This is a genomic window from Pedobacter sp. MC2016-15 (assembly GCF_026239695.1).
Lineage (GTDB): Bacteria > Bacteroidota > Bacteroidia > Sphingobacteriales > Sphingobacteriaceae > Pedobacter.
The window spans coordinates 57,672-173,014 of the sequence record NZ_JAPIVS010000006.1; the positions used below are offsets into that span (position 1 = coordinate 57,672).

Sequence of the window (115,343 nt, forward strand, 5' to 3'; positions counted from 1 at the left end):
CGTGGTCCTACTCCCTGTGTGAAACTCAGGTCGCCACCCATAGCTTCTGCAGTGACCAGGATATCACAAAAAAGAATTGCTGCGTCTATACCCAACAAATCAACAGGCAACATCGTTACATCAGCTGCAATTTCTGGTGTTTTGCACATTTCAAGGAAAGAGTATTTGTTTTTAATCTCCCAGTATTCTGGCATAAAACGACCGGCCTGACGCATCATCCATACTGGTGGGCGTTCTGTTGGCTTTGACCATGCTGCATCTAAAAATAAGTTGTTCATCTGTTATTGTTTTGTTAAGCTTTTTGTGCGAGGCTATTGGCCTCTTTTATAATTTTTATAATAATTTCATTCGTGCGTTCGGTACCCGCAAGTTCCTGCGCCTTTTCGGCATAGGCAAGCGCCCTTACACTATCTTTTTTTCGCAATGCAAGATTGGCTAAGTGGATCAGAATAAAAGATTTATCATTTTTAGATCCAAGAGGAAAACGGCTGGCAATCTGAAAATGGTATTCGGCAGCCTGATAATCTTCTTTTTTGAGCGCAATATTACCCATCATAAACTCATAATAGCCGCGTCTGTTTTTTGCCAGTCTATCGGGATTTGGTACCTCTTTCAATAGTTGATGGGCCTTCTCAAAATCTCCGATTTTGAAAGATTTAGAGGCCATCAGGATAGAGCTGCTTTTGAAGTGATTCCACAAGACAAAGGCAAACATCAGTCCGGCTATTGCCGCAAGCTGGTTTTCATCATAAAAAAGGCATACCACACCTGCGATGACAAAGATTGCCATCAGGGCATACCTGCCGGTTGCGTTAAACATTAATTATGGATATCCGTGAATTTATAACCTACGCCCCTGATTGAATGAAAGTATACAGGATTTTTCTGATCCGGCTCAAAATACTTACGGAAAGTAAGAATGAAGTTATCAATCGTACGTGTTGATGGATACACATCATAATTCCATACTGTCTCAAGAATCTGCTCCCGGGAAACTGCTTCATTTTTTCTTTCAATGAGCAACTTCAGCAACATCGTTTCCTTCTTAGTTAGTGGAACAATAACACCATCATCCTGTTTCAGTTCAAAAGAGTTGAAATAGATTGTTTTTTCACCGATTTTATAAGAGTTCAGTTCTTTCAGGTCGTCTGATTTCATACTGCGTTTTACCAGGATACCTACCCTAAGGATCAGTTCTTCCAGGTTAAACGGTTTTACCAGATAGTCATCGGCACCTTTTTTAAGACCCATAACACGGTCTTCACTTGTATTTTTCGCTGTCAGAAATAAGATTGGCACCTCAGTATTTTCCAAACGTATTGTCTCGCACACCTGGAAGCCATCCATCTCAGGAAGCATTACGTCCAGGATCAGCAGGTTAAAACGTTCTTCTTTAAAAATCTTAAGGGCGGTTTTACCATCTTTTACCGCATGGACTTTATATCCTTCCAGTTCAAGATTTAATTTTATTGCATCTAATAAGTGGTCTTCATCTTCGACCAGTAATATTCTTAATTTCTGTTGCATAATGATCAACTAAATGTGATTTCAAAAATTGTACCCTGCGGTACATTGTCTTTAACACTGATATCTGCATCGTGTCTCTGCAAAACCTCCTTCACAATAAACAGACCTAAACCTGTTCCTTTCGCCTTTCTTGTATTTTCTTCACCAACGCGGTAAAACTTATCAAATATCAGCATTTTTTCTGCATCCGGAATACCTGGTCCGGTATCAGAAACCCTTAAAAAAGGATGTCCGTTCTGCATCTCCAGCTCTACACTTACCTCGGCACATGGACCCGAATACTTTACAGCATTCTCCACAAGATTGGTCACTACCGATGACAGCGTAAAGGGATCTCCTGTGATCTTCACCTTCGGTTCTATCGTAGGGTTAATAATCTGTTCACAACCGCATGAATGCACCTGTAAGCGGTCAGTAATTTTACTCACCAACTCAGAAAAATCAAACTCCTCCTGTGGGAAAGAATAAGAGCGGTTTTCAATCTTTGTCGCCAGCAGCATATTTTCAACCAGATCATCCAGCCGTTCGATATCTTTCAGAGAGTTACTGAGCAACGAGGTCTGACGGGCTTTATCCAGATCACGCTTCACAATGGTCTGCAGCGACAACTTGATGGCCGCAAGTGGCGACTTCAGTTCATGGGTAACAGATAAAAGGAAGTTTTGTTGCTGTTCACGTAATTTATCTTCTTTTTTGATCGACTGGTGCAGGAAAAATGCGCCCACACACAGCAGAAAAAGGAAGACAGATCCCTCGCCCATGACCATAGCCATTCTGGAGGGCTGGAGTTTAACGACAAGCGTTCCCCATGATATCAGCTGTACCAATGAGTACAGCAACATGAAATAGAATATGATGATCGATTTCTTCAAAGCTTTGCTTAAACTGTATAAATATAGTGTTAATTTACTTATTCCTAAAAACAATATCCAGCGCTTCAAGGATCGCCCTTTTCGCTTTCTCCAGTTCAATCTTGCTGTGTGCAGCAGAAACAAATCCTACTTCGTATCCTGAAGGACCCAGGTATATTCCCCTGTTCAGTAACTCGCGGTGCATCACTTTAAATTTCTCCATGCTTGCAGGATCAATATCTTCGGCACACTGGATTTTATCTTTATCTGTAAACGCAAACCAGAAGATTGATCCGATGTTAAACACCTTAAATTTGTAATTCCTTGCCGTAGCAAAACGTTGAATGCTCTCTACAAATTCTGCCGCTTTATTGTTCAGCTCCTTATAGAAACCTGAACGCAGTAGTTCCGTCAGCTGGGCAATACCAGCAGCCATAGCTACAGGATTACCAGACAATGTACCAGCCTGGTAAACACCACCATCAGGAGAAATATGTCCCATGATTTCAGCAGAAGCACCATACATACCTACGGGTAAACCGCCGCCAAGGATCTTTCCGTAAGTCACGATGTCAGGTTTAGCTCCGTAATAACCTGCAGCACCTTCAAACCCGAGTCTGAAACCGGTAATCACCTCATCAAAGATCAGCAGGGTACCGTTTTCTTTACAGATCTGTTGCAGGAACTCAATATATTCAGGATCCTGCATCAGCAGACCATTATTTGCAGGTACCCCTTCAATGATTACTGCAGCAATCTGATCTTTAAATTGTCCGAATGCCTGCGTAAGCGCTTCCCTGTCATTCAAAGGAACAACAATAGTTTCCTCTGCGAAAGATTTTGGAACACCAAGGGATGATGTTTCTCCGAAAGTAACTAAGCCAGAGCCGGCTTTCACCAGCAGCGAGTCACTGTGTCCATGGTAGCAACCTTCAAATTTCAGGATCTTATCGCGACGGGTATAACCCCTGGCCAAACGGATCGCAGACATTACCGCCTCTGTACCAGAACTGGTGAAGCGGATTTTTTCAACGTGTTTATTATTTTTAATGATGATTTCGGCCAGTTCATTTTCCAGTGCTGTTGGTGCACCGAAACTCATGCCGTTCTGCATCACTTCAGTAACTTTTTCTCTTACCTTCTGAGGATTATGCCCCAGGATCAAGGGGCCCCAGCTACCACAGAAATCAATAAATTGGTTTCCATCGGCATCCCACACAAAACAGCCATCACCTTTCTGAATAAATAATGGTGTTCCGTATACAGATTTAAAAGCCCTTACCGGAGAGTTCACTCCGCCAGGGAAATATGTTTTTGCCTTTTCGTAAAGCTCTGCTGATTTTTCTCTTGAGATATCCGGCTTGCTTCCCGGGTTTACCGGCTCTTCTTCATTACCGGAGAACATTTTTTTTAACGACTCTAACATATTAAATCCAGTTGTTTTCTACCATATCCCTGATATGATAAGTTGTAATAATACTTGCTCCTGCACGTGCAAAGGCATACATTGTTTCCATGACCACCTTCTGCTCATCAATCCAGCCTCTTTCTGCAGCTGCTTTCACCATGGCATACTCGCCGGAAACATTATAGCAGGCGATTGGCAAATTAGCATGCTGTTTCAGGTTATGCATGATATCAAGATAGGCCAGTGCCGGCTTAACCATCAATACATCTGCGCCCTGGTTTTCATCCAGCAAGGCTTCCCGCAGCGCTTCATTTGGATTTCTGAAGTCCATCTGGTAAGCTTTCCTGTCGCCTTTGCTTGGAGCGCAATCTGCCGCCTCCCTGAAAGGGCCGTAATAAGCAGAAGCAAATTTAGTAGCGTGCGACATGATCGCTGTATTTACATATTTATTCTGATCCAGCAACTCCCTAATTGCGGCGATACGGCCATCCATCATATCTGATGGCGCCAGCATATCCGCTCCGGCCTGTGCATGCGCGAGACCCATCTTTGCAATCAGCTCCACGGTTTCATCATTCTGCACATAATCATCTTTAATTATACCACAATGACCATGTGTAGTATAAGAGCAAACACATACGTCTGTAACAACGTATAAGTCGTCACCAAATTGTTTTTTTAGCTCACGAACCGCTGAAGGAACAATGGAATGATCGTGGTAAGCACTATGAGCATCCTCACTTTTTTCATCACCTACACCAAACAGCATGATCTTATTTACACCCAGTTCCAGACCTTTCTCCACATCAGTGATCAGGGTATCCTGCGAAAAATGATTTACGCCGGGCATTGCATCAATTGCATGTTTTACTCCTGTTCCGGGAACAATGAAGTAAGGATACATGAACATGTCTTTTGACAGCCTGGTTTCGGCCATCATTTCTCTGACTACTGGGTTTTTTCTTAATCTACGCGGACGGTGCAACATAATCAACCTCTCTTTTCTTGTTATTTATTTTATATCAATTCCGAAGACAGCTTCAGCCAGACCAATTTCGTCAGGAGAATACGGAAGGGCGTATTGCACACCCATTTCGTCGAACTTCTTTCCTGTAGAATTTCCGATTGCAATTACCTTTTGTCCCGGCTCCAGCAGATTATCTACGAAGTAAGCTTCTACATTGGAAGGACTGGTAAAGATCAGGATATCAGCATGTGTCTGATCGATATCTTCTTCAATTACAGTTTCATAAATTGGCAGATCAACAACTTTAGTATCTGCGGTAAGTGATTTCTGGATCGTTTGCAGTGAGTCCTGCGCACGTGGGAATAACACAGTTTTTCCTGTTACCAGAGTAGCAAACTCTTCGGCAACTTCAGGAATATCACCAGTTTCACCAACAAAATCAGCCAGGTGTCCAAATTTACGCAGCGCATCTTCAGAGCCTCTGCCAACAACACCAAATTTCACATGTTTAGGTAATGCCGGCTTCAGGTTAAAGAAGTACTCTACACCATTTCGGCTGCTGAAGAAGATCCAGTCAATATGCTTAAGGTAAAAAGGATCCAGCTTGTTTACGATAGGAAACGTACGGATCAGCGAACGACCCTCAATTTCAATATCATGTTTTTCCAAAGCACGTCTGAAATAGCTGTGTTCACCTATTTCACGTGAGATAAAAACTTTGGCAGGCAATTTTCTGTCCTTATCAAATTTCTTTACAATCTTTTCTGCAAGTCCTTCCAGGCTCTCTACCCTTAAGAACAAGCGGTCCGGGAAATCATCACCAGAATCTGCTTTTGAAGTCCAGATCTCAAACTGGTCATCTTCTTTTCTGCAATAACAGCCAAGAGGCATATGGCAACCACCTTCAAAAAGGTTCAGCACCTTACGCTCTACAGCGATTGAGGCTTCTACATCAGCATCATTGATCTTCTGCAGCAGCTCGTACAGTTCCTGATCATTTTCCCTGATCTGGATGGCCAGAACACCCTGTGCAGGTGCAGGAACCAGTTCTGTAGGATCAATTACCTCCATATGAAATTCACTAAGATCCAGGTTCAGGCGGGCTACACCTGCTTTTGCGATCATGATCGCATCATAATTCTCGTCCCTCAGTTTCTGGATGCGTGTATTGATATTTCCACGCAGATCCTCAATATTCAGGTCAGTACGCATCGCCAACAACTGCGCTTTACGTCTGTTGGAGGATGTACCTACCTGTGCACCCGTTTTTAACGAAAGTTTTTGGGTAACATCAACACAGTCCTTTAAGATCAGCAGCAATTCCGAAGGGTCTTCACGCTCAGATACTGCAGCGATGATTAATCCTGCAGGATGAAGAGTTGGTAAATCTTTATGAGAGTGCACAGCAATATCGATCGAACCATCAAGCAAGCCTTCTTCCAGCTCCTTGGTAAAAAAGCCTTTTCCCTCCAGCTTGTCCAGCCTTAGGTTCAGAATTTTATCACCTTGTGTTTTAATGATTTTTAGTTCAGATTCAACGCCGATTTCAGCGAGTTTGTCTTTTGTGAAATTTGCCTGCCATAAAGCCAGGTCGCTTCCCCTGGTGCCGATAATAAGTTTTTTCATCAAGGTATTGATATTTTAAACGGTGATGAAGCTTGCATAAGCCTGCTAGTTGATAAGTTTTTGATAGTAGCCAAAGTAGGTATTACGTAATTAGATTTGCGCAAATTTAACCTAAAAGATTTATAGAGTTAAATAATAAACGAATAATGTATTTACAGTGACTTATCTGCAGAAAACTAACTGTTGTTTACCAGAATCTCTTTTGCCATTACCATCGGTACACTGATATATTTCTTTTCCATGTAATCCATTACACGTTCAAGTACCAGTCTGGAGTTTTCATCCAGCGTATTGATTTCTTCGGCAAAAACAATATCAATAGCCTTAGATTTGATGGCTTTGATTTTCTGGGGAACTTCACTCATCGCTATTTCTATCTTGCGCTGACGAAGATCAAGGTCAAATTCTTTGATGTTCTGATCGATAATCTGTTCAGCGCTGATCAGTTCATCATAACGCTCCTGAATGTTTTTACGGGCAATTTCTTTAAGCGATTCTACCTCGATATAGTGAACAGGGAAGTTTTTGATAACTGAAGGCGCAACATCATTTGGAATTGCCAAATCAACAATAACTTTTTTACCTGTATCGCCGTTTAGCAATTTGCGGTAAAGCTCTTCGGTGATAATTGGCTCAGTGGCACCGGTACAGGTGATGATCACATCAAAACCCTGGCTAAAGTTCTCCAGTTCTGCAAGCGGGTAAGCTGTTCCGTTTAAGTCTTTAGCAAGACTTTCAGCTTTCTCTACCGTTCTGTTGAAGATTGAAAAATTAGAATATTTATGTTTTTTGAGGTATTGTGCAAGATTTTTATTGGTCTCTCCTGCGCCGATGATCAGCAGTCTTGAGTTCGCAGTGATTGTCAGATCACGCAGTTTACGGTAAGCCAGGGAAACTACAGATACCGGGTTTTTAGAGATATTAGTATGGGTATAAACTTCCTTAGCCGTTTTAACTACCCGGTTCATGATCATCCGCATGTAATCTGCAGTGAATCCGGAAACGCGGCAAGCTTCATAAGCCCGGCGTACCTGTGCAAGGATTTCTTTTTCTCCCACCACCAGGCTTTCCAGAGAACATGAAGTACGCAGCAAATGATTAAAAGCTTCTACCTGCTCATACACAGAAACATTCTCGATGAACTTATCCATGTATTCCTCAGGCAGTCCCATGTTGAGTACAGTAAGAAAGCGTAAGATAAATTCGCGGTCCAGTTCACGGCTTGTGGTAAATACAAATTCCACGCGGTTACAGGTACCGATATAAAAGACTTCCTTAACATCCAGTTCCTTTTGAATATTCTTTAGTCTGTCATCCAGTGTCTGCTCACATATAACCAGTTTACCTAATGATTTGAGGTCAATCTGTTTGTGTGTGAAAGCAAGTATCTTTAAATATTCCAAGGTGTGCTCGAGTTATTTTTTTAGTGCGAACAAAAGTAACAAGACCACCAGTATGGTCTGTCATTATGCTGTAATTAAGACTAATTTAGAAAGATTTTAAATTGAGAAGAATATTGACTAAACAAGCGTCGTTAATGTTTGTTAATACAAGTATAAGAATCAGACCAGCAGATATGATAAGGAAAGAGCAATTTATTTTGTCGGGCGCCGGAGATAAGACCATCGCCGGCGATATAACCTATGATGATAATTTGAGTGACCAGCCCAGCATTATCTTCGTACACGGATTCAAAGGTTTCAAGGACTGGGGCACGCATAATCTTGTGGCAGAACACTTTGCCAAGGAAGGTTTCAGGTATGTGAAATTTAATCTGAGCCATAGCGGTGTAACCCAGGAAGCGCCCAATGATGTGACCGATCTGGACGCCTTCGCTGCCAATACCACTAGTATGGAACTCAAAGATCTTGATACAGCGATCAACTATGTAGCCCATACTTATCCTCTTGAGCCCATCTATCTGATTGGTCATAGCAAAGGTGGAGGCCTGGTGATTCTTAAAGGAGCTGCCGATGAAAGAATAAAAAAAATTGTGACCTGGTCTTCCATTGCTGAATTCAATTCCCTATGGAAGAAAGAGCAGGAAGAAGAATGGCTGAAAACAGGACGTATCTATGTAGAAAATGCGAGAACAAAAGAAAAAATGCCACTAAACAGCACCTTGCTGGAAGATTACAACGCACATAAAGAAGAGTTTAACATCCTGCATGCAGCAGCATCCATCAACATACCCTGGCTGATCCTCCATGGTGACGATGATGTCAATGTTCCATTTAGTGTGGCTCAGCAGCTTGCACAGGCACAAGTCAGGGCCAAGCTGCAAAAGATTCAGGGAGCTAACCATGTATATGGAGCATCACATCCATATACAGGAACATCCCTACCCCCACATCTGCAGGAAGTCTTTGAAAAAACGCTGGCTTTTGTTAAAGAGAAATAGAATTATTTTACTTCCGTCCAGTTACCATCTTCTTTAATCAGATCGATCAGAGCATCCAGCGCAAAAGCAGCGCTAAGATTCTTTTTAACCACTTCCTTGCTACGGTAAAGTGTGATCTTATCCGGACCGGCTCCAACATACCCATAGTCGGCATCAGCCATTTCACCGGGTCCGTTTACGATACAGCCCATGATGGCGATCTTGATACCTTTCAGATGATCCGTTCTGGAACGGATAAGCTGAGTGGTTTCCTGCAGATCGAACAGCGTCCTGCCGCAGCTTGGGCAGGAGATATATTCAGCTTTGGAAATTCTCGTCCGCGTGGCCTGAAGTATGATAAAACTTACGGCATTGATGGTGGCCAAAGAAGCTTCTGCCGGTGCATCTATCCAAACACCATCACCAAAACCATCAGTTAATAAAGCACCCAGATCTGTTGCTGCATAAAGCGTCAGGTCATCGGTACTGATCGCGCCGTAAGTCCTTCTGATGATCACAGGCAGCTGGATATTGACGTTCATCAGCGCGATAAAAAAAGCTCTTTGTTCGGCCATGCCATGTTGAGCAGAAGTTTCCAGCACAATAACCGAAGTATCATCCAGAGACTGTAGCAGACTAAGGTCATACTTACCCGAATCTACACTGACCAGGTTCAGTAAAGGATCTTTAACCTCTGCATTAGCATATTCATCCAGTTTAAAAAGTGGATGACAATTCGTTTTATCTTTCAGCCCTGTCCAGGTATGATAATTATAGATCTGGCGCAGATTTCCGGGAAATGAAAAAGAAGGTAGTGCATCACCGAGATAAACAAGGTCACATGCCTGATCAGCCATGTTGTACTTATCAAGGACCGCGCTGTACTGATAGCCTGCATCCATTAAAAAGTACGGGTCTTTTAAATTCTTTGCAGATACGTCCAGCATGACTACCGGATGATGGTGCCCGCCGATATGTTGTACTGCATGCGTGGCTCTGCGGTTATAGGTATAAGGACTATAGGGAAGCTTTTGAAGATCTATTCTCTCCTGCTCAATTACCGGAGTATTCCGTTTTGAATAACGGTCCGCCAGCGCTCTGGCAACCGGAGCTTCAAATTCAGGATCTTCGGTCAGTGAAACCCTGATCGTATCTCCCAATCCATCTTCCAGTAAGGTTCCAATTCCGACAGCAGATTTAATTCTTCCGTCATCACCATCACCAGCTTCTGTGACACCCAGGTGCAGCGGGTAATTCATCCCCTCTTTCACCATTGTTTCTACCAGCAGACGATAAGCCTGTACCATTACCTGTGTGTTGCTGGCTTTCATAGAGATGACCAGGTTGTAATAGTTCATATCCTCGCACATCCTGATAAATTCCATCGCAGATTCTACCATTCCGCGGGGTGTATCACCATACTGACTCATAATCCTGTCAGACAAAGAGCCATGGTTAGTACCTATACGCATCGCCGTACCGTATTCCTTACAAATTTTCACCAGCGGTGAAAACTTCTTGTATATGCGTTCCAGCTCTGCCTGATAGGCCAGCTGGGTGTATTCTATATTTTCAAAACGTTTTTTATCAGCATAGTTACCGGGATTGATCCTCACCTTCTCTACTATACGAGCAGCGGATTCAGCAGCATTTGGCGTAAAATGTATATCGGCAACCAGAGGAACGTTATAACCGCGGTAACGCAGTTCCTTTTTAATCAGTGCCAGGTTTTCTGCCTCCTTCATACTGGGAGCGGTAATCCGCACATACTCACAGCCAGACTCTACCATCCTGATGGTTTGCTCTACGGTACCTATGGTATCCATGGTATCTGTAGTGGTCATCGACTGAATCCTGATCGGGTTCAGGCCACCCATAGGGGTATCCCCGATTTGAACCTCACGTGTGAGAAACCTCGAATACTGGTTTAAATTTTCGCAATATCCTCCGGCTAAATCCTTTTGTACTGATACGTTTTCCATGCAATGCAAAGATAAAGATTAAATCAATCGATCTTTAATAACTAATGTGTTTGCTGCAATATCATGCCAACATTGTTGTTTTTTGTTAAGAAAACTGTAGAGGTAACCAAAAAACAGGGGTAGTACAGAAAGTACTTTTGCTAAATTCCTGGTCAGTGCCCTTGAAGAGCTGATCTTCTGCCCCTTCAGATCCGTGACTTTAATATTTAGCAGGCGCTTGCCAATGGTCCCCTGAGCGGAGCTGCTTTCTGCAAACACGCCATATATAAATTTAAATACAGGGATCAGTGGCAACATCAGAACACCCGCGCTAATTCTTTCTTCTTTACCCTCTACAATTATAAAAGCCAGCAGCAACAGAAAGATGTAAAGCAGAAATAATATAAAATAATCGATTACCGAAGCCAGCAGACGCTGGTCAAAAGAGGCAAAATACTGTGGCACGGTATGCTCAAAGCTAAAACCAAAAAGCGCACGAAGTTCCGGGAACTCATGCGCTTCTTTATAGTCGTCCATTCCCGGTTTCCTCAGAAAGGTTCCCGGCAGGATGTTCAATTTCTTCAGGCTTTCCATATCATAGGGACCGGTAGGCTTGCCGTCTGCAACAACGGTATATTTAGTGGTATTCTCGTCTTCCAAGCGGTGTTAATATCTGTTGACCTCAAAATTACTCAATCCACCGTCAAGATTGATAAAAATCTTTTTTGTTGATGTCTTATAATTTGCGGTTTCATAGTTCCCGTTATCAATTTTGATAAAATCAGGGAAATCCTTGGCCGACAAACCAGTCTTAGTTTTGATCCTGCAGCCTGATGTTTCAGGGATATTGATTTTCACATCAGCCACACCGGTTTTCACCGTCACATCGGCAATTGGCAGAATGGATCCTAATTTCAGGTCAATTGCTGCCGCACCGCCGTCAAACCTGAAAGACCTCAGTTTGTAGTCGGTCATGTCCAGATCTACTTCACCGGCACCCATATTCATGCTGATGTTCCATTCCGGCTTCTTGTTGAGTTTAAGATCTACATCATTTCCTCCACCGTTCAGCGACCATTTGCCCTGTTTGTTTTTCATCTTGAAGGTTAGTGTAGTCACAGAATCCGAACTTTCCTTTTGCAGGATGAAATTACCGTATCTGCGTTCCACTTCAGCCTGTATCAGACTGTCCGACTCTCCGCTCAATTTAAATGAGGTACCTCCGCCAGAAATGTTCAGCACCGTCTTTTTGGCACTATCGGCCAGCAGCAGTGGCTGTGAAAAGGCCAGTTTATCTGTAGTACCTTCTTTATCATCATCGATGTCTATGTCCAGGTCTTTAGTAAATTCGTCGCCTATCCAGAACTTATTTGAAGGAGGTTGCTGTCCTTTGTAAAATACGACCCCCAGCATTACTACCAGTACTCCGAGGCAGATCATGTTCCCTACCTGCGATTTATTGCGGTTGAACAGGATATTCACTCCTGAAATGATCAGGAACACCGGCCAGAAACTCCATACGTTTCTCCAGTAAAATTCAATAACGTTGAAATTCTCTAACAACAGGACTATACCTACAAACAGTAGTATAATGCCCCACATTACTCTATTAAGTTTCATGTTGATAAGATTATATTTTTATTACTCTGTTTGCTGCAATTTAGAACTGATCCCTTGGCTGGTCCTTCGGGTACTCATCGCTAAAATCTGTAGTTTTTTTCTCTGAGGGATCAGCAGCTGGTGTATGAGCAGTAGCTGTCGGGCCAGGATTTTCCGCAGGCTTCTTCATCGCTTCTTCCTGCTCATGTTTCCATTCCTCCCAGCTGTTTTTCCGTTTGGATTTAAGAATGAAACTCAGTCCTATTGCCACAAATACCAGCGGCCACAATTTGCCCAGTCTAAACCAGTATGGTATGATATGAAACTCGTTCATCAGGAAATACAACCCTATTACCAGCAGGAACAATCCGCCTACTGTTCTTCCCGTACCATTGTTTTTAGGCAGTGTTTTAAAGTCTACAGGATTTTGCCATCCTGTGTTGCTGCTGGCTTTAGGTTCTGCCGGACCCTGATTCGCAAATGGGTCAGGCTGTCCGAATGGCTGTGCAGGTGGCGTATTAAATCCTGAGGATGTACCCTGCTGTTTAAAATAATCATTAAACTTCGAAAACTTAGCAGCCGGATCATTATTTACAGGCACTACTATCCACATCACCAGATAAACTAATACTCCCGTACCTACCAAAAAGATAGTCGATAAGACAAACAGTAACCTGATAATCGTCACGTCTACCTCCATATAAGCTGCTAACCCCGATGAAACGCCGGCAATTACTTTGTCGTGCTCGTTTCTTAATAATCTATTTTCCATAACTCTCTCTCCTATATTATGCGTTAAAATTTAACGGCTTCAAAATCATCTCTTCAACATTCACTCCGCTGCTTAAGTTCAGTATCGTGTACAAAGCGTTGGCGATGTCTTCAGGTTGCACAAAACTTTCTGCCGGAATATCCGTACCTTCCCAGGAAGCAGTGAGTGTTGAACCAGGCAAAATCGCTGTCACCTTAACGTTGTATTTCGATAATTCTTGCCGTAATACATTATTAAGACTGAGCAATGCCGATTTAGTTACACCGTAACTACCTGCATTTTCGTTAATTTCTTTGCTGGATACTGAACATATCGTGAAGATATGCCCGTATGCTTGTTCAGACATCATTTTACCGAAATATTTAGACAAGTAATAGGGTGCATTCAGGTTCAAAAACAACTGTAGTTCAAAAGATTTATCCTCTTCATCCAATATCTTACCCGGAATAAATGCTCCTGCATTATTGACCAGAACATCGATCCTATCAAATGCTGTTCCCACTTCTTCAGCAAAACGGTACACCTGATCCTTAACGCTTAAATCAGCAACACTATAAAATATTTTTACATCCGTATAAGCCAGGTCTGCGGCCAGCTTTTCCAGATCCCGGAGACTTCTCGCACATATTGCCAGATTATATCCTGCTTCGGCGAGCATCACTGCTATAGCTCTGCCAATACCCTTTGTTGCACCTGTTACAATTGCATTCATAAGGCTAAATAGCAGAATATTTTTAAGAAATAAAGAAAGCCACAACAATTTTTATTGTTTCTTTGTAGTATTATAGTAATTATACCTTAGCTAATATCTCAGCGGATGAACTTCACCAATTTTGGCAAATACCTGTTGCTGTTAAAAGCAGTTTTCAGAAAACCCGAAAAATTTAATATCTATATGAAAGCCATTTTCCAGCAGATGGATTTTGTTGGCGTGGGTTCATTGGGTTTAATTGCCATTATATCGACTTTTATTGGTGCAGTAATGACCCTGCAAATCGCCTTCCAGCTGGTAAGCGATTTTATTCCTAAAACTATTATTGGTTCAGTAAACAGGGATTCGAGTATCCTGGAACTTAGCCCCACCATTACTGCGATCGTGCTTGCCGGTAAAATTGGTTCTGCTATTTCATCTGAGATCGGTACCATGCGCGTGAGTGAGCAGATTGATGCACTGGAGATCATGGGTATCAACTCTCCGGGTTACCTGATTCTTCCAAAACTGATTGCAGGAATTACAATGGTGCCTGTATTGGTTATCTGTTCCATGTTTTTAAGTATAGGTGGCGGCTTCCTCGGTGGAACTTTGTCAGGAGCAGTTTCTCCCTCAGAATATATCCAGGGTATCACTACCGACTTCAATCCTTATACAATCGTAGTTGCATTAGTAAAAGCATTCGTCTTTGGCTTCATTATCACCACTGTTCCTGCATACGAAGGTTTTTATGTTAAAGGCGGAGCACTGGAAGTCGCACAGGCGAGCACAAGAGCAGTCGTGATCAGCTGTATCAGTATTCTTGCATGTGACTATATCGTAACCCAGTTATTATTATGATCGAGATTAAAGACGTTGAAAAATCTTTCGGCTCCAATACTGTTCTCAAAGGCATATCCGCAAAGTTTGAAGCTGGTGTTACCAATTTGATTATTGGTGGTTCAGGTTCAGGAAAAACTACTTTGCTTAAATGCATGGTTGGACTGCAAACTCCGGAAAAAGGAAGTGTGCAATACGATGGACGTGAATTTACAGAAATGGATTTTGAGCAGCGCATTGAAGTCCGCAAGGAAATCGGCATGCTGTTCCAGGGCTCGGCCCTTTTTGATTCCATGACTGTTGAAGAGAATATCATGTTTCCACTAAACATGTTCACCGACCAGACTTTCAAAGAAAAACAGGAGCGTGCAAACTTCTGCCTGGAGCGTGTAAACCTTGAGGGAAAGAACAAACTTTTTCCGGCTGAACTTTCTGGTGGGATGAAAAAACGTGTCGGCATTGCACGTGCCATAGCCATGAACCCTAAATATCTTTTCTGTGATGAGCCCAACTCTGGTCTGGATCCTAAAACATCCATCGTAATTGATGAACTGATCAAGGAAATTACAGAAGAATACCAGATGACTACCATTGTAGTGACGCATGATATGAACTCTGTAATGGGAATTGGAGATTATATCCTTTTTCTTCACCAGGGTAAAAAATTCTGGGAAGGCTCCAATAAAGAGATCGCCCATACCGATATTGAAGAACTGAATGATTTCGTTTTCGCCAGCCGTTTTATGAAGGCCGCGAAGAAAAACTTTTAATAATATAAGTACAATTACATTTTATGATAAGCCTATTAACGCCCACCCACTGGAAAGATTATGAGTTGATTGACTGTGGTGATTTTGAGAAACTTGAACGCTTTGGCAACCTTGTTTTATCGCGACCGGAACCACAGGCAGTATGGAAAAAAACACTCAGCGATCAGGAGTGGAAAAAAAGAACTCATATCAGGTTCAAAGGGCGCTCGGCTACCTCCGGGGAATGGGTAAAAAGTACGCAGCAGTTGCCAGACCGCTGGAATGTAGAGTATCAGAATGATGAAGTAAAGATCAACCTGCGTCTTGGCTTAACCTCTTTCAAACATGTTGGTGTGTTTCCGGAGCAGGCGGTAAACTGGGACTATATCTCTTCATCGGTAAAAAAATTCAAAGCTTCCAGCCCTAAAGTACTCAACCTTTTCGCTTATACTGGCGCAGCTTCGTTGATTGCAAAGGCTGCAGGTGCCGATACTACCCACGTTGATTCTATCAAACAAGTAGTGAACTGGGCAAATGAGAACCAGGAGCTGTCACAACTGAAGGATGTGAGATGGGTAGTAGAAGACGCTTTGAAATTTGTACAGCGCGAGCTTAAACGCGGTAAAAAATATAACGGGATAATTTTAGATCCACCAGCTTTTGGCCACGGGCCGAATGGTGAGAAATGGAAACTGGAAGACCACATCCAGGAAATGATGCACGACGTGGTGCAGTTGCTGGATGAGAAAGAACACTTCCTGATCCTGAATACCTACTCACTGGGATTCTCTTCCGTGATTGTTGAGAACCTGATCAAAACTTCCTTCCCTGAAGTGCAGAACCTGGAAACCGGAGAGTTATATCTTCAGGCTACTTCGGGCATAAAATTACCACTCGGGGTATTTGGCAAGTTCAATAAGTTCCAGGCAGAATAATTATTCTGCCTGCTCAGGAGCTTTTCTTACCAGAATATACCATACCGTAGGATTACCACGGGATCCGCCACCTGCAAAGGATACTTTATAGATATTTCCGATTTTGTCCTGGATCAGATAAAAACGGTTTGTATTAATTGATAATGCTCCGGAGGTGGAGTTCGCCAGGTTTCTCCAGTTTACACCTATCACGTCCCGAAGTCCGGAAAAGGTGATCCCTGCAAGCTGAGTTTCATTGAAACTGGCAAAAGTTGTAGTCTCTGTTACCATTACTTGTGCCGCTTTCACTCCGTTTACAAAGTTAATCATCATAAAATCCGGCACAACAGTAGCAACTGCTGCACCAGCAGTATTGGTCCCTTTATAGGTGCTATGGCCCCAGGCAACATCCCAGAGACCTTTTGCCGGCTCATAATTCACCTGTCCATTGGTAAAGGAGCGGTACCTGAAATTATACGAAGCATCCTTGTTGATGGTGAAATTATTGTACGGTGTAAAATCGTCAATATTCCCCCATGTTACAGCATAACCATTGGCAGTTCTGCTGATCTTCATTTTCACCCATTCTCTTCTGCCCAGATTGGTAGCTGTTCCGCGGTTAAGGATCAGCACGCGACTTGTAGCAGCGGACTGTGGAATGTCCGGAATAATCGTTCCGGCAAGATAGGCAGCGGAATCCAGGTCTACAGGATCAACTGTGGTCAGGTCCCCCGCAGTATCCACATCCAGATTAAACTTTCTGACCAGTGCCACAGTATCAGCTATTGTCACCTGATCCAGATCAGTTTTATCCAGGACAGCAACTGTGGCACCTATGGAATGGTTGATGATCACCCTGAATTCTGCTCCGCAATAGAATCCCAGATCCCAGGAAGACCTGAGTACAGAAGTTTGCAGCGCAGTACTGAAATCCAGGAACACACTATTATATGCGCTGTCTCCCCTTTCCCTGTTCGCAATCCCCCTCAAAACTACTGTATCACCCAGTGAGGCCTGTACCCTGTTAAAAGTTGTCGTATCCTTTTTACAGCCCAGCCATGAAAAGAACATAAAAGCAAGGACCAGGGGTATCGCATATTTCATCATAATCGGTATTCAATATTGATATAACGTGTAAAGATAATGTTCCTGTACCTGAATTGCATATTAATTCAGCCATAGGACTTCAGAAGGTATAAATAACGAGAATAATAGGAAACGTTATAAGAATATCATACTTGTAGATTAAATTGTCAGTTGAATGTGTAGTTTTGCAGAACTGAAAAAAAATATAACCTTAATCAATCTATGAAAATCCCTCAATTAGCAGGAACACTACTCATTGCATTTACCTCTATCGCCTTATTTGCAAATTGTTCTTCAAATTCAACCAAAGGTGACGCCAAAACCAAAACTACTGTAAATGCATCCGGTGATTCTACCGAGGTTACAGAACCAGATACTACCCGAAAACCTATTGACACTGCAAAATACAATGCTGCTCTTAAAAAGCTGGCCAATGGTGATACCACCGGAAGATGGCCTGTAAAAAACCAGCCAATTCCACTAGCCGGCGCCATCTTACCTTTCAAAAGGATAGTGGTATATTACGGAAACCTTCACTCCAAGAAAATGGGCGCACTCGGAGAGTATGCACCAAAAGAAATGTGGAGCCGTTTGAATGCCGAGGTTAAACACTGGGAAAAGGCAGATCCTGGTACACCGGTACAGCCAGGGGTTCACTACATCGCAGCCGTGGCCAGCGGAACGCCGGGTAAAGATGGTAAGTACATCAACAGAATGGGCGATAAGCAAATCGATTCTGTAATCAAAATCGCTAAAATGCACAATGGTATTGTGTTCCTTGATCTTCAGGTAGCTTTAAGCACGATTAAAGATGAATTGCCAAGAATTGAGAAATATCTTAAAATGCCGCAGGTACATTTAGGAATCGATCCTGAGTTCTCTATGAAAAGCGGTGCAAGACCAGGTACAAAAATCGGAACTTATGACGCAGCGGATATCAACTATTGCTCACAGTATCTGGTTGACCTGATCAAGAAATACAACCTGCCTCCAAAAGTATTTACAGTTCACCGTTTTACTAAAAAAATGGTGACCAACTCTCAAAACATCAAATTACATCCTGAAGTTCAGATCGTAATGCACATGGATGGTTGGGGAGAGCCGGATCTAAAAATCGGTACTTACCGTTACTTTATCCAGAATGAACCTGTTCAGTTTACCGGCTTCAAATTATTCTACAAGAACGATATCAAAAAGGCTCCTCACAGACTGATGACTCCAGAAGAGTTATTAAAGCTGAAACCCGCGCCGATTTATATCCAGTACCAATAATCGTATAAAAGAAACGGGCTGTATTCGAATCGGATACGGCCCGTTTTTTTTTAACTCATCGAGGGAAATGAGATCCCTTTGATTTTTCTGAATAATTCTACAGCATATAAATCGGTCATCCCAGATACAAAGTCAAGTACCGACTGAATTTTAGTATAAACATCCTGTTCTTTTGTCAGGAACTGTTTCGGTATCAGTTCTACCAGTTTTTTGTGGTATTTAGTATCATTCTGCAGATAAGCGGGGATAAACTCTTCCAGCAAACCACCCATTACCTGATATCCCGCAACCTCTATCTGTACCACAGAAGAATAATTGTAGATCTTTTTAACGGAGATCTTTTCTATCTCTTTCATCGTGGATAGAAAAGGTTCATCAATAGCATCCATCAGGCTTTGATTGAAATCCCCACTTAGAATTGTTTCCTGAAAATCATAGAAAACCTTACTGCACTGTCCGATAAGCGTACTAATCGACTTAGCGCGCATGAGTGTGATTTTTGCATCATCATCCTCCATATCCTCCAGACGAGAAGGTAATTTCGGGTCGTTGCACAGTGGCAACAGCAATTTTTCCACTTCCTGATAAGAAAGAATCTTGAGTCGGTGTGCATCTTCGAGATCAATAATATTGTAACAGATATCATCTGCTGCCTCTACGAGGTAAACGAGTGGATGTCGCTTGTATACCATGGGGTCATCCTGCACCTTGATCAGGTCCATCTCGACAGCTATTTTTTCAAAGCCACTTTGTTCAGACTGAAAGAAGCCATATTTCTTGGTGTATATATTTTTCTTGTTGTTGGCTAAGGAGGCACAAGGGTATTTTGCAATCGAAGCCAGCGTCGCATACGTTAAAGCAAAACCACCGGTACCTTTTCCGGCAAAAGGATGAGTAAGAATCCTCAGGGCATTGGCATTACCTTCAAAGTTGATCAGGTCCTGCCACTGTGCGGCATTTACCTGCTCTTTATATATGTTGCCCTCTCCTGCTGTAAAGTAATGTGAAATGGCAGACTCTCCGGAATGCCCGAATGCCGGATTACCCAGGTCGTGCGCCAGACAGGCTGAGGCGATGATGTTCCCTACTTCTACCAGTAGCGGACAACTGTCGTCAATTTCGGGAAAATCTTCTTTCATCCTGTTGTAAAAGATAGTCCCCAGGGAGCGCCCCACGCTTGCCACCTCCAGACTATGTGTTAGCCTGTTATGCACAAACACGCTTCCCGGCAAGGGGAAAACCTGTGTTTTATTCTGAAGTCTCCTGAATGGTGAAGAAAAGATGATACGGTCATAATCACGCTGAAACTCAGAACGTGCTTCCTTCTGATTACCTGCAAATCTATCTTCATTTCCCCAGCGTTTAGCCGACAGTAATTTTTCCCAGTTCATAAATACTAAAATTCAACGGCTGATCATCATATTGATCAGTTTTCAAAGATGGTAAAATTACTCATCAGCAATTTGTGATATTTAATAAAAATTAAATATTTTGGGGGATGCAAGATTTCCCACTATACTTTGAATTAGGCTGGCAACATATTTTAGACTGGAAAGGTTATGACCATATCCTCTTTGTAATGGTACTGTGTGGTACATATTTGTTGTCAGACTGGAGAAAGGTGCTGATTCTTGTAACCGCATTTACTGTAGGCCATAGCGTAACACTGGCCTTAAGCGTATTCAAACTGATCCACGTCAACACAGACATCATAGAGTTCCTGATCCCTGTCACGATATTGATTACCGCTTCGGCAAATATCCTCGCGGGCAAGTCGAAACCCAGGGGAATGCAGCTTAAATATATTCTTGCACTTTTCTTTGGCCTCATACATGGCCTGGGTTTTTCTAATTACCTCAACAGTCTGTTAGGCAAAAGCACCAGCATTGTTGCAGAACTTTTTGCCTTCAATATCGGCCTTGAAGTTGGACAAATCGTCATTGTAATCAGCATCCTGCTCATTGCTTTTATACTGATCAATTTCTTCAAAATCAAAAGATGGGACTGGAATTTCTTCCTCTCCTCCGCAATCTTCGGAATTTCATTTATAATGGCAGCAGAGCGGTGGCCTAACCTGTTCAGTTAGAACAGGCCCAGCTGCCCGGTATCGTCTATATCGATATCATCAGGATTCGTGATTTCCAGAGTGATATCCTTTTTTGGTTTCGCTTCTTTTTTGGCTTTAGGCTTAGGTTTAGGCTCAACAGGCTGGGGTGCAACTTCAGCAACAGGTTCTTCTTCAATCACAAATACTCCCTCAGGTGCCGGAGTTTCAACAATTTCCTCTTCAACAAATCCAACTTCTGCAACTACAGTCTCTTCCACCTCAGTTACAACCTCCTCTTCAAACTCCGCAACTTCAGGAACAGATTCTTCTTCTTCTTCAATAGTATCTGCAGCTGATTCCTCTACGCTTTCAATGTTTACCGCAATTTCTTCATCAATGGTCCCGGATTCTTCATCGGAATTCTCTGTGACTGCAGCCTCTTCTGTTACAGGTTCATCCAGCCCCAGCTCGATCTCTTCATGATTACTGATCCTGATCTCCTTCACATCATGCTGAGTCAAACGGTTACCATTAGCCCGGATACCCTTCACATCAATAAAGTCAGCGAGCACAATCTCCAATGTTTCTGGAATCTGCGTCTTACCTTTCAGCACATCAACCGTCAGCAATGCCGCCGGGTTAGCCGTCAGGTACAGGAATTTCGAACCTGTTTCTTCAGAAATCAGCGTTTGTTTCCTGCCAACAGCGATAGCTTCAAACACAAAGCGTTTGATAAAGTAGTTTTTGGCTTTTCCTTCAAACTGCACTACGGCAAAAGGTTTCTCCGGGTCAAATTTCTGGATCAGCAGCAGGTCGGCATCAAAATGGTTGCTCAGTTCGAAAGAGCTCAGTTCATACCAGCCATCGCGGTGCACCTGCAGGATTTTATCGTCCCCGTCAAATTCACCAAGATATTTGCCCCTGCCATCCACATTTAACCGTCTCAGTAACTCATCGTACCATATTTTCAGACCTGATAAAGTAGAAACCCCTTTGCTTTTCAGCAGGATTTTCTTTACCGGATATTTTGAAACAATATTTCCCTGTGATCCCCTGCCCTTTATAGCTATATCAGCAAAGTCAAAGTCAAATTGTAGTTTTTTCAGTTTGGTATGCGGTTTCAGCATCACAGTGATGATCTCAGCTTCCCCGTTAGGGTTCGCTGTGAAATATAATACTTTAGAGCCCTTGCTTCCTTTTGTAAGGTCATACTCTTTATCACGCGTCACTCCAACAACTGCAAAACGCTTAATATAAGAGATACCACTTGCCCCGTCTTTATAAATCAGGTTATAGATTGTTCTCTCATCCCCTTTTTTAAAGACTTGCGCGTAAATAATTCCCTTTCCTACGAAAGTTTTATCGGCAACTTTGGTAATGATACATTTACCATCCTCTCTGAATACGATGATCTCGTCGATATCAGAGCAATCGGCCACAAACTCATCCTTCTTCAGCCCCGTTCCGATAAAACCATCTTCACGGTTCATGTATAACTTCACATTTGCCAGGGCCACTTTAGAAGCCTCCACCCTGTCAAACAGCCTGATTTCAGTTTTACGTTCCCTGCCTTTGCTATACTTATCTATAAGGCGCTGGAACCAGGCAATAGCGTAGTCGGTCAGGTGTTTTAAATGATTTTTTACTACTTTGATCTCATCAGACAGTGCCTTCATCTGATCGTCCGCTTTCTTCACATCAAAGCGGGTAATACTACTCATTGGTTTATCAATCAGCTTCTTAAAATCTTCAGGAAGAATGTCCCTGTACAACTGATCTTTAAAAGGCCCAAACAGACGATGCAATACCTCCACTACCATTTCAAAGTTATTTGAGTTTTCGTAGTCGGCATTTTTATACATCCCTTCCTGAATAAAGATTTTCAGTAAAGAACTAAAGAAAATTTTCTCCTGCAGTTCATGCAGTTTAATTTCCAGCTCCTGTTTCAGCAGCTCTTTGGTATTCTGCGTATTCTGTGCCAGGATATCATTTACACTCAGAAACTGAGGTTTATCATCCTTGATGATACAGGTATTCGGAGAGATAGAAACTTCGCAGGAAGTAAAAGCATACAATGCATCAATGGTCACATCAGGTGAAATACCCGGTGCCAGCTGTATGACGATCTCTACATTTGCCGCAGTGTTATCTTCAATTTTCTTGATTTTGATTTTACCCTTGTCATTTGCAGAGAGGATACTGTCGATTACCGAACCAGTTGTAGTACTGTAAGGAATTTCAGTAATTACCAGTGTTTTCTTATCCTTCTCAGTAATTTTTGCGCGCACACGAATCTTTCCGCCGCGCATCCCTTCGTTATAGGCAGAGAAATCAGCCATACCGCCGGTAAAGAAATCCGGAAGAATGTTAGAACGGTTGCCTTTCAGAATCTCGATAGAGGCATCCAGCAACTCTACAAAATTATGCGGCATCACCTTGGTGGCCAGACCTACAGCAATTCCTTCAGCTCCCTGTGCCAGCAGCAGCGGAAATTTTACGGGAAGTGTCAACGGCTCATTGTTACGGCCGTCATAACTGAGCTGCCAGATCGTAGTATCTGAATTAAAAACTACATCGTTTGCAAATTTTGATAAACGCGCCTCGATATAACGCGGGGCAGCAGCACTATCACCTGTTACCGGATCTCCCCAGTTACCCTGGCAGTCGATCAGCAAGTCTTTCTGCCCAATCTGTACCATAGCATCCCCTATAGAGGCATCCCCATGAGGGTGGTACTTCATGGTATTTCCGATAACATTGGCCGCTTTATTGAAACGTCCGTCGTCCATCTCCTTCAGGGAGTGCATAATTCTCCGCTGAACAGGCTTCAGGCCGTCGTTGATATGGGGTACTGCCCGGTCTAAAATTACATAAGACGCATAATCGAGGAACCAGTTTTCGTAAAGTCCGTTGATAGGAATTACGGTATGTTTTGTCTCTTCGTTTATGTTATCATCTAATTCGTCGCTCATCAAGAAAGGATTTGTGTGGTGTAAATATAAGTCATCCCATCATATTTTCAGAACACAATTTCCTAACAGTTGTCAATTGAGATACATCTTAGCAATCCCGTGATAAGGCTCTAGGCGTTTACCTTCAGGCGCTCTTCTACAAATACAAAGGGCAGGAGGTTTTTCACACCTTTAACTTTCAGGATTTTGCCGTCGATGCAGTAGAACAGCACTTCAAACTCTTTACCCTGCTTCTTCTCAAACTCCGCCATCACCTGCAGGCAGGATCCGCAGCAGGTAACCGGTTGTTCAATTTTAAAATTGTCGGTATGGGCAGTAATTACCATCCTTTCGATCACTGCATCCGGATAGGCAGCACCGATGCTGAAGAGAGCCACACGTTCTGCACAGAGACCGGATGGGTAAGCTACATTTTCCTGGTTACTTCCTGTCACTACTTTTCCACCGGCAAGTTGTACCGCTGTGGCGACTTTAAAGTTTGAATAAGGTGAGTAAGAAGTAACCAATGCAGCTTCTGCATCTTTACAGAGCAGCTGATCTGCTTCGTTTAACTCTGACAGGTGGTCGTACGCTTCGTAGGATATAGTAAAGTTTAGTTTGTTGATCATAGGTGAAATTATTTCGGGGCATCAAAGGTACACTTTTGCCGGAACAACTCAGTCTGTATCAAAAAATTGCTTTAACAACCAAAAAATGAAATTCGCTAAACAAATTTTACTCTTACTTGTAATATAAGTGTTAAAACAGCCGGTGGCATGGTTTTAGTGATTGTCTTAAAAGTGTAATCTTACAAATCTTATCACAATTGAATAAATACGTACGCAAAAGTCTAAAGGTCATCTTGTGGGTAGTTGCCAGCATCATTATGCTGGTTGTCCTTGTTGCAGTGGCCCTGAATATCCCGGCAGTTCAGAACTTCGTGAAAGACAAAGCTATAAGCTATCTCAAAAACAAAACCCATACAGAAGTCAGCCTGGAAAGTGTAAAGATTGCACTTCCTAAAGATGTAGTGCTCAACAAGTTTTACATGGAAGATAAAAAAGGTGATACCTTACTGTATGCGCAACGCCTGGCAGTAGATATCAGCCTCATGAAACTGCTGAGCAACAAGGTAGAAATCAACAATATAGAATTAGAGAAAATCAGGGCTAATGTAACCCGGATCAATCCAGATACGACTTATAATTTCTCTTTCCTGCTGGATGCATTCATGTCCGAGCAGAAAAAACCAGACGAAGAGGTAGAAAAAGACAGTACTTCTACGATGAAATTCTCTATTAATAAAGTGAGTTTCAAAGATATTGGAATTATATACCGTGACGATGTTGCAGGAAATGATGTAAGTGTAAGACTAGGTGAGTTTGAAACCAATATCAAGGATTTTGACATGGACAAACAACACTATGTGATTAAAAACCTGTCCTTAAAAAACACCACTTTAAAATATTTACAACAGAAACCACTTACCCAGCTGACGGCACAGATAGAAAAAAGTTTAGATACCGCTACTGCAGTTGCCGGAAAGTTACCACTAGTAGAAATACAGGATATTGATTTCAATAATGTAAAGCTCAAGTATGATGATATGCTGTCGGATACTCGTGCCGACCTAAACATCAATGAACTGACGCTGACAAAACTATTTGCCGACCTTACCAAAATGGATATTAAACTGGATGATGCGACCCTTAACAAGTCGGACATTCTGTTTGCATTCAAACCTGCAGCTCCTGTTAAGGATGCTCCGGCAGATACAGCAGCGGCCAAACCTTCCGCGATGGCTGTGCTGGTGAGTAAACTTAACCTTGCAGAGAACAATATCCAGTTTGATAACCTCGGAGAAAAACCGCTGGCAAAAGGCATGGATTTTAACCACCTCAAAATCAAAGGTCTCGGACTTGCCGCAGAGGATTTATCTTATAGCGCAGCAGGTATCAAAGTGAACGTTAAAAGCGGCACGTTGAAGGAGAAGAGCGGTTTTGAAGTCAACAAACTACAGGGCGATGTGGTGTACAACGATAAAATGGTGAAACTCAGCAATCTTGTTTTCAAGACTCCAAATACCAATATCGAGAACAATACAGAGCTGAATTACACCTCTCTTGAAGACCTCACCAAACACCCGGAAAGAGTCAAATTGTCGCTGCAGATCAAAAACACCACACTGGGACTTAAAGATGCTACTTACTTCAGCGATGCTGTTCCGGCAAATTACCGGAATGAGAAAATTAAGGTTACAGCGAATGTAAAAGGATACATGAGCAACCTTTCTATACCCCAGTTACAGATTACCGGTTTAAAAAGTACGCGCATCGATGTAAATGGTACTGTCAAAGGATTGCCTGATGTAGAGAAAACTTTCCTCGACCTTAATATCAAAAGATTTAACATGACCAAGGCGGATCTGCTCGTGCTCATCCCCAAAAAATCACTGCCTGCAAATATAACATTGCCAAATACTATTGCCGCCAATGGTAAGTTCAAAGGCTCAATGACCAACTTCAACACTGGCTTCAATATCAACACGGATATGGGCTCGGCAAAACTGCTGGCCAGCATGAAAGGGCCAAAGGGAAAGGAGAGCTATACCGCTGATGTATCACTGAACAATTTCAACGTTGGCCGTCTCATCCAGATGCAACAGCAATTGGGCAGAATTACTGTTAAAGCCAATGTGACTGGTTCCGGACTTGACGCCAAAACTGCCAATGCAAAAATCAACGGACAGCTGATCAGTGCCGCTTACAATAAGTATACGTACAGAAATTTATTGCTGAGTGGAACATATGCTGCGCAGAAACTCAATCTCAAAAGCAGTATGGCCGACAGCAATGCAAACTTCAGCCTTACTGCTTTGGTAAACATCGCCGGCAAATATCCTGCTGTGAAGGCAGACCTCGACCTTAAACAGGTAGACCTGCAGAAACTTAATTTCAGTCCCACAGAATTCAGACTGGCAGGTAAAGTAAATGCAGACATTAAAACTGCTGACCCTGATTACCTGAACGGGGATGTGAGCATCAGAGGGCTCCAACTCGTAAAAGAAGGCCAGAAGATCAATGTAGATACTATCGATGTACACTCAGAAGCTACGGCAACCAACAACTTGCTGACACTGAAATCAGAACTCCTGAGTGCAAGAGTGGAAGGAAAATACCAGCTGACAAATCTGGCTGCAGCCATGACCAACCAGATTAACAAGTATTATAAGTATGGCGTGGTTACTAAGGTGCCCGACCAGCGTTTACTCTTCAGTGTAAAGATTTACAACCCGAAATTTATCAAAGACTTTGTACCTGCACTAACTACCTTCTCCCCTTCTTATATGAACGGGATTTTAGACACGCAGAAGGACAGTCTCAAAATCAATGCATGGTTCCCTCAGGTAGTCTATGGGGATTATAAAGTAGACAGTACCAGGATCACGGTGGATAACTCAGATAATCGCCTTTTCTACAAACTCCTGGTCGGACATATCCAAAGTCCTTCCATAGCGTTATATGGCACTGAGCTCAGTGGTATCGTTTCCAATAACCTCCTGAATATTGACCTTATTCTCAGAGACCAGAAACTGAACGACAGATATGTACTTGGTGGTACGTTCAGGTCACTCGGCGAGGATTTCCAGTTTAAGTTTGATCCCAACAGGATCTTGCTGGATTACGACCGCTGGGCAGTTGCACCGGAGAACTATATCCAATTTGGAAAATCGGGCATACTCGCCAATCAGTTTAATCTGAGCCAGGGTACCCAATTACTGAGCATCAATAGTGTAAATGCAACTCCTAACTCTCCGCTAAAAGTAGAGTTTAAAGATTTCAGAATAGAAACCCTCACTAAATTTGCAGAGCAGGACAGTGCCTTAGTTGGCGGACTGATCAACGGAACTGTAGATGTTAATGATCTGATGGGAAGCCCTAAGTTTACGGCCAACATGACGATAGACAGGTTGCGTTACCAGAAAGATCAGCTGGGTACGTTACGTGTCGCCGTAAATAACAATACTCCAAATGCATTTGAAACCAATATTGCCTTAACTGGCGTCCATGAACTGAGGGTAAACGGATTTTATTATACCAATGATCCGGCAAATGCCCTGGATTTAACTCTCAATATTGATAAAATTGATCTCAAAGCACTGGAAAGCGTCTCCATGGGACAAATCAAAAATGGTTCAGGAACAATCACCGGTGCACTCACAGTTAAAGGTGGCACGGCTGCTCCAAAAGTACTGGGAGATGTGAAGTTTAACCAGGCAGCGTTCACAGCTACTTATGTTAATTCATATTTCAGAATGCCAAATGAAACCATCAGCTTTACACCGCAGGGAGTGGATTTCAACAACTTCACGATCATTGATTCGCTAAATAAAAAAGCAGTAATTACTGGTGGCGTCCTTACTACCGACTATACGAACTTCAAGTTCAATATGAATATCAAAACTGAGACTTTCCGTGTGATGAATTCCACAGCACAGGATAATGACATGATCTATGGAAAGGTCTTCTTAACGAGTGATATCAAAATCAGAGGCGATATGAACCAACCTGATGTAAACATGTCGGTGAAGGTAGAAAAAGATACAAGATTCTTCTTCGCTCTGCCGGCAGATGATCCTTCAGTAATAGATCAGGAAGGTATTGTACAATTCATCGATGCTGATGCCCCTCCATTTAACGGACAAAAAGCCTTGCGAAGCGACAGCATCAGTAAGGCACCGGTCAAAGGAATCAACCTGACAGCGAAGCTTGAAGTAGATCCTGAAGCAGAACTGAACGTAGTGGTTGACCCTGCAAACGGAGATGCACTGAAAGTTAAAGGTGATGCGGATCTGACGGCAGTGATGGACCCAAGTGGTAAAATCAGCCTGACAGGTCGTTATGAAATCAAAGATGGTTCTTACAACTTATCTGTGGGTCCACTGGGTAAAAAAGCATTTAAGCTGGTTTCAGGAAGTACAATCGTATGGACGGGTGACCCAATGTCTGCGAACGTGAATCTGACGGCTCTGTATGAAGTTAATGCTGCCCCTATTGACCTGATCAACGAGCCGGAAAATATCCAGGCCAAAACTAAATTACCATTCCAGGTATACCTGATGATGAAAGGTGAGTTGTTAAAACCTATCATCTCTTTCAAACTTGATTTACCGGAGAATGAACGGGGCGCCTTAAGCGGACAGGTTTATACCAAACTGCAAAACGTGAACAGGAATGAGAGTGAACTTAACAAACAGGTATTTGCCTTGCTGGCACTGGGCAGGTTCATTGCCAATAATCCTTTTGAAAGTCTTGCCGGTGGCGGCGGTGGAGTTTCCACGCTTGCCAGATCCAGTGTAAGTAAGATCCTGACGGAACAGCTGAATAATCTCGCCTCAGATCTGATACAGGGTGTAGAAATCAATTTCGGTGTCAATTCATCCGAGGATTATTCAACAGGTTCATTGCAGCAAAAAACTGACCTCGAAGTTGGACTATCTAAAAAACTGCTGAGTGACAGGTTAACGGTTACCGTAGGTAGTAGTTTCGGACTTGAAGGTCCGCAGCCTCCGGGACAAAGCTCAACCAATATTGCCGGAAACGTCAACGTTGAGTATGCCCTGTCCAAAGATGGAAGATACCGTCTGAGAGCTTACAGGCGTAACCAGAATGAAGGAGTGATTGAAGGACAAATCATTGAGACCGGATTAGGATTTGCCCTCGTGGTAGATTACAATAGATTTAGGGAGATCTTCCGCAAAAGATCAAGAAGAAACAGAGAAAATCAAGAACAGAGACCAAGAAATGAAAAAACTAATTAAACCCAGCTTACTCGTATTCGTATGTTTAGTATGGGCTGCCTGCAGCAATACTAAATATCTGAAACCCGGTCAGAAACTGTACACGGGTGCTGAGGTTGTGATCAATCCTGATTCTTCAGCAAAAATAGATAACCAAAAGGATGTTGAAAGTACACTTGAAACCAAAGCCAGGCCAAGACCAAATAAATCTATCCTGGGTTTAAGACCAAAATTATATATATACAACCTTGCCGGCGAACCTAAAAAGCCAAAAGGTTTTAAACATTGGCTGCGTACAAAAGTTGGGGAGCCACCGGTATTGTTAAGTGAGGTAAAACTTAAAACCAACGATGCCGTCATGACCAGTTTCCTGATCAGTCAGGGATACCTTCAATCAGTAGTGACCGGAGACACTGTTGCTAAAGAGAAAACAGCCAAGGCAGTTTATACGGTAAACACGGGCGACCGCTATAAGATCAGCAGTGTCACCTTCCCTAAAGACACAGGCAACCTTACAAAGATCATCAATGAAAATAAAGGTAATTCTGTCCTTAAAGTTGGTAACTATTATGACCTGGAATCCTTTAAAAATGAGAGGATCCGTATAGACAACGACCTTAAAGAGCGTGGATACTTCTATTTCAGCCCTGATTACCTCATCCTGCAGGTAGACAGCACGATTGGCAAAAGTATGGTTGATATTACGGTCAAAGTAAAAGACATTGCACCTGATGCAGGTATCAAACCTTATACGATCAATAATATTAATATCTTCCCGAGCTACTCCTTAAGAAGAGACAGTGCCTTGAGAAAACTGACGCCGCAACAATACCACGACTTCAATATCTATGATAACCGCAATACATTTAAACCGCGGGTATTCGACCGCCTGGTGTTCTTTAAAAAAGGTGAAACCTATAACAGAACCGATCATAATCAGTCGCTGAACAGAATGGTAAACATCAACTCTTTCCAGGATGTAAGGGTAGAATTCCTGCCGCTGGACAGCTTTAAAAATGACCAGCTTGACCTGAATATTTACCTTACTCCCCTTAGAAAGAACTCGCTTACATTCGGTGTTACAGGTACCAGTAAATCCAACAACTTCGTGGGATCGGAGGTCAAAGTTACCCAAACCACCAGAAACCTTTTCAGAGGTGCAGAACAACTGGACGTAAGTGTAAGTGGTGGCTTCGAAACACAAGTGAGCGGACAATCCCAGGGTTTAAATTCGTACTCCTTCACTGCTGAAGGAAAACTGACTTTTCCAAGGTTCATTGTTCCATTTTACAAACCCAGAAGTACTACTGCCTTCATTCCAAAAACCATTACCTCTCTTTCCTATCAGCTGCTAAGCCGTGGTTCACTGTATAAACTGAACTCTTTCAAGGCAGAGTATGGCTACAATTGGAAAGAAAACCAGCATAAAGAACATACTTTTAACCCAATCTCAATCAATTATGTGCAGCCAAACCTGCCGGCAGATTCAAACCGCCGCCAGCGACTGTTTGATTCGATTCCCGGATTAAGATATACGCTCGAAAGACAATTCATCATTGGTAGTAACTACAGCTTTACCTACACCAATCAGATGGAAGAAAACAGAAGAAACAACACGTACTTTAATGGAAGTTTAGAAACCGGCGGTAATCTTTGGGGTACATTTATCCCAAAAGATGAACAGGGTCAACGATCAATATTCAACGTACCACTTACACAGTTTGTACGTCTTGAGGCCGACCTGAGAAACTATCATAAAATCAACCGTAATGTCACCTGGGCTAACAGGCTTAACCTCGGCTACGGATACGCTTACGGAAATAGCAGCTCCCTGCCATTCGTGCGTCAGTTCTTCGCTGGAGGAAGTAACGATATCCGGGCATTTCCGGCAAGGGCCCTTGGCCCTGGTACTTACCGCGTAAATCCTGACCAGACTTTTGCAGATCAGGGGGGAGATGTTAAAGCCATGCTCAACACAGAATTAAGATTCAAACTGGTAAGTATTCTGTATGGAGCATTATTTGCTGATGCCGGAAACGTATGGCTCAGGAAAGAAGATCCGCTGAGACCAGGCTCAGAATTTAAATTAGGCAGGGCTTTAAGTGAAATGGCTGTCGGTACCGGCGCAGGTTTACGTGTGGATGCTACCATATTCGTAATTCGTCTGGACGTGGCATTCCCTGTCAGGAAGCCTTATAATCCGGCAGGAGAACGTTGGGTATTTGACGAGATCGCATTTGGAGATAAACAATGGAGAAGCGATAATATTATTTATAACATAGGGATTGGATATCCATTTTAATCAGCGATATGAAACTAGTACATAAACTAAAACACTTTTTTATTGAGCTTTATCATCTGTTTATTGCAGCAGGTAAAGGCTTTATGGAAGACCGGATCACGAAGCTCAGTGCAGCACTGGCATATTACACCATATTTTCTCTTACGCCCCTGATCATTATTGTCATCGCGGCAGCCAGTTTGTTCTTTAGTAATAAGATCAATCCTGGCACAGAGCTGTTCTCACAAATCAGCGATATGGTAGGCCCTGCGGCAGCAAAACAGATCCAGGGTTTTGTAGATAGCAATTCCCTGAATGGAAAAAGCTTTTTTGGCCTGATTGTAGGTATCGTTACCCTGATTGTCGGTTCAACGGCGATTTTTATCGAGATTCAGGATAGTATCAATATGATCTGGAAAGTGAAGGCCATTCCCAAAACAGGCTGGAAAAAGATGATCGTCAACCGTCTGCTCTCCTTCTCTCTGATTGTTTCCATGGGTTTCCTCCTGCTGGTATCCCTGGTGATTAACAGTATTGTTGTGGGGCTAGGTTCAAAACTGGGTTACATTGTAACCAATAGTTCAATTGGCGAAGCGATACCATTGGCAAGTGACACTACTACCCTGCTAATTTATATTCTGAACAATGCCATTACACTTGCAGCTGTTACCGCTGTCTTCACCATCATATTTAAGGTACTGCCGGATGTTGACCTGCGCTGGAAATCTGCCATTATCGGCGCGCTCTTTACAGCCTTGTTGTTCAGTTTAGGTAAATATGCGATCGGTATCTATATCGAAAAAGGAGATCCGGGTTCAGCCTTTGGCGCTGCCAGCTCCATCATTGTAATTCTGTTGTGGATCTATTATACTTCTATCATCCTGTATTTTGGAGCAGAGTTTACTCAGGCCTATGCAGAGAAATTTGATGGGGGTATCAAGCCCAGCAAATATGCTGTACATACACAGATTACCATTGTGGAGAAAAAAGTGGATGTGCTGCCTGCACAACATCCCGAAGAGACAAAAAAAACAGAGCCAACCGCATAGGTTGGCTCTGCCTTTATAAAATTCCTGAGATAATCTTAAGCTGATTCAGCGATCTCTACGATATCCTCAGACACCGCAGCCGTTGCTGCCTCCGCATCCGCAGATACTAATTCTTCAATCGTATCCTTCTCAATCCTCAGGTTTCTGATAATATGCTGTTGCCTGTCGGGCGTATTTTTACCCATATAATATTCAAGCAGGTTCTTTATCGTCTGATCTTTCAGGATCACCGGATCTAAACGAATATCTTTCCCGATAAACAAGCCAAACTCATCTGGCGAGATCTCACCCAGTCCTTTAAACCTGGTAATCTCAGGTCTGCCGCCCAGCTTGGCGATCGCATTTCTGCGTTCTTCATCGCTGTAACAATAAATCGTTTCCTTTTTGTTGCGTACCCTGAATAAAGGCGTTTGCAGAATATATACATGCCCTGCTCTTACCAGATCCGGGAAAAACTGCAGGAAGAAGGTCATCATCAGCAACCTGATGTGCATTCCGTCTACATCGGCATCGGTGGCAATCACGATATTGTTATAGTGCAGGCCATCCAGTCCGTCTTCAATATTCAGCGCATGCTGCAGCAGGTTAAACTCTTCATTTTCATACACCACTTTTTTTGTCAGTTCATAACAATTCAGCGGCTTACCTTTAAGACTAAAAACTGCCTGACAGTCTACATCCCTTGATTTGGTGATAGAGCCTGATGCAGAATCACCCTCAGTGATAAACAGCGTAGTTTCATAACGTTTGTCGTGCGTAGAGTTAAAGTGAACCTTGCAGTCCCTCAATTTCTTATTATGCAGGGATGCTTTTTTAGCGCGGTCGTTCGCCAGCTTCTTGATACCCGCAATATCCTTACGTTCGCGCTCCGACTGTAAGATCCGCTTCAATAAAGCGTCAGCAACATCAGTATGTTTATGCAGGTAATCGTCCAGCTCCTTCTTTACAAAATCATTGATAAAAGTACGGACTGATGGACCATCTGGTCCCATATTCTGCGATCCCAGCTTGGTTTTCGTCTGCGACTCAAATACCGGCTCCTGCACACGCACAGAGATTGCTGCAATGATCGAAGCCCGGATATCCGAAGCTTCATATTCCTTTTTATAAAACTCGCGGATCGTCTTTACCACTGCTTCTCTGAAGGCGGCCTGATGTGTTCCACCCTGTGTGGTATGCTGACCATTTACAAAAGAATGGTAATCTTCACCATATTGCTGTCCATGCGTCATCGCGATCTCGATATCATTCCCTTTAAGGTGGATAATCGGGTAACGGATGTTTTCCACATCGGCAACTTTGTGCAGCAGGTCATAGAGACCACGCTCAGAGAAATATTTTTGGTTATTGAAATTTACCGTCAGCCCGGTGTTCAGGAACACATAGTTCCAGATCATGCTTTCTACAAAATCAGGAATATAATGGTAATTCCTGAAGATACTTTCATCCGGATAAAATGTAATAGCAGTACCATTACGCTGTGTAGTATCAATCACAGGATGATCAATAACGATCTCCCCTTTTGAAAATTCTACTTTCTTGGTCTTGCCGTCACGGTATGACTGCACTACAAAGTTTGTAGACAGGGCATTTACTGCCTTTGTACCTACCCCATTTAATCCCACAGATTTCTGGAAGGCGTTACTGTCGTATTTACCCCCGGTATTGATCTTGGAGACACAATCGATCACTTTACCCAGCGGAATCCCCCGGCCGTAATCGCGTACATTTACCTTTGAATCAGATACGGTGATATCGATAGTCCTGCCTGAGCCCATGACAAACTCATCGATGGAGTTGTCCATGATCTCTTTCAGCAATACATAGATACCGTCATCCTGCGCAGAGCCGTCACCTAACTTTCCGATATACATACCAGGACGCAACCTGATGTGTTCCTTCCAGTCGAGCGACCGTATACTGTCATCGTTATAAATAGGTTCTGCCATAAATATTTAGAATATCTTCAAATTTAGTGAAATATGCGTGTTTACGGACATACAATTTTCAACAAATACACATTTTTGCTATCAGCTGTATCCGAAATGTACTATCTTTCTGCATGTCAAAACCCATCGTCACCGGCCTGATGTCTTACGGAATGTCCGGCAGAATATTTCATGCTCCATTTTTAGCCACTAACCCGGGCTTCATATTTAAAGCTGTAGCAGAGCGGAATACGAAAACCGCAGCTTTAAAATATCCGGGACTAAAAAGTTATAATAGTATCGATGAACTGCTGGCAGACGATGAAATTGAACTGATCATAGTCAATACGCCTAATTACACGCACTACGACTTTGCCCTGCGTTCCCTTCATGCCGGTAAACATGTCTTAATTGAGAAACCGGCAGCCGTGACCAGTGCCGAAGCTAAAGCTTTGTTTACACTGGGGCACCAGCTGAATCTAAAGGTCATGATCTATCAGAACCGCAGGTATAACAGCGACTTTTTATCCGTAAAAAATGTCATTGAAAGCGGCCGTCTCGGCAAGCTGATCGAAATCCATTTCAGAATAGACCGTTACCGTATGGCTATCGGCGCAAAAGCATTTAAGGAAAGTAAAGAAGTACCAGGCAACGGCCTGATGTATGATTTAGGATCACATCTGATTGATGGTGTGATCAGCCTTTTGGGCAAACCTCTGAGTTATACAAAAACTACTGCAGCCCACCGCCCGGATTCAGAAGTGGATGATTATTTTCATCTGCACTTACGTTATCCTGAGCAGCTGAACGTATACCTGACATCAGGGCTGCTGATTGCCGAGCCGGAACATGGATTTGTAGTACATGGTACCGCTGGTAGTTATCTGAAGATGCGTACTGACATACAGGAGTTGCAACTGATGGATGACATACTGCCGGACGCGGATGGTTTTGGAGTTGAGGCGGCGGGCAGCGTAGGGAAGCTGGTGGTAATCAATGATCTTCAGAAAGTCGTGGAGGAAGTAGTTGCCCCAACAGGAGCTTATAATGACTTGTTTAATGCAGTACATGATACTATCCGCAACGATAGCGCATTTCCTGTCAGCGAAGAACAGATCATCTGGCAGCTGGAAATGCTGGAATTTAAAGAACAGTAATAGTTACAGAACTTATACGTACCTTTGTATCAAATAAATTAAAATTCATACACATTGTTATTCGAAGAATTAAACCTGATTGAGCCTATTTTAAAAGCGCTGCAAGCAGAGGGTTATACTAATCCAACCCCAATACAAGAACAATCTATTCCCACTATATTAACCGGCAAAGACTTATTAGGCTGTGCGCAAACGGGAACCGGTAAAACGGCCGCATTTGCTATTCCTATGCTGCAGTTGCTGAATAAAGAGCATGCGAATACCAAAGGTCCTAAACCTATCAGGGCGCTGGTATTAACGCCAACTCGTGAGCTGGCAATCCAGATTGAAGAAAGTTTCAAAGCTTATGGCAAGAACCTACCGCTGCGTCACCTCGTGATCTTCGGTGGTGTCGGACAAAAAGCACAAACTGATGCCTTACACCGTGGTGTAGATATCCTGATCGCTACACCGGGCAGATTGCTCGACCTGATGAGCCAGGGTTTCATTAACCTGAAAGACGTGGAGATCTTTGTACTCGACGAAGCCGACAGGATGCTGGACATGGGCTTTATCCATGATGTAAAGAAAACTATTGCTAAACTGCCTGTAAAAAGACAGACGCTGTTTTTCTCGGCCACTATGCCACCTGAAATCCAGAAGCTTGCAAATACCATCTTAACTGAGCCGATGAAAGTTGAGGTTACCCCGGTATCTTCAACAGCTGAAAAAATTCAGCAGTCTATCTATTATGTGGACAAGAACGATAAAAAGAGCCTGCTGATTCATATCTTAAAGGATAAAACAATCGCTACGGCCCTGGTTTTCACCCGTACCAAACATGGTGCAGACCGTATTGTAAAAGACCTGATCAAGGTTGGTGTAAAAGCCGAAGCTATCCACGGTAACAAATCCCAGAACGCACGTCAGCGGGCTTTAACCAATTTCAAAGCGAAGACTACACGTATCCTGGTTGCTACTGACATCGCCGCAAGGGGAATTGATGTAGATGAGCTTACCCACGTAATCAACTATGAACTGCCAAATGTACCTGAGACGTATGTACACAGGATTGGCCGTACCGGACGTGCCGGTAACAGCGGAATCTCTTTCTCTTTCTGTGACGGAGAAGAAAAAGAATACCTGGATGATATTGAAAAACTAATCGCAATTAAAATTCCTGTTCAGGAAGACCATCCTTATGCCATGACATGGCAGAGCCTGCTTTCTGCAGCTGCTGCCTCAAAAGCAAAAGGCAAAAGCAAACCATCACGAGGTGGACGCCAGGAAAGAACTGAGCACAAACCAAACATGAGCGGCGCTAGAAAGCCATCAGGAAATGGTGGTGGCGGTGGTGGAAACCGCAGGTTCAATAATTCTAGACCTAAAGCTAAAACAGATTAATCTGTTCCACAATATATCAAAAAGCCCCGGCGTTCAGCGGGGCTTTTTTTTTAGCTTCTCCCCCTCCTCATACTACCGCCCATTCCGGGAAAGCTCTGCAGCCGCCAGTTCAGACTCAGCAGAAAATACCGCGTGATCTGGTTGTTCCTGCTCTCGGTAATGGAGTTATCCGAAACCACTCTGCTGATATTGTTACCCTGGTTCAGCAAATCGTGACCTTCCAGTTTGATGCTTCCCTTCCGTTTAAAAAAGGTCTTTTCCACATAAGTACCCATCAGCAGCGGGTTTCTGCCGGCAATAGCAAAGCCCTGATTGATGGTCTTCGAAGTATTAAACCCAGCGTTAAAGCTATTCGCAATAAAAATCTTTGCATCTCCATTGAACATCCAGGTCTGGATGACATTGGAATTGGCCGTAGCCAGTGAATATACATTGCTCCGGTAAATATAGGATGCACTGGTACTCAGCATCAGCCATTTCTGGTTCATGCGCAGTGACAATCCCTGGTTCAAACCCAATCCCTTGCCAAAGTTTTTGATGTTATCCGCATAGGATACACGTCGGTTATAGCTGGCTCCGCCTTTGAGTTCTATATTGAATTTCTTTCCCGAGAGGGGTATCGACCAGAAATAGTTGCTGCCCACATTGTAGTTCCCCCCTGTATTAAGGTACCGCGTTTCCTGCTTCAGGCTGTTCAGCGTATCTCTGATCAACACGGTATTGCTCACAACCTGGTCCTGCACCGCAGTAGCACGGACAGACAGCTGCAGTGTACTTCCATTAGCCGGACTCACAGAGCGGTAACTCAAATTTACGGAGTGGTTAAAGGAAGCTTTCAGATCCGGATTACCTATGATCACGTTCTGCAGATTACGTGTATCAGGCACTGGCTGCAGCTGGTTAAAATCCGGGGCATTGCTGTTTCCATTATACACCAGGCTATAGGTGGTTTTTGGAGAAGGCGTAAAATCGAAACGGGCAACCGGTGAGACGTTAAAACCTGTTCTGCTGATTTTGTCTGCCCGCCCCTCGTATGCACCGGTCAGCACATTGGGCTGCCCTGTGACGCCAATACTGTAATTCAATCCTTTTGTGGAATAACGGTAATTGATACCTATCGTATGTGTACTAAAGGACGAGGTGTATTTATTGCTCAGCGAGTCTACCCTTCTGTATGCGTACAGATCATTCTGCACATTTGTCACCAGCTCATTACTCGTATGGGTATAGGCGTACATGTAACTGAAGTCAATATTCCTTTGTGCCACTGAGTCTAATGTCTTGCCCAAGGGTTCGGTCACCGTCAATGACGCGTTTATATTCTGCACACGATTACGGGTATCTACCAGCTGATTTCTGAGTGAATCTTTCACCAGCAGTTCGGTTTCAGGATCATAGTAGCCGATTCTGTTGTTCTGGTCCTGTACAGAGTTGCTGATATTATTACCGGCTGTCAGGCCAACTGATACCGTCCTTCCTTGTTTTTTAAAATGACGTGCCATGTTAAAATCAGCGTTAAGATTTGGGCTGTGCTGATCGGAGCGGTTGCCATTCAGCAAGTCCTGACGAATAACCCCTGTTTGTTTTGATGAAGTTAAGCCCATACTTTCTGAGTTGTTTAATGATCCCCGGATGCTCCCGTTCAGATAGTTTACTCCGCTAACTGATTGAAGCCCCATATCAAAATTATGGTTGGTGCCTTTTGATTCATCTTGTGTAGAAGATTCGTTATAAACCGTTCCTAGCGAATTTACAGTCTCTATATAGTTTTGCTGACTCAGTTCTGTCCTGTTACGCTGAAAATTATAATTCCCGTTTAGGCTGAGGTTTTTCCCTACTTTGTCCCTGAACGTAAAACCTGTGTTGCTGCTGTTGTTGATACCCGCACCAGTGTTGGTATTACTGGCCTGCCCGTTTAGCCCCAGCTGGCTATCATCCCTCCATACATTTGCATGCAGATTAGCCACATAGCGATTGTTGGTACCACCACTCAGCCCTGCATTGCCAAAGGTGCCCCGATTGCGTTTATCCTTCAGCACCAGGTTCAGCATCTTTTGCGGCTCCCCGCTTTTTACACCGGTAAAGTTGGCTTTGTCACCATAGTCATCAATCACCTGCAGCTTGTCCACAATTCCTGCGGGCAGCTGTGAGATAAACTCTTTGACATTACTGGTAAAAAAATCCTTGCCGTTTACCCGGAGCTTTGTCATTTCCTTACCGCCACTGCTCACATTGCCATCTTTATCTATTTCAACGCCAGGCAGCTGCTTTAGCAGCTCATCTACGTTATCACCCTCACGTACTGTATAGGCAGCAGCATTAAATTCAACGGTATCCTTCATTAAACGCATAGGGATCACCTTGGCTTTAATCACCACTTCAGACAACTGGTTAGAGGCATCTTTGAGGATCAGTGCAGATAGCGCCTGCTCCCTGGAATCATCAGACAGCGTAAACTCTTTCCCATTGGGCAGGTAACCGAGGCCCCTCACTAAGATTGACACCTGTGCTGCAGGAGCTGATCGTTTAACCGTAAAGCTAAACCTGCCCACAGAATCTGTACTCGTATTCATCGTATCCTTTCCAGAGATCAGTCTCACATTTGCTCCCGGAATACCTGCTTTCACAGTGTCCTGAACAACGCCGTTCAGCTTCAGGGTAGTCTGAGCCTGAAGGTTCTGCAGAAAAAACAGGCTCAGCAGCAGAAAAAACAGAAAACCGGTTTTTGCAACAAACATATCTCCTGCTAATATAGTAATGATCCCGGGCAATCAACAAAAAAGGCTCCCTTTCGGCAGCCTCTTCATTTATTGGGTGGTGTGTGTTTTCAAAATTATACTTTCCTGATCCGGATAATACGGAGCCAGTGCATCACCTTCATCACCGGATACGTAGGATCAAATTCGAACCATCTTGAAGCGAAGTTCGGACTGTTTGGTTTTTTATGGTGGTTATTCTGGAACAGCTCCCCCATCATCAGGAAATCCAATGGCAGAGAGTTTTTGCTGTGATCATTGTTATCGTGGTTTGAATATCCATATTTATGGCCGCACCAGTTCACTATAGCACCATGTAAAGGCCCCATCAGGAAATGGATAGGCAACAGCAGGAACATCCACCATGCAGTAGCAAAAGTCACGTAAAACCAGATGTAAAAGCTCACGAACACCATACGGGTGATCCATGAATCACCAATGCGGTCGATCAATGGCCATGAAGGATATTTATCACGGAACTGCTCTTCAGGTTCTTCATTATATTTGGCATAATTGAGGTAGATATTTTTTGTCTGGATCATCATTCCCCATACATCCTTTACAAAATGTGGTGAGTGCGGGTCTTTCTCTGTATCAGAAAATGCATGGTGCATCCTGTGGAGGATTGCATATGCCCTTGGATTTAAGAAAGATGAACCCTGGGATAAAAAAGTAATGGTATAAAAAACCTTTTCCCAAAATCCATTCATTTTAAACATTTTATGTGAAGCATAACGATGTAAAAAGAAGGTTTGTGAAAAAAGAGAGAGGAACCAGTGCAGAACAAAGAATAAAAGAATAATCATAGGTTGAATATACTAACGAAAAAGAACACCTGTACGGATGTTCACATGCGGAATTTTAGAAAAAGGGCCGGTAAACGATCCTTTGGAGGGGTATAATAAAAAAAGAAGATGTGCATCCGGGAATGCACATCTCTATGTATGTTTAAAAATTATCTTCCGAAATCGTCTGATACACGAACGATGTCCGATTCATCAGAAGGGTTTGAAGGGTCAGTATGTTGCCAGATTTCTGAAACGATACCCCAGTCATCCAAACCTACCAGGCGGTGTCTTTCACCTTGTTTCAATTTAATAGTAGTACCAGGTGTCAATTGCTGAACATCTCCCTGCTCATCAGTTTCGCTGGTGATTACGCCTGTTGTGCCACTTACTACACGCCAGATTTCTGCACGGCGGTGGTGGTACTGCCACGAAAGACGTGTATTAGGTGCAACGATTAAGATTTTTGGGCTCAGCTTACCGCCGATACGCAAATCTTCAACGTTCAATCCGTCGAAATAAACATTTGCAAACTGCTGCGCCTGTTCTTCATCAATAACAAAAAAACCTCCCCATGGACGGGTCTCATCACGGTTAACTACATTAAAACCTTCAATCTTAAGTCGCTGCGCAACACTGTCGAATATTTCTTTTTTCTGATCTGACATTATATTTAATATTTTGATCTTCAAATATAGTCATATCAGCTTAAATACCTTCACCTTAAAGAAATCTCTGAAAAAATATCATACTGGTTACAGCAATGGGACAAACAATTAATCTAATTGCCCCTTTATATTTGTATTTTCGCAGCCGAAAACGGTGGGGGGATTGAAATATTTACCCAGATTATACCGTTTGGTATTAAATATAGTCTTACTTTTGTGTCTGCATATCAGGCTGGAAAGCCGGATTAAATCAAAATTTATAAAAAAGCATATGTTAAAAAGAGTGGTTATCACAGGGATCGGGGCGTTAACCCCGTTGGGAAATGATGTAAATACTTTCTGGAGCAATACCGTAGCCGGCAAAAGCGGGGCGGCAAAAATCACCCGGTTTGATGCTTCACTTTTCCGTACCCAATTCGCCTGTGAGCTCAAAGATTTCGACGTTACTAAATATCTGGACAGAAATGATATTAAAAGGACAGACCGCTTTACACAATACGCCCTGGTAGCTTCTGATGAAGCGATCAAAGATTCAGGTTTTGAATTTGACAAGATGAATCCTTTTGATGTAGGTGTGATCTGGGGATCCGGTCAGGGTGGTATGGATACCTTTGAACAGCAGTCCTCAGAGTATGCGCTGGGCAACGGAACACCACGTTTCAGTCCTTTCTTCGTACCAAAACTGATTGCCAACATGGCCTCAGGACTGATCTCTATCCGCAATGGATATATGGGTATCAATTATACTGCTGTATCTGCATGTGCAACTTCAAACACTGCCATTATGGATGCCTTTAACTATATCCGTCTGGGTAAAGCGAAGGTGATCATTACCGGTGGTTCAGAAGCACCAATATCTGCATCCTCAGTAGGAGGCTTCTGTGCGATGAAAGCTATGTCTGCACAAAATGATACGCCGCAAACTGCATCTAAACCATTTGATGTGAACCGTGATGGTTTTGTAATGGGTGAAGGTGCCGGTGCATTGGTACTGGAAGAATATGAACATGCTGTTAAACGTGGTGCACATATTTATGCCGAGCTTGGTGGTGCAGCCATGACAGCTGATGCTTACCACATGACAGCAACCCATCCTGAGGGATTGGGCGCTTCTAAAGCAATGACACTTGCACTTGAAGAAGCAGGCCTGACTATTCATGATGTGAATTACCTGAATACACACGCTACTTCTACCCCGGTAGGAGATTTGTCTGAAACAAATGCAGTAGTTAATTTACTGGGAACAGGAAAAAATAACCTGATGATCAGTGCTACCAAATCAATGACTGGCCACTTACTGGGTGCTGCCGGTGCAATTGAAGCGATTATCTGCTTACTTGCAATGAGGGACAGTGTTATTCCACCGACTATCAACACGACTGAAATTGACCCTGCAATCGCCGGAAATTTAAATATTGTGATTAAAGAAGCAATTCCTGCGACTATTAAAGCCACCATGAGTAATACTTTTGGATTTGGCGGCCACAACGGAACCGTTGTTTTTAAAGCACTATAATTTTTAAGAAGCTTTAAAAGGTCGGGCATATGTCCGACCTTTTTTTTTGGCTAATTTCTGGTAGTTGATTTCCTGATAATCAGTTCAGGTTTGATACTTACTACCCTTGGTTCCGCATTCAGATCCGAGCTCTCCAGCTCCTGAAAATACAGGTCGGCAATAGCTTTTCCCATACTGATGCTGAACTGATCTATAGTTGTAATCGAAGGACTGGTGATTTCTGTAAAGGGTTCATTGGAATATCCACAGATGCCGAGTGCATCAGGTACTGCTATACCCTTTGCGCTGGCTACTTCAAGAACACCAAGGGCAGAAAAGTCAGACGTAGAAGCAAAGATGGCATCCGGTGGCTCAGGCAAACTGAGCAGCTGTGTAGTAGCCTGCGCGCCTAATTCTTTTGTCCATGCATTTTCGCACATCAGTTCCTCAATTACAGGGAAGCCTGATTTTTGGAGCGCTTTCAGGTATCCCTCTTTACGCTGGCGGAAGATGTCAATCTCCTGCGGCCCTTCCAGCAAAGCTATCCTGCTGTACCCTTGATTAATGAGGTGCATCACCGCATCGTATGAAGCTTTCTCGTTGTCATTAATGACTTTAAAAGTGTCCAGCTCATCCACTACCCTGTCAAACTGGATCAGCCGTATATTCCTGTCCAGCACCTGCTGAAGATGCTGGTGGCTGCCTGCTTCCGCAGCGATGGAAATAATGATACAGCTCACATGCTGGTTGATCAGTGCGTGTACACAGTCTACCTCGCGGGCATGCAGTTCGTTCGACTGGCAGATGATCAGATTATAGCCCTTCTCATACGTTACCTCTTCCAGTCCGGCGATAATATTGGAAAAGAAATTCTGGTTGATCCTGGGTACAACCACACCTATCGTGGGATTATTCCCTTTTCGCAGATTGGAAGCCATCGCATTTTGCTGATAGTTCATTTCGGCAGCAGTCTTCAGTACTAATGCCTTGGTAGCAGCGTTTACTTTGGAGCTGTCGCTCAATGCGCGCGACACCGATGAGGCTGCTATATTCAGCTTCTGGGCGATGTCATAGATTGTGGTTCTTTTCTGGCGTTTCATTATTCATACAAAAATGTAAAAATAAATGGGCAATCGATTGCATAATAAAAATATTAACCTAAATTCGTTTTCCGTAACCGGGTATAAACTTAACAATTGCAATAACAAAACACATATATGTTATTACTAGGAATAGATATTGGAACGTCTTCTATCAAAGTAGCCGTTGTGGATTCTGCAACGCAACAGGTGGTCACTTCAGCACAATTTCCCGACGAAGAAAGCCTGATCACAGCCATACATCCCGGATGGGCAGAGCAATCTCCCGAAATGTGGTGGGAACATGTTCAGCAGGCTTTTGCGATTTGTAAAGCTTCGGGAAAATTCAATCCCCGTGATATCAGTTCCATCGGTATCGCTTACCAGATGCACGGACTGGTATTGGTCGACAAACATCAAAATCTCCTGAGGGACAGTATCATCTGGTGTGACAGCCGGGCTGTAGATCTTGGTAACGCTGCTTTCGATGCACTGGGACACGAGTTTTCTTTGTCGCACTTACTCAACTCACCGGGAAACTTTACCGCATCCAAACTGGCCTGGGTAAAACAAAACGAGCCTGAGTTGTATGATACAATCGACAAAATCATGCTTCCAGGGGATTTCATTGCAATGAAACTGACCTCGCAGATTACTACCAGCATCTCGGCTTTATCAGAAGGTATCTTCTGGGATTTTCAAACCAACAGCCTGTCTGCAGAGCTGATGGAATATTATGGCTTTAGTCCTTCCCTGATTCCGGAAATTAAACCGGTATTTGCTGAGCACGGCAGGGTATCCTCCGCTATTGCAGCACAACTGGGATTAAAAGAAGGTACTCCGGTTACTTACAAAGCGGGCGACCAGCCCAATAATGCATTGTCCCTGAATGTCCTCGAACCCGGAGAGGTTGCTGCTACAGCAGGTACCTCGGGGGTAATCTATGGCGTGAGCGACCAGCTGACCTACGATGATCAGTCGCGCGTGAACACCTTTGCCCATGTGAATTACGCCGAAGAGCAGAAACGTCTTGGGGTATTGCTTTGCATCAACGGTACGGGCAGTCTTAACCGCTGGACTAAAAACTTATTCGGCGCTGCGCTGAGTTATGGATCGATGAATGCCGAAGCCAAAAAGGTGAAGATCGGTGCCGATGGATTAAGGGTATTGCCTTTCGGGAATGGCGCAGAGCGTATGCTCAACAACAGGCTCGTAGGCGTGCATTTCCAAAACATAGACCTCAACCTGCACTCCCAGGCGCATCTTTTCCGCGGGGTACAGGAAGGCATCGCATTTTCATTCCGTTATGGTTTCGATATTATGCGCGCTAATGGCATGAGCCCGAGTGTCATCCGCGCCGGAAAAGCCAACCTATTCCTGAGTGACCTCTTCCTTGAAGCCTTCGTCAACAGCACAGGAGTTCCTGTAGAACTGTATGAAAATGATGGCAGCGTTGGCGCCGCCCTTGGCTCTGGTATTGGCGCTAAAACCTTTTCCACGGCATCAGAGGCATTCCATAACATCAAGTGCCTGCAGGTAGTAGAACCTACAGTAACAGATGCATATGAGTCTGTGTATCAGGAATGGCTTCATCTTTTAAACAAGCAACTTAATAACAAAATATAAACGAGTAAATATGGCAAATGTAATTACGGGAGAAAGAGAATTCTTCAAGGGAATCGGACAGGTAAAGTTCGAAGGCGCAGATTCAGATAACCCACTGGCTTTCCGCTGGTATGACGAGAACAGAATTGTTGCAGGTAAAACACTGAAAGATCACTTACGTTTTGCGGGTGCTTACTGGCACTCTTTTGTAGCTACAGGTGGTGATCCCTTTGGAGAAGCTACTATCCTTCACCCATGGAATGAAAAGGCTGATGCTGTAGAAAGAGCAAAGGACAAAATGGATGCTGCGTTTGAGTTTTTAACAAAAATGAACCTTCCTTTTTACTGCTTCCACGATGTGGATGTGGTAGATTATACCAATGATGTTAAGGACAATGAAAGACGTCTTCAGGCGCTCGTAGAATATGCCAAACAAAAGCAGGAAGCAAGTGGCGTTAAATTGCTTTGGGGAACGGCAAACCTGTTCTCTCACCGCAGATATATGAACGGTGCTTCTACCAATCCAAATTTCCATGTATTGGCGCATGGTGCTGCACAGGTGAAATTTGCATTGGATGCTACAATCGCCCTTGGCGGAGAAAATTATGTCTTCTGGGGTGGCCGCGAAGGTTATATGAGCCTCTTGAATACCAATATGAAACGGGAGCAGGAACACCTGGCAAAATTCTTACATGCCTCAAAAGATTATGCACGTAAACAAGGATTTAAAGGCACTTTCCTGGTGGAACCTAAACCATGTGAGCCTACCAAACACCAGTATGACTATGATGCGGCTACTGTAATCAGCTTCCTGCGTCAGTACGACCTGCTGGGTGATTTTAAACTCAACCTGGAAGTTAACCATGCCACTCTTGCCGGTCATACCTTCCAGCATGAAGTTCAGGTAGCTGCAGATGCAGGATTACTGGGTTCTATGGATGCCAACAGAGGTGATTACCAGAATGGCTGGGATACCGACCAGTTCCCTAACGATATCAATGAGCTGACAGAAACCATGCTGATCTTCCTTGAAGCTGGTGGATTACAGGGTGGCGGTGTGAACTTCGATGCAAAGATCAGAAGGAACTCTACTGATGCTGCTGATTTGTTTTATGCGCATATCGGTGGTATGGATACCTTTGCAAGGGCACTGATCACGGCAGACAATATCCTGCAGAAATCAGACTATAAAAAAATAAGAACAGAAAGATATGCTTCGTATGACAGCGGTGCAGGTAAGGATTTTGAGAACGGTAAATTCACGCTCGAAGAGCTGACAGCATATGCCATCGAAAAAGGAGAACCTGAAACGATTAGCGGCAAACAGGAATTACTGGAAAACATCGTTAACAGATATATTTAACCTACCAGCATATGCATTCATTAGGTACGTACGACTATGTCGTTTTCCTGGTTTACTTCCTCGTTGTAGCGCTGTACGGCTGGACGGTTTACCGTAAAAAGCAGGCGCAGGCAGAAAATTCCAAAGACTTCTTCCTGGCAAAAGATTCCCTCACCTGGTGGGCTATCGGTGCTTCCCTCATTGCCTCCAATATTTCTGCTGAGCAATTTATCGGCATGAGCGGCTCGGGTTTTACCATGGGCCTTGCCATCGCTACCTATGAGTGGATGGCGGCGGCTACGCTCATCATTGTGGCGATATTTTTTATACCGGTATACCTCAAGAATAAAATCTACACTATGCCCCAGTTCCTGGGTCAGCGCTACAACGGTACGGTAGCGATGATCATGGCCATCTTCTGGCTGTTATTGTATGTGGTAGTAAACCTTACTTCTATTTTATACCTTGGAGCACTGGCCATCAACAGCATCTCGGGTATCAATACAACGGCCTGTATGTACATCCTTTCCATATTCGCAGTGATCATCACCCTTGGCGGGATGAAGGTGATCGGGTATACAGATGTGATTCAGGTGTTCTTCCTGATCCTCGGCGGACTCGCTACAACTTATCTTGCTCTGCAACTGGTATCTGCCCATTTCGGCACCAGCGGGGTCTTCAACGGCCTGGGACTGATCAAGGAAAAGGCAGTAGACCATTTCCAGATGATCTTCCATAAGGAGAATCCGCATTACATGGATCTGCCGGGATTATCCGTGCTGATTGGTGGTATGTGGATTGTGAACCTGAACTACTGGGGATGTAACCAGTACATCACACAGAGAGCTTTGGGTGCAGATCTGGAGACAGCCAGAGGCGGATTATTGTTCGCGGCCGGTTTAAAATTACTGATGCCGGTGATTGTTGTTTTACCGGGAATTGCAGCCTGGGTACTTTACAAAGAAGGTGCAGGTTCATTCCAGACAGATATGATGAAGGACGGTTCGCTGAACGCGGATTCTGCCTATCCGGTATTGCTTAACCTGCTGCCAGCTGGTTTAAAAGGTCTTTCCTTTGCCGCCCTAACAGCAGCAATTGTAGCTTCACTGGCGGGTAAGGCCAACAGTATAGCTACCATCTTTACACTAGATGTCTACAAAAAAGTAATCAACAAGGATGCAGATGAAAACAAACAGGTGATCATCGGAAGAATCACCGTGATCGTAGCGATGATACTGGCGATCATCATTGCGCCGCAGCTGGGTATTGATAAAAAAGGTGGTTTCCAGTTTATACAGGAATATACCGGATTTGTATCCCCGGGGATCTTTGCCATGTTCATTCTTGGTTTTTTCTGGAAAAGAACAACCTCGAATGCAGCATTATTTGCAACGATCGGCGGTTTCCTGATGTCTGTAGGATTCAAGGTGTTACCTAACTTTGCCAACCTGCAATGGTTAAACCCACTGGGTTTCTCCAAACTGGTGGAGCAGAAAGATGGAAGTATGTTATATGAGATCCCTTTCCTTGACAGGATGGGTTTTGTATTCCTGATCTGTATCGTCGCCATGTATATCATCAGCATGTTCGAAAACAGAAACGGCGTGAATCCTAAAGGTCTCGAGATTGACCGTGGTATGTTTAAAACTACCCCTGGTTTCACAGTTGGCGCCGTCCTGATCACAGGAATTATCGTAGCGCTCTATACCATATTCTGGTAAACCTTATAAAAGAACAAGGCCTCCCGATCAGCTGATCGGGAGGCCATTGTTTCCATTTGTGTGTGTTCCAAATTAATTCAACCCATTTGGTTCAGAAACACCACCTTACATTGAAATGTAAACCTGATTCCCGTCTTCCTAAACACCACATTATGGAAGACTAATAACAAAACACACCAAAAAGAATAAAGCAATATTCAATTACAGGTAACGCTTCTGAACCCTAACCTGACTATAAAACGCAGGTAAAGAACAGAACGCTACAGCAATTGTAAAAATTTTCAGAATTGCTGACAGATTACTTCCTGTCTGGTTTCCCTGGGGCAATGCCGTTATCTACATTCAGGGTGAAAGATGATTCCGAAGCCCTGTCGGCCTGTGTGAGGTTCTCCACATCCGATGCAGCTTTGTCCTCTTCTGATGGAGGTATAGCATCTATACCATCAGATTGTACATCCTGCTGACTGAATTGTTCGTCTTGTTCTTCTTCGTTAAATGAGCTGTTATCTTCTGGAGTAATCATAGTTTTAAGTTTGATATAAATATATAGTAAACGCGGATAGCTAAACGTTGTTTCAAATATTATGACACTATTCCGTTCTTAGCTCAACTTTTCCTCCGTTTTTAAACAAGTCGTGCGACACAAAATATCCATCACTGGTTTTGCCATTCACTTTGATCTCTTTAATCCCTCTTCCTTTACCGGGTTTGCTTACCGTAAGGGTACGTCCAGTGCTGGTTTTCCATTTTACCTCATCAAACAGTGGTGCGGTCACGAGGTATTCAGGATCAGTGGCAGAGAAAGTATATAAACCTGTAGCGCTCAGCACATACCAGGCCGACATCTCCCCGGCATCATCCATCCCGGCCAGTGCCAGCCCCTTCTCGCCAATCCCATAAAGGTTATTCATAATATTGTCCAGCACCTTCTGTGTTTTCTCCGGCTTGCCAATAAAAGTATAGGCAAAGGGAGCTTCATGATCCGGCTGATTGCCATGACAGTACTGACCGATAAAAGTCTCTACGTTTCTCGCAATATGTTTGGGGTTCCATGGCAGCGTAAATAGCGAGTCCAGCTTAGATTCAAAACCTGCCGCACCCCCATACAGCTCAATTAAGCCTTTCATATCATGTGGCGCAAAGAAAGAAACCTGCCATGCATTGGCTTCGCGGTACATATACTCATAATAGGGCTGTTGCGGATCAAAAGGTTTTATCCAGTCGCCATTTGCCAGTCTGCCACGCATAAAGCGGCTTCCGGGATCAAACATTTTTTTGTAATTCTTAGACCTCGCCATCAAAATTCTGTAGTTGGCCGTGTCACCCATTTTTTTTGCCAGCTGGGCCAGTGAGTAATCATCATAGGCATACTCCAAAGTTTTGGAAACACCTGCACTGGCTTTTGTTTCTACTTCAGGATGCGCAATATCAGGATCAGAAATATAACCTTTTTTAATATACTCTTCCAGGTGAGGACGCGCCCCGGGCGAGACATTGGCATTTCTCAGCAAGATCTCGTACGTTCCCTTCACGTCAAAATCATCTATACCACGGAGATATGCACCTACGATAGATGAAGTACCGTGATCGCCATGAAAGAACGTGGGAATAAACCCAGTTTTATCACCCACATCTTTCATAGACTTGATCACATCGAGTGCTACTTTTGGTGATATCAATCCCAATAACACATCTTTATTCCTGTAGGTATCCCAGAGTGAAGGCTCAGTGTAATAGTTAAAATCTGAGGATTGCACACGTTTCATCTTCGCATCCGTATACTCCCCGTTCACATCACTGCGCAGGGCCGGCCAAAGCAACGAGCGATACAATGAAGAATACAGCAGCTGCTTCTGTTTTTCCGTTCCGCCTTTTACCTGGATCTTCGACAATACCTGCTCCCAGGTCTGCAAGGCCTGCTGACGGACTTGGTCAAAGGTTTTAGCACCAATTTCTTTTTCAAGGTTTTCTTTTGCATTTGCAGCACTCACAAAGGATAAACCTATTTTCACTTCTACCGGATCTTTGCCGCCATTGGTCAGTTTAATGCGGGCATAACCTCCGGCTTTGGCATCATTGGTCTTTTCCAACGCTGTAATACCAGTATTGATCACAGCATAAAAATAGATCCGCTCACCGGTTTTCTGGCTTCCCTGAAGCACATTTTTACCCACCTGTGTGATCTCCCAGTCAGAGATGTTGTTATTGGACCTGCCCAGGTCAAAGATGATCTGTCTGCCAGAGGCATTCTCAAACTCATACCTGTGGAAACCACTGCGTAAGGTAGAGGTAAGACTTACCTTCACCTTGTAATTCTGGAGGTACACCTGGTAAAAACCCGGAGCAGCGCTTTCCTGTTCATGTGAAAACAGTGATCCGAAATCTTTCGGGTTACGACCTTTACCCTCTATCGTATTGTCAGATGCTGCGATAGCCGCCTTTGCGCTGGCGATACCACCTTCCCATACAGGCATGAGCGGAATATTACAGAGGTTCCAGTGGCCCTTATTGGTATGGGTAAAGCCGTAAATGATATTGTCTTCATATTCATATCCTGCACCAGAGCCGTATTCTGTCATCGGACTCAGCTGCACCATCGCGTTGGGCATAGAGCTCCCCGGAAAGGTGAGTCCTGCCCATGAGCGCCAGTCTTTGGGTAATTCGTAGCCCAGGATCTTTGGGTCTGTCAGCGGATAAGTACCGATAAAAGTATTCACGTATTTGCCGAGGCCGGCAGTCTCCTGGGCATGCAGCACAACAGCTGATGAAAACGTTAAAGAAAGTACCAGCAAGGAGGATTTAAGTAAGTTTTTCATGGATCAGATTTGATATATGGTCTGGTAAATATAAAATTTATTGGGCAGATGGAGGCGGAACTTTAACACCCCAGTCCTTATTCGGCTGGTCACCCATCGTAAATACGAGCTCTCCGCCCTGCATCAGCTCATCGCGGTACAGCCAGCAGTTGTCCAGCGGCTTACCGTTAAAAGTGGCCGACTGCACATAGAAATTATCTTTCGAATTATTCTTCGTCACTATAGATAATTTCTTCTGGTTACCCAGGGTGATGCTTGCTTTATCAAACAGCGGACTTCCCAGCTGGATCATTGGCCTTGCATCGGTTAAGCCTTTTACATCAAATAAACCCAGGGCATTGATCACATACCATGATCCCAGCTGTCCCTGGTCTTCATCCTGTCCGTAGCCGTAACCGTGGATCGGTTCAGAACCATAGAAATCCCGGCCAATCAGCCTTGTCCATTTCTGTGTCAGCCATGGCTGACCTGAGAAATTAAATAACCAGCTGATGTGCAGGTTAGGCTGGTTACCGTGGTTATAGATCGCATTGATACCTGCGAAGGCATCGATAGACTTACCCCCGCCGAAACCCAATTTCTCAGATACAGTAAAAATGCTGTCCAGTCTTTTGTTAAAATTATCCTGTCCAATGGCTGCTACCAATCCTGCCGGATTCTGAGGTACGTAGAACGTATATTGCACAGCATTCCCCTCCTGGTATCCGCGCCATGGTTGATAAGGATCAAACTTATCCACAAACTTACCGTCAGCATGCTTGGGCTGCATGAGTTTATTGGCCGGATTGAGCAGAGCCCTCCAGCCATTGGAAAGCTTCATGAGCTGTGTGTAATCCTGCGTTTTGCCCATCGCTTTTGCCATCTGGGCAGTAGCATAAGCACTGAAACTGTATTCCAGCGTATGCGATCCCGAGAAGTTAGACCCCGTAGAATCAGTCACGAAATCGCGGCCTGTCTGCTCCAGATGAGGCACGTAACCGTATTTCAGAAAAGCCCTGGTATCCAGTTTTCCCGCACCCAGGATGCGCCCCTGGTAGTTCAGGTCATTGGCTTTCACGGCCTGGTAAGCCAGGTCTGTATCATAATTGCGGATACCGGAATTATAGGCCGCAGCAATAGCAAGCCCTACGAAGTTTGTCCCTACACCAGAAATGTACTCACTGTTGGCAATACCATCCCCAAACCAGCCGCGGTCTTTATACAGCTGCAGCTGGGTGTTCACAAAACTTCCGTACCATTCAGGATAACTCAATGCCCAAAGTTGGGTGATGTTCCAGTAGCCCCCCCAGATCGCATCAGTATTGATAAACTCCGCCTTCAGGTTTTTATCTTTTTGGTCAGGCAGCTGGCCGATAGTACCTCCGTGTTTGGGGTAGGCACCATTGACATCGCTGGCAATACCGCGACCTAAAAGTGCATGGAAAAGCCCTGTGTAGAACTTGGTTTTATCTTCTTCATTTTTGCCTTCCACGCTGATCTTGCCCAGCTCCTGCTCCCAGGTTTGCTGTGCATTGGTACGTGCCTCTTCAAAAGTCAGATCTTTGGCTTCTGCCGCAAAGTTGAGTTTTGCATTGGCTACAGATGTGTAAGACAAGCCTGTTTTCACTTCTATGGTCTCATTTGCAGCGGTCTGGTAGTTCAGCACCAATCCGGCGCCGGTTCCTTTTGCGCTTTTAGTATTTCGCTGCAGGGTATTAGCCGTAAAGGCCGTGACATCAGCTGGCTTTTTACTGATCTCTCCGTAAAAGTACATCGCTACCTTGCCTGCAGGATCATAAATTTTCACATACTTCGGATAAGTAAATACATAACCCTCAAAATGTGTATCGTCGGTCATATGGATATCTGCATCCGTCACTTCACCACTCTCGCCCTGCTTGTTGCCAATATCCAGGATAATGTGCGAGGCCTTATTCTCAGGGAAACGGTAGCGTTGAAAGCCCACTCTTTTGGTTGCTGTCAGTTCAGCAGTGATACCATAATCAGACAGCAGCACCTTGTAATAGCCCGGTTCCGCCTGCTCGTTTTTGCGGTCGAACTTTGACCGGTATCCCGTTGCGGGCCCATCGAGGTCGCCCGGTTTAACTTTCAGCTCACCCGTGCTGGGCATATAACTCACACCGCCAACCTGCCATTCGTGAAAATGTACAAAACCCTCAATGGAGTTCTGCCGCGTATCGTAGCCTACAGCTTCCCAGCCCGAGGCATTACCATAATGTCCATTGGTGGATGGTGCCAGTTTGGCCATCCCGTAAGGTACCGCAGCAGGGGTATAAAAAAACCACCTGCTGTGCGCCGTACCAATATTGGGGTCTACATAATGCAGCACGCTTTCCTGCTTCACTTTACAGGAGGCAAGACCTGCTGCCAATAGTATCAATCCTAGTTTTACATTCATATGTATCAGCTTATATTAATAACCCGTATTCTGAGTCAAGTTACTGTTTAGCCCTCTTTCAGAGGAAGGTATTGGCCACAGATAATCCTTGGCGGTAAAAGCTCTGCGTTGTGCCCTGATATAACCATTATCTACAGCAGGGTCTCCAAATTTAGCACCATGGGCAAAACCGTTCAAAGTAGTTTCAGCAATTTTCCAGCGGCGGATATCATCCGTTCTCAGTCCTTCCATTGCCAGCTCAGAGCGGCGTTCACGGCGGATCACTGTTGCCATATTCGCAGTACCCGGATAACTTACTGCCACAGCATCTGTAAATCCTGCACGGCGGCGCAGGGCCCCGATTGTACTGTTCCAAACCGTTTCATCCATCTGACCCAGAGATTGTTTCGCCTCCGCGTAAGTCAGCAGCACTTCTGCATATCTCAGCAGGTGCAGGTTAGAACCCGAAGTAAAGGAAGTCAATGCAATAGGATCGAAATATTTCCGCCAGTAATACCCCGTTGGGGATGAAGCCTGTGATGAAGGACTATACTCATCCAGACGCGATGCATCAGGATCCGTACCCGGCTTGATATAGATCACCTTCGTGGTTCCGTCAGGTCTTACCCAATTGTATTTATCATATACCACCGTAGCCGTTAAACGAGGATCACGGTTGATGTAAGGATTGGCTTCTTCATAACCAGACCCGGTCTCCCTGATACCTCTTCCATTGAGTGTGATGTAATCATCCACCAGCTCCTGAGTTGGCGCCATGCCACTTACACGGCCACCTACGGAACGGGGTGCAAAGTCAAAGAATTCATTCCAGGTACGTAGCGAGGGCACATATTGCAGTGAAAGGATGACCTCATTGTTTGTCTTGTTTACCGTAGGATTGCTAAAAAGATCTGCATAATTGCTTACCAAACTGTACTGCCCGTTGGTACTGCCTTCCCTGATTAGTTTCTCGCAGATTGTCACCACATCCGCCATGCGGCTGCCTTCATACAACAATACACGGGCTTCCAGGGCCAGAGCTGCTCCTTTGGTGATGCGGCCGTTTTCTGCAGCCGGCATTCCTTCTTTTGAGGGAAGTAAAGGTATAGCTGCCTCCAGCTCGTCGGTAATAAACTTGATTACCGTTGCTTTGGGGCTGCGTGCAATCACTTTGGCTTCTTCAGGTGTGATATCTTTATCAATCAGTGGTACATCACCATACCATTTGGTCAGGTTGAAATGTGCAAAGGCACGGATAAACCGGTTTTCAGCTTTCAGGCGATTGATTGTTGCAGCGGGTAGCGTCTTATTCTGATCCACATTGGCCAGAAAAACATTACATGATTTGATCGCACTGTAATAATACCTCCAGTCGTTTAGAAACTGTCCCTGAGCGGCATTGGCATTCCCGCTGGCAATCAGCGCATAATCCCCACTGGTGCTGTAAGCATTGTCTGATGTAGCTTCATTATAAAAATACATGCTGCTGGTATACATCAGGCTGTAATTATTGTTGAGGGCACTGTAAACATTTGCGTCTACCGTCCAGAAGTTACTTTCAGAGAACTGGTCAGTTGGTTCCAGGTCCAGTTTCTTGCAAGCAGTAGCTGTGATGGCCACCAGTCCGGTTATCAATATATATTTTAAAAATTTCATCTTCTTATATTTTATATGTCCTTAAAAAGTGATGTCCAGACCTGCTCCAAAAAACCTTGGCAGCGGATAACTGCGGGCACTGTTGGAACCAGTGTTTACAGAAATGTTGTTTCCAAATTCAGTGGTCTCAGGATCGATGAACTTCAGTTTACTAAACGTAAGCAGGTTTTGTCCGATGAGTGAAAGACGCAGGCGCTCCATTCCGGCTTTTCTGCTGATATTTTGCGGAAAAGTATATCCGATATTCAGGTTTTTAAGACGCAGATACGCTGCATTATACCTGTACAGATCAGAACCCTGGCGCCAGTTGTTGGTGTTTGAGCCAGATCCCACTGCTGCAAATCTCGGATATCTTGCATCAGGGTTTTCCGGGGTCCAGAAGTCGGTCATATGCTCATACACTGTTGCCCCGTAGTTGTAGTGGAAAGGCTCCACCAGCTCGCCACGCAGGAAGGCATCTCTCTTGCCTACCCCTTGCAGGAACACCTGAAAATCAAAGTTTTTGTAGTTGAGCCTGTAGGTAAATCCAAAGGTGAACCTTGGGAAAGGGTTACCGAGAACAGTCTTATCTTTATCATCAATTATCCCATCGTTATTGCGGTCGCGGAACTTCACATCACCCGGACCAACATCTGCACCCACCGGTTTTGCTGCAGAGGCTACATCAGCAGCATTCTGGAAGTACCCATTGGTCTGATAGCCATAGTATTGTGTGATCGGCTCCCCTACTCTTCTGATCAGCTGGAACACATCCTGGTTAATAATCTGCTCATTCGTACCGCCAGTCAGTTTCAGCAGTTTGTTCTTGCTGTCGGCGATGTTAAAGCTAAAGTTATGCGATGCCGCACCTGTGGTCATATTATAGGCGATGGTTGCTTCCCAACCCTGATTGCGCACTTTGGCCACGTTGTAATCCGGCAATCCCGCCCCAAATAAAGCTGGGATGTCATACCTGGGCTGCAGGATATCGCTTGTCACCTTATTGAAGTAATCAAATGATGCTGTCAGCTTGTTATTGAAGAAGCCCAGGTCTACTCCAAGGTTCAGCGTAGCAGCCTTCTCCCAGGTCAGGTCGGCATTCCCCAGGGTAAAACCTGCACCACCCACAGGCAGGTTGTTATAACCGTAGGCACTTGGATAATTGAAATAAGTAGTGAGGTACTGGAAGTTCCCCAGGTTAGAGTCGTTCAATGAAGCGCCTACGTTCTGATTCCCCAGGATACCATAGGTTGTACGCAGTTTAAGGTTGCTGATGCTATTTTTAAGTGGCTGCATAAAGGCTTCATCAGAGATCAGCCAGCCCAGGTTTACCGAAGGGAAGATGCTACTCCTGTTGCCTTTGGCAAACCTTGAGGACACGTCGTTCCTTACGGTAGCCTCAAACAGGTATCGCCCTTTATAAGCATAGTTTAGCCTCGAGAAAAGTGAATTGAGGCTTCGCTGCTGCACACCAACACTATTATACGAGTTGATCGCATCTATGATCGTACCTGTGGTTGAAGTCCCCAGGATCGGATCAGTAAGCGTTTTTTGTAACTGGAAACCCCTGAACTGGAAGTTTTCATTTGAAGCACCGAATAAAATCTTATAACTATGATCATTAATAGTTTTTCCATATTCAAGCAGCAACTGCGTATTGAGCAGCAGCGATTTGCTATTTCTATCGCTTACAGTAAGGTCGTCACCGTATACTCCCGAAGGCAGGTAGTTTACTTTACTGCGTTTAAAGAAGTTGCCATTGTTGGCGATCGTTCCCCCAAAGATCCCCGTTAATTTCAGGTCCTTCGTGATATTTACCTGCGCATTGAAATTACCAAAGATCTCATCATTGTCAGACTGATCGTAACCACCCTTTTCAAGAATTCCGTATCCACTATACTGGGAGGCTACGGGGTTGGTCAGGTAGTTGCCGTTGGCATCAAGGAAATTATAATTTGCTGGTACACGGTTGGCATCAGCGAAGATATTATTGTCTCCTACGCTATTTGTTTTGTTACGGGATTTAGTATAGCTGAGGATCATATTTACCCTCAGGATGCCTATTTGTGAAGTTTGGTTTAAACGAAGGTTATACTTCGTAAAGCCAAAATCAGCACCCGATCCTCCGTTACCGATGAGGTTACTTTTCTGATCCTGAAAACCGGCAGAAAGGTAATAGGAACTTGTAGGTCCACCACCATTGATACTTACATTGTGTGATTGCTGCGGCGCAGTTTTGAGCATGTGCTCAATGTCCCAGGTGCCACGGCCCTGGCTGCGCAATTCCTGGATCTGCGCTGCAGTATAGGCTACGGGTAATCCTGCATTAACGAGTGACTGGTTTTTATATTCTGCATTGATATCTGCCTCAACTTTGTGTACCAGCACCCGCGGGTCCTGAAAACCAAAATTGGTGTTGTAGCTGAATGAAGGCTTCTGGTTGATAGCGCCACTTTTCGTAGTTACCAGCAGTACCCCATTGGCCGCACGGGAACCATAGATCGCAGCCGATCCTGCATCTTTCAGCACAGATACGCTTGCAATATCATTTGGATTCAGGGTATTGATATTCCCACCAATGATACCATCAATAACTACGAGAGGATCGTTATTACCAAGGGTACCTACACCACGGATGTTTATGCTGACGTTACTGCCGGGGTTAAGCTGGCTCTGTTGGATCGTCAGATTGGGCGCTTCACCCTGTAAAGCCTGCAAAGTATTCAGGACAGGCTTGTTCTCAATATTTTTGGAACTCACCTGGCTCACGGCGCCGGTGAGGCTCACGCGCGACTGTGTGCCATAACCAACCACCACGACTTCGGTCAGGTCATTGCTGTTGGGAACAAGGCTCACATTAATCTCAGTCTTGCCGCCAACAGGTATGTCCTGGGACTTGTACCCGATATAAGAGAAGGTAAGACTTTTTCCGGTGGTCCCATCAGGAATACTAAGCCTGTAGTTACCGTTACTATCCGTAACAGTACCGATTTTCGTACCGGTGATATTCACACTTACCCCCGGCACAGGTTGTTTATTTTCATCAAGCACGCGGCCTGACACCACAATATCAGCCTGTTGTATCATCAGGCGGTGCGGCATTGCGGCTGCAAGCGCTGCTGGTCCGCTGCCCAGTGTGGCGCAAACCAGAAGTACCGCAAGCGGTTTTCTGTAGGGCCAGCGCAACTGCGGCAGCCCGTTTAGTAGTTTATGTTTCATACAGTAAATGTTTGGTTATTGGTAAAATATAGATAGGGTTAATTAGGGTTTCGTTTCATGGTCATGTTTCCAGTAGGCTTCAATATCTTCAAGGGTACGCCCTTTGGTTTCGGGAATAAGTTTCCAGGTGAGCAGAATCGCCGGTGAACAGCAGAGTGCGAAAATCCAGAACGTCCATGAAGAACCCAGCCCCTCCAGCATCACCGGGGTAAGCTGACCTACCAGGAAGTTCCCTACCCAGAGCGACAGGGTCGCCAGTGCCATTGCCTTGCCCCTGATCGCATTCGGGAAGATTTCGCCCACCACTACCCAGCAGACAGGGCCAAAAGAAAAGGCAAAACAGGAGATAAAGGCAAGTATAAAGATCAGTATCCATGGTCCTGAGGTAATGCCGAAGGCAAAAAGTGCCCCAATGATCAGCAATGCGATTACCGCACCACCTATGCCTACAAATAACAAGGGCCTTCTGCCCCATTTGTCTACCGTAAAGATGGCTACAAATGTAAAAACCACATTCACCAGGCCTATCGTTACCTGTCCCCCAAGCGCATTATTCAATGTAAAACCAGCTTGTTCCAGTATCCGCGGACCATAATAGATCACGGCATTAATTCCGCAAACCTGCGAGAGAAAAGGAAGCAGCAAGCCTATCCATAATGCTTTGCGGTATACCGGGGTAAAAAGTTCTTTGATGGAAGATTCATTGTCATCACCCTGTGCCTTAAAAGCCCTGATCTCACGTTCCGCAGCTTCGGCGCCATCAATCCTGACGAGGATTTCAGCAGCTTTCTGTTCCCTGCCCTGCAACAGCAGCCAGCGCGGAGATTCGGGCACCAGGAAAAGCGACAACAGAAAAACACCCGCAGGCAATGCCCCCAGGCCCAGCATAGCACGCCAAACCTCCGTTGAAAAAATCCTGGTCATGCTTTCCGTAGCGTATGCTGCAGCGGTATGATCCGCGAGATAAGCATTGGAAAAATAGGCCAGCACAATCCCGATCGTCAGCGCCAGCTGATACAGAGACACCATCATCCCACGCAGGCGCGATGGGGCGAATTCAGAGATATATAATGGAGATACCATTGAGGCCACGCCAATACCAAGGCCGCCGATCAGTCGTGATACAATCAGGACCGTAAATGATGCTGAAAGCATACAGCCGATGGCAGAAGCCAGAAAAAGAACTGCCGAGATGATCAGCACGATCTTACGACCATACTTGTCGCTCAGTTTTCCCGAAAAACTTACCCCTACAATACAGCCCAGCAGCGCGCAGCTCACAAACCAGCCTTCGCTAACAGGATCCAGACCGAAATCATTCTTCACCAGACTGATGGTCCCCGAAATAACGGCAGTATCAAAACCGAACAAAAAACCTCCCAGTGCAGCCACCAGGCACACCAGGTAGAGGTACATACTGCTTTTTGATGTTACAGAAGTGTTCATATCGTTATTTTAAGAATGCAAGAATGACTTTCGCCCGGCCAGCACCTAAATGAGTTAAGGTATAAGAACCTGAAGCTGCAGGTATGACGAATGTTTCTGCATAGGCATAGTGATGTACGGTGCCATCCTGCGTTGTTATACGGATAGATTCACCTTCAACGAGCATCATGATATGACAACAGTTATCCGTATTCCTGAATATCTCCTGATCAAATTCCAGGCGGTGTACATCATAAAAATGATCCTGATGTGTGGGCAGATGCACAATCTGCCAGCTTTCTGTAGATTCAATTACTGAAGGCCGGGAGATCAGTTCCTTTTTTACCTGTTCGCCTTTACGGTTAAAGTCGAGGTTGTTAAATGCATGGTCGATGTTGATCGGCCGGGGTTTCCCTTCCAGGTCAAGCCTCAGCCAATCGTACATTTTAAAGGTAAAAATATAAGGCGTAGCACTGATCTCTAATACGAGGTTACCCTTGCCGGCGCTATGTACAGTGCCATTAGGGATCAGGAACAGGTCGTGTTTTTTTGCCTCATGGACCTGTACGTATTGTGTGATATCAATCTCTTCAGCACTTGCTTCACTGTCTTTCAGTTTAGTTTTAAAGGCCGCCGGATTGATATCATCCTGGAAACCCAGATATACCGTAGCATCCTTTTCACAGTCTAAGATATAATAGGTCTCATCCTGAGTGATGTTTTCACCGAAGTGTTCCTGGATGTAATTCAAGCGCGGGTGGCATTGGATCGAGAGATTTCCTCCGTCAAAAGTATCCAGGAAGTCAAAGCGTACCGGAAACTCATCCCCAAAGGTTGCGGCATGTCTGCCCAATACCTGCTGCTGGTTGGCGAACATCAGCATATCAAATGATACCTCAAGCAGGTTATTGTCGCTTTCAAACACCAGCCCGTTTTCAGGTACGATGAGCTCAAAAGACCAGGCATAGTTTGGCACATCCTTGTTGAGCCTGCTGATCCTTTCCTTAATCCATTGTCCGCCCCAGGCACCTGGTTCAAACCATGGGCGTACCCGGATCACAGACCGGCTGATCTGGTTGAGACCTTCGAGCAAATCTTTCTGGTACATCCAGTTGATCTGCTCCGGCCATTGCCCGTCGGCCATTACAGCAATATCATTTAATAAAGCTTTTTTATGGTTATTCAGCAGCACCCAGTCAACAAAGTAAAAGCGTTTGTACATTTTGAAGTGCTCCTTCAATTCTGAAGTACCCAGATTACTGACCGATCCGGCCCTCATTCGAAACTGTAGTTCGTTCTTTGGCAGATCAATATATAAGATTGCGGCATCCCAGCCGGAAAGTGCCGCCGCAGGGCCGATGATGATATTCAGATCTGCAGTTTCATCCGCTGCCACCGCAGTAAGCTGATCCATATCGTAGAAATCTGCAAGTCTGAGCGTACATTTGGTACCCCATACCGATTCTTCCGCCCCAAGGAAAGGAGCTACCAGCTGATCAATATGGGCAGCAGGCTTAAGATAATCGCTGGTATTCATCCAATTGGCTTTTAATCCTCTTTTTGCCAGGCATTCGCTGATCGCCTGCTGCACCTGCTCATAGAATACACCGGTATATCCTTCAATCAGCACAGTTTTCTGCCCGATCATCCATTCTGTGAGCGAGGCATAACCCCTGAAAATCTTGTTGTCCCCCAAACTAAATGAAGGGTATATGTTGTAGCCTTCTTTTTGATCCGCCCGCTCAGTTAAGTGCGAAGGCATGAGATACTGCGCCGTCTTGCGCAGCAGCGTTCCGGTTTCTGGTGATTCTTCTTTGAAGTTTGAATGCATAAATATTTGGCTAGAGATAGATATTATGTACAAACATAATAATTTTATCGACTAAACAAAAAGAATACAAAATATATTTAATTTAAGAAAACTCACTTTAAAACCGCTTAAAGCTATAATATCACATTATTTATGTATACACATATATACATCAGGAAAATTACTTATTTTCGTGGAATATAATCTGACATGCGATATAGTATAGACCATACCAGTGCCGTTCCTCTTCATGTACAGGCAGAGAATCTGCTGCGACAGCTCATAGCTGAAGAACAGTACCAAAATGGGAAGAACATTCCGAATGAAGTTGACCTGGCAGAAATGCTGGGTATATCGCGTACTACGCTGAGAATAGCGATCAACAAACTGGTATTTGAAGGTCTGCTGATTCGCAAGAAACGTGCAGGCACCAAAGTGGCACCAGGGGCAGTAAGCTCTAAATCCAACAATTGGCTGAGCTTCTCACAGGAAATGCAGCTGCGCGGTATTCCGATCAGAAATTTTGAACTGCATGTTTCATGGGAGCTGCCGGATAAGAACCTGGCAAGTTTCTTTAATATTTCGCTGGACACACCGTTACTGAAGATGCAAAGATTAAGGGGGCGTCCGGAAGAACCTTTTGTATTATTTATCTCCTACTTCCACCCCCGTGTCGGGGTTACGCCGGATGATGATTTTAAACGCCCCTTATATGAATTACTGGAGCAGGAGCATGGTACTATAGCTGCTTTATCAAAAGAAGAGATATCAGCCATCGGCGCCACAGAGCTGATTGCCACAAAGCTCTCTGTGCAGGAAGGCAGCCCGATCTTATTCCGCAAACGTTATGTATATGACCAGGCCGAACGGCCAATAGAATATAATATAGGATATTATAAAGCAGACAGCTTTGTCTATACTGTAGAGAGCACCCGGTAAAATCATATTTTTTCACCGGGTGCTACGATTAGAATTTCAATGCTACACTACCAAGGAACCTTGCAGGAGCCTGTGGCGTTAACCTTACCGACCAGGTTTTTTCGCTGGTCAGGTTGTCTACTTTTAAACCGATGCGGTATCTGGGCTGATCATAAAATACTGTCGCGTCAAACATCGCATACGATGGAATGATGATCTGGCTTACCGTTGTATTTGAATAATACTGCCAGCTGGCGATATTACCACCAAAACCAGCACCTAAGCCCTGCAGTTCTCCCTGAGGAATACGGTAGCTTACCCAGAAGTTATAGGAACGCGGCGGACCTGACACCCCCGGACGTCTCCCTGTGGTTGTCGGAGAAGCCTTGGTAAGTTTGCTGTCATTGTAAGCAAATCCGGCAACAATGTTCAATCCTGCAATAGGATTAGCACTTAAATCAACCTCTACCCCTCTGCTCAATTGTGTCCCATCCTGGATCTGATAACCATTGGCACTGTTAGGATCATCACGCAGAACGTCAGCCACCTTGATATCGTAATAACTTACCGTACCGGATAGTTTGTGATCAAACAGATCTGCCTTGGCACCAAACTCCAGCTGGTTGGCATGCTCAGGTTTGAGGGCACTGCCATCAGATGTTTGTCCGCTCTTATTAAAAAATCCATTCATGTAGTTACCAAAAATTGACAGGCGGTCTTTTGAGATCTCATAAACAGCACCCAGTTTCTGCGACAGATTATTCTGATTATACGGCCCTGTCTGTGTACCAGAACCATTTAATCCTCCGGCGGTCATGCCAGTAACGATGTTATAGACGCCCCCAAATTTGTAACGGTTGGCGCGTAAGCTCAGCATGATATTCAACCTGTCCGTCAGGTTGATCACATCTGAGAAGTAAACCGCATAGGTATTGTCTCTGTTTGTTTCCTTACGCAGCGTTCCTCCCCTGCTGGCCAGTGAATCCACTTTGAATTTACTGATCCGGCCAGCATAAGGATTCTTGAAATTCAGGTCTGGCGAAGCTGCAGTTCCTGCGGTGGTGTTCACAGTGACCCTGTCAAAATCATTATAGTTGTTATAAAAGTCGAACCCTACTACCAGGCGGTTACGCAGGTTGGCAACTTTAAAATCACCGATAAAGTTTTGCTGAATGTTGGTAGCGATAAACTGCGTGTATCCTGTAATCACATTCGGGCGGATTGTTGTATCAGTACGGCCATTGAGGGCAGTGATATATCCACTGATTGACGAACGCGCGCGGGATACAATCGTTTGTGATGTCCAGCTTTCTGAAATCTTATAATTTGCCTGGGCAAAGATATTCAGCAGCTGCGTAGTATAAGGAAGATCATTGCTCAGGAAAGTCCTGTTATAGGGGAAGCCCATATCTGCAATTGATTTTCTGCCTGGTGTAGCGGCAGGATTATAACGTACTACAGACGTACCTTTTGCCTGTCCAAACTCGATATCAAATAATAGCGACAGGCGGTCGTTCACCTGGTAAGAAAAACTTGGAGCAAGCGTAAGACTGTTGGTAAAACCCTGATCCTGGAAACTTTTCTCAAAGCTTGTTGCCCCGTTCAGGCGGAACAAAGCTGTTTTACTTTCATTAATAGGTGAGTTTACATCAAAAGTGAGTCGGTTAAAGTTCCAGCTTCCGCCAGTATAACCTACTTCGCCACCCACACCGTTATAAGGTTTTTTGGTTACACGGTTGTATAAACCGCCGTAACTGCTGGAAATACTTGTGCCAAATAAAGTCGCCGATGGCCCTTTGATCACTTCCAGACGCTCCAGGTTTACCGGATCAATCATCGCGAATGCAGCACCCGCAACCCCATTTCTCGCATTTGGCTCTGTGTCAAAACCACGTGAGCGGAAGGTTACCCTACCCTGGTTGGCCACCATAGGAATACCTGCACCAGCTACGTTTTTGGCGATGCTGGCAAGATCCGTAGCCATTTGCTCCTGAATCAGCTCCTTTGGAATTGAAGCATATACCTGCGGGTTTTCCAGGTTCTTTATCGGCAGCCTGGCCACATAGATACTCTCCTTTTTTGCGAATTTATTTTTGTTATTGCCACCAATGATTACTTCCTGTAAAGCCTGCACATTTTCTTTGGGAAGCTGGTAATTAGCGGTGGTAGTCTGACCCGCCGTAACCTGAACTTTTAAATCTTTTTGTGCAGCACCAAGAACCTGGATTCTGATTGTATATGCACCTTCAGGAACATTGGCAAATGAATAGTGACCTCCGTCATTCGTCAGCGTCGTCTGCTGGGTTTCAATCAGTGAAACTGATGCTGAGCCAAAGGGCTGTCCATCTACCAGGGTGACCCTTCCGGATATTTTTCCGCCGGACTGGGCGATGGAATTTAATGGGCCTGAAAAGATACAGGCGATAAGAACTAGTAGTAATGATTTCATCAATAATTGAATATGAGTTAGTGTAAATGATTACGCCAGCAAATATAGAATTATTGTTTATAATGAATCTAATTAAACACGAAGTATTTTATAATATTTTATTTCAGAAGAAAAAAGTAATTACATCTATGTCTCACTGAAGTGTATAAAACACCCTTATATTCGCCCTTTTGAGGATCATTCCAATCCTCCCGTATGATGTATAAACCCTTCATTGTAGGCGAAAAAGAAGCCTCCCCGGCAGTATCTACCACCACTTCCTTTTCCCAGTTTTCCGGATTAAAAACACGGAGCTTTGTATGAGCTTCAGCTGGACTGTTATTTCTATAAGGAAGTACAATAAGCCGCTGTCCTGAACGCTTAGTGATGATGTCTAAAAACTGTAAGGGCTTCTTTACAAAGTCTTCACTTTCCACTGCGTACGCGGCACAGAGATAGTCGATAGGACGCACATTGATACCGCCGGTTTTAGACCTGTCCACTACCGGATGGGTATCATTTATCGCCAGGATCTGGTAGACTCCCCTTTCATGAGGAGTAAAGCTGCCTTCCCAGCCGTCACCTTTTAATACGATCGGAATTGTAACAGACCGGCCATGTTCATCAACAATGCGGAGCCTGAACTCACCTGTTAATACCAGCTCCGCACCTTTTTGAGGCACGCGGATACCAGAATCCTCTATGTTTCCATAATAGATCCTGATATTCACCTGCTCATCTATTTTCCCGGAACCTTTTACATCCATCCAATACGCACTTGCTTCACAAAAAAACGGAGAGATCACCAGCAGTATCAGCAGATAAATATTCTTGATTTTCATAAAGGATGTTGTCAATTGCGCGAAGATATGTTCCAATTCTGAAGAAATTCTGAAGTTTTAAACTAAATTATTATTCTGCCTCACCGCTGTTTTTCATTTTCATCAGCAGGACATAAGCATTTTTGGTGATCAGCCTTGTTGAACTATTAATCCCTGGTGCATCAAACTGCTCTTTGCCATCCGCATGGTTTCCCGGATTTACCTTTGTCATCTTATAGTTCTCCTTACCCTGTTCAACAAAAACATAAAACTGATTCTCCCATCTCACGATGGCCTCCTCATTAACTGTCAGCGCTTTTTTGTTATTCACCGCCACTTCCGCATTCATAAACATTCCCGGCAATAGGGTAGAATCGAAACGCTCAAAATGACAATGTACCGTAGCCATACGGTCCTGGTCCAGATTCTTGCTGATCAGGATGATCTCGGCTTCATACTTTTTACTTTCATCGCCATTCTTCCAGGCCATCACCTTCTGCCCGATCGACAAGCTGTTCACATCTTTTTCATATACATTAAGTGCCAGATGGATATCTTTCGGATTTACCAATTCAAACAAAACGTCGGTCGGAGAAGTATATTTACCAATATTCACATTTACTTTTGATACAAAGCCATCAATCGGTGATAAGATATTGATACTTTTTGAAATATTTGATGCACTGAGGTTACGGGGGTTGATACCTATCAGCTCCAGCTTTTGTGCCAGCGCCTGCAAGCTAATGCGCTGCGACTGCAATTCGGCGCGACTTTGCTGAAAAACTTTATCACTGGCGGCCTTGCTGGCATTCAGCTCCTCATACCGCTGGTATTCATTCTGTGCTACGATCATACGCTCCTTCGCAGAAAGATAATCCTGCTGGATCTGAATAAACTGCATGTCCTCCAGCACCCCAAGCACCTGACCACGGTTCACGTGCATCCCCGGCAGCAGAGAGGTACGTTTAAGGAAGCCCCCAAGAGGGAAACTCACACTGATGGTACTCTGGGGTGGAACATCGATGCTGCCCTGTAAGCGGACAACGCCACTGATGGTACTTTCTTCCGGAGTGCCAACTTCTATACCCGCAGTGCTCATTTGCTGCTGGCTTAGCTTTACTAATGTAGTATCTGCCGACTGTTCCTGCACTGCTGCTGCCGGTTTTTCTTCTTTATTGCCGCCGCAGGATGATAAAATTACCGCTGCGCAAATTAGATACAAATATGTTTTCATGATGATGATGCTTAAAGATTATTGATTCGTTGAACCTGAATGACCGACTGATTGTAATTGTTGAGCATATCCAGGTACTCATTTTTGATGCTGATGGCCTGATCTACCAGGATCACCCATTGCAGATAGTTGATTTCTCCGCCACTAAACTGCTTATCAGCAGTGCCGATGATGATATTGGAATTCCCAAGACCTGTGCTCTGGTAATAATCCAGACTGGCGCCGTATTTCTTCACCTGGCGAAGCGCTGTTTCTTTTTCGGTATTGATTTGCTGCTGCGCGTAGTCCTTACGTTTCTGCGCCAGCTGCCAGTCGACCTTAGCTGCCGATGTACGGGCAGACTGGGCACCAAAAAACAGTGGTATACTGATACCCGCGTTTACGTAATTGAAACGTTTGCTCAGCGGCACGTTCATTTCCTGCCCGTTTACAAATTGCGTCCCGGCGATACTTTGGTTATTGTAGCCTATAAAGAAATCCGGAAGCATCTTGTTTTTCTCAGTGCGCCAGCGCCATCTCGCGGCTTCTGCCTGATGCTCCAAAAGCTGTACCTGCAGAAATCCATCAGCAGAAGCTTCAGGAAGGGCTAACCTGATTGCCGGGGAAGCTATCTCCGGTGTATAATGTCCTCCATCCGCAAGCCATACATTAAACTGCGCCAAGGTGATCTCCATATCAGCATTGATCATGCGCAGCTGGTTCGCAATCTGCTGCCGGTGTGATGAGGCTGTTGTTTTTTCCAGGATATCCGTTTCCCCTACTTTAAACCGGAGATTGGTTTTGTTCTCAAATAACTGGTACACGCTATCGGCATACAGCAATAGTTTTTGTTTTTCCCGGAGGTAAACCCATTCATAAAACAGCTTACGCACATTGGTTTTGATGTCCAGCTGCGTTACTTTCGTCTGCGTTTGTGCAGCGAGGTAGTTTTCCTGAAGAGCACGTTTCTGGTTGCTGTATACCGTAGGGAAACTCAGGGATTGTGTTACGCCAAATCGGGTATCATTTACGGCGCTGTTGATCTGCCCGTAATCTGCACTCAGCTGTGTCTTCGGAAGATCCCATCCGGTTTTCTGACGGAGCTTTTCAGACTGCTCACTCAACAGCACACTCTGCCCCTGCAGGTTATGTTTCAAAGCTATTTCAATAGCCTGATCCAGCGCCACCGGCTCTGCCGTTTCCTGCGCATGCGCAGTTCCAAAGCTCAGCATCAATATCAATCCGATGATTGCAGCTGCATTGGGTTTGATCTTTGTTTTACCTTCAAACATCAGATAAAGCGCGGGCAATACAAACAGCGTCAGGAATGTAGCTGTAATCAATCCACCGATCACTACCGTTGCCAGCGGACGCTGCACTTCTGCCCCCGCGCCATTGCTTAGTGCCATCGGCAGAAATCCCAGTGAGGCTACTGCTGCCGTCATCAGGACCGGGCGCAGGCGGTTCCTGGTACCCTCTTTAACCAATTCTACGGGATCAGTGATACGGCCTTCCTTTTTGATGCGGTTAAATTCGGAGATGAGTACAATTCCGTTCAACACCGCAACACCAAACAAGGCAATAAAACCTACTCCTGCCGAAATACTGAATGGCATATCGCGTAAAGCCAGAGCAAACACCCCACCAATGGCTGATAATGGTATCGCTGTATAAATCAATGCTCCCTCCTTTAATGAGGAGAAAGCAAAATATAACATTCCAAAGATCAGGAGCAATGCCACCGGCACAGCAACAACCAGACGCTTTTTAGCCTGCTGCAGGTTCTCGAACGACCCGCCATAAACGATAGAATATCCAGGTTCAAGCCTCACCTTCTCACCAATTTTTGTCTGCAGCTCCTCCACAATCGACTGCACGTCGCGGCCTCTTACGTTAAAGCCAATAGTGATTCTGCGTCTGGCATCCTCACGCTGTATCTGGTTGGGCCCTTCAATTTCTTCAACTGTGGCCACTTCAGACAGCGGGATCTGGTTACCATTCGGCGTAAGGATCATCAGGTTGCGCACATCATCAATGTCACGCCTGCTTTCGCTCCCTACCCGTACTACCAGGTCGAAACGTTTTTCACCCTCATAAACTTTACCTGCCGCCGCCCCGGCAAAACCGGCATTGACAGTTCTGTTGATCTCATCAATGTTCAATCCGTATTTGGCAATCTCCGCGCGGTTATATTTGATCACTACCTGCGGCATGCCTGTTACTTTTTCTACGTACCAGTCGGCCGTACCCTGTACTGATTTGCTGATGGCACCGATCTGATCCGCATAGCGGGCCAACTTACCAAGGTCCTCGCCAAAAATCTTACAAACAACATCTTGTTTAGATCCCGTCATCAGCTCATTAAAGCGCATTTGTACGGGACACTGATAACTTTGTGTCACTCCCGGAAAAGAAGCCTGAACGACATCCGTCATTTTGCCTGCAAGTTCCGGAAAGCTCTTCGCACTCGTCCATTCGTCCTTAGGTTTGAGCACGATGATCATATCCCCGCCTTCAATGGGCATCGGGTCTGTAGGTATCTCGGCACTGCCGATACGGGAGACTATCTTTTCCACCTCGGGGAAATTCTTTTTAATCAGGCCACTGATGCGGTCGAATGTACCCACAGTAGTACTCAAATTAGTACCCACCAGCAAGCGTGTTTCTACGGCGAAATCACCCTCTTCCAGCTGCGGAATAAATTCTCCTCCCATCCGCGTAAACATGAACACGGCTATGCCGAACAGCACAAAAGCACATAACACGAGAATCCTGCGGATTTTCATGGCGCGGTTGAGTACCCGCAGGTACAAGCCTTCAATCTTCTCCATCACCCTGTCAGACCAGTTAGGCTCATGCGAAACCTTCTTGCTCAGGAACAGTGAACTCACCATCGGTACATAGGTCAGCGACAAAATAAAAGCGCCCAAAATCGCAAATGCCACAGTTTGCGCCATAGGTTTAAACATCTTCCCTTCAATACCTGTCAGGGATAGTATAGGCAGGTAAACGATCAGAATAATGATCTGACCAAACACTGCCGCGTTCATCATTCGCGAAGCAGAGCCTGCAACTTCTTCATTAAGCTCCTCCTGAGAAAGCTGATCCACATGCTGGTATTTTTTTGAAAAATGAAGATGGTGTAAAATGGCTTCTACGATAATTACCGCACCGTCAACGATCAACCCAAAATCCAGAGCCCCCAGGCTCATCAGATTGCCGCTTACGCCAAAAGTGTTCATCATGATGATGGCAAAGAGCATCGCAAGAGGGATCACAGAGGCAACGATCAAACCGGCACGTAAATTTCCAAGGAAAATCACCAGCACGAAGATCACGATCAACGCTCCCTCCAGCAGGTTATGTTCTACGGTGCCTATAGCATTATCAACCATCTTGGTGCGATCCAGAAAGGGCTCAATCACCAATCCCTCCGGTAGCGTCTCCTGGATTTTTGTAATGCGTTCCTTTACATTTTTGATCACATCAGAAGAGTTCTCCCCTTTGAGCATCATCACAATACCTCCGGCAACTTCGCCCTCAGCATCATAAGTGAGCGCACCATACCTGATGGCAGAACCCAGCTGCACTGTGCCAATATTCTTGATCAGTAGCGGCGATCCGTTGCTCACATTTTTAACGACGATATTTTCTATATCTGTGATTGATCCTGCCAGACCTTCACTTCTGATGTACAATACTGTGGGGCCTTTTTCGATATAGGCCCCACCTGTATTCTGGTTATTTACTTCCAGCGCCCTGAAAACTTCAGAAATAGATACTCCGAGCGATTTAAGCTGGTTCGGATCTACTGCCACTTCATACTGCTTGAGCTCTCCACCAAAGGTAGATACATCGGCTACGCCTTTTGTGCCCAGAAGCTGTCTGCGAACCATCCAATCCTGGATACTGCGGATATCAGCGAGACTGAATTTGTTTTCGAAACCAGGTTTCGCGTGGAGCACATACTGATAAATCTCACCCAGACCGGTAGAAGCCGGAGCAAGTTCTGGTTTATTGGCACTCTCGTTGATGTCGATCTGCTGTAAGCGCTCCGTCACTTGTTGTCTTGCCCAATACACATCAACGCCATCGTCGAACACTATCGTGATGAGCGACAGCCCAAAGCGTGACATACTGCGGCTTTCCTTCATTTTAGGGATATTGCTCAGTGCCTGCTCTATGGGGAAAGTGATCAATCGTTCCACGTCTTCGGCACCCAGTGATGGTGCTGTTGTTATAATTTGTACCTGATCGTTGGTGATGTCAGGTACCGCATCTATCGGCAGCCGGCTAAGTTCAAAAATACCGTAGATAATCCACAGCAAGATGAAGATGCCAATTGCCAGTTTATTTTTAACTGAAAATTGTATGATCCTGTCAAGCATTTGCGCGCTTTTAAAAATGGAAAAAACAGGTGAATCAATACTGGCGACCGCAAAAACGGCAGCATAGTACAGGTAACACCAGGTTTACTAATAATAAATGGGATGATAAAAGCTTAAGCGCAGGGAGGCCTGAAAGGCACGGACAGCTTAATGTCAGGAGTATAAAATGGTCGGTATGCAGAGTAATCCAGATCAATCCGGAACACGGCTGATTTGATTTTTACGCCAGACATTGGAGGGAGGTAATGCAGCTGAACAGTATGTACATCCAGTTTTTTGAAAGGTAGCTGCATATCACGGTTGTCATCATTGTCGTCCAGGTCGTCTCCCCAGTAGTGCATGGAAAGAAAGTCGACAAAGGTTACAGAGGGATTGCGTTGCTGATGTTCAGAAAAGTGCTCAAACAACAAGGGCAGCTTACTCAATTCACGTAACTCCGTGATCTGAGTGAGTATTGCTAGCACGATGATCATTGTCCAGGCCCTCTTCATTGGGGGTAAAACTAAGAAAATTATTGTTTCTAAAGCCCCGGCAATTGTAAAAATGCTATTGTAGATTATATTTTGTTAAAGCACCGGCCCGGTATACATATAGTTCAAAATAATGATCCTTAATCTTGTAGACTTCCTCCAGCATGATATGGTCAGCCCCCTTACTAAGTGAGGAAACTTTCTTTTGAAGATGCGGCGGCAATTCCTGATAGTCGATGACCCGCTCGATCTCAATACCTCCATCTACTTCAAATTCCAGCGAGAACATCGTCTGCTTCCATCTAATTTTAGTATCGAGCTGATCGTTGCCTTTCTGAACGGTCATTTGAATAGTATTATCTTTGTATAAGGTAAATCCTGAATTGATCAGCATCACTGCCCCTGAAGCAACCATTGCAATAAAACCTATCTTTTGATAAAGTTTCTCCGTAAAGAGCTTCATAAAGTATTTTAACAATTGCGAAGAGAAAATAGCAGCAACAGAGATGATCATCCCCATAGCCACAGCTTTTGTAGTCAGCAGTCCAAATATTCCGTAAAGAACAATTTTGAGGATATGCAGCAGCAGTTCGTTGGCAGCCCGGGTGGCAATGATCTGCTCTTTGGTAAGACCATAAGTAAGATAAAACCGGTTGAAAAGCAAACCTACCGCGCCTGTGAGACCCGATAAAAATCCTGTTGCCAGTCCGATGATGCTGAGTATCCATTTCCCATTTTCCCTCACCGGCTTCGTCTTGATACCTGGTTTAAAAATAAAGGGTAAGTTGGTAACCAGAAAAATTCCGATAACAAATTCCAATAACACCGGATCAATGACACTCAACAGTTTAGCACCAAAATATACGGCAGGCAATGCAGGAGGAACAAACCACATGACAATATCCCAGCGTATATGACGATAGAATACCACCATTCGCGAGACACTGCTAGTAGTGGTTCCAATTGAAAGTGCTGCAGGCACCTGTGCGCCGGGCAACACCCAGTTTAAAATAGGCAGCAGTAAGAAGCTCGCTCCACCTCCACTGATCGCACTCAATGCAAAAGCGATGACAGCTACAAAAAATAGTAGGATATACTGCATGATTACAAAATGGTTTCTGGCCTGAAGATTTTTACAGCCGCCGGAAGCGTCCCTTTTCTGGGTTCAGCTATCATATATTGATTCGTTTCAGGCATAAAGAGTCCGGCAGCTGTACCAGCCCTGAGAGGAATTTTCTGCACTAACGTAAGTCTTCGAGGTCTTATTCTAAAGACTTCTACAAAACCTTCCGCGGATGAGATGTAGAGTTGAGCATGCAGCGTATCAAGAACAATACTATTGACGTTTTTACTGATCGCTGCCTTTCCCAGTTCTCTGCCAGTCAAAGTAGAATATATCAGCAGTTGCCCGCTGCTACGACCTACATAGAGCAAATGGTTTCTCCTGTCAACAGCCATAGTGATATTGTCGTTATTGCCTTTCAGCCGCCAGTGTTTCATTACTTTTGAAGTTTTCCGCTCAACCAATTGCACCCGGTTGTGTTTAGGCACATTCACCATCAGATAATCCTTTGTAAGCTCAAACTGCTGCGGAGGTCCAGCCAGGGCGATATGTCCCATAATTTCATTTTTGTTCAGGTCAATCACGCCGATTTCACCAGATTTAGCTCCTACCCCAACAAATAGCTGATTGCTGACCGGATCAAAACGGAGGTTACTACACTTGTCCTTGAAGCTGTAGGTTTTTATCTTTCGGTAATTCCGCGCATCAATCGCAAGCACTTTACCATCCGCTGTAGCTACGTATAAAACATTTGTCTGTGAGTAGTAGAAAATTCCCTGAGGATCATTCAACCCCGGGATACTGATGAGGTGTTTCTTTTTTTTGAGATCAACCACTTCCACAGTATGTTGATCGGGCGCAGATAGAAACAATCTGCTATTTTGGAGATCATATGCCATCTGTGTAGTGCGCCCCTTTAATTTAGGAAGATCTATCTTATCTACCAGACCGAGCCTTTGTCTGCCCTGCGAAAAACCAAGAAAGGGAAGGCAAAGGATAATACTACAGATGAGTTTGGAAACAATCGATTTGGCCACTTGCGTCATAGTCCTTAACAGTTGTTTTTTGCTGCCGCACTAAATTCCTGTTAGAATCTGTAGATTTTCTGAAGTTAAAGTGTTAAAAGATCATTTATCCTACATCCTTTTTTGGCAAATAGAAATATCCCAGAATCAGTAAACACAGTACGCCTAGCATAGCCCCGCCCAGTACATCCGTAAACCAATGTGCACCCAGATAAATCCTGGAGAAAGGAATCAGCAGGACCATTGCTGCAGAAAAACTAATAACAATTATCCGAAGATAATAGTTAACAGATTTTAGCTTGCCCATCACGATGATTAGAAAACCAAAAAATACCGTATAAAATAAAGTATGCCCGCTGGGGAAACTTTGCTGTTTAGTGACTTCTATAATCCTAACGAGGTCTTTAGCAGGCCTTGGCCGATTGATTAACATTTTAGTCACAGTACTCACTACTCCAGCTGACAAAGTGAGCAAGGTGAAAAGTGCTTCCTTCCTGTACCTGAATATTAAAAACATTAAAGCTACTACACCTACAGTAATCACAGAATATGGCATAGTACCAAACCAACTGATGAAAGTCATGAAATGATCCAATGTTGGATTCTGATGTTCCTGAATTTCCTTTGATATCTTAAGATCCACAAACGATAAAGGAAAAAAGTAAATAAGGCAACTTAATATGATGAATGCAGCAATGAATAAGAAGATGATCTTAGTCAGTAGCTTTGTGTTATTTACGCTTAGAAATTTCATTATTAATATTAAAATGTCCCACTGAATGCTATTCCTGCTGCCTTTTGTTGATACATTGGCACCATTGAGTACTGCATGCTTTGCTTACCAATTACTAATTTCCTAAGGTGAGGATAAATCAAATAAGCGATTTTCGTTGATGCGATACCAATTCCAGCTCCTGCAACAACATCACTTACCCAGTGTTTGTTATTATACATTCGCAATACACCCGTTGCAGTGGCTACGGTATATCCAGCGTAACCTATCCATGGGGAAACATCCCTGTATTCCTGATTCAGGAATTCCGCAGCGGCAAAAGCGTTGGCAGTATGTCCGGAAGGGAAAGAATAATTATTGGAGCCATCTGGACGTGGTCTGTCTGCTAAACGTTTAATCGTTCCAGTAGTAGCACCCATGATACCAAACGATAATAGATATAATGCTGTCTGATCAACAACGCCATGCTTGCCTTTAACACCTGCCAGGTTTAATCCGTAAACAGCCACCATTGGAGCAAACTGCAAATAGTTATCAACGTGGTTTGCAAATAACGGATGATCTTCCTGAAGTTCTGCTCTGGTATTAAAGTCCAGCGTACGGATTGCGTTGTTGCCTAATGATAGCAGTCCATAAGAAACCAGAACAGCTGGTACAATGAAGGACTTAACAGTTGGTGGATTCTGGCCGCGCAGCTTCATCACTGATACCGGACTTGCAGTGGTAGAATCAGGTTGCTGAGGCTGTATTGTTTGAGCCGAAACAAATCCTGTAAAAGAAGTTAACAGGATAAAAAATTGAATTTTAAGGTGACTGAAGAGTTTCATATTTTTACTGTAGTAATCTGTTGCTTACTGATGCATACCGCCATTCTTAAACAAGTCATAAGCAGTTTGATAATTTGCAATCGCTCTGTTGATTATTCCCTGAGATAAGTGTGTGGGTATTTGTTCATTTTTGACCTTATGATATAGAAAGGTCTCCGTTTTTTGCTGTGGACCAAGGATGACCAGACTATCGTCATGCAGATACGCCAGCTTTTGATAGGTACCAAAGATGGCTCTCGGCTGATAAGTTGTATCAAGCACATTTTTTCCGAAAAGATTACTTTGATAAGTCCAGCCCATTAACCCAAATAAAGTTGGATACAGGTCAATCTGTGAACACATTTTACTGATTACTTTTTTCCTGGCCTGCGGCAGGTTAAGGATTATACATGGAATGTGATATTTATTAATATCTATCTCATTCTTACCAGCACTTGATGCGCAATGATCTGCGATGATGATCACCACCGTATTTTTGAACCATTGCCTAAGCTGCAAGTGCTTTAAAAATTGCCCGATGGCATAGTCAGTATAGCGTACGGCGCCCTCTCTGCCACTTCCGGAAGGGATACCGATTTCTCCGGAGGGATAGGTAAAAGGACGGTGATTAGAAGTAGTCATTACAAAATTGTAAAATGGCTTGCCTTCTTTATACTGCTGATCAGAACCGCGCAAAACGGCATCATACAAATCTTCGTCGCTGATGCCCCAGGCATTCTCGAAATGAACCTGGTTGTTGGTAATGATGCTTCTTTTGGTATGATATGTATCTCCCATTTTTATACTTCTTCCACGGTCGGTAATATCAAATCCATTGCTTCCAAAGTATTCATTCATGTTATCAAAATAACCATCTCCACCATAGTAGAATGTACGTTGATAACCCGCTTGCTCAAAAATATGCCCTACAGTAGCCAGATTTTGATTATGCTGCCTTCTTACGATGCTGCTTCCCGGAGTAGGCGGAGCAGACAAAGTTAAGGCTTCCATCCCCCTCACTGTTCTTGTTCCGGTAGCATACATATTGGTAAAGAGCACATTCTGGTCGGCCAAAGAATCGAGCACCGGCATCAATTTCTGTGTATTACCAAAATGCTTTAAGAAATCTGCACTGAGGCTTTCTACAGTGATCATGATCACATTTGGTTTATAAGCCGGGCCAGCATTGAAGATTTGCCGTTTTATCGAGTTATTTTCTTTGAGAAAACGACTGTTACTTTCTTTAAGTTCCGATCGGATGAGCCGATAAGCCTGATCCTTGTTTAATAAAGAATAAAAATCATTGTAGTTGAGTTCATTACTTTTGAAAGCAGCGAAAAAAGAATAGATACCGGCTTTTGAAAGCTCATTCTGGTACCTGTTGTTACCTCTCTCGGCAGAAGAATTACTCCAAATTAAAGGAATCAAAACTGTAATCAACAGGAGTCCTCCTGAGATCAATAGCCTCTTCCGAAATAACATTTGACCATGAAATGCACTAACAAAGACTTTTTTTCTGGACAGAAACCACATTACCAACAACACCAGGAACAGAACTCCCCCTATCAATAAAGGTAAGGGGTAAGATTCATTGATATTATTTACAACCTCATAAGTATAAACCAGGTAATCCACCGCAATGAAATTAAACCGGCTTTCAAATTCCTGCCAAAAAGTAATCTCTGCAAAAAAGGAAAAGAATGAAATTAAGAGTAAAATAAACAGGCAGATATAGGTGATGGCGCTATGTGCTCTTGTACTTGTCCATCTTGATGGCAGTAGTAACAGATAAATATTAAACAGGGTCCCGAGAAACAAAGCTACGGCTACATCGTAAATAAAGCCCTGTATATAGAGTTCTATAATAGATAAAACCCCGAAATGCGTTTTCGGCAAAGACACCAATAACAAACCTGTCCTGACTAAAAAAGAAGCAAAAACAAAGATTGTAAAAAACGAAAATAGTACGCTGTATCTACCTTTAAAGATCATTTATCACTAATAAAATTGACTAATGAGGAAAGGTATTATTCAATTCTGTACAAATTCTGAAGTTACTTTCAGCTTGCTGCTTTATATGGTTTGTTCGTCGATAACACCTGCTATTCATTTGGAATAATAAACTTATATCCCATCCCGTAAATCGCTTTGATGTAATCAGGACAACCTGCACTCATCATTTTTTTTCGAAGGTTCTTGATATGTGAGTAGATGAAATCATAACTATCCGCCATATCGATATCATCTCCCCAGAGGTGTTCCGCGACAGCCTCCTTTGTTATTACCCTGTTTTTATTGCTCAGCAGATATAATAGTAGCTCATATTCTTTGCGGGTGAGCGCAATGGTATCCTTATTGGATTTTAGTGATTTTTCGTCAAGATTCAGGCTGAGTTCCCCCACCTTGATATGGTTATGTCCACCAAATGATTTACGCCGGATAATTGCAGAAACGCGTGCGCCTAACTCCGGCAGATGAAATGGTTTGGCGAGATAATCATCGGCACCAGTGTTCAAACCTGTAATTTTATCATCAAGGGAGTTTCTGGCGCTTACAATCAGGACGCCATCTGCCTTCTCCATCGTTTTCAATTCTTTAAGCAAATCAAGACCATTACCATTTGGCAGTGTAAGATCCAGGATAATACAGGAATACTCGTTCAAATGAATCTTATCCATGGCACTGTTGAAATCATATGCGGCTTCACAAGTAAATTGTTCAGTGCTCAGATACTTGCTGATGCTATCTGAAAGCTCTTTTTCGTCTTCTATTATCAAGATCTTCATAAGACATTTCTATTCAGACAAATAAAGCAACATAAACTAGATTAATTCTGGAGTTGCTATCTCTGTGATCCCGTTTTATAATGTTGGAATATCGGGGTCTTTTGATGAGTCATCTTTGTGATCAAACTTCAGGTTACCAAACTTATAACTAAAGGTGATTCCTACAGAACGGTAAGGAACTTGTCTTAGCGTATATTGCCTGTTACCAGCTTGAATGATGGTAATATTCTGATTAATATATTTATTAAAAGGATCTGTTGCACTCAACCCAATACTTGCTTTCTTGTTCAGGAACTGCTTTCTTAACGCCAGTGTATAATACAGGAAAGAAGCGTTGGTACCCTGAATACCTACTTTTGGAGAATTGTAATTTCCAAAAACCTCAGCAGATAGATCCTTTGGAAACTGGTAAGCGGCATTGAGATTTACGCGATATTCCATTCCCTTAGTATTCTGATTTGTGCCCTTATAATTGAAGACAATTGAGCGGGAAGAGATCAGCACATTAGACCGCAGTGTGAATTTACTGCCAAGGGGAACACTTGCATAAATATTACTGCCAATACGGTCCTCTCCGCCTGTATTGATCCTGCTGGTGTAAGAAACATTCGTATAAGTGATGTCCCCTTCGAGATAGCTGGGATAGAAATCGGTAAAAGTTTTAATGTCGTCACCATTATGCCTGTAATAGGCTGTGATATTGGTAGAAGCCCCATTTTTAAATGATTTGCTATATCCCAGCTCAATATTGTTCGCGATCTCTGGTCTAAGTGCCGGGTTGCCTGAAGAAATATTATAGGGGTCACTTCGGTTGAGGAAAGGATTCAGCTCGTCATAGTCCGGACGCTCAAATCGCCTGCTGTAGCTTAATTTTACAGATTGTGTTTCATCAATCTGATGTGAAATCACTAAGGATGGACTTAACGCTCCGAAATTGGGTATAGTAGTATTGGCGTAATCTGTATGGTTAACCGTATACTCATATCTCGCCCCTGCTTTTACATCCAGAACATTAAATGCTTTGAAAGAGGCAGAAAGATAATATGCAAAGATATTCCTTGTATACTTAAAGTTATAAGACTGTAAGGGATCAGGAATATAAGATTGCGTATCCGGATGATATAACTGAGCATCTATTACACTGCTTATCGTTTTTAAAAAAGCTTTACCACCGGTTTCTATGATGAAATTCTTTGATAGCGGTTGTGCATAGTTCAGTTCAAAACCCGTTTCCCTCACCTTGCCCGGACTGTAGCTGCTGGCCCCGGTTGAAGGAGACACAGGGTTTGTATAATCCTGCAGCTGATTAAAACTTGAACGGTTATTGTTGATGTTGGATTGGTATAGAAAGTTTAGTTCCTGATTTTCTTTAACAAACTTCTTTTTGTACCCCAGGCTCCATTGTAAGGTATTCCCATTATTGGCGCTACCAGAATTACGGTTGGAATTTACACTCATAGGCAAGCCATCGCTGCCGAAAGAAGTCTGTAACTGATTTGCCGCATCCAGACTGTTATTACTGGTCCTGTTGTAACCAACTGTAGCGGTAAGATTATCTTTAGGCGTAACGTTCCAGTCTAACCCAATTCCGGTTTGATATCCATTCTTTTTAATCCTGTTAAAGCCGTTTTGCTGTAAAAGGTCTATTCCATCATTGTTCGTCAGCCTTTTCTCTAAGGGAGAAGTGGTATTTCGTTGTGTATTGCCACTAAAAAAAGTATTGAACCCAAAGTTATTCTTCCTTGCATTTAGATTGAAAGAGCCGTTACTGAGCCTTGTTCCGGCAGAAAGATTGACAGTCCCGTTAACTCCGCTTACATTATTATCTTTTAAGATGATATTCACGACACCACCTGTTCCCTGCGAATCATATTTTGCTCCTGGATTGGAGATTACTTCAATATTTTTAATCTGACTTGCTGGGATAGATGACAGTGCATCGCTTAGACTGGCGCCAAAAATTGTTGAGGGCTTACCATTGATCAGGAAATTAATGCCGGGACTACCCAATAACTCTACATTGCCATCAATATCAACTGTAAGCATAGGGACTTTCTTTAAGACCTCAATGGCGCTTCCTCCCTGGGCACTAAGATCATTTGCAGGATCGTAAACCAACTTGTCCATTTTATTCTGGACAGTCGGTGTTTGAGCTGTAATATTAACCGTATTTAGCACCTTTTCAGAAGAGCTTAGTAAAATGCTCTGCAGTGCGGCACGTGGCCTTTCTTTATTGATAATGATGTGTTCTGCTCCGTAAGTATGATACCCCATAAAACCAATGCTGAGACGGTACTCCCCATAAGGAAGATTACTGATGGTGAAATAACCTTTGGGATCTGAAGACACTGTTCTGACAGCTGTTTGGCTGTCTTGAGGGTAAACATTTATTGTACCAAAATCAACCGGGAGTTTCGTATCGGCATCTATAATCTTGGAAGATATTGTTCCGGTAGTGGTTGCTTGCGTCTGTGCATTAATACTTGTATAAAAAAAAGCAATCAAGAGATAAGTGAGCAGGTATTTCGTCATAATGGGTTCGTATGAACACAAAAAAAACGCTAAAATCTGTAGAGTTTCTGTAGATGGATCCTGACCAATCCCAAATAAACCTTAACTCAGCCATTTGAACATGAAAATGTGCTTTTTATCCGCAAATAAATATTGAATTTTCAGTCCGGAATGATCACATATCTGTTTTACTATAGACAATCCAAGTCCGTTAGACTTACTGTATTGTGATTCTTTGTAGAAACGGCCGAACAGTCTTTTAGTATCAAGTCCCTCCTGTTTGGCTGTATTAGCGATTTCAAGTTTACCGGGACTCAGCGTGATCCATATTTCGCCCCCTTCTAAATTATGACGGCCTGCATTACTTAAAAGATTGTTCAATAAGATATCTATCAGCTCGGGATTGGCTATGATGCTGGCAGCATTCAAATCAGTATGTACCCTGATCTGGTTTCCCTCCCAGAATTCGTTGAACTGGCTGAGTTTTTCCCCAAGTTTGTCTTTCAGATTAATCGGTTCAACGAGGTTAAACTGTTGGTTTTCAATTTTTGCGAGAAGAAGCAGCGACTGATTGAGTTTAGATAATCTGCTTACAGCAGCGAAGGCGCTTTTAAGACTATCGCTCTGCGCCTCTGACAAATCCTCATCCTGAATAACCAGATCAAGCTTGGAGCGGATGATGGCCAGCGGGGTCTGTATCTCATGTGATGCATTTTCTGTGAACTCTTTCAGTATCCTGTACTCATCTTTTGCTCCATTTATCGCCTTTGATAGTATATCGTTCATCATCGAAAACTCTTCAATATCGGTATCTGGCAATTCATGTTCTTTCTGGCTGCCAAGTTTAAATCCCTTCATCTCGTTCATGGACACATAAAATGGTTTCCATAGCTTTTTCAAGATCAGACGGTTTAGCAACACAGATATTCCAATCATGAATAAAAGAATCACTAAAGTACTGTATACTAAGGTTCTTGTCAGCAACTTAGTCCCTTCCAGTGGTTTTGCCACAGACACTTCATACCAGACTCCATTCACACGCTGTGAAAAGACGATCTGACGAAACGTCTCAGATTTGCGGTCATCATGATTGTAAATGAGTGCCTGACTTATCTTTTTTTTACGAAAACGATCTGTCACATGGTATTCTACCTGCACTTCTTCAAAATTTTTGAAAATTGGCAGGGAGTCATTTTTACTTACATATTTATGCACTTGCTTCTCATATTTCTCCAGTGCCTCATCCACTTCATGAACAAGCACTTTACTGAGCAATACATAATAAACAACGCCCACAATCAAAAATAAGGCTGCCATTGCAGCCATGCTTATGCGGTTATATCGTGTAAATAATTTCATTTTCTTTATTCTGAGGGCACGATAAATTTATATCCCATACCGTAAACTACTTTAATATAGTCAGGAGAACCGGCGTTCATCATTTTTTTTCTTAAATTTTTGATATGGGAGTAGATAAAATCATAATTGTCTGATAAATCAATGTCCTCCCCCCACAGATGCTCAACAATGGCTTCCTTTGTTACAACCCTGTTTTTGTTGCTCAACAAGTAGAGCAGCAATTCATATTCTTTACGGGTAAGCGGAATGGTATCCTTCTCATGTTTTAATGTTTTATCAAGGATATCGAGTACAAAATCACCGATTCTAATCTGATTACGCCCACCGAATGATTTGCGGCGGATAATAGCCGAGACACGGGCGCCAAGTTCTGGTAAATGAAATGGCTTAGCCAAATAATCATCGGCACCAGTATTTAGCCCAATAATCTTATCATCCATGGAGTTTTTCGCGCTCACGATCAATACTCCATCAGCCTTATCCATTGTTTTTAACTCACTTAAAATATCGAGTCCGCTACCATTTGGCAAGGTAATATCAAGTATAATACAGGAATATTCATTCAGATGAATCTTTTCAATTGCGCTGTGATAGTCGTATGCAGCCTCACAAGCAAATTGCTCAGTACTGAGGTATTTACTAATACTGTCAGACAGTTCAACTTCATCCTCTATTATTAATATTTTCATCTTCGGTAATTAATAAGGTCAGCAGCTTTAAAGAAGTTTTATTTTCAACTATATTACAAATTAAGCCCGATACAAGAAATTTTATTTTAAACTGCCTTACTCTAAGGGTTGTTATCACTCATTATATCGATTTCCTGATATAATTAATTATAAAGTAGTCCAATATAAAAATTCTAGATATCCACCTCAATATTCCCTTTGGAAATCCCGGCAATGTCTATTACAGAAAAGTTTGACGAAGGATAAATGAGTTTATAATTCCCTCCTATAATCCTGACTGGCACCGGCATATTAAAATCTTTTGCTTCGGCAACCCATCGACAATTCAATTTGCCATCTTTCTCTATAAACTCGAGGACGGGTAGACTTTTGTATTTCAGAAATTGATCAAATATGGAATTAAAATTCCTGTCAGACTCCTTGGAAATATAACTAACGACATCACTATAATCAACCGTTTTGTGGTAAAATTTGGTATTAAGGCCACGCAGAATACTCCTCCATTTTTCATCGTCATTAATCACTAGTCTAACCATATTTAGCAGTACTGCTCCTTTCGAATACATATCTCCGGAACCCATTTGATTCACATTGTATGGGCCGGCCACCTGGCTATCATTTGAAATACCCGGGCGGGTAAGGAAAATTGCTTTCTGTGCGGCATCTTTTCCATACTGACTTTCAACAAACAGATAGGTTAAATAAGTCCCAAAACCTTCGTGAATCCACAAATCACCGAGATCTTTAGTAGTGATACTATTTCCAAACCACTCGTGTGCACTCTCATGCAAAATGATAAAATCCCATTTCGTTCCACCCTCTACTCCAACAAATTCATTCGGTGGAAATCCTTTCAGGAAACCGCCATACGCAATAGCACTCTGATGCTCCATCGCCGGATAAGGAACTTCCACCAGCTTATATCCATCTTTGTAAAAAGGGTATGGCCCCGCCCAATACTCGTAAGAGGACAACATCGATTTTACGTTTTCTTTAAACTGCAGTTTTGCTTTCTCCACATTATGAGAAAGCACCCAATAGTCAAGGGTTAATTCACCGCCTTCCCCCCGATAGCTATCACTAATGTTTGTATAATCGCCGATATTGGCTGCTACATTGTAATTATTAATCGGACTGCCAACGAACCAGTCAAAACGGGTATAGCCATTCTTAAGATTGGTCACTTTCCTTAACCTTCCATTCGAAACATTTTTCAAATGACTGGGCACGCTGATACTGATCAACATACTGTCAACCTCATCATAGAGGTGGTCTTTATTGGGCCACCAGACACTTGCACCCGTCCCCTCGCATGCGGTCGCGACAAAAGGTTTTCCCATGGAATCAGTAGAAAAGACTATACCTCCCAGCATAGGCGCCTTTTTGGTTACAATGGGATATCCTGAATAAAAGACGGTAAACTCATCTTGAGCCCCCTTTTTTATAAGTCCCGGAAAGGTGATGAATACTGCATCACCATCTCTTTTAAAAGGCAGTTCTTTTTTACGATAAGTTATTTTGTCTATATTCAGGTTGGCAAACAAGTCGAACTGTAACTGATCGAAATCCTGTGCAGCTGTAAACTTAAACAGATTGCTTCCCTTGATATGTTTTTGATCAATATCAAATTTCACGTCCAGGTGATAATAGTTAATATCATAACAGGTTCGAAGGGTTGTTAAACTGCCTCGTAAAGAATCTGCATGTGTGAACTTGACTTTACCGCGCTCAAATTGGGCAAAAGTAAAAAAGGGGGTGGCAAAAAATATAAAAAAAGTAAGGGCAAGGTAACTGCGTATTTTCATCGTCGTTAGAATTTTTCAATTAACCGGATGAAATTGAGACAACCAGCATATTTACTAAAGTTATCATAAATTAACTTAAGTCAGCATTCTAATTAACTGAAGGCTGCTTTCAAGGGTTTAGCGCACCAAATACTGTTCTCTGGCGGTGCTTCCAGGACTTGACAAGTTGCTGTAATGATTTATATACTGTTCGTATTTCGTTCGTATACTGTTCGTAGTCAAGCTATAGTTTGACTATGGCTGAACTATACTTGCACTATACCATGTTTACCCCAAGTGTACCTTAACTTCACTACAACTTTACCCCTTGTATACCATTTGGGTAAAGTTATGGTAAAGTTGGAGTAGATATGGGGTAAACATGGTATAGTTCAAACATAGCTGAAGTATAGGCTAACCATAGCTTGACCACGAACAAACTACGAACAGTATACGAACGATATACGGCCAGTAATATGATTAATTGATTTCTTCCATTTTTGCGGTCCATTCTTTGATCAAAGGCCTGAATACTTTTACTCGCTTTTGATAATTTTTGACCCCTGTCATCTCTTCAAAAAGATCCACCAGCTTACTGCGATATTCTTCAATTAAAGCGGTTTGGTCAGTCGTCCTGGGCAAAAAAGCCTGCCCCTGGTCTTTTACTAAGCTTTCAAAGAACTGCATCACCATTTTGTTGTTGAATGCGTTCCCGGGATAGGCATGCGCATACAGAACAACCATTGAAATACGTTTCATGTACATACTTACCAGCCTCTTGATTTTCTGGCCAAAACATATATTGCAGAGCATAAAGTTGAAACTTAGTCGTAGCCTGCCATCACCTTCAAGCACTAATTCCTGGGGATAATTGGTGAGGGGGCGCGCTTCTTTCTCCCAGCTGTCAATTAATAGTATGCTTTGTTGATCATGCGCTGGTGGCGAAAGCTTAGTATCATTGCTAAGTTTGACCAGCAGTTCACAGTACCGCTGATTGATTTCTTCAAGTATGGGATCAACGTAAATGTTCCCACTTTGCTGAAACTCAGTAAATCCATGTCTAACGCTGGATAGAATACCTGATTTTTCCTGTTCGCTCCTCGTGCTGAAGTACGGATAAAAACGAAAGGTGTCAAAGTATTGCTGCATCATTTCTGCCGGCTCAATATGTAATGCAGTAACCGTATCCCTCAGATCCTGAGGGATACGGATAAGTAGACTAAGATTGCTCATAAAAATAGGCTTCTTGTGCTGATCCAACTAAACGTAATTTACCATTACCATCAGCCTGAAACCTTTCTAGTGCAAACTGAATAAAATATGGGTTTATGGGTTCGGGCCTGAGCTTATTGATGGTTTCAAAGATTTCATATGGTATTTTAGGCTCATAGAAATATCCTGTGCGGATCAGCACCTCTATAGTATCACTCACCAGATCTATCGTCTCTTCACTTTTGATCATGTCATTGAATTCAGGGGAACCCTCTTCGTATAGCCTGAAAAGTTCTTCCTGGTGATCATCTTCGTTAACGCGATAATAAGCATGAATAAACTTGCCCTGATCATATTCTTTGCACACAATGATTCTATAAATGGTTTCACTTTCTGAACGGGGAAACATACTTTCAGGATTGCTCTCTTCAAGAGCAATTACAATTCTATCGAGGTCTTGCGGGGAGTAAAAAGGTCTTTCAAGTTCTTCGATCTCCTGTATGTAACGCTCAGGTGCGCCAATCAGGAAGGACAACTGTTCGGCGGTATAACCTTTACCAATTCTTTTGAGCATGATACGGTAGATGGTTTCAAATTGTAATGCGGGGATTTCTTTGATGGTTGTCATTTTGATTTTAGTTTACGGTTAATAATTGGACAATTTGGACAAAGCGCGGCCATAGCGAGTATTTCGTCGCTAGCGTGGATTAGGAAAAAAAGGCAAAAACGGATGGATCAATCAGGCGGCTTGGCGCTGATTTGGCTGTTGATGGATGAAAAGTGGTTACTGCTGGCGGTACTGAATTTCTTCTTTTTCATTTGGATGCTATTGATTTAAGTTTTCAATAGAACCATTGTACAAGAAATGAAAAAGGGCCTTAAAAAACATAGGTCCGGCGACAGTTCTTGTAGTCAAAACTTACCCGGTGGAAGCGGGGAATAGCAAAGCTATTCTGATCTCTACAATAAGCTGCGCCGGACCTACATTTGCAAATATAGGCAGCCCGGCATTCTACTTATCCTCGAGATCATAAATTTCCACATTTGTTTTGACGAGGTTCTTAAATAGAACACCTCAATTTTTTTGAGATGTTACAAAATTAATATAATGTTTAACAATTACTCATATTCAATTTATTTTAACATCACAAATATAATAATTAAGATTTAATTAAACAATAAAGAAATTAATGAGATGCATGTATTTACAACTTTACCCCAAGTCGTCTTTACCAGTCGCCAGCTTCGAATAAACTTTATTAATGGAAATAATTTGCCCATCATGAGCTAAATCCGCAACCCGGATCCAGAAATCAGGAAAAACATCAAGGGGTAACGCATCCTGTGCGCCTGTATAAAAAAGTTACTATCTAGTAATAGTGTTCCAATCATTCTTCTTAATATAATATCATATGGACTAGTTAACATCAAAGTTGATGATCAAAATTTTGTAGTTATTTCAGTGAAAGGTCAAAAGGGACTATATAATATTGCTTTGAACCGAATGTTAGTTGGATATATCGACCTTCCAGGAAAAGACACAAATGTTTCTCAGGTGTATGTAACTAAAGAAGGTGTATTGAAATTGGAAAAGGAGATAAGGAAGGTATACGAAACGTGATAGCTTAGCAAGCTATATTAGTTTTGATCGAAAAACTCTTTCAATTTGGTACGCACAAAGTTTTCTTGAAATGCCTTAAACCAGATTTTTATCGACTGTGAGGAGCCTAGAGCCATAATGTAACTGGAACATCAGGTTGAAAATTATGATATATATCTCATTGTTATGGATAGCTTGTATAAAAGTACCTAATACTAATACCTGATCGATTTCCAAATGTCCCGAAACGTTTGATGAAGATTCTATGGTTCATTTATCCGGCTATGCCATGCCTATAGTCAGTAAATTGAATAAAAAATTCGATGGTATGGCTAGTCAGGGAAATAAGTTTGAAAGCATCCTCAAGGGTATTAGCAGTTACGATACTAATAGCAGGCATGCTCATTCTTCAATGGGAGGATTTGAATTGAAAGAAGATAGCGACCTAAGTTCCGATTTATCTGGCGGGGTCGGGGCTTTTTTTGTAAGGTCAGTAATCGGACATATGCAGATAGATGAACATCATATATTTCAATGGCATTTGCAAAATAAGTACATGCAATACCTGGTATTTAATCATTATGCTGAGGGATGTATGCCGAAAACTTATAGCTTATCGGCCCTTATAAATAGTTCCGGCGGCAAAACGTTAGTCGAGGAACTATTTCAACAACATTATTTTTTAAAATCAACTATGGGTCATGGGTCTGGAAAAAATAACAATTTTGATCGAACACGCGATTACGAAGGTATTCTAACATCTTATAGTAATAAACCAGATTTTGATGAAGAATGGATATTACAGAAAAAATTAAAATTAGTAGGGGAATACCGCATTCATACCTTTAGCAAAGATTTAATTAATGGACTAACTTTTACAATTAGCGGAGAAAGTCAATCTTATGTACATGCCGAAAAATTTTTAAAACATTTCTTAGCAAAGGTTCCGGCCTCACTCTTTCTTGGCACCCTGATAGGTTGGGATATTGGTCTGGATGATAACAATCATTATCATATCATCGAAGCTAATTTCACAGGATTTCATCCGGAATACCGCCGGGGATTCCAGACTACTGGTTATGTTGAAGACAATTCGTACGGTCCCATCTGCTGTGCACTTTTAAACTTATACTGGAAGCTTCATCACGGCTGTTTCATTAATTCTATAAGTGAGGGGTTGCTCTCGATATTTAAATTTTATCAGGATAGTCTATTTTATATAAGCCTATTCAAGAATACGAACTCCGAGCTTCTACATTGTCCAACGGATAATAAATTATCTTCCGCCATTATATACTGGGGCAGTCATAACAACCAGCGAACTACCACCTTAATATCATATTTCCGACTGGCGAATATAGCTGAAAAATATTTCATTATTGTCGAGAAAGGACTTGAAGTAGAAGCCTACTGCACATTTACAAGCTTAACTAACATACAGATAATTTACGAAAGATCATTATTTACTATCAACCAGCAGGTCGTGATTGAAAAATTAAGCTATTTAAGAAAGAAAGTTATTTGCTGCTATCATGTGATCAGGGCAATGAAGTTGAATAGTGCACTTATAATCTAACTGACGTAAACTAAATCATGACACCTGATCTCACTTCATTTAAAACCTGACTATTATGAGACTTTTATCCGATTACTCCTTATATCACGTTATCCTTTGGAATAAGCAAGGCCCTCGTAATCATTATGATATGCTGTTTTTCAGCTTCGAGTTCCTCAATGAAAAATTTGATTACATATTGGTTTTGAAATTCGACTTTCCAACTGACTTACGCGATCCTGATATTGCTGCACTTATTAAGGCACTTGAAAAGATCTATGATAAGGAAGAAAATACATTTGTTATTTTAACTTATCGGCAGGAATTACCACTTTATAAAGAAGGCCCCGGAGAGTTTATCTACTCGTTCAGCTGCAGCTTTGAAAATTTTAAACGACTGATTGCCGGATATCATAACAGTGCATTCCTAAAAAAGAACTTGTTGTATGAGATTTTAGATAATCTGATAATTCACCGCTTAATATTTACGAAAATCCTGGTAAGACAAATTCCTATTATAGAAACAGAATTGAGCTTTTCAATTCAACCTGATGTAATTATACCACATCGTGGATCAAATCTGTATTTACGAAACTTATTATTTTACATGGATCATATCAACGGTATCAATGTACACATAGGCATTGACCAATTGATGCCAGGGGATTCAAGTAAAATGTCTAGAAAATTCCCCTTATTTAATTTTTATAGCATTGAACCAAATCCGGTGGGACCTTATGTAATCCGAAACTGGCTGATTGACCACAGTGAAAGTGACATTATTTTCTTTCAAGATTCAGACGATCTTCCAACCTCTGACAGGTTTGCTATGTTGACTGATTACATTTATAAATACCAATGCCAATTATGTGGGTCTCATGAAATTAGTGTCGATTCTTTTAATCGAACAGTTCGTGCAGTAAGATTCCCTGCAGATGTAAAGGCAGCATTGGACTATGGCCCTGGTCATTGTTTATTACACCCCGCTTCTGCAATTTTAAGGTCCAGCTTTTACCATTGTGGCAAATTGTCAGAGGAAAGACGGTTCGGAAACGATACCAAGTTTTTATATAACAGTTATTTCATACTCAACACCATGAAGAACATTGATGAATTCTTATACATCCGTAGGAAAAGGCCAAATTCTTTAACGACTACTCCGGGAATAATGATAGGGTCTGAGGCAAGATTAGCACTGATTAGACAATGGATTGAGGATTTTGCTTTGATAAAGCAGGGATCGCTAAAGCTTGAAAATTCCAGTTTGGTATTTACCCCTACCCCTTACCGGTTTCGGGTAAAGAAGTCAATCTCAAACTGATTTCTTTGGTTTCATGCTTCTAAATGGTGATGATGGCAGAAAGTCTTTTGGCGACACTTTGAAATAAAGAGCCAGCTGATTAATGTGGTTAACATTATACTTAGATACATCTTTCTTCATTTCCACTTTAGCAATAAATGATTGGTCTACGCCTAATATTTCTCCCAGCTCCTTTTGTGACAATTTGTTTTGTTTGCGAAGATTTCGAACGTAATCAACCATATACTGTTCAATAGCTGTCAGCGGTCCATCCATTATACTTCTGTTAGGTTTACTTTTCCTTTAAAAGGTCGGTTATATCAATCTCCAGAACTTTAGCGATTGTAGCAACCATAGAAATCGTGGGATTAACTAAACCCCTTTCCATCTTACTGACTTGGCCATAGAAGTTTTTGTCAATATCAATCAGATCCGCGAGTTGCTGAATACTCAGTCCCTTTTCTTTCCTGTGTTTCCTGATATTTTGACTCAACAGTGTGATTATATGCTCGTCTCTCCTTTGTTTTGACCCCATCTGACCCACGAATCACAGTATAAATTGTCATTCTAAAAAAGTATTATAATACTTATTTAGAGCTAACAAGAATAACGTTAAGTCATTAAAGGATAATCGATTTAGGTAAGAGACACTTATCAGTTAGTTGTCAACGGAAATAGTTCATTAACTGAATAGGTTAATTTCAAATTTTGGGTCACTTGACTATTTACAAAACTTCCCTTCTGATACTAGTCTAAGGGATAATTAGAGTGCCCGATCACAACATATATTTGCTGATTTTAAAGCGAAAAAGGGATAGAGCTGATTTGCTCTATCCCTTTTCTGGACAATTGACATTGTTATTAGTATTTCCAGGAGTCCTGACTTCTAAAAATCATTCGAATATGACTCAGGACTTAATTGGAATCATTGATTGGCCCTTTTGAATCTCTGAATCAAATCCGACACTTCTCCCATTGGAACGTCTGTATCGGTGATTTCAAATGAATATTCAAACTTTGCAACATCGAAATTGGCATTAGGAAATGTTCCTTTGCGACTTGCATTACAGATGGCCCTTGCTTTATAAAGGTGCATATTATCTTTTCGCGGCTGTTTCATATTAAATGAAATCTCAAGCGGTTGCTTTCTGAAGTAGAAGTATAATGAATCTGGTTCTTGAATTTCCATCCTCTTATAAACGTACTTCTCCACTAATAAACCCCGGCTCTCATCCCTTACAATATTTACTGAATCCTTTCCCTTACTTCTAAGTTTGTAAAAAAAGGAAGGAGCGCCTAGAATTGCTTGTACTGTTGAATCCACATTGACTGGGGTGGGTTTTCCAGTTGTGAATGATACTGAGTCGAAAGCAAGTCCAAATTTCTCACCTCTTTTACAGATGTAATAGATATAACTTGTATCAAGGGTTAATTTTCCCTCGGAAACATTACTACTTCCAGGGGTCATTGAACTTCCAATACTGTAAACATTTAGTTGGCCTCTTGCAATAAGATAGTCTTTGGAATAATATACATCCAATGATTGTCTATCCGGATGAATGCGACCAGGTTCCAAGAACTGGAACATCCCACTAAAATGGATGCCCTTAAATCCTGGATCTACTCTGCTGGACATGAAGCCGAAAATAATAAAAGTAACACCAACAATTGATAATATTACAGAACCTTTAAAAACGTTTTTCATATGGATTCAATTAAACTTGAAAAGACTTTTCGGCGTATCCATCTGTTGTGCCATCGGTAAATTTGATATCCCATTCAAATGGCGCTCCACCACAATATAATAACCTTCGAATTCTAAAATATAATTTGATGGTTGCTACCCCAGGGGTAACAATAGTTACAGGTGAAAGGGTATTATACCATTGGTATGTAAATCCGCTAAATATACCTGCTGCAATTACACTCAAATGTGAGAGCCCAGTATATTGCCACTGACCGCTAATGAATTGCTGTGTAGCAACTTCACGACTTTCAAATCTCCAAATATTCGCTACTGATCTAAAAGGAACCCATGTATATGTGATTGTTCGATCTGTAGGACTAATATCATTGATTTCTTCATCTATTATTTCGTCAGAAAACGTGGAATTTCCGATCAACCAATCTGCATAACCTCCGCATCCGCCTCCCGATCCTCCAGATCCGGGATCTCCTCCGGGGAAGGGATCATTACCAGGGAATGTTCCTCCACCCCCACCCCCTTCCCAAGGTGGGGGGGTGTTGATATTTCCAAATAATATAATTGGTCCTTTACTCGACCTTTCTTTTGTTTGGGCCGGGTTCATGTTCAGTTTTAACATTTCTTTTTTCATAAGATTTCAAAACTACGTAACGCCTCATTTATTCGGGTTCGGCAATTCCTTATCCTTTTTACAAAGTCGGGCGACTCCGTATCGAAGATATATAATCCAAATTATCTTCAATACTAATTATATAATTATTCTAGAAATGTCGTTCTAGGAAAATAAATGGCGTAATGGTCTAATTGTAAAATATGAGATATATCTCATATTTTATGGATCACCTTCTCAATACCTTCATTGAACGTACATCTAAACAAATTTACCTTTTGGTATTACACAGCAAAAGGACAGTTGAGCCAATAACGGCAAGTAATTTCATCCATACTACATAGGTGAAAACAGGAACTACTATCTAAATTGATACTGCCCCCTCAATTTTTTTGAGATGTTACAACATTAATATATTGTTTAACAATTACTCATATTCAATTTATTTTAACATCACAAATGTAATAATTAAGATTTAATTAAACAATAAAGAAAATATTTAATTACTTTTGTTGTGCCTTAACCAATCTAGTTTTAACGATTCTAAAGATTCTTAATTTCGAAAACATGAGCATCTTCATCACGAAAATCACCTTAAATAACTTTTCCCATCTTAACAACTTATCCATTGAGATTGATGATTCGGAAAAGAAACATCTTATTTTGACTGGTACAAACGGAGCCGGCAAATCAGTTCTATTATCAGCCATTGCAGATTTTCTACAGCATATTAAACAGAATGAGAGTGGGGAAGCGCTATCGCATGAGAATGATATAAATATAATGAGAGAGCCAGCCGAAATCTATCATCCTACGGCTGGTGTACATAATTACGAAGACCGCGTGAATAATCAAGGTAAAAGTGATTCGGAGACAATTGATCTTACTTTTAACAACATCGAAGACTTAAAACAGAAATTGATTGCAGGTAATTTCTTATTATCTTATTACGATGCGGGCATGAAGACTAATAAGTCTTATGTTCAGGAGACCGCTGCCTCCTATTTAAAAGCCAAATCCACCATTTTTAATCCCAAAATAACTGAGTTTCATACATTCCTGGTAGATCTGAAACTCCGGGAGAAATTAGCCAGACAAGAGAATAACTATGCTTCTGCGGATGAGATCAAAATCTGGTTTGATAATTTCACCATATTGCTCACAGAACTTTTAGGAAGTAAAAAACTGGATCTACGGTTTAGTGAGTACGATTATACTTTTACAATAGTTCAAAATGAAAGGGAGTTTAAATTCACAGAACTATCTGATGGATATTCAACAATAATAGATCTCGTTGCGGATCTGATTATCAAAATGCAAATTCGGAATACACTGACCAAGGCTTATGAGATGGAAGGAATAGTTTTGATAGATGAAGTAGAGGCTCACCTACACTTAAAACTCCAAAGATTATTATTGCCGATGCTCACCAAGATATTTCCTAATATCCAATTTATCATTACCACACACTCCCCTTTTGTGCTGAATTCGGTATCCAACGCTGTAGCATTTGATCTGGATAAAGCGGAAAGGTACACAGATCTGACTAAGTACTCCTACGAAGCGTTAGCTGAAGGTTATTTTGAAGTCGAAACTGACTCTATCTTTCTATTAGATAAGCTAAAGCGCTTTCAGCAATTATCAATAACTCATGAAAGAGATATTGCCGAAGAGACAGAATACCAGATGCTAGATCAGGAATTTGCTTCAATGAATGAATTATTAACGCCGCAACACATCAAGGGTAGGTATTTAGAAGTAAAACTTGGAATTGCTTAAGATATGATCAAAGTTAGAAAAAGAGTAATAGTGCCCGCATCACTTCGCCATCCCCTCCGTAATACTTATAATGGTCAAGATGTGCAGGAAGCACTTTTAGAGGATTCGGATAGAAAATGTTATATATGCGAACAATATGTTAATAAATCATTTCAGGTAGAACATCACATGTCACAGTTACAATTCCCTCATTTACGATATGAGTGGAAAAATTTGTTCTTAAGTTGCGCATATTGCAACAGCAGAAAATCTGCGAGGTATGACCTTCTTGACCCTATATCAAATAATATCGAAGTTTTAATTACGCAACAATTAGATCTAAAACAAAAAACAGTGCTGCTTGCAGGCGATGAATCAAATCCGCAAATTGTTTCAACGATCAATTTCTTGAAAAAATTATTCAATGGGAAGAATGGCCTCAGGGATGTGAGATGTAAAGAATTGTATAATGATCTTCTCCGTGAATATGTACTCTTTTTAAAATTCCTACTCGGATATAAGCAAAATAAGAATTACAATAATAAACAAAGGGTCATTGATAGTTTACTATTGACAAAAGAATTTTTGGCTTTTAAGTATTGGATTTTAAAAAATGATTCCGCCTCGTATGCAGAGTTCAAAGATTACCTGAGATTTAACAAATTATTCCAATAAACGATGTCAGACACGAACCTATTTTACTTGATACAATGATTTGTCCCTTTCACTACACTATTTGTCCAGTTCGCAACCCTAAGAGATAATTCCAGATATAATATTGGGAATTTGCATCGAAATCTCGAATGCAATACATATAATAATTGAACATGTCCTCCTCTGACCTTACGCAATCACATTTTTCTGGCTACCAAAAATTTGTCATCACGATACTGGCGCTTACACAATTCACCGTCATCCTTGATTTCATGGTAATGGCACCCCTGGGCGACTTACTGATGAAGTCATTAAAAATGACGCCCGGGGAATTTGCCTTTTCAGTTTCAGCCTATGCGTTCAGCGCCGGACTGTCGGGGTTACTGACAGCAGGGTTTGCCGACCGGTTTGATCGTAAAAAGCTCCTTCTGTTTTTCTACCTGGGTTTCATCATTGGTACATTTTTTTGTGCGCTTGCAAATTCTTATGCCACACTAATAGCGGCAAGAATCTTTACAGGCTTATTTGGTGGTGTTATCGCTTCGATTTCAATGGCCATCGTTACTGATATTTTTGGTCTCGGAAAACGGGGTCGGGTAATGGGTTTTGTGCAAATGGGCTTAGGCGGAAGCCAGGTTTTAGGAGTTCCTGTAAGTATATACATCGCTTCCAAGTGGGGCTGGGAAGCACCCTTTTGGCTGGTTGTTGGACTTGGAGTTTTAACTTTTACGGCAATTTTTCTTAAGCTGCAGCCCATAACAGCCCACCTGAAAGTCAAGCAACACACCTCTCCTCTTACTCATTTATGGCATACATTAACATTTCGGAATTACCGGATATGTTATGTGGCAACAGCGCTTATCGCAGTTAGTAGCTTTATGATGTCGCCCTTCAGCACTTCATTCACATTGAACAATCTGGGAATGAGTTACGATCAGTTAACGCTTTTAATGATGATTGCTGGCATTAGTTCCCTTTTTATCATGCCATTTATTGGAAGGCTGAGCGACAAGATTGAAAAGATCAATATTTTTTCAGTTGCAATCATCATCACCATAGTGGTTGTAATCATTTACACCCATATGGGTCAGAGTTCATTCACTATGGTGCTGATAATTAACATACTGTTATCCGGAGGAATGATATCCAGGATGATCCCTGCAACGGCGCTAACAACAGGAGTGCCTCAACATACTGATCGCGGGGCTTTCATGAGTGTAAATTCATCCATCCAGCAAATTGCCGGAGGTATTGGAGCAGCAATTGCCGGACAGGTAGTAACTCAACATGGACAGGGAATGCCATTAGGAAATTATGGTATTCTTGGATTTACTGTGGCTTCCTTTTCAATGCTCGCCTGGTTTTTTATTTATAGGGTAGACAAATTAGTGAAGTTCCTTGACCATCCAAATGGTACAGGCAAAATGGCCGGAGTTACCCAAAGCACCACTTAAGTGTTTAAATTCTGCCTTTTCATAAAGGCTCACTGCTTTGGCCAGCTGAGGAAATGATTCCAGATACAAATGGGTATATCCCATTTCCCGGGCAGCTTCATAACATTTATCCATCACCAGTTTGCCAAATCCCTTGCCACGGGTAGCAGTGCTGAGGTAGAGTTTCACCAGTTCGGCGTGTCCAGCAGGTAATCCATCTGTTGGAAATATGCCGCAACCACCGATCAGCACACCATCCTCTTCTACTACAAAGTAGCAGCTGGCAGGTGTTTCTTCAAACAACTCAAATAATCTATCTGTATCCGGATCAGAGTAAACTGTACCAATTTTAGGTACATCAAACTCAACTAAAGAAGCGCGGATAATACGCGCCAGTTCTTCATTATCTTCTTTCTTTATTTTTCTTAGCGTAACGGGCATCGTTGTTATAATTTAGTGTTTTTAGACTCATTTGCTGCCATGATGACTTTTGCACGCTGGTAAAAGCCCTGCAGCTCCATCTGCCGCTCCACCTCTTCCATCGCTTTCATCAGGTTATTTTCAGTTTCTGTAAGCTGACTCGCGGCGGCGATCATCACCTCCCAGGCAGGTTTCATCTGGTTGATGAGTGATTGTCCTTTTTCGGTTAACTGAATCAGGCGCTTCCGCTCATCGGTTTTATCCTTTCCGGACTTGATCAGCTTCTGCTTCTCCAGCTCCTTGAGTAAACTTATCGTAGATGGATGCGAATAACCGATCTCAGCTGAAAGCTCTACCACACTCAGCACGGGTTTAACATGCAGGGTGTAGATGACCGGAAACCATTTAGGTTCGAAATCAATTCCATGAGCTTTGTAGATCAGGACACCATCCTTGCGTATTTGCTCTGCAAGGCGCTGAAGACGTGCGGCAATTGCCAGGATACCAAGGTCGTTTATGATATTCATACTGCGGCAGGTTGATTTACATGTAGCTGAAAAAACATATTATCAGTGAGCATAAGCGGGAAATATGTCGGCAATTCTGCTTTCTCTATTGCAGTAAAACCATTGCGTTCATAGAACCTGTGAGCTGCTTTTAGCTGATGGACAGTACCCAGGTAGAGGTGTGTGATCTGCTTTTGTTCACAGAATGCCAAGAGGGTATTCAGCAATTGCTGCGCCGTGCCCCACTCCCTGCCACGGTATTCCGGTTTGACAAACATCTTGCGGATACAGCCTGAGTTGTGCCCGCAGTTGATCAGTGCAATCGTGCCTACCAGCTCATCACCTACGAAAGCGCCCCAGAAGTGGCCGCCATCCTGATGGTAATTGGTTTCTATATCCAGCAAGTCAGGTTGCTGATTGATAGTAATAGTCAGGTTGAATTCTTTTTGCTGAATGGACAAGATCAGGTCGATGATTTCATCGCAACGATCGTTAAGAATGGGTTTGATTATAAGGGTGTTTTCCATACTGCTTAATTTATGTTCAAATATATGTAGATAACTACATATGTTCAAACATTTTTAGATTATTCTGATAAATTTTCAACAGATCCACCTCTTTGAAGTTTCTGATTAACGCAGGTTTTTAGTTAGAGAATGGCACTGTTCGTAAGAAAGGAGATAAAAGGTTAAGCAACTATAGTTTCATTTGATTAGTATTTTAATATATTTACTAAAACCAAATAGCAGGACACACAATGCCGATAACCCTTAGCCGCAGCTTCCTTTTAACAGCTTTGCTGATCATCACTTCAGCATCCATATTTGCCCAAAAAGCTAAACTACCCACACAATGGACAGCAGCAGCGCTGTCTGCAGAAATTCCCCTCAATGAATACCCAAGACCCCAGCTGCAGCGCAGTGAATGGCTTTGCCTCAATGGCAGCTGGAATTACCAGGGCGGCAAGTCAGTGCCGTCAGCATTGAACCCTGTAAAGCCCATTGCCTTCGCAGCCAGTGCTGAAAAAATTCGCGTACCCTACTGCCCTGAGTCGGTACTGTCGGGTATTGAGAGAAAGCAGGAAATTAACATGTGGTACCAGCGTAATTTTACTGTTCCCGCTGCCTGGAAGGGCAAAGATGTGATCCTTCACTTTGATGCGGTAGACTATCACGCCACCATCTTTGTCAATGGAAAGAAAGCCATCAGCCACTCCGGAGGTTATGATGCCTTTTCCGTAAACATTACAGCACTCCTCACAAAAGGATCCAACAGCATTGTCGTGGCAGCACAGGATCTTAACGATGGACGCACGCCATCGGGAAAAAACGGGCCGCGAGGGGATTATACCTTTAGCTCAGGGATATGGCAGACCGTTTGGCTGGAACCTGTAAATAAATCCTACATCAGGAACATACGTATCCTGCCTGACCTAGCAGGAAAACGGGTAAAGATCGAAGTTAATGCCTCCTCGCCCTCAAAGCTCTCGGCGATTGTGCTTGATGGGAAAAAAGAGGTTGCCAAAGCAGAAGGCGATGCAAAGACGGCACTTTATATACCTGTCAAAGATCCAAAATCCTGGTCGGCAGACTCACCATTTCTCTATGATCTGAAAATTTCACTTAAATCAGCTGATGGAAAAACTACTGACGAAGTAATGAGTTATTTCGGGATGCGCGACGTGGCACTTGGAAAGGTAAATGGCGTTGTGCGCCCTTTGCTTAACGGAGAATTTGTCATGCAGGTAGGACTGCTGGATCAGGGTTACTGGCCTGATGGCATTCTGACGGCACCTACTGAAGAAGCATTGAAATCAGATATGGAGTTCACAAAAAAGGCGGGCTACAATCTGATACGTAAACATATGAAGACTGAGCCGCAGCGCTTTTATTACTGGGCAGACAAAATGGGATTACTGGTTTGGCAGGATATGCCCGCAATTTGGTATCCGGGAGCAGATACACTCAACACGCGGAAAGCATTCAGACAGGAGCTCAAAAGACTGATTGACGACCATTACAACTCTCCTTCCATTATTACCTGGGTGCCCTTTAATGAGAACTGGGGTGCCTTTGATGTGAAGAATATTACCGACTGGCTGAAGAAATATGACCCTTCGCGTTTAGTAAACGGCAACTCCGGTTTTAACAATAACCCCAGTTATCAGAAAGCCTATGGCGATCCAAAAAACGGCGACTTTGTAGATACACACATCTATGTGGGGCCTTACAAGGCATCTGTACCTGACGCCAGGCGTGCTGCCTCCCTGGGAGAATTTGGGGGCGTAGGACTTTTCGTAAGGGGGCATATGTGGCCGGTAGAAAATAACGCCTACGATTATGAACCCACCAAATCTGCACTGACGGACCGCTACGTCATGTTACTGGATCAGGTTGAACAGCTCATGCTCTACAAGGGGCTAAGCGTGGCTGTTTATACGCAGACGACCGATGTAGAGCATGAGGTTAATGGGGTACTGACTTATGACCGCAAGGTGGAGAAAATGGACCTGGAACGCATCCGCGAGGTAAACCAGGCGGTGATCAAATCAGGTTCCACACTTAACCAGCAAAAATAAAATTTACAGATCAATGAGCTTGTCAAAGTGTATCGGGAACTGGTTGATCCTTTTCCCGGTAGCATGGTAAATGGCATTGGCAATTGCCGGCGGCATGGCCACCAGACCAACCTCTCCTACCCCTTTGATGCCCAGCTCATTGATTACCTTATCTTCTTCCTTCACAAAAAGGACATCAAGTTCATTGATATCAGCATGTACGGGAATGTGATACTCGGCAAGGTTCTGGTTCATGTATTTCCCCAGGTTCGCATCCAGAATGGTCTCTTCCATCAGCGCCTTGCTGATACTCCAGACCATTCCACCCAGCACCTGACTGCGTGCTGTTTTTGGATTGATGATTCTCCCCGCGGCAACGGCGGTTAAGGCACGTGTAACTTTTACCGATCCCAATTCTTCATCCACTTCCACTTCTACAAAAGAAGCACTGTGGACAGCCCTGGAGTATTTTCTTAATTTTAGCGCATGGGGATAGCCCAGATTGGTAGTGCGCACAGGCTTATCCTTATTTGCAGCCACAAGCTCCAGAAGAGTTACACTGTGTTCTTTGTATAACATCAAGCCATCTTTAAAAACAAGCTCTTCAGGCTCGGCATCCTTAAAACCTGGATTACTGCTTTTCGCAATTTTGAGCAGCTTCTTTTTCAGTGCTTTACTTGCAAACACAATCGCCGTTCCTACAGTAGCTGTGGTAAAAGATCCGCCCTGAATAGGCGCAAAAGGTAGCTTACTGTCACCGTAAGAAAATACCACATCTTCCATCGGCAAACCAAACTCATCTGCTGCGATTTGTGTCATTACCGTGAGTGTACCCACCCCAATATCAGTGACAGCACTTTTTACATGGAGTTTTCCATCTTTGGTAATCTTCGCTTCGGCCCTTGCCGGCAATTGCATGGCGTCCCAGATGCCAGTTGCCATGCCGTAGCCTACCAGCTTATGGCCTTTGCGCATGCTACGTGGCTCTGCACTGCGTTTAGACCAGCCAAACTGCTCTGCCCCCTGCAGATAACATTCCTTTAGCTGCTTGCTGGAATAAGGTTTATTTTCTGCAGTATTAAAAGTGCTATAGTTGATCAGCCGAAGTTCAAGCGGGTCGATCTTCAGTTTATAGGATAGCTCATCCATGGTAGCTTCAATGGCATGAAGTCCGGTACAACCACCAGGTGCGCGCATATCCGTGGGGCTATTTACATCCAGCGGCACCAGCTTTTGTTCCAGTAAGGTATTCCCGGCCGGATAGATCATGGGCGACCAGTTTGCTACATTTTCCGTATAGTCTTCAAATTGTGAGGTTTCTGCTACAGAACGATGGTTAAGTGCAGTAATTTTACCACCTGCAGTTGCCCCAAAGCGGGTATACTGCACTGTTTGCGGGCGGTGCCCAAAGGTAAACATCTGGCTTCGGTCCAGAGTAACCCTTACATGACGTTTTAAATCCAGTGCCGCCATCACAGAAAGAAACAGTTGATATTGAGGCCTCAGACCGGAGCCGAAGGCGCCACCTACAAAGGGAGATACCACCCTTACATTTTTGAAATGCAGGCCAAAGACATTGCCAACATAGAGCTGGCAATTGATTGTTCCCTGTGTTTTATCATAGATTGTCAGTTTTCCCTTGCCATCATACAATGTGGTAGTGGTAAACAGTTCCATTGGATTGTGATGTTCAGTGCCGTGGGTGAATTCAGCCGATGCTTTGAATGCTGCTTCGGCATATGCCTTTTCAAAATCGCCCGTCGGCTTTGGCGGAGGTGGTTTGAGCATCGTTGCCATGCCTTTCTTTGGTTCGCGTGCAGCGTCCAGATGTTTCTTCAGGTCAGTCTCGAATGCTGATTCCTGATAATCTACGCGGATCATCGAAGCTCCCTGTCTGGCTGCCTCAAAGGTTTCGGCAACAACCAGAGCGATAGGTTGCCCGTTAAATTTTATCTCCTCGTTATGCAGCGGGCGGAAAGGCGCACCCGGTGGCGCATCCATATCTGAATACTGCATGTCAAACCAGGCTGTTCCCGGCCTGTTTAAATGGGTAAAGACTTTAACAACGCCGGTTAAGGCCTCAGCATCACCGGTATGTATGGTAACGATTTTGCCCTTGGTAACGCTGCTGTTTACCACATAACCGTACAGCAAATCCGGCACGTTATATTCTCCGGAATATTTAGCCGCTCCCGTCACTTTTAATTTGCCCTCTAAACGGCTGATTGGTTGTCCTATTTGTGCCATGGTACTTATGCTGAAGGCTGTGCGCCGGGTAATTGTGTGGATGGATCAAGAGCCATGATACAGTTACGGATAATTGCTCTTTTAGCTAATTCTATTTTGAAGGCATTGTGTTCAAATCCTACAGCTCCCTGTAAGATGATATCTGCTGCTGCAGCAAAGTTTTGCCTGTCGGTTTTCTTGCCGGTAAGGTATTGTTCTGCTTCTTTTACACGCCAGGGTTTATGTGCTACGCCGCCAAGGGCGATCCGGGCTTCCTGAATCGTATCCCCTTCCAGTTCCAGTGCGCTTGCCACAGAAATCAGTGCAAAAGCATAAGAACTGCGGTCGCGAAGTTTCAGGTAGGAGTAGTTTTTCGTAAACGTTTTTTCCGGAAGATCTATGCTGGTAATCAGTTCTCCCGGCTGGAGGTTATTATCTATTTCAGGAGTATCCCCCGGCAGGCGATGGAAATCTTCAAAGGCTATGGAACGCTCCCCATTCAGTCCGCTGACATTCACTACAGCATCCAATGCAGAAAGCGCTACGCTCATGTCTGAAGGGTAAACTGCAATACATTGATCACTGGTACCCAGGATAGCCATGTTTCGGTTATATCCTTTTATGGCGGAGCAGCCTGATCCCGGCACACGCTTATTACATGGAGCATGGGCATCATAAAAGTAATAACAGCGGGTTCGCTGTAACAGGTTCCCCCCATTGGTGGCCATATTTCTGATCTGCGCCGAAGCACCTGCCAGGATTGCCTTTGAAAGCAAGGGATAACGGTTTTCTACCAGAGAATCGTAAGCAGTGTCAGCATTCGTGGCCAGGGAACCGAGACGGAGGCCATCAGGAACTTCTTCAATAGCATGAAAATCAGTCAGCGCATTCACATCAATCAGCGTATCGGCGTTGCTGAGGTTATATTTCATCAGGTCGAGCAAGTTGGTGCCCCCTGCAACAAACGTTGATTTACCGACAACATCAGACAGAGTTGCGGCCCGTTGGTAGCTAAAATTATTCATTTTCTCCTCCTTTTACATCCATGATGGCATCTATAATTTGTTGATTAGCCCCACAGCGGCAAAGATTGCCACTCATCTGATCTTTCACTTCGTCGCGACTTTTTGCTTTTCCTTCCTGCAACATGCCAACGGCACTACAGATCTGGCCTGGCGTACAGTACCCGCATTGAAAAGCATCATGGTCGATAAAGGCTTGCTGTATAGGATGGTCTATACCTTCGATGGTAGTGATCTCTGCTCCCTCCTTCATGACTGCAAGAGTAAGGCAGCTGATGATTCGTTTTCCGTCGCACAGCACTGTACAAGCACCACACTGACCATGGTCACAGCCTTTTTTTGTGCCGGTAAGATCAAGATATTCACGTAAGGCGTCCAGTAAACTGACATAGGGCAGTACAGAAAGTCTGCGCTCTTCACCATTGATACGCAGGGTGATTTCACGGAGCGTACCTGTGGTTACAGGATAGGTTTGTGTTAGTGTTTCAGTATGCATAACGAAGGGGATTTTGCTTGTTTAACCAATAAAAAGTGTAGATGTTTTAAATTTTGTTTTTGTATTTTGAGCCAGTCATAATTGGTAACCAACATATAAAACGTATTAATGAGCAACATTGAACGGGCAACGAGGCCACACTATCCTATTTTAGACGGTCTCCGTGGCGTTGCTGCCATCATCGTTGTCACCTTTCACCTGAGCGAGCCACTGGCCACCGGTCACCTTGACATCCTGGTTAACCACGGTTATCTGGCTGTGGATTTTTTCTTCCTGTTATCAGGTTTCGTTATGGGCTATGCCTATGACGGCCGCTGGGATACCATGACGGCAGGAAGTTTTTTCAAACGCCGGATCATACGTCTGCAGCCCATGGTGATTTTAGGGATGACGCTCGGAGCGCTAGGCTTTTATTTTACGGATTCTACACTATGGCCACTTATTCATACTGTTCCCCTGTGGAAGATGTTGCTGGTGATGCTGATTGGTTATACCATCCTGCCTGTACCTTTATCATTGGATATCCGCGGCTGGGAGGAGATGCACCCGCTGAACAGTGTAGGCTGGTCCTTATTTTTTGAATACATCGCCAATATCCTTTATGCGGTTTGGATCAGGAAGTTCTCTACAAAAGCCTTGGGCATCCTGGTAGCTCTGGCTGCAGTCGCGCTGACACATCTGGCGATTACAAATGGGGATGTCAGTGGGGGCTGGACACTCAACGCAGAGCAGGTCCGTGTTGGGCTTACCCGCACGATGTATCCGTTTTTTGCCGGTCTGTTACTCTCACGTATCGCAAAACCTACGCAAATCAAAAATGCTTTTTTATGGTGCAGTCTTTTGATAGCTGCTGTACTCTATATGCCACGGATTGGCGATGCTGAGCATCTCTGGATGAACGGGATCTACGAATCTGTTTGTATCATCATCGTTTTTCCACTGATCGTATACCTTGGTGCCAGCGGTCTGATGCAAAGTCAGAGGGAACACCGGATCTGTAAGTTTCTGGGTAATATCTCCTATCCGCTCTACCTGGTACATTATCCGCTGGTGTACTTTTACGTTGCCTGGATCAGTAATCACAAGGGGGTTACCCTTGCAGATGTATGGCCTTATGCTTTGCTGATTTTAACAGGCTCGATTGCTTTGGCTTATGTTGCATTAAAGTGGTATGATGAGCCGGTACGTAAGTGGTTGCAGAAACGAAAACCTTCAACCAGTTGAACTTTTTCCTGCTTTAAGCCCTCTAGATTTGTGGTATGGAAATGATGTCTGAACTGATCTTATCTAACTTCGCAATGCATATCACACTTGTTCCTGATGAAAAGGAGCAAGTGCTGGCTCTGCTGCAATATCAAACAATTGCTAAACGCACTTTTCTCCTGCGGGCAGGAGAGATTGACAGGAATATCTATTTCGTAAACAAGGGATGCCTGCGTATGTTTAACACTGATCAGGAGGGCAATGAACATACCATCTGTTTCTATCCCGAAAATTGGTGGGCCTGTGATATAGTGAGTTTTTTTAAGGAAAAACCGGCCATGAATTACATTCAGGTACTGGAAGATACTGAAGTATGCTATCTCAGTTTACAGCAACTTGAAGAGTTATTTGTTAAGGTTCCAAAATTTGAACGGTTTTTCAGGATACTTACACAAAACGGATTTGAGATGTATCAGCGCCGTATCACCTCCAACTTATCTAAAACTGCTGAAGCGCGTTATCTCCAGTTTCGCAAGCAGTACCCTGGGCTGGAACAGAGAATCGCTCAAAAGCATATCGCCAGTTATGTCGGTATTACCGCAGCCTTTCTGAGCATGATGCGGAAGGACAAGAATTTGTAGGGAGCTTATTTTAATGCCTGATGAAAATTAATTTAAAAGAGATTTGTCAAATCAAATGTTTTAATGCAACTTTGATGCGATTTGAAAAAGCAGGGTAGAAATATACTTCAGAAATGTCATCAGCTGGGCGGATTGTTCCTGGTGCTGCTGTTTCTTTCTATTACTGTTGTTCAGGCAGTCCACCGTCACAACCGTGCGGTACAAACCGAACAATCTTCGAATGACGAAGATACAGTCTCTGACTCGGATCAATGTCAGATTTGCGACTACTTCACACATAAACAAAGCAAACACTTGCATCTTTCGCAAGAGCTGGTGGTATTCATTTCCTTACCGGAACCTATCAGCTACAAGAGAGAAGCATTTATAGGTAATTACAAATTTACCCTTCAGGGCTTTACCAATAAAGGCCCGCCCACAATCCTTGCCCAGGTAAAAACCCTTTATGTGCTATAACCTTTTCAAGGTTCTGTAGCCCTATCTAATTTATTTTTTTCCATTCATCTCAGAGCCAGCCTTTGCCATGGTACGCGTTTTTTCTAACGCAGCCTGCGCCATTGTTTGCTCCTATGCTTTCAACTTCATTCTGCATGAAGAAAATTTTTATTGTACTTATACCCCTGTTTTCAAGCATAATAGCCCTTGCTCAAGACCGCGATACTACCAAAAAAAGCCCTGATCGTCAGCTGAAAGAAGTAAAAGTCAGAGACAAACACATCGATATCCGCAAACAGGAAGAATCGCTAAATGTGGAAATCGTAACTCCGGCATTCATCCAGCGGAATCTGGGAGGAAGTCTGATGAAGACACTTGAAAGATTGCCGGGTATCAAAACAATAGGCATCGGTTCCGGGCAGTCTAAACCCCTGATCCGGGGGCTGGGATTTAACAGGGTTGTCGTAGTGGATAAGGGTGTAAAACATGAGGGGCAGCAATGGGGTGCAGACCATGGTTTGGAGATCGACCAGTTTGCTGTTGGCGAGGTTGAGCTGCTCAAGGGAGCTGCGTCATTTGTATATGGCTCTGATGCAATTGGCGGAGCCATAGATATAAAACCTGCAGCACTGCCTGCTCCAAATACTTTTGGGGGCTCTGTAGATCTGACAGGCAAGACCAACAACAACCTTTACGGCACTTCCCTGAACTTGTATGGAAGAAAGCAGCACTGGTTTTTTGACACCAGAGCAACCTATCAGGATTATGGGGATTACCGGGTGCCTACCGACCGGGTATATGTATATGATTATGTGGTAAACCTGCACAACAACCAGCTGCGCAATACAGCAGGAAAAGAATTAAACTTACACCTGGGTACGGGGTATGTAGACGAGCGCTTTCGTTCGATCTTTTACCTGAGTAACACATTTAGTAAAAGCGGCTTTTTTGCCAATGCCCACGGTTTAGAGCCCAGACGGGTAGATGAGGTTTTACATGACCGGTCCAGCCGCGACATCCTGCTGCCGAGCCAGGAAGTAAACCATTTTAAGATACTTAACCATACCGAATACCAATTACCGGGACAGCGTTTGGAGCTGGAGGCGGGCTTTCAGCACAATTTCAGACAGGAGTTTAGTCAGTATGTCAATCATGGCTATATGCCGCCGGTTTATCCTTCCGACTTACAAATTCCAATTGATCTGGAAAGGGAGTTTGACAAGCGCGTATACAGTTTAAACCTGCGGGATCATATCAGCCTGGGCAGACATGAGCTGAAAGTTGGCGCCAACCTGGAGCATCAGGACAATAAAATATATGGATGGAGCTTTCTGGTGCCAGCCTTCAAGCAGACTACCGCTGGTGCATTTGCATACGACAAATATAAACTGAGCGAGACGGTATTGCTGCATGCTGCGCTGAGGTATGATTATGGCCGGATCAACATGTTTGCCTATCAGGACTGGTTCAATTCTACTGTGACGACTGATGGAGTAAGCACTGTGGAAAAGCTGACCAGGGCAGAAAACCTTCTCAGAACGTTTAACAGCGTAGTATGGTCGGCCGGACTTAATTACAACCCGGAGGGAAGTTTCAGCCTGAGGGCAAACCTGGGCAAAAGTTTCAGGATGCCTATTGCCAAAGAACTGGGTGCCAACGGCGTGAACTATCATTATTTCAGCTATGAGCGTGGGAATACACAGTTGTCCCCTGAACAGTCATACCAGGCAGACCTGAGTGTGGCCTGGACCACAGATCGCTGGTCGGTACAGCTGAGTCCATTTTTCAACTATTTTCCCAACTACATCTATCTGAATCCTACTTCAGCACATGACTACTTTTATGGGGCAGGAAACCAGGTCTTTCAGTATGCGCAAAGCAAGGTAAACCGCTATGGTGGCGAGCTACAGCTGAAATACAAAATCTTTGAACAACTGAGTACAGAAGTATTGGGAGAATATTTACACGCCAGGCAGCTGTCTGGTGATAAGGAAGGATATACTCTACCCTTCTCCCCACCTGCCTCGGCGTTGTTTAACCTTACCTGGTCGCCAAAGATCAAAGGCAGTTTACAGAATAGCTATTTGTCTGTCGACTACCGCATTACGGCTGCCCAGAACAACATTGTACCTCCTGAGAAAAAAACGCCGGGATATAATGTCGTTAACCTGCAGGCCGGATCAAAGTTGATGGCCGGTAAACAGCCGTTGATCATCAGTCTTCAGGCCCAAAATCTGCTGAACACCCGCTACCTCAACCACACGAGCTTTTACCGGCTGATCGAACTTCCTGAAGCCGGAAGAAACATCATTCTATCACTTAAAGTGCCTTTCCAGTTTAAAACTAATCAATGATAACATATATGAAAAGAACAACTACCATCGCAGCCTTTCTGCTGATCATCAGCAGCTTTACTGCCTGCAAGAAAGACAATGAAGAAAGTCCTGACCTGGCGCAGCCAACAATTGAGAACCTGGAAATTGGCCTGAATAACAACGAAATAGGTGTGATCGGTAAAGATTTCCATTTCAATGCAGACATACTTGTTTCAGGTAAGATAGAAAATGTACAGGTAAAGATCCAGCCCCGCAGCGGCGAAACTTATACAAAACCATGGAGCCATGAAATCACATGGGATACCTATAAGGATGCAAAAAATGCTACCGTACACAAACACTTTTACATTCCCACAGATGCCGCCGAAGGAAAGTTTGATTTCATAATCATCGTCAATGACCAGAATGGCAGCAAGCTGGAGCTTAAAAAGAACCTTACTATTTATGCAGAAGCCAACGCACCGCAAATACCAATTAGTCACTAAACACCATCATATGAGAAATCCATTTATCTATCTGTCAATGATTGCCCTGCTTCTTGTGGGAGCATGTAAAAAGGACAGCACACAAGAAATTGACACGGAATATCCTGTCATTGACATCAGCAGCACCGGAGCCTTTCCTAAACAGTGCAGCACGGTGAAACGCGGGGAGAAATTTACGTTCCGTGCACAGCTGAGCGACAATACAACGCTGGGATCAGTGAGCGTAGATATCCATCACAACTTTGACCATCATACCCATAGTACCGAAGTAGAAAGCTGCACGATGGATGTCGTAAAAACACCTGTAAAGCCCTTTCTCCTGATCCAGAGTTATCCGATCCCGGTAGGACTGGCAAATTTTGAGGTACAGCAGGAGATTACCATACCCGCTGATGTTGACGCCGGTGATTATCACTTTATGATCAGACTGACTGATAAAGAGGGATGGCAAACAATCAAAGGTTTGAGCATCAAAGTAATCTAAAATTTAAACATAGAAAATCCCATAATTTATGAACACAAAAAACAACCTAAAAAAACTAGTACTGCTGTTAACTTTTGCAGCAGCTTTTACAGCATGTAAAAAGGACAATGACGTCACTCCACCTGAGGTAGAAGATGCCGCAAAGGAATTTAAATTTGTACGTGTGCTGGTCAGCGATGAGCTTACTACACAGATCAATCTGCTTGACCCTTCAACAGGTGCTATTGCAGCGTTTAATGGAAAGTTCCCATTAGCGAATCTTTATGGAACCGCCTCCGGCCGTTATGCTGCAGTGCTTTATGGTACGCAAAACCTGGCAGAGGTGTTCGATAGCGGACTGCTTTCGCATGATGACCATGTGGATGTAGACCGTGCACCGCAATGGAGTAATATTACCGCAACGGGTTTAAAGCCAACACACTTCAAAAGCAAAGGCACGGAATCACTGATCTTTAATGACGGTGATGGTACTTTAAGTTTGGGTAACGATGCAGATTTCAACAGGGCAGGCGCTACATTCAGCATCATCAACGCAGGTCTGTTACCACATCACGGAGCAATGGCACAATTTAACAATGGCAACTATGCCGTAACAGTTTCGCCTGCCAGTGGGGTTTCTCCCAACCGGGTTAAAGTCATCACTAAAACCGGTAGCACAGCCTTTGCTTCTACGCTGGAGGTTGGTAATATCCATGGTAATGCCAGTGATGGCAACGTGGCTGTATTTGGTGCTTTCACTTCTGCCGCTGCAACCGCAGGTGGGGCCCTGGTGGTGAGCGCTACGGGAGAACAACGCATGATTCCTAATCCTGAGGGATTTGGTGCATTTCGTTTAGGCAGCATCTATTATGCAGCAGCAGCGAAGAAATTCATCGGTTATGTAGCTACAAAAGGAGCTTACCTGATTGATATTACCGGCAACAAAATCACACCAATCTATGCTGGTGCAGATGCTTTCCAGGTAAAGGTGGATTATGCCGGCAAAAACTTACTGGTATTAACATCAGATGGAAAACTACGTATTTACGATCTGGCAACAGCAGCATTGAAAAAAGAAGGCAACGTAATCTCCGCAGTGAATGCAGCTGACACTTATAAACCAGTGTTGGAAGCTACCGCAAAATATGCATACATCGCAGTGCCTTCATCAGGAGAAGTGCATCAGGTGAGTCTTGAAGATTTCAGTAAAGTGACGAAACACAAAGTTTCATCGAGACCGGTAAGGTTAGCTTTGCTTGGATTTGAAAGCAGTGAAGAGCATGATCATTAATGATCATTTGTTTAGTTAAGTTCGGAACCGGCATCAATGATGCCGGTTTTTGATCATATTTTCTTAACCGCAGCTTTGCTGTTCTGATACTTTAACCCCTCCACGTTTTTAACAATAATGGCAGCAGCGCTGCTCTCCGCCGGAATATCGATCTTGTCCAGAGAAAGTTTTTTGACATCATCAAATACCAGTGCGGGTCTGAAATCTTCTCCCCTGAGGCGCAACTTAATATTGCTGATCGTCATATTTTTAGCATGCCTGGTGTATAATCCCCATGAAGGCAGTTCTGAAAACATAGTAAATTCCGGGTAGCCAGCCTCATTTTCAGTCACCTTGTCCAGGGCATCAAGGCTTACAAAAGCGCGTTCTTTGCTGGCTCCGCCTCCATAGACAATCTCAATATTCTCCAGTTTCACGTTTTCTACCTCATGTCCCGGTAAGCCCGTAACTGATGCCGGCAGGAGATTATGAGGACTAACTTTCGGCAGGGGTCCTTCCATTGGGTAACCGATATCAGGCTTGCCGGCAGGAACTTCAACCTTCACATTCCTGATGCTGACGTTTTTTAAAGTACTAAACCTGCTGTCCTTATTGCGGTGCCCCAGGCGGATGAATATGGCATTTCCTGTATTTTTCGCATTTACGCCATCAATGTCAACATCTTCAAGAAAAGCCCCGTCTACAGTTTCCAGGGCGATGGCAGAACGGTAGGTGTCAAAAACAGTAAGATTTTTTACGGTGACCTTCCTGAATCCTCCAACAGAGCCGGTACCCAGCTTAAACCCGCTGGCACTGGATCTCAGCGTACAGTTTTCTACAAGTATATCTTCACAGCTGCCGGCGCTGATCTCCGATTTCAAACAAATCGCATCATCAGCGGCATTGAAAGAGCTATTGCTGATCCTTACTTTTTTGGAATCTACGATATCAATACCATCATTATTCCAGTAACAAATACTGTTGACAGTCATGCTGTCAATCACTACACCCTCACATTCTTTGTAATTCTGTACCCATGAAGAGGCGTTTTTGAGGGTGATACCAGTGACGCTGACATCTTTACAGCCCTTAAAATAAATGAGATTGGTGCGGTTGTCCTCTCCGGGGCGTTTTGCCAGCCATTCATGATCCCGGATCTCGCCGGCGCGTAAAAGCAGCAGCGTGTTTTGCACCAGCTCCCTGCCTTGTCCGTCGATTGTTCCCTTCCCGCTGATGCGTATATGATGTTGCCCAACAGCAGAAATGATTGCCATTTTACCAGCGGTGTAATCATTACGTTTGGCACTTCCCCACAAAATTGCATTTTTTTCCAAATGCAGCTCCACATTACTTTTAAGAACCAGGGGCCCGCTGAGGTAATTGCCTTCCGGTACCGTTACGATTCCACCGCCACTTGCAGATGCCTGGTCTATCGCCTCCTGAATAATTGACGCGTTGTTAAAATCAAGTCCTGTTCTGGCGCCGAAGTCTTTTATATTCAAACGTTTTTGAGCAATTGCAGGTATACTGAAAGTAATATATAACAGTATTAAAAGTTTTGTCTTCATATCGATTTCAATATGGTGATTTATCTATTAATTCTCAATTTTCATTTAAAAACAATACCGTTGGCGTACATGTTAACTAAAGATAGATTCAGAAACCGTGAAAAAACTCCTTCTCTCCTTCCTTGTCCTCTTTGCATCGCTATCGTCCTATGCCCAAATCGGGTTTGAACAATTATTACAAGCCGGTCCTTCTGATGCAGCCAGACTGGTCAGTGCCTATGGAGATCCTCTTTTTAAAGGATTTGGACTCGGAATGAACAGCGGCTGGACCAACACCGCCAAGACAATGGGGTTTTTACGTTTCGACATCAGGGTGACCGGAACTGCTGTAGTTGTTCCTCAATCGGCACGCTCATTTGATGTCACAAAAATCGGGCTCTCCAATCACCTGCAACCTGCAGATCCTGCGAATGTGATGTCGCCTACGTTTAGTGGGAACACAGGAAACAACGGCCCTCTCATGAACCTCTTTGATGACTTCGGAAACAAAATCACATCATTTGATTTGCCTCCGGGTGTGTTACGGGGATTTGTACCCTCACCGCAGCTTCAGGTAACATTGGGGCTGGTCCTGAATACCGATGTTACGGTGCGCTGGGCCCCTAAGATTACCTTGAATAATGATTTTGGATCTGTATCTACCTACGGTTTCGGAATCAAACATAACATCATGGACGACATTGCCGGCGGCGAAGGAGACCGTAAACCTTTCGATCTGGCCTTCGCGCTGAGCTACAACAGGGTGCAATACGAAAAGGGGCTCAACTTACAGCCTCTGGAGGGTTCAGTGCCTAAAGATCCTGAACAGGTGAAGGATTTTAGCAACCAGGCAGTATATGGCAACTTTGATAATTATCTGGTACAGATGATACTTTCCAAACAGCTGTCTTTTTTCACGCCATATGTAGCTGTGGGATACAACACTTCAAAAACGGAGTTTGGTATCAAAGGGAATTTCCCTATTCCAACGGGAGTTTCGGGCGACCAGCTGTCTTACACTACCTATACCGACCCTGTTAACATAGACCTGACGCATGTAAAGGGCTTCCGCGCAGACATGGGTTTTCAGCTTAAATTCCCGGTACTGACTATTTTTGCTTCATACGGTTTGGCAGAACGATATTCACTGGTAAATGCAGGTATAGGCATTGGTATCTAAGTAGATTTATTTTATTTTTGGTTATCAACCCGACCACAAAATAAACTAATGAAAAGACTATTAACAATACTTAGCTTTTGTCTGGCACTTACCCTGCAGATGAATGCACAAACCTACACTCCTTCTGCCAGCAACCTGTCTGCAAGAAACACTTTTCAGGACCTCAAATTCGGCCTCTTTATTCACTGGGGCATTTACAGTGAACTGGGCCGGGGCGAATGGGTGATGAACAATGACCATATCGCTTACAAAAACTATAAAAGGCTGGCAGATTTTTTTAACCCGCAGTCTTTCAGTGCGCGCGACTGGGTAAAGTTTGCGAAGAGTGCTGGTATGAAATACATTACTGTTACATCGAGGCACCATGATGGCTTCAGCATGTTCGGCACCAAAGAATCGCCCTATAACATTGTGGATGCAACACCTTACAAAAAAGATCCGCTGATGGGGCTGGCGAAAGAATGTGCCAAAGAGGGTATACAGCTTCATTTCTATTACTCGCTGCTCGACTGGGGCCGTCCGGATTATGCCTTTGGCAGCAGGATTGTTGATGGCAAACCCATTGATGGCGACTGGGATAGTTATATCTCCTTTATGAAAAAGCAGCTTACGGAGCTGATCACCAGATATCCCGGCGTAAAGGGCATCTGGTTTGACGGTCATTGGGAACGCAAAACGGCCAACTGGCATTATGATGAGATCTACGGCTTAATCCACAAGCTGAACCCGGCGATCCTTGTAGGTAACAACCACCACCTTGAACCTAAACCAGGAGAAGATTTTCAAATGTTTGAAAAGGATCTTCCGGGAAATAACCTGACCGGATTTAGCGGTGAGGCCAAAATTGGAGAGCTGCCCCTGGAAACCTGTGAAACGATCAACAAAAGCTGGGGCTTTGATCTTTCCGATAACAGCTACAAATCTTCGAAACAACTGATCCACTACCTCGTAGGTGCGGCAGGAAGAAACGCGAATTTCCTGCTCAACATCGGCCCGATGCCGGATGGAAAAATACAGTCTGAGTTTACCGATACCATGGCAATCGTAGGTAAATGGATAAAGCAGAATGGCGAGAGTATCTATGGTACACGCGGAAATGTGATTGCTCCGCAGCCCTGGGGAGTGATGACACATAAAAACAAGACTTCGTATGTTCATATTTTAGTCTGGCCACAGGAGAACTACATTTTTATTCCTAAACTAAAAGGAAAAATCAGCAAGGCAGTATTGCTGGGTACAAAAACGGCAGTTAAGTATAAACAGCAGGACGAAGGTGTTTTTGTATACCTGGATGGGGTTAAATCACTTCCTTATGATACCATTATACAACTCTTATAGGAAATGACACGAAGTGTTATCTGACGGGAATTAAAATACCCCTTTATTGGGGATATTTTTTCAGTGAGAGAAATCTCTCTTTTGTAATGAACATCAATGCACCAAGATGAAATAAATCATCCCGGGCACATTTATGCATCTTATAAAAACAGATAAAATCATGAAATTCTCAAAAAAAAACCTCTCTCTACTTCAGCTGTCAGCGGTTGCCTTGCTGGTAGGTACAGTAATTATCGGCAGCTCATTCAGGAATGACACTGATCTTCTATCACTGAAGCAAGCCAAAGTAAAAGTCATCAATGGTATTTTTAATAATCCGGCATACGTGATCAAAGTGAACGGCAAAGTGCTGAGCAGCACCCCGCTGGCTTACAGGAAATCAACAGCATACACAGCCATCCCCTCAGGAAGCCAAACGCTGACTG

At 43.4% G+C, this 115,343-nt stretch carries 89 protein-coding genes (2 of these 89 cut by a window edge); 32 read left to right on the forward strand and 57 right to left on the reverse strand.

Annotated features, from left to right (window positions below; all coding sequences use genetic code 11):
* The 8 genes from hemE to hemA form a co-directional block, all read right to left on the reverse strand.
* Nucleotides 1-278, reverse strand: partial view of a uroporphyrinogen decarboxylase gene (hemE, locus tag OQY15_RS17510; RefSeq protein WP_265793195.1) — the 5' portion only. 745 nt of this gene lie to the left of the window's left edge; only the first 278 of its 1,023 coding nucleotides appear in the window; it begins with the start codon at nt 276-278; its stop codon lies off the left edge, out of view.
* 14 nt (nt 279-292) lie between these two features.
* A complete protein-coding gene (locus OQY15_RS17515) occupies nt 293-820 on the reverse strand; it encodes a hypothetical protein (RefSeq protein ID WP_265793196.1) in 528 nt (175 codons plus the stop codon).
* Complete coding sequence (locus tag OQY15_RS17520; RefSeq protein ID WP_265793197.1) at nt 820-1,527, reverse strand: response regulator transcription factor; 708 nt, start codon at nt 1,525-1,527, stop codon at nt 820-822. The genes OQY15_RS17515 and OQY15_RS17520 overlap by 1 nt, the downstream gene beginning before the upstream one ends.
* Before the next feature lie 5 nt (nt 1,528-1,532).
* Nucleotides 1,533-2,399: a HAMP domain-containing sensor histidine kinase gene (locus OQY15_RS17525; RefSeq protein ID WP_265793198.1), complete on the reverse strand. Its 867-nt coding sequence runs from the start codon at nt 2,397-2,399 to the stop codon at nt 1,533-1,535.
* A 34-nt stretch (nt 2,400-2,433) separates the two neighbouring features.
* On the reverse strand, nt 2,434-3,804 hold the full coding sequence (gene hemL, locus OQY15_RS17530) for a glutamate-1-semialdehyde 2,1-aminomutase (protein ID WP_265793200.1): 1,371 nt from the start codon (nt 3,802-3,804) through the stop codon (nt 2,434-2,436).
* A gap of 1 nt (nt 3,805) precedes the next feature.
* A complete protein-coding gene (gene hemB / locus OQY15_RS17535; protein ID WP_265793202.1) occupies nt 3,806-4,774 on the reverse strand; it encodes a porphobilinogen synthase in 969 nt (322 codons plus the stop codon).
* 24 nt (nt 4,775-4,798) lie between these two features.
* Nucleotides 4,799-6,379 (reverse strand): hydroxymethylbilane synthase, encoded by a 1,581-nt coding sequence (hemC, locus tag OQY15_RS17540; protein ID WP_265793203.1) that lies wholly within the window; start codon nt 6,377-6,379, stop codon nt 4,799-4,801.
* A 176-nt stretch (nt 6,380-6,555) separates the two neighbouring features.
* On the reverse strand, nt 6,556-7,782 hold the full coding sequence (hemA, locus tag OQY15_RS17545) for a glutamyl-tRNA reductase (RefSeq protein ID WP_265793204.1): 1,227 nt from the start codon (nt 7,780-7,782) through the stop codon (nt 6,556-6,558).
* 173 nt (nt 7,783-7,955) lie between these two features.
* Here hemA and OQY15_RS17550 point away from each other — a divergent pair, with 173 nt between their 5' ends.
* Nucleotides 7,956-8,780, forward strand: coding sequence for an alpha/beta fold hydrolase (locus OQY15_RS17550; RefSeq protein ID WP_265793205.1), 825 nt, complete (start codon nt 7,956-7,958; stop codon nt 8,778-8,780).
* Between the two features lie 2 nt (nt 8,781-8,782).
* On the opposite strand, the gene ispG is transcribed toward OQY15_RS17550, so the two are convergent.
* The 5 genes from ispG to OQY15_RS17575 are packed head-to-tail and all read right to left on the reverse strand — an operon-like array spanning nt 8,783 to nt 13,803.
* Entirely contained in the window at nt 8,783-10,741 is a 1,959-nt protein-coding gene (ispG, locus tag OQY15_RS17555; protein WP_265793206.1) for a (E)-4-hydroxy-3-methylbut-2-enyl-diphosphate synthase, read from the reverse strand.
* An 18-nt stretch (nt 10,742-10,759) separates the two neighbouring features.
* Nucleotides 10,760-11,380, reverse strand: a complete 621-nt coding sequence (locus OQY15_RS17560) for an RDD family protein (RefSeq protein WP_265793207.1) — start codon at nt 11,378-11,380, stop codon at nt 10,760-10,762.
* A gap of 6 nt (nt 11,381-11,386) precedes the next feature.
* Nucleotides 11,387-12,340, reverse strand: a complete 954-nt coding sequence (locus OQY15_RS17565; protein WP_265793209.1) for a DUF5668 domain-containing protein — start codon at nt 12,338-12,340, stop codon at nt 11,387-11,389.
* Between the two features lie 40 nt (nt 12,341-12,380).
* Entirely contained in the window at nt 12,381-13,091 is a 711-nt protein-coding gene (locus OQY15_RS17570) for a PspC domain-containing protein (protein WP_265793210.1), read from the reverse strand.
* Between the two features lie 16 nt (nt 13,092-13,107).
* Complete coding sequence (locus tag OQY15_RS17575; RefSeq protein ID WP_265793211.1) at nt 13,108-13,803, reverse strand: SDR family oxidoreductase; 696 nt, start codon at nt 13,801-13,803, stop codon at nt 13,108-13,110.
* A gap of 105 nt (nt 13,804-13,908) precedes the next feature.
* Between OQY15_RS17575 and OQY15_RS17580 the strand changes: the two genes are divergently transcribed.
* Genes OQY15_RS17580 through OQY15_RS17590 form a run of 3 tightly spaced genes read left to right on the forward strand, consistent with a single transcriptional unit; the run spans nt 13,909 to nt 16,306 of the window.
* Nucleotides 13,909-14,643 carry an ABC transporter permease gene (locus OQY15_RS17580; protein WP_265793212.1) on the forward strand — a complete coding sequence of 245 codons (735 nt, stop codon included), beginning with the start codon at nt 13,909-13,911 and terminating at the stop codon, nt 14,641-14,643.
* The gene (locus OQY15_RS17585; RefSeq protein WP_265793213.1) at nt 14,640-15,392 is read left to right on the forward strand and encodes an ABC transporter ATP-binding protein; all 753 of its coding nucleotides are present in this window, start codon (nt 14,640-14,642) and stop codon (nt 15,390-15,392) included. The genes OQY15_RS17580 and OQY15_RS17585 overlap by 4 nt, the downstream gene beginning before the upstream one ends.
* Nucleotides 15,393-15,415: 23 nt before the next feature.
* A complete protein-coding gene (locus tag OQY15_RS17590) occupies nt 15,416-16,306 on the forward strand; it encodes a class I SAM-dependent methyltransferase (protein WP_265793214.1) in 891 nt (296 codons plus the stop codon).
* Here OQY15_RS17590 and OQY15_RS17595 read toward each other — a convergent pair whose 3' ends face one another.
* Complete coding sequence (locus OQY15_RS17595) at nt 16,307-17,392, reverse strand: HmuY family protein (RefSeq protein ID WP_265793215.1); 1,086 nt, start codon at nt 17,390-17,392, stop codon at nt 16,307-16,309.
* Nucleotides 17,393-17,593: 201 nt separating this feature from the next.
* On the opposite strand from OQY15_RS17595, the gene OQY15_RS17600 reads away from it, so the two are divergent.
* Nucleotides 17,594-18,643, forward strand: a complete 1,050-nt coding sequence (locus OQY15_RS17600) for a hypothetical protein (protein WP_265793216.1) — start codon at nt 17,594-17,596, stop codon at nt 18,641-18,643.
* Between the two features lie 50 nt (nt 18,644-18,693).
* On the opposite strand, the gene OQY15_RS17605 is transcribed toward OQY15_RS17600, so the two are convergent.
* Nucleotides 18,694-20,034 (reverse strand): deoxyguanosinetriphosphate triphosphohydrolase, encoded by a 1,341-nt coding sequence (locus tag OQY15_RS17605; RefSeq protein WP_265793217.1) that lies wholly within the window; start codon nt 20,032-20,034, stop codon nt 18,694-18,696.
* A gap of 107 nt (nt 20,035-20,141) precedes the next feature.
* Here OQY15_RS17605 and OQY15_RS17610 point away from each other — a divergent pair, with 107 nt between their 5' ends.
* On the forward strand, nt 20,142-20,729 hold the full coding sequence (locus tag OQY15_RS17610) for a HupE/UreJ family protein (protein WP_265793218.1): 588 nt from the start codon (nt 20,142-20,144) through the stop codon (nt 20,727-20,729).
* Here the strand turns inward: OQY15_RS17610 and OQY15_RS17615 are convergent.
* Both OQY15_RS17615 and OQY15_RS17620 read right to left on the reverse strand, forming a co-directional pair.
* Nucleotides 20,726-23,662, reverse strand: a complete 2,937-nt coding sequence (locus OQY15_RS17615) for a DNA gyrase/topoisomerase IV subunit A (RefSeq protein WP_265793219.1) — start codon at nt 23,660-23,662, stop codon at nt 20,726-20,728. The genes OQY15_RS17610 and OQY15_RS17615 overlap by 4 nt on opposite strands.
* Before the next feature lie 110 nt (nt 23,663-23,772).
* Nucleotides 23,773-24,270, reverse strand: a complete 498-nt coding sequence (locus OQY15_RS17620) for a cytidine deaminase (RefSeq protein WP_265793220.1) — start codon at nt 24,268-24,270, stop codon at nt 23,773-23,775.
* A gap of 197 nt (nt 24,271-24,467) precedes the next feature.
* On the opposite strand from OQY15_RS17620, the gene OQY15_RS17625 reads away from it, so the two are divergent.
* From OQY15_RS17625 to OQY15_RS17635, 3 genes are read left to right on the forward strand one after another with little or no spacing between them, the layout of a single operon-like run.
* Nucleotides 24,468-29,462 (forward strand): translocation/assembly module TamB domain-containing protein, encoded by a 4,995-nt coding sequence (locus tag OQY15_RS17625; protein ID WP_265793221.1) that lies wholly within the window; start codon nt 24,468-24,470, stop codon nt 29,460-29,462.
* Nucleotides 29,446-31,743 carry a BamA/TamA family outer membrane protein gene (locus OQY15_RS17630; protein WP_265793222.1) on the forward strand — a complete coding sequence of 766 codons (2,298 nt, stop codon included), beginning with the start codon at nt 29,446-29,448 and terminating at the stop codon, nt 31,741-31,743. The genes OQY15_RS17625 and OQY15_RS17630 overlap by 17 nt, the downstream gene beginning before the upstream one ends.
* Nucleotides 31,744-31,751: 8 nt before the next feature.
* On the forward strand, nt 31,752-32,771 hold the full coding sequence (locus OQY15_RS17635; protein WP_265793223.1) for a YihY/virulence factor BrkB family protein: 1,020 nt from the start codon (nt 31,752-31,754) through the stop codon (nt 32,769-32,771).
* A 35-nt stretch (nt 32,772-32,806) separates the two neighbouring features.
* Here OQY15_RS17635 and OQY15_RS17640 read toward each other — a convergent pair whose 3' ends face one another.
* Nucleotides 32,807-34,720, reverse strand: a complete 1,914-nt coding sequence (locus OQY15_RS17640; RefSeq protein WP_265793224.1) for a DNA topoisomerase IV subunit B — start codon at nt 34,718-34,720, stop codon at nt 32,807-32,809.
* A gap of 113 nt (nt 34,721-34,833) precedes the next feature.
* Here OQY15_RS17640 and OQY15_RS17645 point away from each other — a divergent pair, with 113 nt between their 5' ends.
* Nucleotides 34,834-35,856: a Gfo/Idh/MocA family oxidoreductase gene (locus OQY15_RS17645; RefSeq protein WP_265793225.1), complete on the forward strand. Its 1,023-nt coding sequence runs from the start codon at nt 34,834-34,836 to the stop codon at nt 35,854-35,856.
* Between the two features lie 54 nt (nt 35,857-35,910).
* Nucleotides 35,911-37,239, forward strand: coding sequence for a DEAD/DEAH box helicase (locus tag OQY15_RS17650; protein WP_265793226.1), 1,329 nt, complete (start codon nt 35,911-35,913; stop codon nt 37,237-37,239).
* Between the two features lie 50 nt (nt 37,240-37,289).
* Here OQY15_RS17650 and OQY15_RS17655 read toward each other — a convergent pair whose 3' ends face one another.
* From OQY15_RS17655 to OQY15_RS17665, 3 genes are all read right to left on the reverse strand, one after another.
* Nucleotides 37,290-39,977, reverse strand: a complete 2,688-nt coding sequence (locus OQY15_RS17655; RefSeq protein WP_265793227.1) for an outer membrane beta-barrel protein — start codon at nt 39,975-39,977, stop codon at nt 37,290-37,292.
* 95 nt (nt 39,978-40,072) lie between these two features.
* Nucleotides 40,073-40,801, reverse strand: coding sequence for an acyl-CoA desaturase (locus tag OQY15_RS17660; RefSeq protein ID WP_265793228.1), 729 nt, complete (start codon nt 40,799-40,801; stop codon nt 40,073-40,075).
* 149 nt (nt 40,802-40,950) lie between these two features.
* Complete coding sequence (locus OQY15_RS17665; protein WP_265793229.1) at nt 40,951-41,448, reverse strand: phosphoheptose isomerase; 498 nt, start codon at nt 41,446-41,448, stop codon at nt 40,951-40,953.
* 271 nt (nt 41,449-41,719) lie between these two features.
* Here OQY15_RS17665 and fabF point away from each other — a divergent pair, with 271 nt between their 5' ends.
* A complete protein-coding gene (gene fabF, locus OQY15_RS17670) occupies nt 41,720-42,964 on the forward strand; it encodes a beta-ketoacyl-ACP synthase II (protein ID WP_265793230.1) in 1,245 nt (414 codons plus the stop codon).
* A gap of 50 nt (nt 42,965-43,014) precedes the next feature.
* On the opposite strand, the gene OQY15_RS17675 is transcribed toward fabF, so the two are convergent.
* Nucleotides 43,015-44,043: a LacI family DNA-binding transcriptional regulator gene (locus tag OQY15_RS17675; protein WP_265793231.1), complete on the reverse strand. Its 1,029-nt coding sequence runs from the start codon at nt 44,041-44,043 to the stop codon at nt 43,015-43,017.
* Between the two features lie 117 nt (nt 44,044-44,160).
* On the opposite strand from OQY15_RS17675, the gene OQY15_RS17680 reads away from it, so the two are divergent.
* Genes OQY15_RS17680 through OQY15_RS17690 form a run of 3 tightly spaced genes read left to right on the forward strand, consistent with a single transcriptional unit; the run spans nt 44,161 to nt 48,690 of the window.
* Complete coding sequence (locus OQY15_RS17680; protein ID WP_265793232.1) at nt 44,161-45,648, forward strand: FGGY family carbohydrate kinase; 1,488 nt, start codon at nt 44,161-44,163, stop codon at nt 45,646-45,648.
* A 10-nt stretch (nt 45,649-45,658) separates the two neighbouring features.
* Nucleotides 45,659-46,990 (forward strand): xylose isomerase, encoded by a 1,332-nt coding sequence (gene xylA / locus OQY15_RS17685; RefSeq protein WP_265793233.1) that lies wholly within the window; start codon nt 45,659-45,661, stop codon nt 46,988-46,990.
* 11 nt (nt 46,991-47,001) lie between these two features.
* Nucleotides 47,002-48,690, forward strand: coding sequence for a sodium/sugar symporter (locus OQY15_RS17690; protein WP_265793234.1), 1,689 nt, complete (start codon nt 47,002-47,004; stop codon nt 48,688-48,690).
* A gap of 298 nt (nt 48,691-48,988) precedes the next feature.
* On the opposite strand, the gene OQY15_RS17695 is transcribed toward OQY15_RS17690, so the two are convergent.
* The 7 genes from OQY15_RS17695 to OQY15_RS17725 form a co-directional block, all read right to left on the reverse strand.
* Nucleotides 48,989-49,213, reverse strand: coding sequence for a hypothetical protein (locus tag OQY15_RS17695; RefSeq protein ID WP_265793235.1), 225 nt, complete (start codon nt 49,211-49,213; stop codon nt 48,989-48,991).
* A 67-nt stretch (nt 49,214-49,280) separates the two neighbouring features.
* Nucleotides 49,281-51,506 carry a GH92 family glycosyl hydrolase gene (locus OQY15_RS17700; RefSeq protein WP_265793236.1) on the reverse strand — a complete coding sequence of 742 codons (2,226 nt, stop codon included), beginning with the start codon at nt 51,504-51,506 and terminating at the stop codon, nt 49,281-49,283.
* 37 nt (nt 51,507-51,543) lie between these two features.
* Complete coding sequence (locus tag OQY15_RS17705) at nt 51,544-53,904, reverse strand: GH92 family glycosyl hydrolase (RefSeq protein WP_265793238.1); 2,361 nt, start codon at nt 53,902-53,904, stop codon at nt 51,544-51,546.
* Nucleotides 53,905-53,919: 15 nt separating this feature from the next.
* The gene (locus tag OQY15_RS17710) at nt 53,920-55,539 is read right to left on the reverse strand and encodes a RagB/SusD family nutrient uptake outer membrane protein (RefSeq protein WP_265793239.1); all 1,620 of its coding nucleotides are present in this window, start codon (nt 55,537-55,539) and stop codon (nt 53,920-53,922) included.
* A 21-nt stretch (nt 55,540-55,560) separates the two neighbouring features.
* Nucleotides 55,561-58,737 carry a TonB-dependent receptor gene (locus OQY15_RS17715; RefSeq protein ID WP_265793240.1) on the reverse strand — a complete coding sequence of 1,059 codons (3,177 nt, stop codon included), beginning with the start codon at nt 58,735-58,737 and terminating at the stop codon, nt 55,561-55,563.
* A 42-nt stretch (nt 58,738-58,779) separates the two neighbouring features.
* Nucleotides 58,780-60,183 carry a sugar porter family MFS transporter gene (locus OQY15_RS17720; protein ID WP_265793241.1) on the reverse strand — a complete coding sequence of 468 codons (1,404 nt, stop codon included), beginning with the start codon at nt 60,181-60,183 and terminating at the stop codon, nt 58,780-58,782.
* 4 nt (nt 60,184-60,187) lie between these two features.
* Nucleotides 60,188-61,993 (reverse strand): class I mannose-6-phosphate isomerase, encoded by a 1,806-nt coding sequence (locus tag OQY15_RS17725; protein WP_265793242.1) that lies wholly within the window; start codon nt 61,991-61,993, stop codon nt 60,188-60,190.
* A gap of 189 nt (nt 61,994-62,182) precedes the next feature.
* Between OQY15_RS17725 and OQY15_RS17730 the strand changes: the two genes are divergently transcribed.
* Nucleotides 62,183-62,911 (forward strand): GntR family transcriptional regulator, encoded by a 729-nt coding sequence (locus OQY15_RS17730; protein ID WP_265793243.1) that lies wholly within the window; start codon nt 62,183-62,185, stop codon nt 62,909-62,911.
* Between the two features lie 28 nt (nt 62,912-62,939).
* Here the strand turns inward: OQY15_RS17730 and OQY15_RS17735 are convergent, their stop codons facing one another.
* The 17 genes from OQY15_RS17735 to OQY15_RS17815 form a co-directional block, all read right to left on the reverse strand.
* Nucleotides 62,940-65,339 carry a TonB-dependent receptor gene (locus tag OQY15_RS17735; protein ID WP_265793244.1) on the reverse strand — a complete coding sequence of 800 codons (2,400 nt, stop codon included), beginning with the start codon at nt 65,337-65,339 and terminating at the stop codon, nt 62,940-62,942.
* A 98-nt stretch (nt 65,340-65,437) separates the two neighbouring features.
* Nucleotides 65,438-66,160, reverse strand: coding sequence for a hypothetical protein (locus tag OQY15_RS17740; RefSeq protein WP_265793245.1), 723 nt, complete (start codon nt 66,158-66,160; stop codon nt 65,438-65,440).
* Between the two features lie 70 nt (nt 66,161-66,230).
* Nucleotides 66,231-67,373: an efflux RND transporter periplasmic adaptor subunit gene (locus OQY15_RS17745; protein WP_265793246.1), complete on the reverse strand. Its 1,143-nt coding sequence runs from the start codon at nt 67,371-67,373 to the stop codon at nt 66,231-66,233.
* An 11-nt stretch (nt 67,374-67,384) separates the two neighbouring features.
* Nucleotides 67,385-71,740 carry a CusA/CzcA family heavy metal efflux RND transporter gene (locus OQY15_RS17750; RefSeq protein ID WP_265793247.1) on the reverse strand — a complete coding sequence of 1,452 codons (4,356 nt, stop codon included), beginning with the start codon at nt 71,738-71,740 and terminating at the stop codon, nt 67,385-67,387.
* 113 nt (nt 71,741-71,853) lie between these two features.
* The gene (locus OQY15_RS17755; protein ID WP_265793248.1) at nt 71,854-72,231 is read right to left on the reverse strand and encodes a hypothetical protein; all 378 of its coding nucleotides are present in this window, start codon (nt 72,229-72,231) and stop codon (nt 71,854-71,856) included.
* 55 nt (nt 72,232-72,286) lie between these two features.
* Entirely contained in the window at nt 72,287-73,312 is a 1,026-nt protein-coding gene (locus OQY15_RS17760) for a sulfite exporter TauE/SafE family protein (RefSeq protein ID WP_265793249.1), read from the reverse strand.
* 2 nt (nt 73,313-73,314) lie between these two features.
* Nucleotides 73,315-74,319 carry a hypothetical protein gene (locus tag OQY15_RS17765; protein ID WP_265793252.1) on the reverse strand — a complete coding sequence of 335 codons (1,005 nt, stop codon included), beginning with the start codon at nt 74,317-74,319 and terminating at the stop codon, nt 73,315-73,317.
* Nucleotides 74,320-74,404: 85 nt separating this feature from the next.
* Nucleotides 74,405-74,881: a phosphatase PAP2 family protein gene (locus tag OQY15_RS17770; RefSeq protein ID WP_265793253.1), complete on the reverse strand. Its 477-nt coding sequence runs from the start codon at nt 74,879-74,881 to the stop codon at nt 74,405-74,407.
* A 179-nt stretch (nt 74,882-75,060) separates the two neighbouring features.
* The gene (locus OQY15_RS17775; protein WP_265793254.1) at nt 75,061-75,858 is read right to left on the reverse strand and encodes a phosphatase PAP2 family protein; all 798 of its coding nucleotides are present in this window, start codon (nt 75,856-75,858) and stop codon (nt 75,061-75,063) included.
* Nucleotides 75,859-75,882: 24 nt separating this feature from the next.
* The gene (locus tag OQY15_RS17780) at nt 75,883-77,739 is read right to left on the reverse strand and encodes an alkaline phosphatase family protein (RefSeq protein ID WP_265793460.1); all 1,857 of its coding nucleotides are present in this window, start codon (nt 77,737-77,739) and stop codon (nt 75,883-75,885) included.
* 200 nt (nt 77,740-77,939) lie between these two features.
* The gene (locus OQY15_RS17785; protein ID WP_265793255.1) at nt 77,940-78,623 is read right to left on the reverse strand and encodes a response regulator transcription factor; all 684 of its coding nucleotides are present in this window, start codon (nt 78,621-78,623) and stop codon (nt 77,940-77,942) included.
* A gap of 75 nt (nt 78,624-78,698) precedes the next feature.
* Nucleotides 78,699-81,155 carry a TonB-dependent receptor gene (locus OQY15_RS17790; RefSeq protein WP_265793256.1) on the reverse strand — a complete coding sequence of 819 codons (2,457 nt, stop codon included), beginning with the start codon at nt 81,153-81,155 and terminating at the stop codon, nt 78,699-78,701.
* Between the two features lie 81 nt (nt 81,156-81,236).
* Nucleotides 81,237-82,493 (reverse strand): HAMP domain-containing sensor histidine kinase, encoded by a 1,257-nt coding sequence (locus OQY15_RS17795; RefSeq protein WP_265793257.1) that lies wholly within the window; start codon nt 82,491-82,493, stop codon nt 81,237-81,239.
* A 5-nt stretch (nt 82,494-82,498) separates the two neighbouring features.
* Nucleotides 82,499-83,182, reverse strand: coding sequence for a response regulator transcription factor (locus OQY15_RS17800; protein WP_265793258.1), 684 nt, complete (start codon nt 83,180-83,182; stop codon nt 82,499-82,501).
* A gap of 173 nt (nt 83,183-83,355) precedes the next feature.
* A complete protein-coding gene (locus OQY15_RS17805) occupies nt 83,356-84,987 on the reverse strand; it encodes a M1 family metallopeptidase (protein ID WP_265793259.1) in 1,632 nt (543 codons plus the stop codon).
* A gap of 459 nt (nt 84,988-85,446) precedes the next feature.
* Nucleotides 85,447-86,199 (reverse strand): hypothetical protein, encoded by a 753-nt coding sequence (locus tag OQY15_RS17810; RefSeq protein ID WP_265793260.1) that lies wholly within the window; start codon nt 86,197-86,199, stop codon nt 85,447-85,449.
* The gene (locus OQY15_RS17815; RefSeq protein WP_265793261.1) at nt 86,186-86,806 is read right to left on the reverse strand and encodes a hypothetical protein; all 621 of its coding nucleotides are present in this window, start codon (nt 86,804-86,806) and stop codon (nt 86,186-86,188) included. Before OQY15_RS17815 ends, OQY15_RS17810 begins: the two co-directional genes overlap by 14 nt.
* A gap of 1,300 nt (nt 86,807-88,106) precedes the next feature.
* Here OQY15_RS17815 and OQY15_RS17820 point away from each other — a divergent pair.
* Both OQY15_RS17820 and OQY15_RS17825 read left to right on the forward strand, forming a co-directional pair.
* On the forward strand, nt 88,107-89,354 hold the full coding sequence (locus OQY15_RS17820) for a hypothetical protein (protein ID WP_265793262.1): 1,248 nt from the start codon (nt 88,107-88,109) through the stop codon (nt 89,352-89,354).
* Nucleotides 89,355-89,409: 55 nt separating this feature from the next.
* Complete coding sequence (locus tag OQY15_RS17825) at nt 89,410-90,654, forward strand: glycosyltransferase family A protein (RefSeq protein WP_265793263.1); 1,245 nt, start codon at nt 89,410-89,412, stop codon at nt 90,652-90,654.
* Here OQY15_RS17825 and OQY15_RS17830 read toward each other — a convergent pair.
* The 4 genes from OQY15_RS17830 to OQY15_RS17845 all read right to left on the reverse strand — a co-directional run bounded on the left by OQY15_RS17830 (nt 90,646) and on the right by OQY15_RS17845 (nt 92,969).
* Nucleotides 90,646-90,909 (reverse strand): helix-turn-helix transcriptional regulator, encoded by a 264-nt coding sequence (locus tag OQY15_RS17830; protein WP_265793264.1) that lies wholly within the window; start codon nt 90,907-90,909, stop codon nt 90,646-90,648. The genes OQY15_RS17825 and OQY15_RS17830 overlap by 9 nt on opposite strands.
* A 16-nt stretch (nt 90,910-90,925) precedes the next feature.
* Nucleotides 90,926-91,126 carry a helix-turn-helix transcriptional regulator gene (locus tag OQY15_RS17835; protein WP_265793265.1) on the reverse strand — a complete coding sequence of 67 codons (201 nt, stop codon included), beginning with the start codon at nt 91,124-91,126 and terminating at the stop codon, nt 90,926-90,928.
* 432 nt (nt 91,127-91,558) lie between these two features.
* Nucleotides 91,559-92,338, reverse strand: a complete 780-nt coding sequence (locus OQY15_RS17840) for a hypothetical protein (protein WP_265793266.1) — start codon at nt 92,336-92,338, stop codon at nt 91,559-91,561.
* Between the two features lie 10 nt (nt 92,339-92,348).
* Nucleotides 92,349-92,969 carry a hypothetical protein gene (locus tag OQY15_RS17845; protein WP_265793268.1) on the reverse strand — a complete coding sequence of 207 codons (621 nt, stop codon included), beginning with the start codon at nt 92,967-92,969 and terminating at the stop codon, nt 92,349-92,351.
* 546 nt (nt 92,970-93,515) lie between these two features.
* Here OQY15_RS17845 and OQY15_RS17850 point away from each other — a divergent pair.
* The 3 genes from OQY15_RS17850 to OQY15_RS17860 all read left to right on the forward strand — a co-directional run bounded on the left by OQY15_RS17850 (nt 93,516) and on the right by OQY15_RS17860 (nt 96,814).
* A complete protein-coding gene (locus OQY15_RS17850) occupies nt 93,516-94,727 on the forward strand; it encodes an AAA family ATPase (RefSeq protein ID WP_265793269.1) in 1,212 nt (403 codons plus the stop codon).
* A gap of 3 nt (nt 94,728-94,730) precedes the next feature.
* A complete protein-coding gene (locus tag OQY15_RS17855) occupies nt 94,731-95,381 on the forward strand; it encodes an HNH endonuclease (protein ID WP_265793270.1) in 651 nt (216 codons plus the stop codon).
* 152 nt (nt 95,382-95,533) lie between these two features.
* Complete coding sequence (locus OQY15_RS17860) at nt 95,534-96,814, forward strand: MFS transporter (RefSeq protein WP_265793271.1); 1,281 nt, start codon at nt 95,534-95,536, stop codon at nt 96,812-96,814.
* Here OQY15_RS17860 and OQY15_RS17865 read toward each other — a convergent pair.
* Genes OQY15_RS17865 through OQY15_RS17875 form a run of 3 tightly spaced genes read right to left on the reverse strand, consistent with a single transcriptional unit; the run spans nt 96,746 to nt 98,246 of the window.
* Nucleotides 96,746-97,234 carry a GNAT family N-acetyltransferase gene (locus OQY15_RS17865; protein WP_265793272.1) on the reverse strand — a complete coding sequence of 163 codons (489 nt, stop codon included), beginning with the start codon at nt 97,232-97,234 and terminating at the stop codon, nt 96,746-96,748. The two genes, OQY15_RS17860 and OQY15_RS17865, sit on opposite strands and share 69 nt — an antisense overlap.
* Before the next feature lie 5 nt (nt 97,235-97,239).
* A complete protein-coding gene (locus OQY15_RS17870; protein WP_265793273.1) occupies nt 97,240-97,740 on the reverse strand; it encodes a MarR family transcriptional regulator in 501 nt (166 codons plus the stop codon).
* The gene (locus OQY15_RS17875) at nt 97,737-98,246 is read right to left on the reverse strand and encodes a GNAT family N-acetyltransferase (protein WP_265793275.1); all 510 of its coding nucleotides are present in this window, start codon (nt 98,244-98,246) and stop codon (nt 97,737-97,739) included. Before OQY15_RS17875 ends, OQY15_RS17870 begins: the two co-directional genes overlap by 4 nt.
* A gap of 230 nt (nt 98,247-98,476) precedes the next feature.
* Between OQY15_RS17875 and OQY15_RS17880 the strand changes: the two genes are divergently transcribed.
* Entirely contained in the window at nt 98,477-100,297 is a 1,821-nt protein-coding gene (locus OQY15_RS17880; RefSeq protein ID WP_265793276.1) for a sugar-binding domain-containing protein, read from the forward strand.
* A 3-nt stretch (nt 100,298-100,300) separates the two neighbouring features.
* Here the strand turns inward: OQY15_RS17880 and OQY15_RS17885 are convergent, their stop codons facing one another.
* From OQY15_RS17885 to OQY15_RS17895, 3 genes are read right to left on the reverse strand one after another with little or no spacing between them, the layout of a single operon-like run.
* Nucleotides 100,301-102,523 carry a xanthine dehydrogenase family protein molybdopterin-binding subunit gene (locus tag OQY15_RS17885; RefSeq protein WP_265793277.1) on the reverse strand — a complete coding sequence of 741 codons (2,223 nt, stop codon included), beginning with the start codon at nt 102,521-102,523 and terminating at the stop codon, nt 100,301-100,303.
* Nucleotides 102,524-102,528: 5 nt separating this feature from the next.
* A complete protein-coding gene (locus OQY15_RS17890; RefSeq protein ID WP_265793278.1) occupies nt 102,529-103,527 on the reverse strand; it encodes a xanthine dehydrogenase family protein subunit M in 999 nt (332 codons plus the stop codon).
* Nucleotides 103,520-104,020 carry a 2Fe-2S iron-sulfur cluster-binding protein gene (locus OQY15_RS17895; protein ID WP_265793279.1) on the reverse strand — a complete coding sequence of 167 codons (501 nt, stop codon included), beginning with the start codon at nt 104,018-104,020 and terminating at the stop codon, nt 103,520-103,522. The genes OQY15_RS17890 and OQY15_RS17895 overlap by 8 nt, the downstream gene beginning before the upstream one ends.
* A gap of 108 nt (nt 104,021-104,128) precedes the next feature.
* Here OQY15_RS17895 and OQY15_RS17900 point away from each other — a divergent pair, with 108 nt between their 5' ends.
* The 7 genes from OQY15_RS17900 (at nt 104,129) to OQY15_RS17930 (ending at nt 110,874) form a co-directional block, all read left to right on the forward strand.
* Nucleotides 104,129-105,244: an acyltransferase gene (locus tag OQY15_RS17900; protein WP_265793280.1), complete on the forward strand. Its 1,116-nt coding sequence runs from the start codon at nt 104,129-104,131 to the stop codon at nt 105,242-105,244.
* 35 nt (nt 105,245-105,279) lie between these two features.
* Entirely contained in the window at nt 105,280-105,864 is a 585-nt protein-coding gene (locus OQY15_RS17905) for a Crp/Fnr family transcriptional regulator (RefSeq protein ID WP_265793281.1), read from the forward strand.
* Between the two features lie 81 nt (nt 105,865-105,945).
* Entirely contained in the window at nt 105,946-106,320 is a 375-nt protein-coding gene (locus OQY15_RS17910; RefSeq protein ID WP_265793282.1) for a hypothetical protein, read from the forward strand.
* A gap of 134 nt (nt 106,321-106,454) precedes the next feature.
* Nucleotides 106,455-108,653 carry a TonB-dependent receptor gene (locus OQY15_RS17915; RefSeq protein ID WP_265793283.1) on the forward strand — a complete coding sequence of 733 codons (2,199 nt, stop codon included), beginning with the start codon at nt 106,455-106,457 and terminating at the stop codon, nt 108,651-108,653.
* Nucleotides 108,654-108,661: 8 nt separating this feature from the next.
* Nucleotides 108,662-109,120 carry a DUF4625 domain-containing protein gene (locus OQY15_RS17920; protein WP_265793284.1) on the forward strand — a complete coding sequence of 153 codons (459 nt, stop codon included), beginning with the start codon at nt 108,662-108,664 and terminating at the stop codon, nt 109,118-109,120.
* A 10-nt stretch (nt 109,121-109,130) separates the two neighbouring features.
* Complete coding sequence (locus OQY15_RS17925; protein WP_265793285.1) at nt 109,131-109,604, forward strand: DUF4625 domain-containing protein; 474 nt, start codon at nt 109,131-109,133, stop codon at nt 109,602-109,604.
* Nucleotides 109,605-109,632: 28 nt separating this feature from the next.
* The gene (locus OQY15_RS17930) at nt 109,633-110,874 is read left to right on the forward strand and encodes a hypothetical protein (RefSeq protein WP_265793286.1); all 1,242 of its coding nucleotides are present in this window, start codon (nt 109,633-109,635) and stop codon (nt 110,872-110,874) included.
* Nucleotides 110,875-110,927: 53 nt separating this feature from the next.
* Here OQY15_RS17930 and OQY15_RS17935 read toward each other — a convergent pair whose 3' ends face one another.
* Complete coding sequence (locus OQY15_RS17935) at nt 110,928-112,421, reverse strand: glycosyl hydrolase family 28 protein (protein WP_265793287.1); 1,494 nt, start codon at nt 112,419-112,421, stop codon at nt 110,928-110,930.
* A gap of 97 nt (nt 112,422-112,518) precedes the next feature.
* On the opposite strand from OQY15_RS17935, the gene OQY15_RS17940 reads away from it, so the two are divergent.
* The 3 genes from OQY15_RS17940 to OQY15_RS17950 form a co-directional block, all read left to right on the forward strand.
* Nucleotides 112,519-113,580, forward strand: a complete 1,062-nt coding sequence (locus OQY15_RS17940) for a DUF6588 family protein (protein ID WP_265793288.1) — start codon at nt 112,519-112,521, stop codon at nt 113,578-113,580.
* A gap of 48 nt (nt 113,581-113,628) precedes the next feature.
* On the forward strand, nt 113,629-114,918 hold the full coding sequence (locus tag OQY15_RS17945) for an alpha-L-fucosidase (RefSeq protein ID WP_265793289.1): 1,290 nt from the start codon (nt 113,629-113,631) through the stop codon (nt 114,916-114,918).
* Nucleotides 114,919-115,078: 160 nt separating this feature from the next.
* On the forward strand, nt 115,079-115,343 hold the 5' portion of the coding sequence (locus OQY15_RS17950) for a DUF4397 domain-containing protein (RefSeq protein WP_265793290.1). Its footprint extends 473 nt past the window's final position; 265 of the gene's 738 nt are visible here — the first part of the coding sequence; its start codon is at nt 115,079-115,081; the stop codon falls past the right edge of the window.

Coding starts and splice junctions, on each gene's coding strand:
- OQY15_RS17515 (WP_265793196.1), bottom strand. CDS start 820: ATGTTTAACGCAACCGGCAGGTATGCCCTGATGGCAATCTTTGTCATC.
- OQY15_RS17520 (WP_265793197.1), bottom strand. CDS start 1,527: ATGCAACAGAAATTAAGAATATTACTGGTCGAAGATGAAGACCACTTA.
- hemL (WP_265793200.1), bottom strand. CDS start 3,804: ATGTTAGAGTCGTTAAAAAAAATGTTCTCCGGTAATGAAGAAGAGCCG.
- hemB (WP_265793202.1), bottom strand. CDS start 4,774: ATGTTGCACCGTCCGCGTAGATTAAGAAAAAACCCAGTAGTCAGAGAA.
- hemC (WP_265793203.1), bottom strand. CDS start 6,379: ATGAAAAAACTTATTATCGGCACCAGGGGAAGCGACCTGGCTTTATGG.
- OQY15_RS17550 (WP_265793205.1), top strand. CDS start 7,956: ATGATAAGGAAAGAGCAATTTATTTTGTCGGGCGCCGGAGATAAGACC.
- ispG (WP_265793206.1), bottom strand. CDS start 10,741: ATGGAAAACGTATCAGTACAAAAGGATTTAGCCGGAGGATATTGCGAA.
- OQY15_RS17565 (WP_265793209.1), bottom strand. CDS start 12,340: ATGAAACTTAATAGAGTAATGTGGGGCATTATACTACTGTTTGTAGGT.
- OQY15_RS17570 (WP_265793210.1), bottom strand. CDS start 13,091: ATGGAAAATAGATTATTAAGAAACGAGCACGACAAAGTAATTGCCGGC.
- OQY15_RS17575 (WP_265793211.1), bottom strand. CDS start 13,803: ATGAATGCAATTGTAACAGGTGCAACAAAGGGTATTGGCAGAGCTATA.
- OQY15_RS17580 (WP_265793212.1), top strand. CDS start 13,909: ATGAACTTCACCAATTTTGGCAAATACCTGTTGCTGTTAAAAGCAGTT.
- OQY15_RS17585 (WP_265793213.1), top strand. CDS start 14,640: ATGATCGAGATTAAAGACGTTGAAAAATCTTTCGGCTCCAATACTGTT.
- OQY15_RS17590 (WP_265793214.1), top strand. CDS start 15,416: ATGATAAGCCTATTAACGCCCACCCACTGGAAAGATTATGAGTTGATT.
- OQY15_RS17595 (WP_265793215.1), bottom strand. CDS start 17,392: ATGATGAAATATGCGATACCCCTGGTCCTTGCTTTTATGTTCTTTTCA.
- OQY15_RS17600 (WP_265793216.1), top strand. CDS start 17,594: ATGAAAATCCCTCAATTAGCAGGAACACTACTCATTGCATTTACCTCT.
- OQY15_RS17605 (WP_265793217.1), bottom strand. CDS start 20,034: ATGAACTGGGAAAAATTACTGTCGGCTAAACGCTGGGGAAATGAAGAT.
- OQY15_RS17610 (WP_265793218.1), top strand. CDS start 20,142: ATGCAAGATTTCCCACTATACTTTGAATTAGGCTGGCAACATATTTTA.
- OQY15_RS17615 (WP_265793219.1), bottom strand. CDS start 23,662: ATGAGCGACGAATTAGATGATAACATAAACGAAGAGACAAAACATACC.
- OQY15_RS17620 (WP_265793220.1), bottom strand. CDS start 24,270: ATGATCAACAAACTAAACTTTACTATATCCTACGAAGCGTACGACCAC.
- OQY15_RS17630 (WP_265793222.1), top strand. CDS start 29,446: ATGAAAAAACTAATTAAACCCAGCTTACTCGTATTCGTATGTTTAGTA.
- OQY15_RS17635 (WP_265793223.1), top strand. CDS start 31,752: ATGAAACTAGTACATAAACTAAAACACTTTTTTATTGAGCTTTATCAT.
- OQY15_RS17640 (WP_265793224.1), bottom strand. CDS start 34,720: ATGGCAGAACCTATTTATAACGATGACAGTATACGGTCGCTCGACTGG.
- OQY15_RS17645 (WP_265793225.1), top strand. CDS start 34,834: ATGTCAAAACCCATCGTCACCGGCCTGATGTCTTACGGAATGTCCGGC.
- OQY15_RS17655 (WP_265793227.1), bottom strand. CDS start 39,977: ATGTTTGTTGCAAAAACCGGTTTTCTGTTTTTTCTGCTGCTGAGCCTG.
- OQY15_RS17660 (WP_265793228.1), bottom strand. CDS start 40,801: ATGATTATTCTTTTATTCTTTGTTCTGCACTGGTTCCTCTCTCTTTTT.
- OQY15_RS17665 (WP_265793229.1), bottom strand. CDS start 41,448: ATGTCAGATCAGAAAAAAGAAATATTCGACAGTGTTGCGCAGCGACTT.
- fabF (WP_265793230.1), top strand. CDS start 41,720: ATGTTAAAAAGAGTGGTTATCACAGGGATCGGGGCGTTAACCCCGTTG.
- OQY15_RS17675 (WP_265793231.1), bottom strand. CDS start 44,043: ATGAAACGCCAGAAAAGAACCACAATCTATGACATCGCCCAGAAGCTG.
- OQY15_RS17680 (WP_265793232.1), top strand. CDS start 44,161: ATGTTATTACTAGGAATAGATATTGGAACGTCTTCTATCAAAGTAGCC.
- xylA (WP_265793233.1), top strand. CDS start 45,659: ATGGCAAATGTAATTACGGGAGAAAGAGAATTCTTCAAGGGAATCGGA.
- OQY15_RS17690 (WP_265793234.1), top strand. CDS start 47,002: ATGCATTCATTAGGTACGTACGACTATGTCGTTTTCCTGGTTTACTTC.
- OQY15_RS17695 (WP_265793235.1), bottom strand. CDS start 49,213: ATGATTACTCCAGAAGATAACAGCTCATTTAACGAAGAAGAACAAGAC.
- OQY15_RS17700 (WP_265793236.1), bottom strand. CDS start 51,506: ATGAAAAACTTACTTAAATCCTCCTTGCTGGTACTTTCTTTAACGTTT.
- OQY15_RS17705 (WP_265793238.1), bottom strand. CDS start 53,904: ATGAATGTAAAACTAGGATTGATACTATTGGCAGCAGGTCTTGCCTCC.
- OQY15_RS17710 (WP_265793239.1), bottom strand. CDS start 55,539: ATGAAATTTTTAAAATATATATTGATAACCGGACTGGTGGCCATCACA.
- OQY15_RS17715 (WP_265793240.1), bottom strand. CDS start 58,737: ATGAAACATAAACTACTAAACGGGCTGCCGCAGTTGCGCTGGCCCTAC.
- OQY15_RS17720 (WP_265793241.1), bottom strand. CDS start 60,183: ATGAACACTTCTGTAACATCAAAAAGCAGTATGTACCTCTACCTGGTG.
- OQY15_RS17725 (WP_265793242.1), bottom strand. CDS start 61,993: ATGCATTCAAACTTCAAAGAAGAATCACCAGAAACCGGAACGCTGCTG.
- OQY15_RS17730 (WP_265793243.1), top strand. CDS start 62,183: ATGCGATATAGTATAGACCATACCAGTGCCGTTCCTCTTCATGTACAG.
- OQY15_RS17735 (WP_265793244.1), bottom strand. CDS start 65,339: ATGAAATCATTACTACTAGTTCTTATCGCCTGTATCTTTTCAGGCCCA.
- OQY15_RS17740 (WP_265793245.1), bottom strand. CDS start 66,160: ATGAAAATCAAGAATATTTATCTGCTGATACTGCTGGTGATCTCTCCG.
- OQY15_RS17745 (WP_265793246.1), bottom strand. CDS start 67,373: ATGAAAACATATTTGTATCTAATTTGCGCAGCGGTAATTTTATCATCC.
- OQY15_RS17750 (WP_265793247.1), bottom strand. CDS start 71,740: ATGCTTGACAGGATCATACAATTTTCAGTTAAAAATAAACTGGCAATT.
- OQY15_RS17755 (WP_265793248.1), bottom strand. CDS start 72,231: ATGAAGAGGGCCTGGACAATGATCATCGTGCTAGCAATACTCACTCAG.
- OQY15_RS17760 (WP_265793249.1), bottom strand. CDS start 73,312: ATGCAGTATATCCTACTATTTTTTGTAGCTGTCATCGCTTTTGCATTG.
- OQY15_RS17765 (WP_265793252.1), bottom strand. CDS start 74,319: ATGACGCAAGTGGCCAAATCGATTGTTTCCAAACTCATCTGTAGTATT.
- OQY15_RS17770 (WP_265793253.1), bottom strand. CDS start 74,881: ATGACTTTCATCAGTTGGTTTGGTACTATGCCATATTCTGTGATTACT.
- OQY15_RS17775 (WP_265793254.1), bottom strand. CDS start 75,858: ATGAAACTCTTCAGTCACCTTAAAATTCAATTTTTTATCCTGTTAACT.
- OQY15_RS17785 (WP_265793255.1), bottom strand. CDS start 78,623: ATGAAGATCTTGATAATAGAAGACGAAAAAGAGCTTTCAGATAGCATC.
- OQY15_RS17790 (WP_265793256.1), bottom strand. CDS start 81,155: ATGACGAAATACCTGCTCACTTATCTCTTGATTGCTTTTTTTTATACA.
- OQY15_RS17795 (WP_265793257.1), bottom strand. CDS start 82,493: ATGAAATTATTTACACGATATAACCGCATAAGCATGGCTGCAATGGCA.
- OQY15_RS17800 (WP_265793258.1), bottom strand. CDS start 83,182: ATGAAAATATTAATAATAGAGGATGAAGTTGAACTGTCTGACAGTATT.
- OQY15_RS17805 (WP_265793259.1), bottom strand. CDS start 84,987: ATGAAAATACGCAGTTACCTTGCCCTTACTTTTTTTATATTTTTTGCC.
- OQY15_RS17810 (WP_265793260.1), bottom strand. CDS start 86,199: ATGAGCAATCTTAGTCTACTTATCCGTATCCCTCAGGATCTGAGGGAT.
- OQY15_RS17815 (WP_265793261.1), bottom strand. CDS start 86,806: ATGACAACCATCAAAGAAATCCCCGCATTACAATTTGAAACCATCTAC.
- OQY15_RS17820 (WP_265793262.1), top strand. CDS start 88,107: ATGGCTAGTCAGGGAAATAAGTTTGAAAGCATCCTCAAGGGTATTAGC.
- OQY15_RS17825 (WP_265793263.1), top strand. CDS start 89,410: ATGAGACTTTTATCCGATTACTCCTTATATCACGTTATCCTTTGGAAT.
- OQY15_RS17830 (WP_265793264.1), bottom strand. CDS start 90,909: ATGGATGGACCGCTGACAGCTATTGAACAGTATATGGTTGATTACGTT.
- OQY15_RS17840 (WP_265793266.1), bottom strand. CDS start 92,338: ATGAAAAACGTTTTTAAAGGTTCTGTAATATTATCAATTGTTGGTGTT.
- OQY15_RS17845 (WP_265793268.1), bottom strand. CDS start 92,969: ATGAAAAAAGAAATGTTAAAACTGAACATGAACCCGGCCCAAACAAAA.
- OQY15_RS17850 (WP_265793269.1), top strand. CDS start 93,516: ATGAGCATCTTCATCACGAAAATCACCTTAAATAACTTTTCCCATCTT.
- OQY15_RS17855 (WP_265793270.1), top strand. CDS start 94,731: ATGATCAAAGTTAGAAAAAGAGTAATAGTGCCCGCATCACTTCGCCAT.
- OQY15_RS17860 (WP_265793271.1), top strand. CDS start 95,534: ATGTCCTCCTCTGACCTTACGCAATCACATTTTTCTGGCTACCAAAAA.
- OQY15_RS17865 (WP_265793272.1), bottom strand. CDS start 97,234: ATGCCCGTTACGCTAAGAAAAATAAAGAAAGAAGATAATGAAGAACTG.
- OQY15_RS17870 (WP_265793273.1), bottom strand. CDS start 97,740: ATGAATATCATAAACGACCTTGGTATCCTGGCAATTGCCGCACGTCTT.
- OQY15_RS17875 (WP_265793275.1), bottom strand. CDS start 98,246: ATGGAAAACACCCTTATAATCAAACCCATTCTTAACGATCGTTGCGAT.
- OQY15_RS17880 (WP_265793276.1), top strand. CDS start 98,477: ATGCCGATAACCCTTAGCCGCAGCTTCCTTTTAACAGCTTTGCTGATC.
- OQY15_RS17885 (WP_265793277.1), bottom strand. CDS start 102,523: ATGGCACAAATAGGACAACCAATCAGCCGTTTAGAGGGCAAATTAAAA.
- OQY15_RS17890 (WP_265793278.1), bottom strand. CDS start 103,527: ATGAATAATTTTAGCTACCAACGGGCCGCAACTCTGTCTGATGTTGTC.
- OQY15_RS17895 (WP_265793279.1), bottom strand. CDS start 104,020: ATGCATACTGAAACACTAACACAAACCTATCCTGTAACCACAGGTACG.
- OQY15_RS17900 (WP_265793280.1), top strand. CDS start 104,129: ATGAGCAACATTGAACGGGCAACGAGGCCACACTATCCTATTTTAGAC.
- OQY15_RS17905 (WP_265793281.1), top strand. CDS start 105,280: ATGGAAATGATGTCTGAACTGATCTTATCTAACTTCGCAATGCATATC.
- OQY15_RS17915 (WP_265793283.1), top strand. CDS start 106,455: ATGAAGAAAATTTTTATTGTACTTATACCCCTGTTTTCAAGCATAATA.
- OQY15_RS17920 (WP_265793284.1), top strand. CDS start 108,662: ATGAAAAGAACAACTACCATCGCAGCCTTTCTGCTGATCATCAGCAGC.
- OQY15_RS17925 (WP_265793285.1), top strand. CDS start 109,131: ATGAGAAATCCATTTATCTATCTGTCAATGATTGCCCTGCTTCTTGTG.
- OQY15_RS17930 (WP_265793286.1), top strand. CDS start 109,633: ATGAACACAAAAAACAACCTAAAAAAACTAGTACTGCTGTTAACTTTT.
- OQY15_RS17935 (WP_265793287.1), bottom strand. CDS start 112,421: ATGAAGACAAAACTTTTAATACTGTTATATATTACTTTCAGTATACCT.
- OQY15_RS17945 (WP_265793289.1), top strand. CDS start 113,629: ATGAAAAGACTATTAACAATACTTAGCTTTTGTCTGGCACTTACCCTG.